Raw genomic sequence first — 115,343 nt, forward strand, 5'->3', positions numbered from 1 at the left:
GCCTTCACCCTTGGCACCCGTCTAAACGTGACCCCGGTGGCGATCTACAACGTGTTCACCAACTACGCCAATTTCGCCGTAGCCGCTGCGCTGTCGGTGGTGTTGGGGGCGCTGACCTGGGCGGTACTGCTGCTGGCCCGACGGCTGGCGAAAAATTCGAGGACCGTCTTGTGAAGCGCTCAACACTGTTTATCGGCCAGTTGGTGTTTACCCTGCTGGTCTGCGCATTCATGTTGGTGCCCGTGCTGATGTCGCTGCTGGCCGGGCTGACGCGCAATTATTTCCAGGGCATCGCCAGTGGCCTGACGTTCGATTGGTTGCAGCAGGTCTGGCAGGCCTATTCGCCAACGGTCTGGCTATCCCTGCAACTGGCCGTGGCCTGTGCGCTGTGCGTCTGCGTGGTGGGTGTTCCAGCGGCTTACGCGCTGGTACGGATGAACAACCGCTTCAGCCGTGCGTTCGAGGAACTGATGGTGCTGCCGGTGGCGATGCCAGGCTTGGCCAGCGCCCTGGCGTTGCTGCTCACCTATGGGCAATTCGGTGACTTTCGCAGCAGTTGGCTGTTCATTCTCGTCGGCCATGTGCTGTTCACCTTGCCGTTCCTGGTGCGCCCGGTGATGGCGGTGATGCAACGTCAGCACCTGCCCGTCCTCGAAGAAGCCGCGGCCAGCCTTGGCGCCGGGCCGCTACGACGATTCTTCAGTGTGGTGGTCCCCAACTGCCGGGCGGGAATCCTCGCCGGGGTCTTGATGGTCGTCACGCTGTCGTTGGGCGAGTTCAACCTGACCTGGATGCTCCACACCCCGATGACCAAGACATTGCCGGTAGGCCTGGCTGACAGCTATGCCTCGGCCAGGCTGGAAGTGGCCAGCGCCTACACCCTCATATTCCTGCTGATGATCGTGCCGCTGTTAATTGCGTTGCAGGCCATCAGCGCCCGCCTTTCCCGTGGAGAAAAACGATGACCGGAACCACCATTCGCCTGGCGGGTTGCCGCAAGGCGTTCGCGGACGGCACCGTTGCCGTACATGATCTGGACCTGACCATCAATGCCGGGGAAACCCTGGCGATTCTCGGCCCATCCGGTTGCGGTAAAACCACGACCTTGCGCCTGATCGCCGGTCTTGAGCGTCCGGATGCGGGGCAGGTGTTTTTTGGCGACACCGACGTCACCCGCCTGCCCATCGAACGACGCGACGTAGGCATGGTGTTCCAGAACTATGCGTTGTTTCCCAACCTGGATGTGGCCGGCAACATCGTTTATGGCTTGAAAATTCGCGGCATGGAGCCTGCAGAGCGAAACAAGCGTTGCTCGGAGTTATTGGAACTGGTGGGGCTTGAGGATCATGGCAAGCGCAGCATCCACGAGCTGTCCGGCGGTCAACGCCAGCGGGTCGCCCTCGCCCGCGCCCTGGCGCCCAAGCCTCGGGTATTGCTGCTTGACGAACCGTTGGCGGCACTGGATGCGCAGTTGCGCGAACGCCTGCGCAGCGAGTTGGATCAGTTACTGCGCCATCTGGGCATTACGGCGGTGTTCGTCACCCATGACCAGGGCGAAGCCATGGCCTTGGGCAATCGGATTCTGGTCATGGAGCACGGTCGTGTCGCGCAGTTGGCCAGCCCAAGGGACATCTACCAACACCCGGCCAACACGTTCGTCGCCAGTTTCGTCGGCAACCTCAACGCTTTTCCAGTGCTCGAGCACACGCCCCAAGGCTTGAAAGTCCATGGCGGAGAGTTGCCATGGCGGGGGGCTGGCCGGCCTGCCACCGTCTATTGCCGCCCGGAGCATTTGCGGGTGATGGACAGCGAGGGGCATCTGCGCGGGCGCCTGGTGGGCCAGTTTTTCCAGGGTGCCCAAAGCCGCCTGTTGGTGGAGGTCGGTGCCACCCAGCCATTGCTGGTAGACAGCACCGACAGCGTCATCCACGCCCCGGGTGCCCTGATCGGCTTGGCCGTCGAGCCGCAAGTGCTGTTCACCCTGTCATCGTGACATTCGTATTTTCAGAGGGTTTGTCTTGAAGCGTCCGTTTCTTGTTGCGCAAATCAGCGATTTGCATCTTAAAGCCGGGGGAAAGCTGACCTATGGTGTGGTCGATACCCTCGCCGCGTTGCGTCGTGCGATCGATCATTTGAATACCCGCGTGCCGCGTCCCGACGTCGTGGTGATCAGTGGTGACCTGGTCGACTTCGGTCGCCCTGACGAATATGCCGTGCTGCACCCCGAATTGGCGCGCCTGCACATGCCTTGCTACTTGGTGCCCGGTAACCACGACAACCGCGAGCATCTGCGGGCGGCATTTGCCGATCACGACTACTTGCCAAGCCTGGCCGGAACCCCCTTGGATTGGGTCGTCGAGGTGCATCCGCTGCGCCTGATCGGCCTGGACAGCACCATTCCCGGTGCCCATGGCGGCCGCTTGCTGGACAGCCAGTTGCGCTGGCTCGATGAACAGCTGGCCGCCCGCCCCGATGCGCCAACGTTGCTGGTTTTGCATCATCCGCCGTTTATCAGCGGCATCGGCCACATGGACCGTGAACCGTTCATCAACGCGCCGGCATTGGAGCAGGTCATCGCCCGCCACCCACAGGTTGAGCGTTTGCTGTGCGGGCATTTGCATCGGCCGATGCAGCGGCGTTTCGGTGGCAGCCTGAGCTGTGTATGCCCCGGCGTCTCCCATCAAATCGTGTTGGATCTACAGCAAACCGCTCCAGCGCACTTCAATCTGGAGCCGCCCGGGTATTTGTTGCATCACTGGCATCCCCACGGGCTGGTGACCCATAACGGCGTGTTGGGTGAGTATCCCGGCCCCTATCCTTTTTATGACGCTCACGGATTGATCGACTGATAACCCAAGGACTTTCATGGTGCTGTTCTGAAGGTGCTCCTCGGAGGTTTGAACCACTGTCCCATTCCATTGATTGAAGTTTCTTAACGTTTTTTTTCACGCCTCGGCCAATCGACTGATCGGCTGAAGGCTTCCTGCTGCCTTTTCAATATGCCCGGAACAGTGATTCCGCGGTGGAGTTCGTCCTGATGAAAGCCCTATTGCAAACACTGAGTTTTTTAACTGGCGGTGTGAGTCTGGTCCTGAGTCCGTTGGCGTCGGCTGATTTTATCAGCGACAGCAAAGCCAACTTGAACTTGCGCAACTTCTACTTCAACAACGATAACCGTGATGGAGCCGCCGCGCCTTCGAAGACCGAAGAATGGGGCCAGGCCTTCATGCTCAATTATCAATCGGGGTTTACCGACGGCACCGTGGGGTTCGGCCTGGATGCTATCGGGTTGCTGGGCCTGAAGCTCGACAGTGGCGCGGGCCGTCATGTCGGTGGCTCGATGTTTCCCAATGACGGGGACAAGGCGGCGGACCAATGGGCCCGTCTCGGTGCCACGGCGAAGATGCGCGTCTCCAAGACCGAGCTGCGGTACGGCACCTTACAGCCGAAATTGCCGATCCTGGTCTCCAACGATGGCCGTTTGTTGCCTCAAACGTTCGAGGGGGGGCAAGTCACCAGCAATGAAATCGACAACCTGACCTTCACCGCTGGCCAGTTGGAGCACGCCACAGGGCGTGCGTCCAGCGACAGTGCCGGCCTGGCCGTTGCCGGCGGCACCCAGGAAAGCAATAAATTCACCTTTGCCGGTGGCGATTACAAACTGACCAAGGATCTGACCGCGCAGTATTACTACGCCAATCTCGAAGACTACTATCAACAGCACTTCGCCGGTTTGCTGCATGTCTTACCATTGGGTGAATACGGTTCGTTGAAAACCGACCTGCGTTACTTCAAGACCACGTCCGATGGCAAGAACAGCAGCGCCGCCGGTCGCGCCAGTGGTTACAAACTCGGCGGCTTTACCAAGGACGGCAGTGGCGAAATCGACAACGATACCTGGAGCGCAGCGTTCATTTATTCGTTGGGCGGCCACGCCATTACCGCGGGTTACCAGCGTGTTTCCGAAGACAGCAACTTTACGCAACTGAACCAGGGCGGCCTGGTGGGCAAAGGTGAAGGCGGCGCGAGTCTTTATCTCTACACCGACCGTACCATCCAGACGTTCATCCAGGCCGGCGAGCGCACTGCATTTGCTCAATATGCCTATGACTTCGCAGCACTTGGCGTTCCAGGCTTGAAGGCCTCGGTGATGTACCTCAAGGGCGATAACATCCAGACGGCCAGCGGCCGGGACGCCAGTGAATGGGAGCGTGATATCTCCCTGGACTATGTGATCCAGAGCGGCGCGTTGAAGAATGTCGGCTTCGGCTGGCGCAACGGGATGTCGCGAAGCGATATTGCCCGCGACCAGGATCAGAATCGCCTGTTTGTGAGCTACAGCATTCCGTTGATGTAATCGTGCGGGAGGAAGGAGCCGGAAGCACGCCCACCGCGGCTCCTTTCCCCCGCCCTGTTGCGCCGACACAACAGCGTGCACCTTCGCGGGGGCACGCTGATTCGCATGATCAGGCAATAATCAGCCCGGATCGTGCAAGCCCCCCCGACTATTCCTTCCTATAGTTAACCAGAGCCAAACCATCTGGAGCTGGTCCCCCTATGAGCGCCCTGAACATTAACGGCCGTGAATACACGGTCGACGTCGACCCTGGCACCCCTATCCTCTGGACCCTGCGCGACACGCTGGGCATGACCGGCACCAAGTTCGGCTGCGGCGCGGCGCTGTGTGGCGCCTGCACCGTGCACCTGGATGGCCAGGCCATTCGTTCCTGCGTGACCCCTATCGCCGCCGCCGAAGGCAAGAAGATCACCACCATCGAAGCGGCAACCAACGGCAGCGATCCGGTCGGCAGCGCCGTGCACGAGGCGTGGGTCAAACACGACGTGGCGCAATGCGGCTACTGCCAGAGTGGCCAGATCATGAGCGCAACGGCTTTTCTCAAGGCCCAGCCCAAGGGCAAGCAGCCTACGGCGGCCGAGATCGATTCGGCCATGGCCGGCAATATCTGCCGTTGTGGCACCTACGCCCGAATCCGCGTCGCGGTGGCTGATGCCGCCAAAGCCATTGCCTGATCGGAGCTGACCATGCTGAACGAAATCTTCCCAAACGAGCTCCCCCGCGCCTTGCAACATATGCTTGAACGCGGCGAGGATGACGGCCCCGCTGCCCTGCCCCGGCGCAGCTTCCTCAAGATCGTCGGCATCGGCGGGCTGGCCTTGGGGGCGTTTCCACACCTGGCCCTGGCGCAGGAAGCCAATGGCGCCGTCGCAGCGCCGCTCAAACCGACCCAGCAACCCTCCGCATTCGTGCAGATCGCGCCCAATGGCGAGGTCACAGTCACCATCAATCGGTTGGAATTCGGCCAGGGCGTGCAGACCGGCCTGCCCATGATTCTCGCCGAAGAACTGGATGCCGACTGGAGCCTGGTGCGCAGTCGCAACGGCAGCAACGACGCGGCCTACATGGACCCGGCGTTCGGTATCCACCTCACGGGTGGTTCCAACACAATCAAGAACAGCTACACCCAGTACCGCGAACTTGGCGCCCGTGCGCGCGCCATGCTGCTGGGTGCGGCCGCCGCGCGCTGGAACGTGGACGTGGCGAGCCTGACCACCCAGGCCGGCATGGTGCTCGGCCCGGAGGGCCGTAAAGCGAGCTACGGCGAACTGGCGCAAGCCGCGATGGCGATGCCTGTACCCGAGCAGATCACCCTCAAGGATCCCAAGGATTTCCGCATCATCGGCCAGGCCACCACCCGCATCGACGCCAAGGCCAAGAGCAGCGGCCAGCAGGATTTCGGCATCGACATGCACCTGCCGGGGCAACTCACGGCGGTCGTCGCCCGCCCACCGGTGTTCGGCGCCAGAATCGCTGCTCTGGACGACAGCGCGGCGCGAGCCACCAAAGGCGTGAAGGCCGTGTTGCGCGTACCGCTGGATGGCGGCGCCGAAGGTGTCGCGGTGGTCGCCGACAGCTACTGGCAGGCGAAGCTGGCACGGGATGCGCTGAAGGTGGAATGGAACGCGTCCGCCGTGGAAAAGGTGGACAGCGAAAAACAATTGGCTCAATACCGCGAGCTGGCCAGCCAGCCCGGCCCGTTGCACTTCGATGCCGACATGACGCCGCTTGCCAGCGCGCCGCATCAACTGGACGCCGAGTTTGTGTTCCCCTACCTCGCCCATGCCCCCATGGAACCGCTCAATTGCACCGTGCAGCTTGCCGGCAACGGCGCTCAGTTGTGGGTCGGCACGCAATTTCCCGGCGGCGATGCGGCCGCCGCCGCCAAGGTGCTGGACCTCAAGCCCGAGCAGATCCAGGTGAACGTGCAAACCGCTGGCGGAGGTTTTGGCCGGCGCGGCGTACCCACCAACGATTTCGTGGTACTGGCTTGCGAAGTGGCCAAGGCCGCCCGCACCGCCGGGGTCGATGCGCCTATCCGCACACTCTGGAGCCGGGAAGACGACATCAAGGGCGGCTACTACCGCCCCATGCACCTGCACCGTGCGCGCATCGGTTTTGATGACACTGGCAAGGTTCTCGCCTGGGACCACGCCTTGGTTGGCCAATCGATCATCACCGGCACCGTGTTTGGCGGGCGGGTGAAAAATGGCATTGACCCGACCGCTACCGAGGGCCTGCGCAACCCGTATCCGCTGCCCATGCGCCTGACGGTGCATCACCCGAAACTCAACGTCCCGGTACTGTGGTGGCGCAGCGTCGGTTCCACCCATACGGCTTTTGTGATGGAAACACTGATCGACGAGATCGCCCGCACCACCAGACAGGATCCGGTGGCCTACCGGATGAAGTTGTTTGGCGACCAGAGCCCACGCCATCGCGCGGCGCTGCAATTGGCCGTGGACAAGAGCGAGTACGGCAAGCGCCAGCTACCGGCGGGCCGTGCCTGGGGCGTGGCGGTCCACGAGTCGTTCAGTTCGGTGGTGGCTTATGTGGTCGAGGCCTCGGTGCAGGATGGCCGTCCGGTGCTGCACAACGTGACCGCTGGCGTGCACTGCAACCTGGCCGTCAACCCACGCAGTGTCGAGGCCCAGGTCCAGGGCGCGGCGCTGATGGGCTTGTCGATGTGCCTGCCCGGTGGCGCCATCACCCTGAAAGACGGCGTCGTGCAGCAGAGCAATTTTGCTGACTTCAGCGTGCCGCGCATTACCGACATGCCGGAATTCGCCGTCCACATCGTGCCCAGCGCCGAGCCGCCCACGGGAATGGGCGAACCCGGCCTGCCAGCGCTGGCCCCGGCGTTTGCCAACGCCGTGGCGAGCCTGACGGGCAAACCGTTGCGTGAATTGCCGTTCAAGTTGGCATGACCGGCAACGGTTTCACCTGCTTCGGTTTGCGCCGTTAACGCAGATGATCAGCATCGATCACAGCCTGGGCGAACGCCTGCGGCGCCTCTTGCGGCAGGTTGTGACCGATGCCGCCGTCGATCAGGCGATGCTCATATTTGCCGGTGAAGCGCTTGGCATAGGCTTCAGCGGGCGGATGGGGAGCGCCGTTGGCGTCGCCTTCCAGGGTGATGGTCGGTACGCCGATCGACGGGAATGTTGCCAGTTTCTTTTCCAGCCTGTCGTACTTGGCTTCGCCCTTGACCAGGCCCAGGCGCCAGCGATAGTTGAAGATTGAAACCGCGACATGATCGGGGTTCTGCAAGGCGACGGCGCTTCGGTCGTACGTTGCGTCATCGAAGTTCCACTTCGGCGACGCCAGCTTCCAGATCAGCTTGGCGAAGTCGTGGGTGTTTTTCTCGTAGCCCAGGCGGCCACGCTCTGTCGCAAAGTAGAACTGATACCACCACTGCAACTCCGCGGCCGGCGGCAACGGCGCCTTGCCGGCCTCCTGGCTGCCGATCAGGTAGCCACTGACCGCCACCAGCGCCTTCACCCGCTCCGGCCAAAGGGCCGCGACAATGTCAGCGGTGCGTGCGCCCCAGTCATAACCGCCCAGCACCGCCTGCCTGATGTTCAGCGCGTCCATGAAATCGATGAGATCGCTTGCCAGTGCGGAAGGCTGGCCGTTGCGCAGGGTCTTGGCAGACAGGAAGCGTGTATCGCCATAACCGCGGGCGTAGGGAATCAACACACGATAGCCCTTCTCTGCCAGCGCCGGCGCCACATCCGCATAGCTATGGATGTCGTAGGGCCAACCGTGCAACAGGATCACCACCGGCCCATCGGCGGGCCCGACCTCGGCATAGGCAACGTCCAGCAGCCCGGCCTTGACATGCTTGAGCGGGCCGAACGACGTGTGGCTGCCGGGGGTAATCGCGCCGACAGTGCTCGCCGGCACATCGGCCGCGCTTGCCTGGGATGAGGTCAGTCCCAAGGCGCCAAGCTGCATCATTGCCAACGCCAGAAGGGTTGGCGCGAGCCGGCGGCGATGCCGGGAAGCGGAGGTAGGGTTTATATCCATGTGAAGCTCCTTGCGAACGACGTGGGTGAGCCGGTGAGACGGCTTGGGCTGTCTCGATGGGCCCCATTTGACGTTGGCCAGGTATCGCGGATGTGTCAGCGACGGGCTTGAATGCAACGGCACGTATCGGCCATGTCCCTGGGTACACAGAGATACATGCGTGTTACGCGCTTGCTGCGGGTTTCGATCGAGGGGCCGGCCAGTCGCTTAAAGTGGCTTCCCATGAAACGCCTGCCCCAACACCGCCAACCGCTCCGCCAACGGTGGCAAGCATTGGCTGCTGCGGGTCAGGATGCCGATGTTGTCGGCGTTGCGCTCAGCCACGGCCTGCACGCTTTGCAGACGCTGGTTGATGCCCATCGACGCCTTGGATTGTTCCTGGGTGGTGCTGGCGATCAGGTCGTTGAAATGATTGATCACGGCGATGTCCTCGACGACGGCGTGCAACAGTTGCGAAGCCTGTTGGCTGGCGGACACGCAGCGCTCCACCCCATCGCGGCTGTCTTGCATCGCGGCGGCGGCCTGGCGGCTGCCTTGCTGCAGCTTGGCGATGATCTGCTGGATCTCGGTGGTGGACGTCGAGGTCTTTTGTGACAGGGTGCGGACCTCGTCAGCCACTACCGCGAACCCTCGGCCTTGCTCACCAGCCCGGGCCGCCTCGATGGCGGCGTTGAGGGCCAGCAGGTTGGTCTGCTCGGCAATGCCGTTGATTACATCCAGCACCTGACCGATCTGCTGTGCCTGGTCGGCCAGGACCTGCACGGTTTCGTTGGTCAGGTTGATGCGCCCTGCCAGCTCGACAATCTCTTCCCGGGTCTGGTCAACCGTGCTGCGCCCGCGGTTGACCTGCTCGTTGGCCTGGCCGGCGCGCTGCAGGGTCTGGTCGACATGGCCGGCGATGTTCTCCATGGCCTCGACCAGATGGCTGATCGCACCACTCATCTGGGCCACTTCGTCGAGTTGGTGACGGGCGCCGGTTTCCAGGGTCTGGCCAACCTGGGACAGGTCCTGGCCCAAGTCCGACAGATTGCGGGTGTCGCGCACCACGCCGTCCACCAATTGGGTGACCTGCTGGAGGAAATGATCGAAACGCTCACTCGAAGAGACCTTGACGCCGTCGCTGCGCTGCCTGTCGGCGTCGTTGCTCAACTGCGCGGCCGCCGCCAGTACCTTGTCGAGCACCTCCTGGTTTTCCGTGGCGTCGGCCAGGCTCTGGTTCGCCAGGTAAATCAGGATCACGCTTTCCACCACCACGTAGAACGCGTGAAGAAAGATCATCGACCAGCCACCGTGGGTGTCCATGACGAATACCGGATAACCCTGGTGTTGAAGCCAGTGAAAACCAAGGTGATGAACCGCGATGGTGGCGGCGGCAACGACAATCGGCAGCCAGTCACGGTAGAACGTCAACACGGCCAGCAGCACGAAGATCCCGAAGTGGAATTCGATCACGCCGTGGGTCTGGTTGATGTGCAATGCCGCCATGATCATCAGCGCCACGGCGATGACGCAGCGCATGACCCGAGTGCCAGCCAGGACGCGATAAAGCGCGGTGCTTGCCACGCAGGTTGTCGCCCCCACCAGCAGCGCCTGGGTGAACGTCGAGTGCAGGAATGCCAGGCCCAGGGAATACAGTAGCGTGAGCCAAAGCAGCCCCAGCATGATGCGGTCGGCTTTACGGTGGTGATCGTTAAAGCGCACGGGCGATGTCATGGGGGTCGTCCTTTTCAGAGACTTGGAGGTCCGTTGCCGAATACCGCTAATGGCTTAGCGGCGTTTCGAGACGAAACTTTAACTGATTATCATCAATTAGTAGCACAGCGCCACCAAGCTTTTCTCAGCGGCCTTTGCTTTATGATGTCCGCCATCTCATGACTGACTGATGGAATCCCCATGACTTTCGATTTCGACACCGTATTGGAGCGCCACGGCACCGGCAGTACCAAATGGAGCCGTTACCCGGCCGATGTGTTGCCAATGTGGGTGGCCGACATGGACTTCCCCGCCCCACCGGTGGTCATCGACGCGCTGCACAAGCGCCTCGAACATCCGATGCTGGGCTACAGCGTCGCCCAGGACAATCTGCGCGCGGCCATCGTGGCGGACCTGAGGAGCAAGTACGCCTGGCGCGTCGAACCTCAGCAGATCGTGTTCCTGCCTGGCGTCGAGCCGGGTTTCAACATGGCACTGCATGCCCTGGTGGCCCCCCGACAGAATGTCGTGGTGCAGGTGCCCAACTACCCTCCGCTGCGCCACGCCCCCGGTCACTGGCAGTTGAACAAAGTGGAATTGCCGTTCACCCCGGTCAAGGGTGAATTCCACACGCCGTTGGCCGCGTTGCGCGAAGCGTTGCAGGGCGGCGGCGCCCTGTTGCTGAGCAACCCCCACAACCCGCTGGGCAAGGTGTTTGGCCGCGAAGAACTCAAGGCCGTGGCGGACATTTGCCTGGCGCAGGACGCCTGGATCATCTCCGACGAAATCCATGCCGAATTGTGCTTCGACGGCCGGGTGCACATTCCGACCGCCTCCCTCAGCCCGGAAATTGCCGAGCGCACCATCACCCTGATGTCCGCCAGCAAGGCCTACAACATCGCCGGGCTGAAAACATCGTTCGCCATTATCCAGAACGCCAAGCTGCGCGAGCGGGTCAACAACGCGCGGGCCGGCATGGTCGACAGCGTCAATGCCCTGGGCCTGGAAGCGACCCGCGCGGCCTACAGCGAAGCCGGCCCATGGCTGGAGGCCTTGAAAGCCTATCTGCAAGCCAACCGCGATTACCTGGTCGAGGCGGTGAGCACCCGTCTGCCGGGCATCACCATGACCGTACCCCAGGGCACTTACCTGGCCTGGCTGGATTGCTCCGGGCTGGGGCTGGATAACCCACAAGGGTTCTTCTTGAAAGAAGCCAAGGTCGGGCTGAGTGCCGGGCTGGATTTTGCTGACGATGCCGGGCAGTTCGTGCGCCTGAACTTCGGCTGCCCGCGGGCGTTGCTGGAGGAAGGCATCGCGCGGATGGAGCGCAGCCTGAAAGCCAGGGGCTGATTCAACTGCCAATGCCCCTTGTGGTGAAGGAGCAAGCCCCTTGCCACAAGGGTTTGAGCTTTATTCATGCATATCCGGCGCATGGACAAAGCACAGCTTGTTCCCCTCCGGGTCGCGGCAATACGCACCGAAATAACCTTCGCAATACTGCGGCCTCGGACCCGGTGGACCTTCATCGGTACCGCCCATGGCCATCGCCTGCTCCCAGGCAGCGCGGACGGTTTGCGGGGAGTCGGCGGCGAAGCTCACTTGCATGCCATTGCCCCAGGTCGCGGGCAGGCCATTGAAAGGCAACTGGACAAACACCTGCGGCCAATGCTTGCCGGGCTGACGCCAGCCTTCTCCCGGCGGGCCCGAATCGCTTTCGCCCTCGATGCGCTCCAGCCCCAGGCAGCCGAGGACTGCATCATAAAAAGCGACCATTGTCGGCAGGTCGCGCGCGCCGATCTGTATGTGGCTGAACATTGCCCTGCTCCTTAAACGACTCCTGTACTGACATTGGAGAATACAGGCTCGTCCAATGTTCGCCAGGCTTCTCTATTCGCCGACGAAACGCTGCTTGTCACGCTTATCGACTGGCCGGACAATTCGACCGAACTCTGCCCGAAAATCCAAAGTCCACCCTCCATCGCAACCCACCTGGAGAACGACGATGGTCGACTACCCTTTCCCGCCTTTCCCTAAACAAAGCCAGCCGGTGCCCGGCACCCAGCGCAAAATGGACCCTTACCCGGACTGCGGCGAACAGAGCTACACCGGCTCCGGACGATTGGCGAACAAGATCGCCCTGATCACCGGCGCCGACAGCGGCATCGGTCGCGCCGTCGCCATAGCCTTCGCCCGTGAAGGTGCGGATGTGGCGATTGCCTACCTGGACGAGCATGAAGACGCCAAAGAAACCGCACGCTGGGTCGAGCAGGCCGGACGCCAGTGCCTGTTGTTGCCCGGTGACCTGGCGGACAAAGGCCTGTGCCGCAAGATCGTCGATGAAACCGTCGCCCGCTTCGGCCGTATCGACGTCCTGGTCAACAACGCCGCGTTCCAGATGACCCACGAAAACCTGGAGGACATTCCCGACGAAGAATGGGTGCGCACCTTCGATATCAACATCACGGCGATGTTCAGGATCTGCCAGGCCGCCGTGCCGCACATGAAGCCTGGTGGCTCGATCATCAATACCAGCTCGGTCAATTCCGACATGCCCAAGCCGACGTTGCTGGCCTATGCCACCACCAAAGGCGCCATCGCCAACTTTACCGGTGGCCTGGCGCAGATGCTCGGGCCCAAGGGCATCCGCGTGAACAGCGTGGCGCCGGGACCGATCTGGACGCCGCTGATCGTGGCGACCATGCCCGAGGAAGAAGTGCAGAATTTCGGTTCCCAGACCCCCCTTGGCCGCCCTGGCCAGCCGGTTGAAGTGGCGCCGATCTATGTGCTGCTGGCCTCGGACGAAGGCAGCTACATCTCCGGGGCCCGTTATGGGGTTACCGGGGGCAAGCCGATGCTTTAGGCATGGCATTTACCTGTGGGAGCGAGCTTGCTCGCGATAGCGGTGAACCAGTCACCATTGATGCTGCCTGGGCTGCCCCTATCGCGAGCAAGCTCGCTCCCACAGTGGACTGTGCCCAGCCAGTCGATCGGTAACAGCAGTGCCCTTGACACAAGGTATCGGCGGCAGTGCTCAGGACGGCTCCTTGGCAATCACCGAGATCTTCCCGTTGCGCTCGATGATCGCAAACTTGATCTGTTCCAGGGTCTCGATGCCCTGGCTGGAGCGTGCCGCTTCCATGATGTCCGCCTCCACCAGCCGCGCATGACGCATCCGGCCGCGCAGAATTCGTCCGTCCTCGACGATGATGGTCGGGCCACCGTCGATCAGGCGCGACACCCATTGGGAGCGCAGCTTGAGCAATGAGAAGCCGACATCGATGGCAATCAGCGTCACGATGACCATCAGCGCGTTGGTCATCGAGAAATCATCCCCCAACAGCGCCTGTTGAGTGGCCTCGCCGATGATCATCAACAACACGAAGTCAAAGGTGGTGAGTTCTGCCAGCGAACGTCGCCCGGCGATTTTGAACAACACCATCAACGCCGCGTACATCACGGCAGCTCGCAGCACCGAATCCATAGGTCACCTAAGGAAAAATGAACTGATTGAAACTCACCGAGGCACCGCGGGGGGTTGCGATGCGGCAGTGATAGGTCCCGAAGCCATCGCCAAGCAATGACAGGTGCAGGCTGGCCTGGCCTCGTTCATCGGCTTGTACCCAGAGGGTCATGCCCTGCCCCGCGCCCGCCGAGCGCATCGGTGCAGGTTGCAACGCTTGCACCTCGAAACCCTCCAGCCAATCGCCACCCAACTCGACTTCCAACACGGCGTTGGGCTGGCCCTTGAGACGGATGACCAAGGCGTTGCTGGAGCCGTTGCGGTGGAAAGCCTGGTACTCGACGCCAAGGTTGCCGTCGTCGCTGTGCAGCTCCCGGTTGCTCAGCGGGCCACGGGAAAACAGCCCCAGCAAGGCCAGGACCACCAACAACACCAACACGTACCAGCCGACTCGTTCGAAACGCCAGACCTTATGCTGGAACGCCATGTCTTCGCGTACCGGAAACTGGCGGCTCCGGTGGTCGTCCTGCTCGTATGGATCGCTCATGGCCCCGCCCCCTATCGCCGCTCGCCGGCCACGGCGCGCTGGTGAAAGCCGGGCAGTTGTTGCAACACGTATTCGGCGGCCTGCAATTGCACCTGACCGCGACTGCCGAAGAACCGCACGCAACGACTGAACAGCGCTCGCTGACCGTTCACATCGAACGCCCAGGCAAAGCAGACAGTGCCGGCGGGTATTCCATCCTTGTCGTCTGGCCCGAGCAGACCGGTGGTGGCCACCGCCGCGTTGGCATTGGCATCGTGCAAGGCACCGAGGGCCATCTCCTCGGCGACTTCGCGGCTGGTGAGATTGAACGTCTCGATGGTGCGTGGGCTGACACCGAGCAAGCGCTGCTTGGCCTCCGGGGAATACACCACATAACCGCTTTCGATCAGTGACCCACTGCCGGGCACCTCGGCCAGCAATGTGACGATCTGTCCGGCGGTACAGGATTCGGCCGTGGTCAGGCGCAGGTCATGATCGCGCAGGTAATCAACCAGGATTTGAGCAACAGTCATGGCAGACGGTCCTTCAGGGATGCTGATGTGTTGACCCCTGCCGTTGTGTTTCATTCCCTTTATCGCCCCGTCGGCCAGGACCAGCAAATAAATGAAACCCGGGTGTTTTTTTGTGCCTCAAACCCAATAAGGGCCTCATGCAGAGGCCGTCCTGATCAGGAGGTCGTCATGTCCGCACCTTTCGTCAAACTGTTCACGCAGCCCGAATTCGCCTGGGCCGACATACGCGAGCAAGAACAGGCACATCCACGCCATTACCTGGCTCATTTGCTGTTGCTCGCGCTGATTCCCGCGGTATGCCTGTTCATCGGCACCACCTGGACCGGATGGAGCCTGGCCGAAAACGAAACAGTACGGCTCAGCAGTGCCAGCGCCCTTCAACTGTGCGTGCTGCTGTACCTGACCAGCGTCGTCGGCGTCACGTTGATGGGGCTGTTCATCCGCTGGATGTCCCGCACTTTCGAAGCGCGCCCGACGGTCAACCAATGCATCGGTTTCGCCGCCTATACCGCAACGCCGTATTTCCTGGCCGGAATCTTCGGGCTTTACCCGAGCCGCTGGCTGGCCGTGGCGGTGCTGTTGCTGGCGTCGGCCTACTCGACATTCCTGCTGTTCGTCGGGCTACCCAAGTTCATGGGCCTCAAGAAGGAACAGGGCCTGCTGTATTCGGCAAGTGTCTGGGGCGTGGGCCTGCTGGTCCTGGTGACGATCCTGGTGGAAATGATCCTGCTCTGGTTCAACTACCTGCAGCCGGAATATTTGCGTGTCCCGGTGGGCTGAACGCATTTCAGATTACCGATGACAGGGGCTTGAGATGATCAGGTTCATCCTGTGGGAGCGAGCTTGCTCGCGATGGCGGTGGTTCAGTCACATGGATCTTGGGCTTGCTGGCCTCTTCGCGAGCAAGCTCGCTCCCACAGGGGACCGCGTCGTATAGAGCATTTGTGACTTCTGAACATCCGAATAGCCGCTATGCCTCAGACTTTCTTCATGCCGATACGCCTGCGCATCTCAGCCGTAATGCTCTGCCGAGTCTTCTTCAGCCCAGCCCAAGGCTCGTGACCCACCTCCGCCAGACGCTCATGAACATTGTGCACATTCCATAGGTTCGCCCCCTTGAGCTCAGCCACCTCCTCACGAAATATCGGCACCGACACCGGCAACCCCTCCCGGGTCCGGGCGGCGTAGGCACAGATGGTCGTGGAGCCCAGCCCATTGCGCAGGTAATCGATGAAGATCCGCCCTACCCGGTTCTTCGGCCCGGACACCGCCGAAAAACGGTCCGGCAGCAGCTTGGCCATGTGACTGACAATCGCATGACTGAAGCCCTTGACCTCGTCCCAGCCCAGTTTGCGCGTCAATGGCACCACCACATGAATGCCCTTGCCGCCGCTGGTCTTGAGGAATGCCTTGAGTCCTAGTTCATCGAGCACCGACAAGGTGAGCTGCGTCGCCTCGACCATGCTTTTCCAGGGCAGCGCCGGGTCCGGGTCGAGGTCGAGGACGAAGCGGTCGGGCTTGTCCAGATCGACAGACGTGGCATTCCAGGTGTGCAGTTCCACCGTGCTCATCTGCACCGCGCCGATCAGCGCCTCGGCGTTGTTGATGATCATCACTGGCTGTCCGGTCAGTTCCTTGTCCAGGCTGGTGATACCGGGAATCGCCAGGCGCTCGGGGTTTTTCTGGAAGAACAGCTCACCGGCGATGCCATCCGGCGCCCGGACCAAGGCGACCGGGCGGTCTTCCAGTTCCGGCAGGATGAATTCGGCAACGCTGGCGTAATACTCGGCCAACTGCAACTTGGTGGTGCCACTGCTGGCGTCGATGACCCGCTCCGGGTGAGTGATGCGGACCTTGCCGTCCATGGCCGGGGCCTTGGCTTTTGTCCTGGTCTTTGCCTTGTGCGGTTTCGCGTCGGGTTCATCCTGGGTGCTGGTTTTTTTCGCCGCAGTGGTTTTTTTCACGGGTTTGGCAAGCTCCTGAGTGATGTCCTTGGCCGGCTTGTCGTTGCGCAAGCCATGGAAGACCGCATGGCGCACCGAGCCTTCCTTGGTCATTTCGGCAAAGGCCACTTCGGCCAACAGCGTCGGTTCGAGCCAGTGCACGCCCTTGGCTTCGTAGCCGGTGGGCGGATTCGCCACGGCGGCCTTTTTCGTCTCCAGGGGCAGCAATTGCTGGTAGATGCTTTTAAGGGTGGTTTCGTTGAACCCGGTGCCGACCTTACCGGCGTAGCGCAACTGGCCGCTGTCGGCATCATGCAGCCCCAGCAGCAAGGCACCGAAGGCACTGCGGGCGCCTTTCGGATCGCTGAAGCCCACCACCACGAACTCCTGGCGATTCTTGCATTTGAGCTTGATCCAGTCGTTGCTGCGCCTGGACACATAGGCGCTGCCAACGCGCTTGCCGATCAGCCCTTCCATCTGCATCTGGCAGGCGCTGTTGAGCAGCGCGTCTGGGGTTTCTTCGAAGGCATCGGAAAAGCGCAGCAAGGGGCTTTCGTTGGGCTCCAGCACGGCGGCCAAGGCGGCCCGGCGTTCTTGCACCGGCACGTTGCGCAAATCCATGCCATTGAGATAAGGCACGTCGAACAGGTAATAGGCGATCTTGCCGCTACTGCCGGCCTCGAAGGCATTTTGCAAAGCCTGGAAGTCCGGCACTCCCTGCTCGTTGGCGACCACCATCTCGCCGTCGAGCCAGGCCGATTCCAACCCCAGCGCGGCCAAGGCCTCGGCCTGTCTTGGCAATTTGTGGGTCCAGTCATGGCCGTTGCGGGTGAGCAGCCTGACGTCGCCGTTTTCGATTCGCGTCATGACTCGGTAACCGTCGAACTTGATCTCATAGAGCCATTCGCCGTCGGGCGCACTTTCCACCAGCGTCGCCAGTTCCGGCTTGAGGGTTTCTGGCAGCGGCCCGGCGACCGCACCGCTGAGGGTGCCTTTCGAGGCGCGTTTCGGCGATTTCGGCCGCGCGGCTTTTTCCGGTTGTTTCACCGCTTTGGCGGCAGCCTTGCCTCGACGCTTGGGTACGAGGGTGCGATCGCTGAGCACGCTGTCCGGCTCGGCCTGGACCACGTCGTATTCGCTTTCGGGGCGGGCGGCCTGGTCTCGATGCTTGATCAGGAACCACTGCTCCTGCTTGCCGGGCATATGGGTGCGTACCAGGTTCCACAGGCCGCTGAGCTTTTCCCCTTGCAGCTCGAACTTGAGCCGGCCTTTTTCGTAGGCCTCATGGGGATCCCCCTGGGGAATCCAGACGCCCCGGTCCCAGACGATCACGTCACCGGCACCGTAGTGGCCTTCAGGGATGTTGCCCTCGAACGTGGCGTAATCCAGTGGATGATCTTCGACATGCACGGCCAGGCGCTTGACTTTGGGGTCCAGGGAGGGCCCCTTGGGCACCGCCCAGCTCTTGAGCGCACCGTCCAGCTCCAGCCGGAAGTCGTAATGCAGCCGCGAGGCATCGTGCTTTTGAATGCAGAACTGCAAGGCGTGGGCGGTTTTTGCCGACTTGCGCGAACGTTTCGCCGCCGGCTCCGGTGTGGCGGCGAAATCTCGCATGCGGTTGTAGTCATCCAGGGTCTTGCTGCTCATGGACCACCTGCCACCTGTTGCAAGGCTGGGTCGGCTACCGGCATTCCAGCGGTTTCCGCGAGCAACTGATCGACCACCCGGCTCAAGGCCTGTTCAACCGAATCGCCCAGCAGCAGACCTTGTTCGTAGAGCACGAGTTGCCGATCAGCGCTGGTGCCTTCCTGGACGATCCGGCGGGCCTGCTTGAACACATCCTGGACGCCCAGCTCGGCCGCGGTTTCACCGAAAGTCTGCTCTGCCAGGGTCAGCCACTCACCGATCAGCATCGGCTGTTCCTGGCCCTCGACGATGAACTCCGCAAGAATCCCGTGGCGCTTGGCCCGCCAGCGGTTTTCCTTGAGGATCCACTGGGACATCTGGCTGTAGCGGGCACCGGGCCGGCGCTGCGTCACGGCGTGAGCCACCATCAGGCGAAACAGCGAGACCAGACAAAGGACGTCGTCCGCCCGAGGGCAGGCATCGCAAATGCGCAGCTCCAACGTGGGATAACGTGAGGAAGGCCGTATCACCCACCAGCAATCGCTGGCCTGGCGAATGGACCCGGTGCGCATGAGCATGTCGACGTAGCCACCGAACGCCGATTCATCTTCGAAATACTCCGGCACCCCCATGCGCGGCCATTCATCGCAGGCCACTTGTCGATAGCTGCTGAAGCCACTGTAGCCACCGTTCCAGAACGGCGATGACGCACTCAGGGCGAGGAACATCGGCAACCACGGCAAGACCTCATTCATGATCCGCACTCGATCCTGCGTGGCCGGGACTTCCACGTGTACATGCAGACCCGACAGCACGCTGCGCCGCGCCACCCGCTGATAATCATCGAACAGTTGCTGGAAGTGCAGCTCGTCGGTGGGTTGCAGCACCTGGGTGGCCATCGGATGTGAACCGGCACTGAGCAGGCCCAGGCCATAGGGCGCCAGGCGCTGGTTCAGGCCCGTACGCACTTGGTTCAGGTAGTCGGCAGCCTCGGGCAGGCTGCGAAAGATGGGCGAGGCCATTTCCACCTGGCATTGGAACATCTCATGGGCGAAATGCTTGCCCAGTTCAGCCTGGTACGCTGCGACAGCCTCCGCAGGGGGGGCACCCGGCATGCACCGGGTGTTCAGGTCCGTGATGAAATACTCCTCTTCAACGCCGAATTTCATGCGCCTGTTCATCGATAGTCCCTCCGATAGCCCCGCCCAGACCTGCGCCAATGCGGGTTACAACCAACGCCACCACGGCGATCCTTTCCACGTCCTGATAACCCGGCGTGAGCAGTTCTTCACCGAACACGTCCGGGTCCAATTCCTTGTAGGTCCAGCCGAAATCCGCCGAGTCACGCCACTGCCCCAGCGCTTCGAGGAACGGATCGCGCCCATCCACCATGGCCACGCCGGTGTAGAGCACCAGCGAGCCGCCAGGTGTGAGCCGGGGCAAGGCTTGCTCGACGATGCGCAGCGACAGCCCGGCGCCCAGTGTGCCGCCGCCATGGCGATAGGCGCGCTCGGAGGGGTCGGCCATGTACGGCGGGTTGGCGACGATCAGGTCGAACTGGCCCGGCACGTCCTGCAACACGTCGCTGCGGGCGACCTCGACGTTGGCCACCTCCGCCAGCGCGGCGTTCACGGCGCTCAGGCGCAGGGCTTGGGGGTTGATGTCCACGGCCAGCACTTGCGCTTCACGACGGGCACGGGCAATCACGATGGCCCCGACACCCGCGCCGCAACCGATGTCCACGGCGCGCTGCACAGCTGTGAAGTTCTGTTGCAGGTGAGTATGGATCAGTTGGGCGAAACGATAAGTGTCAGGGCCGAAGAACACCGCATCGCTGGCTTGCGTGGGAAACTGCGAATGGGCAAACAGCAAGCCATCCAGGCTCGACCAGCGCACCCGGCTACGCAACAAGCCGTCGTGTGCTTCCAGCACCTGGGCGTCTTGCAATTGCCGCTGTTCGTCGGTGCTGATCAGCCCCGGCGCAAACGGCCGCGACCACCCGAACACGTCCCGCAAGGTCTTGGCGCGCTCATTGCCGGGACGCTGGTTGACCCGTTCGTGGGTCAACGGGGTCGGGGTGATGAAACGGTAGCCGTCGGCTTGCAGGCGTCGGCCCAGTTGCAGCAGTGCAAGGTCCGGCTCGGACAGACGTTCTTCATTCATGCAGGGCTCCCTAGCGAAGTGCGGATTTGAGTTCGATGAACCGGCGAGTCGCCAGCAGCCCGGCCGGATGGCTGTGGCAGCGGGCGCAGAGCCAGGGCATCAGGACTTGCATCTGCTCGTTCGGCGTGCGGCCTTGCAGCGCCTGTTGCAGGCTTTGCACATCGGGATCGTCCATCGGTGTCGCGGGCGCGCAAGCCGCAACCGGAGCACGCCGGGCACCGGACTTCACGCCCTCGTCCAGCCAGTCACCGGCGATCCAGTCATGCAGCAGCTGTTTTTCGTAGGGGCTGAACACCCCGAACATGGCCGCCCCTGCACCGTCGACCAGCGTCCAGAAGCGGCTGTTTTGCGGGTCTTCATGGCGCTTGATCCAACCTTTGTTCTGCATGGCCGTCAGGAACCCTTCCAACTGGCCCGGCGCCGAGAGCCACTGGTTGACGGTCTTGCCTTCGAATTTGCAGTAATCAGAATGCATGTGCTGACCGAACGGGCGTTTGCGTTCGAGCATGTCCAGCACTTCGCGATCCAGGTCGAACGAGCCGATGATGGCCCGGCTGCCCCGCCCCAGGTCATTGAGGCGATAGCCCAGCGTGACTCGCTGCCAGAAAGCCTCACGGTCCGCTTCCATCGGCATCAGTTGCAGCAGCGCTTGCACCGCCTTGTGGGCGTGGCCGGTGCTGGCGTTGTCGATGGTGACGTGGAGGGTGAAATAGTACGGATCGATGTCCAGTTCGCTCAGCTCATAGGCGCTGATCAACAGATGCAGGGGCAATTGTTCGTAGCCCAGGTTGTAGCCGATGACCTCCGGCAGGTACTCGTCGCCGGCATAGCCCAGGGCCAGTTGCACGGCGCCTTGCAGATACAGATCGTCGTCGATGTCCGGGGCGTCCGACAGGTCGTATTCGGCGAGCAACTTGCGATAGAGCACCACATGATTTTGCGCGGGATGACCGTCCCCCAGTTCTTCCAGGTAGGTGCACAGCAACCCTTCGAAACGGTGGTCGTGCCAGTGCTTGACCACGCCATACAGCCAGGCGCCGTCCACCCGTTTGGTCGGGGCCACGGCCTGGAGGAAGTACAGGGCATGGGCCTTGCCGCTGAAGAACTCCCGTAGGCCGCCGTTCTGGCGCCGCTCCAGGTAGTCAGCGTATTGCCGGGCCACGCCGGCGCTCTGTTGTTCGACCCAGGCCTGCAGCGCCATGGGATCAGAGGGCATTTCCTGGGGGAGTGCCTCGGCTTTGGCGATGCATTGCTGGAGTAACGCTTGGGCGACGGTTTGCTTGTCGGCATCGTCGGAGCCCTGGAGCAGCCGTTCATAGCATTGGCGCACCTGTCCTTTATGGATGACGGGGTGCACGGTGGCCGGCTGGGATTGGAGGGGTGTCAGCGCAGTCATAAGGGCCTCTTGGGTTCTTGGCGGACGCTGAATCAGAACGTCTCTTCTGTTGCAGAGCGCGGGAAACGGCGAAAAATTCCGTTGGATTGAATGGCAGGCGGATAAACGGGGACCTGCTGCTTTGGTGGGAACCCTCGCTTCGCTCCGGGCCTCGAATGCAGAGACCACCAGGCGCTATCCAAGGAGCAGCGATGACGTTCACAGTATGGGTAGCGGTGCTCGGCGCGGTATTGCTGACCCTGGCCCTGACCTCCTCTTATCTGCGCTGGATGCCGGTCACCACCTCGGCGATGTGCCTGGTACTGGGTGTCGCCATCGGGCCGCTGGGGCTGGATGTGCTGAAGCTGGACGTCAGCGACTCGTCGGTCTGGATGGAACACCTCACGGAAGTCGCGGTGGTGTTTTCGCTGTTCGTCAGCGGCCTCAAGTTACGCCTGCCTCTCAAGGACCGCACCTGGCGCGTGGCCTATGGGCTGGCCGGGCCGGTGATGATCCTGTGCATCGCCGGCCTGTGCCTGGCGTTGCACTCTCTGCTGGGCCTGAGTTGGGGCGTGTCGATGCTGATCGGCGCGATGCTGGCGCCCACCGACCCGGTACTGGCGGCGTTGGTGCAGGTCAACGATGCCCGGGACGACGACCGGGTGCGGTTCGGCCTGTCGGGCGAAGCGGGACTGAACGACGGCACGGCGTTTCCCTTTGTCATCCTGGGCCTGTTGATGCTGCGTGAGGACGGCAGCGGTTTTCTCGGTGAATGGCTGCTGCGCAACGTCCTGTGGGCCGTGCCGGCCGGGTTGCTGGTCGGCTACTGGATGGGCCGCGGCATCGGCAAGCTGACCCTGTCGATGCGCATCAGGAATGCCGACAGCACTTTGTCGCCCAATGATTACCTGGCCCTGGCGCTGATTGCCCTGGCCTACGTCGTGGCCGAGTGGATCCAAGGCTATGGCTTTCTCTCGGTGTTCGCCGCCGGCCTGGGGCTGCGTCAGGCCGAGGTCCAATCCACCGATGAAGAGGCGCCACCGGCAGAGCACCTGGTGCAACCGGTGGTGGGCCACGAAACCGTCGATCCCCAACAGGCCGTCGCGGGCGATACCGAGACGCTGGACGATGGTCAATTGGCCGCCGGGGTGATGATGAGCGACATGCTGGCGTTCGGCAGTTTGGTGGAGCGGTCGATGGAAGTGTTCCTGGTGACCCTGCTGGGGGTCGTGCTGGCCAGCCATTGGGACTGGCGAGCCGTGGCGATCGGTGCCCTGCTGTTTTTCGTGATTCGCCCGTTGAGTGTGCTGCTGGTGCCCTGGCGGCGATTGCTCGACGGACCGCAACGGCTGCTGATCGGCTGGTTTGGCATTCGCGGGATCGGCAGCCTGTTTTATCTGTTCTTCGCCTTGAACCATGACCTGCCGCCAGCGGTGGCGCAACTGTGCATCGACCTCACGTTGTCGGTGGTGGCCCTGAGCATTCTGGTGCATGGCGTCACCACCCAGCCTACGTTGGCATGGTATGAGCGCCGTAAGCGGTCGAGTTGAGGCAAGTGTGCCTCAACCGCCTGGATTGCTCACCTGGATATAAACCGAATATGTCCCCAGCAATACCCAGAACGTGGCGAAGATCCAAGGGGTACGCAACGAAAACAGCAACGACTTGCGGTAGCCCTTGTGGGTCGACTCCCGCTCGCTGAACAGCGGCGATTCGTCGTAGGCCAGCCCCATCAAGGGTTCGGCGCGCAACAGTTCGCTCTGCTTGAAATGCCAGTGATCGATGATTTCGTAGGCCGCCTTGATGCCCGGCCAGGCATTGAGCGAACTGAGGAATCCCAGCAAGGCCAGGAATGGCGGCACGATCAGCGTGAACAACTTGCCCCACTCCGGGTTCAGGTTGGCCATGCAGGAGGCAAAGGCGATCACCAGGAAGGATTGGGCGGCCAGGTAAGCATCGGTTCGATTGGCCAGGATGCTGGTTTCGTATTGGATCTCCCGGCGATAGAAGTCCAGTCGCTCCTTGGGCGAGCCGAACAGTTTGGCGTTGTGTTCCGTCAGTTCTTCTTCCGGGGTGGGCCCGGTGAGTATTCTGGGCATTGCGCAGGCGGTGCCTCGATGATGATTCGGACTCATTAGAAGAACCCGCGCGCGGCAAGTTCAAGCCGATGGACCACAGGTGCATTAAAGTCCGAGGAAACGCTGCCCAACCGCCAAGGTCTCTACTGTGTAAGGACAAGAGGACGGTTGTGTGGATTATCTTGGATGGGTGCAATGGCCGGCGATGCTCGTCACGGTGCTGGCCGCCTGGTTGATCGGCTCACGCCAACCCCGCCGCAGGGTGGCGGGGTTCAGTTGTTTCATCGCGAGCAATATTCTGTGGGTGGTCTGGGGCCTGCATACCCATGCGTATGCATTGATCGTGTTGCAGTTTTGCTTGTGTGCGATGAATTTGCGTGGGTTCAAGAAGAACACTGAATCAGCGCCATAAGCGCCTGCTCTTGTGGCGAGGGAGATTGCTCCCGCTCGAGTGCAAAGCGCTCGCGACATTGGGGCCGCTTCGCGACCCAGCGGGAGCAAGCTCCCTCGCCACAGGAGGCTGACTATTTCATCGTCTGCCCAATCACCTGCATCAGGTCAATCTGCTTGAATGGCTTGATCAACCGAGGCAGTTGCGTGGCGAATCCTTCCAGGCGTTCGGCATAGCCGGTGGCCAGGATGATGGGCAAGGTCGGTTGGCGGTCGCGCAACAGTTTTGCCAACTGCGCACCGTCCATCTGCGGCATGGCCATGTCGGTGATCACCAGGTCGATGTCCGGGTTGCGCTCGTACAGCTCCAGCGCCTGGCCCCCCGATGAGGCGCAAAGGACTCGATGCCCCAGGTCTTCGATCAACAAGCGAGTACTGGTCAACACCAGGCTGTCATCGTCGACCACCAGCACTTTCAACTCGTGGACCGGCGACGCCGCCTCTTCGATCGCCACTTTGCCAGGGGCCGTATCGCCGGCCACCGGCAACCACAATTCGGCGGTGGTCCCCAGGCCTTTCTGGCTTTTGAGTATCAGGCGGCCACCGAGCTGTTCCGCCAGGCCATGCACCATGGACAGCCCCAGGCCCGTGCCCTTGCCAACGCCCTTGGTGGTGAAGAACGGGTCCACGGCCGAGGCCAGCGTGGCGTCGTCCATGCCCTCGCCTTCATCGGTCATCGCCAGGCAGATGTAGCGCCCGGGGGCCATCGGCTTGTCCGGCCCGGCATCAGCCCCTCGCCGTTCCTCGGCTGCAATGAGGATCTGGCCGCCATGGGGCATGGCGTCCCGGGCATTGGTCGCCAGGTTGAGAATCGCCAGTTCCAGTTGATTGACATCGGCCAGCACCGGCGACAGCGCCTCGGCGAAACGGGTCTGGATGTGTATCGACGGCCCCAGGGAGCTTTGCAGCAGGCCGCTGATGCCCTGTACCAGGGCCGCCAGCTCGACCGATTCGTAGGTCAATTTCTGCCGACGGGCAAACGCGAGCATGCGCTGGGTCAGCGAAACCCCGCGCAACGCGCCCTGGGTCGCGTTGTCCAGCAATTGAGTGAGTTTCGGTTCGTTGGCCATGCGCTTGCGCACGATTTCCAGGTTGCCGAGGATGACCGTCAACAGGTTATTGAAATCATGGGCGATACCGCCGGTGAGCTGACCGATGGCTTGCAGTTTCTGGGATTGAAACAACGCCTCGCGGGCCTGTTCAAGGGCCTGCCGGGCCTGGGTGGCATCGGTAATGTCGCGGGTGATCTTGGCAAACCCCAGCAGCGTGCCGGTATCGCTGCGAATCGCATCGATAACCACGTGGGCCATGAAACGCGTGCCATCCTTGCGCATGCGCCAGCCCTTTTTCTCGAAACGCCCTTCGCTGGCAGCGATGCTCAACGCGCGCTGCGGCTCGCCGGCATCACGATCTTCGGGGGTGTAGAACATCGAGAAATGCCGGCCGATGGCTTCCACCGGAAGGTACCCCTTGATCCGCTGCGCCCCCAGGTTCCAGTTGGTGACCTGACCTTCCGGGTCGAGCATGTAGATGGCGTAGTCGGTGACGCTTTGCACCAGCAGGCGAAATTGCTGCTCGCTTTGCTTGAGGGTTTCCTCGGCCATCTTGCGGTCGGTCAGGTCGCGGGTGATCTTGGCGAAGCCGAGCAAGGTACCCGTCTGGCTGTCGATGATCGGATCGATCACCACATGGGACCAGAACAGCGTGCCGTCCTTGCGCACCCGCCAGCCCTCGCCTTCGAAACGCCCCTCATGCAGGGCCGTGTCCAGCGCCCGTTGCGGCAGGCCGGCGGCGCGGTCCTGATCGGTATAGAAACGGGAGAAATGCTGGCCGAGGATCTCGGACTCCTCGTAACCCTTGAAACGCCTGGCACCGGAGTTCCAACTGGTGATGATGCCCGAAGGGTCGGTCATGTAGATGGCGTAGTCGACCACCGCGTCGATGAGCAGGCGAAAGCGCTGTTCTTCGTTCATGAGCGGGGGCTTGGGGGCATTCTCGAGCATCTGGCCGGGGCATCCGTGTGGATTTTTTGCGGATTATGGAGCAAGTCAGGCGCCAGGAAAAATCCTCAAGCCTTCCACCCTGTGGGAGCGAGCTTGCTCGCGATAGCGGTGGGTCAGTTTGCATCAATGCTGGCTGACAGTCTGCCATCGCGAGCAAGCTCGCTCCCACAAGGGGATTTGTGGGCCTCTTGGGTGACAGACCACCAACGCGGCAATAAGTGCTGCACCCTGGCCTCGCCGAACCGATCATCGATCAGCATCACCACCCCGCGATCCTGTTGGGTGCGGATTACGCGGCCTGCCGCCTGTACGACTTTCTGCAATCCGGGATACAGATAAGCGTAGTCATAACCATCGCCGAAGATCGCCGCCATGCGTTGCTTCATCTGCTCATTGACCGGGTTGAACTGCGCCAGCCCCAAGGTGGCGATGAACGCACCGATCAGGCGTGAACCCGGCAAGTCGATGCCTTCGCCGAACGCGCCACCCAACACCGCAAAGCCGATGCCCTGGCTGTGTTCCATGAATCGTTCGAGAAACGCCTGCCGGGAGGCTTCGCCCATGCCCCGCGATTGCGTCCAGAGGGCTATCTGCGGGTGCCGCTCGGCAAACAGCCCGGCCACTTGCTGCAAGTAATCGAAACTGCTGAAAAAGGCCAGGTAGTTGCCCGGGCGCTCGCTGAACTGGCGGGCCATCAACGTGACAATCGGTTCCAAGGACGCCTGGCGATGGGCAAAGCGCGTGGAGATGCGGCTGACCACCTGTACGTCCAACTGCTCGGCCTTGAACGGCGATTCGACATCGATCCACACCGTATCGCCCGGCGTTCCCAGCAAGTCCGCGTAGTAATGTCGAGGGCTCAGGGTCGCCGAAAACAGCACGGTGCTGCGGGCCGCCGTCAGCCTGGGCCGCAGGAACGCGGCCGGCACCACGTTGCGCAGGCACAGCGTCGAAAGGCTGCGCTGGCGGCCGAGTTCGCGCTTGTGGATGTCGAACAGAAAATGTTCGTCGAAGGCTTCCGCTACCCGGCCAAACTGCAAGGCGTCGAAGTAGAACGTCTGCAAGCCGCTGTCCAGGCCCTGGGGGTGATCGTTGAGGTAATCGCCGATGGCGGTGGTACAGGTGGCCAAGGCCTGGAGCAGCTTTTCCGGCAGTTTTTCATAGGCCTGATAGGCCGCCACCTGAGGCGCATGCAAGGCGTTCCACTGGCGATTGACCCGCTCCAGGGATTTCTTCAGCGGTTCGGGGGCGGTTTTGCGCACACTGCTCAACGTGGCCTGGTCAAGGGTCGCGCTGTACATCTGCCGTCCGCGCTCCACCAGGTTATGGGCCTCGTCCACCAGGGTCGCGACTGTCCAGCCATTGGCCTGGGCCAGGCCAAAGAGCAAGGCGCTGAAGTCGAAGTAATAGTTGTAGTCGGCCACCACCACGTCGGCCCAGCGGGCCATTTCCTGGCTGAGGTAATACGGGCACACCTCATGGGCCAATGCAATGTCGCGCAATGCCGCCTGATCGAGCAACGAAACCCGGCTCGCCGCTGCTCGGGCACCCGGCAGGCGATCATAGAAACCACGGGCCAGCGGGCAGGATTCGCCATGGCAGGCGTTGTCCGGGTACTCGCAGGCCTTGTCCCGGGCGATCATTTCCAGCACCCGCAACGGCATCGACGGCGCGCTGTGGGTAATCACCCGCGCCGCATCCAGGGCCAGCTTGCGCCCCGGGGTTTTCGCCGTGAGAAAGTACACCTTGTCCAGTTGCTGCGGCGCTAAAGCCTTGAGCATCGGGAACAAGGTGCCGACGGTCTTGCCGATGCCTGTGGGCGCCTGGGCCATCAGGCAGCGGCCGGTACTGATTGCCTTGAACACCGACTCGGCCAAGTGCCGTTGCCCGGGCCTGAAACCCGCATGGGGGAAGACCAGCGCCTGCGCGCCGAGGTTACGCGCCTGTCGATGGGCCATTTCCTGCTCGGCCCAGGCCAGGAACAGCGCGCATTGTGCTTCGAAGAAAGCTTGCAACTGGGCCGCCTCGAAGCGTTGGGTGAGTCGGGTTTCCTTTTCGCTGACGATGTCGAAATACACCAGGGCCACGTCGATGTGCGGCAACTGCAGCTTTTGGCACATCAGCCAGCCATAGATTTTCGCCTGGGCCCAATGCAGCTGGCGATGGTTGGCCGGCTGTTTGCTCAGGTCGCCCCGATAAGTCTTCACCTCTTCAAGGCACTGGCGGACCGGGTCGTAGCCGTCGGCCCGCCCCTTGACCGTCAGTGTTTGCCAGTGACCTTCGAGGACCACTTCAGCCTGATAACCCTCGGTGCGCCGCGAGGCGACGGTGCGATGGCCGGCGATGCCTTCCAGGGCTGTCGGCGAGGGGGTGAAGCGCAGGTCAAGGTCGCCCACCTTGGCGGTGAACTCACACAGCGCCCGCACGGCGATGCTGTAGCTGGGTGTCGGGCTCATGTGCGCCCATCGCGGGCAAGCTCGCTGCCATTGCCATGGATGATCTGGGGTGGTTCGTCTTCTGTGGGAGCGAGCTCACTCGCGATGGCAGACGCTGCCCATTGCACATAGCAAACGGCGACGGGCATCTGGTGCTCGTGACAGAACTCCAGCCAACGCAGCTGGTTGTCTTGCAGGCGATCACCGGGGCCTTTGACTTCGATCATGCGGTAAGTCTTGTGCTGCGGCCAGAACTGGATCAGGTCCGGCATGCCGGCGCGGTTGGCCTTGATGTCCAGCAGCAGGCGCTGGAACCAGTGCTTGAGGTGCTCGGCCGGCAAGCAATCGAGGGCCTGTTCCAGCAAGGGCTCGGACAACGCACCCCAGAACACGAAAGGCGATTGCACGCCCCACTTCTCAACGTAACGACGACCAATGGTCTGCCGATAGCGGCCATCGTCCAACTCTGCCAGGCAGGCCGCGAACAACTCGGCGCGACGGGCATGGAAATCCTCATTGAGCAGGTCGACCGGCCCGCGCTGGAACGGGTGGAAAAACGCGCCCGGCAACGGCGCGAAGATCGCCGGCCAGCACAGCAGGCCGAACAGTGAATTGATCAGGCTGTTCTCGACGTAATGCACCGGCGCGGTTTCATCATGCAGGTGGGCCTGGACGTGGTATTCCACCGACAAGTCCGGATCGACGCGCGGCAGATGCAGGTCGAGGCGCTCCACTTCCCGGGCCATGACCCGTGGCACCGGCGGGCCGCCCAGCTTGCGCCGCAGGCGAGGCACGATCCGAAGCAAGGCCTGGGTTTCGGCAGCGCTTTGCGGTGTCTGCGCCGCCGCCTCGCCCAATTCCAAGGCCAGGGCATACTCGCCGATTCGCTCCAATACCCGGACCATCCGCAGCCGCGCACCCGGGTAGGTGCAATCGCGATAGATGCACAAGGCCAAGGCGAAATCGCCGATACGCTCGCCATGCTGGCCGATCTGGAACAACAACTTGCCCCGGCGTCGCTCCAGCCACGGATTATCCAAGGACAGTTCGTTGACCTGGGCGACGATATCTTCCGGGGGTTCGCCGGCTTCGAAGCGCTGCTGGCAGTCGTGCAGGAACAGGCAGGCATCGACGTCGGCGCGACTGCGCAAGCCCCGTGACTCGGCGCTGAACTCAACGGTTTCGTAGGTGAATATGCCCAGGTCCGCCAGGACGAATTCCGACCAATCCTGGTAGAGGTTGCCAAAGAACATCAAGCGCAGCCTGTCGCACAGAGGCATGATCGTCAGGCTGTACAGGCGGTCGTCAAGCTGCGGACACCAGGTACGAAAAGGCTGGAGCGGGCTGGGGTGATTATCCAGGGCCTGGAGCCATTCGGCCTTTTTCGCCTTGGGCTGTTCGATCAGGTGGCCCAGGCACAGAAGGATTTCCGCCTTGAGCAGCACGTCGAACAGTTCAATGAGCCCGATGGGGGCCTGTTCCTCGACCCATCCCAGGGCCAATAGCGGCGCGACGGCGGCGCCAATGTCGCCGATCTCCGGGTAACTCAGCTTGCCATGACGAAACCGCAGGCCCTTGCGCATCACCATACGCACCAACAAGCCTTGGGAAGCACGGGGCAGCGCTGCGAAATCGTCGATGAAGCGCTGCTCTTCGTGACTGAGCACGTCCGCATAACGCTGGCTCAACCACGCGAGCACTTGCTGGAAGTTGTTCAGGTAGTAATACGGATCGTCGAAAGAGCGGGTTGCCACGGGAAGAAACGCCAAAGGTGTCAGAGGTACTGGTTATGCATACAGATAACAGCTGTAAACCCCTCAGGCAACCGCAAAAGATGAACGGTCTCCTATATTTAACGTGAAATCCTTCACCCAGCGATGAACTTTCCTACGGCAAGCGAGACCAATGGCGGTTAGCTAATGTGATGGCGCGGTCGAATCAGTTGCTCCGTGTCCTTTTGATTGAGAGGTTATGGTTATGAACATCAGGTTTCTGGGCGTGTCCCTGGTCGCCGTGGCATTTATGGCTCTGGCTGGCTGCGCGTCGCCCACGGTAGTGACCTTGCAAAACGGTACCCAGTATTTGACCAAGGACACCCCTAACACCCGCACCGCCGACGGTTTCTACGAGTTCGAGGATATTTCTGGCAGGAAAGTCCGGGTCCGCGCCGATGATGTGGCGACCATTCGCAAGGAAGACTGATTTCCAGTGACTCGCCTGGCAGGCGACCATCGCGAACAAGCTCGCTCCCACATTTATTTTCCGGTGCTCGCAGAATCCTGTATTCACCCCCCATTCCTGTGGGAGCGGGCTTGCTCGCGAAAGCGGTGGGCCAGTTTGCAATGATGTTGAATGTTAAGCCCGCTCCCACAGGGTCCGGTGGTGAACACACATCCTGCGTACACCTGTGGACCCCTGTGGGAGCGAGCTTGCTCGCGATAGCGAACTCAGGCGAACACGATCCCTTCGCCGCCCACCTGACCGATATTCACCCCCACCAGGGTCACGGAACTGTCACCGAACTTGAGCAGCGTGTCATTGCCCACTTGTGACAGGTGCTCACTGTAGTCATGACCCGCCCCGGCGCCGGGTACGCCGAGGAATACCAGCTTGTCCCCTGCCTTGTAACCGCTGATCCGATCCTGGCCGAACGCACCATTGAAAAGAAAGGTGTCGCTGCCACCGCCCGATTGCATCAGGTCGTTGCCCGCACCGCCGACGAAGGTGTCGTTACCCGCGCCACCCACCAGCACATCGTTGCCGTCCTGGCCGAACAACCAGTCCCCCTTCGCGCTGGCCACCAGGGTGTCGTTGGCCGCACTGCCCTTGACCGAAGACGCATACGCCGTCAGGTTGCCGCCCGCCACCAGGCCGTCGACGGTGACGCCGTGGCTCACCTCATCCTTGAGCAGCCCCCAGAACAACCCGGACTCCTTACTGACCAGCGTGCCGATGTCGCGGGTGATGCTGATCCCGCCATGGGCATCGCGCAGGTACAGCGTCCCTGCCCCGTCATGGGCGAAACTGAAATCCTTCACCGACTGCTGCAGTTGCAGGCTGTTGCTGCCCTGCCCGCCCAATATCACGTTGTAACCACCGCCATCGCGAAAGGTGTCGTTGCCGGCACGGCCTTCCAGAAAGTCGTTGCCCTGGCCGCCCTGGATCAGGTCGTTGCTGTCGCTGCCGATGATGAATGTGCTGCCGGTATGGGTTTCAGCGTTGCGGTTGAGGTCTTGCACCCAGGTATTGGCCCGCGCGGGGTCTGACAGGTTGGCAACGATAATGGTGGAGTCTTTTTCGGTGAGGTCGTAGAACGCCGAGCCCATGATCCGGCCCATGCCATCGCTGTAGCCGCTGGGCAGGTGGGAAATCCAGGTGGGGATGTTGAGGATGGAAAACGGCAAGACGTTCCATGCCGCCGAAGCGTAGTGGTCGTTGAAGCTGACGATGTTGTTGGTGGCCGACGCCTGTTGCCCATCATGCACGCCCACCGATGCGAGGTTGAACGTCGAGCCATCCAGGGCGCGGAACACCGGATCGTTCTCGTAACCGATGTTCAAGACCTTGTCGGTGCTGCTCTGGGTCGGCGAAGCGTAGGCGATGTAGTTGGCATCGGCATAGAACCCCGACCATTGGCTGGCGCTCAAGTCCGCCAGGCTGTTGACCGCCAACCCGCCCAGGCTGTGGCCGCTGACCAGCACGTCCGCGCCCGTCAGGCCATGGGCCTGGGCAAACTTCGCGACGTTCCCCAGCAGGTTGCCAAAGGCTTCGCCGGCGTAGTTTTTCGCAAAGTCCTTGGGCCCCAGGGCGGCCATCAGGTCGTTGATCACGTCGCCAATGGAATCGCCAATCAGGTTTTCCCGAGGGCCGCTGGTGCCGCGAAACGACACACCGATTTCCTGCAGGTGACCCGCGGTGTCGTACTTGCCGAGGATCTCGACCTGCGCGGTGGTGTAGCCGGCTTTTTCGCCAAAAAACGTCCCGCGACCATCCACCTTGCCGGCGTAGCCCAGTTGCGTGGCGCTGATGGGCGTCCAGCCAGCCTTCTGCACCGCCTCCAGGGCCAGTTTTTCCGAATCAGGGTTCCACGGCACGCCGGGAATCACCCCTTGGGAGTCGGTCCCTCCCAGCAGCGCGGTGACCAGGGTCGCCGGCAAGCCGGCACCGAAGCCGTTGTGCTGGTAACCGGCGGCAAAACCGTGGTCGAGGTTGTGGTAGGCGTACAGCATGATCGCCATTGCGTCGCTGACCAGTGCCTTGGATTCGGCGGTGCCGAGGTTCTTGTAGTCGTAGATACCCATGGTTGTTGCTCTCTTTTTGTTGTTGGAATGCTAGAACCGGGAGGTACAGTTTCTGTGGCGAGGGAGCTTGCTCCCGCTCGGGTGCGTAGCAGCCGCCCTGGGGAGCGCTGCGCACTCCAGCGGGAGCAAGCTCCCTCGCCACAGGGGCATGTCCAGCCCCTTCTTCATGGTTAGAACTGCCAATCCAGGGTCAGGCCCACGCCGTGGGTTTTATCCCTGGAGCCGATCAGGCCGTTGTAGTCGAGGTTGACCCGCACATCCTTGGCGACCGCAAGCCCCGCACGGGCGCCGACCACGGCGGCGTTACGGTCCATGGACACGCTCTGCACCGCGAAGGTGTTGCTGACGCCGGCGAAGGCCAGGTCCTGTTCGGACGTGGTATGGCTCAGGTTGTGCTGCCAACCGAGGGAGCCGGACAGCTGCAGTTGCTGTCGATCCGCCAGTGCCAGGGTGCGGCTGGCCCGCACGCCCAGGGTCGAGAGCACAGCATCGCGGCGGTCGTCGCCACCGTGCAGGGCCGCGTTGTCGCCTTTCTCATGGAAACTGTCGCTGTCCAGATGCACATAAGCGAGGTTGGCGAACGGTTCCAGGGCCACCGCTTGCCCGTCCAGGCGATACGCCGCTTCGGTGAAGAGCTGGGTGGTCCGGGCATCGCGCTTGGTTTTCTCCCGGCCACTGACGTCGCCCCATTGCAGGTCACGCTTGACGTCGATGCGATGCCAACTGTGGGCACCGCCGACGGTCAGGCGCAGCGCGTCGATCTCATGCCCCAGATAGGCACCCAGGTGATAGCTGTCGGCCTTGGCCGAGGAATGGGTGCCATCGCCCATGCTCAACGAACTGTCGCTGTAGCCGGTGACGAAACCCAGGCGTGTCTGGTCGCTGATCAGGCCATCGACACCGGCCAGCAACCCACCGATGGAGCTGGTGGAACTGGCTTGATCATGCCCACCCTCGTTCTTGCCCCAAGCCCCCAGCACCTTGAACCAGGCATTGCTGCTGGCGTCGGGCGGCGTACCGGCGTCGTAGAGCGCGTCCTGGCGCAGGCGATCAGCCACGGCGTCGCGCAATTGACGGCTGTCATTGATCAGTAGCGTACCGATGGCCGGATGGATTTCACCGGACAACTGCTGGAACGCCTGCTGTGCCACGGCGGAGCTGGGCGCCAGCAGCAAGGCCTCGTACAACCCGTTGCCCGCGCCCAATCGCTCGGCGGCAGTGGCCACTGAACGCTGGTTGGGCGTCAAGCCGAGGCTGGCAAATGACGCGTCGTTACGCTCGACCGCCAGTTGAATGCCGTTGGCGCTGTACGCCAGGTCGCCCCCCAGAAACGCGTAGTTGGGCAAAACTTGCGCGAAACGCCCATCGATGCCACCGGCGGCCTGCAAGATATTGAACTGCCTACCCAGCAGGCTTTTCACTTCCCCAGCCGTCAGCAGCGTCGGGCTGTTTTCCAAGGACAGCGACACCGTCGCCCCATCGATGGACGCCTTGCCGCCCGCCACGATCAGGTCGCTGGAGGTGGGCGAGACTTCCACCGCGTAGTTCGAACCGGGTTGGAACGTCACGTCGCCGGCCACTTGCAGGGTGCCGATGGAATTGCCCGGCGCCACGCTGCCGCCGCGGCTGGCGGTCAGACTGGCGATGCGCCCATTGCCGCCGAGAATGCCGCCGTCGTTGACGGTAACCGCCGATGCCAGCGAGCCATTGATCGCCAGTCGCCCTTGATTGACCAGGGTCGGCCCGCTGTAGGTGTTTTCGCCGGTGAGCACCAGGGTGCCGATGCCTTCCTTGGTCAGCCCGCCGTGACCGGCGATGTCGTTGCGCCAAACGTCCAGGCCACATTGGATGCCACTGCACAGCCGTTCCGTGGGTTTGCCCGCATCGATGATCGCGCCGATGCCCGGCAAGTCCGCCACGAACTGACCGGAACCATAGGCGCCATCGATGCGAAACTCCGCGGGGATATCCTGATCGGTCACCAGCATCGACGGCCCGTCGATGGCCTTGCCAAGGTTGATCATGCCCCAGCCATACAACGAATCGACGCCCGGCGCGCCCATGTCGGTGGCGGTGGTACGCAGCACGCTCGCGACCTGGGCGCCGGTCATGTAGGGAAAACGCTCCATCAATACCGCCACGCTGCCAGCGACATGGGGCGCGGCCATGGACGTGCCGCTCTTGTTGGCGTAGCCCACGGTCAGGTCGTCGGCACGGGTGCCGCCGATCACGGCGCTGTAGACCCGGGTGCCCGGTGCCGACACGCAGAAACTGGCGGTGTAGCCACAGCGCGAGGAAAAGGTACTGATGGTGTGTGGATTGGCGCTGGCGGTGTCCGGGTTGACCTGCAGCGCCGCCACGGTGAGCCAGTTCGGCGCGATGTCCGGGACGAAATACGCCAGGCCCGCGATGGCATCGGGGTTATTGAGGTTGTAGTCATTGCCCGCGGCGAAGATCGTCACGATCCCGCTGCGGGCCGCCGCGATGGCCCCCTCGTAGGCGCCGCCGGGCTTGGTACCCAGCAGGGGTTTGATCTGATCGAATTGCAGTTGCGCATCCTGCACGGTGAAGTGCGGGAACGCCGGATCGCGACCGCCCTGGTCGAAGCGATCGGTGATGCCAATGCCCCAGCTGTTGTTGATGATCCGTGCACCGCTGCCGATCAACGCGTCCCAGCCGGCCTTGTACACCGCGCCATCGTTGCCCCGGATGATGCCGTCCTCGGGCCCCGGGTCGCCGTTGTCAGCGCTGATGATCTGCGCATCGAACGCCACGCCGTGCATCGGGCTGCCATCGCGACTGCCGGCGGCGATCCCGCCGACATGGGTGCCGTGGGACCCCAGCTTACCGTCCGAGCCGACGGTAGGTGAACCGTCGTAGTGGAACGGATCACCGGCCTTCACCGGGATGTAGGGGTCGGTGTATTCGCGAATGCCGCTGGTGACCAAGGTCACGACTTTGCCGGTGCCGGAGAACTCCGGGTGGGCCGCGTAGACCGGCTGGTCGAAGATCCCCAGCTTGACGCCCTTGCCGGTGTATCCGGCGGCGTAGGCCTGCTGCGCGTTGATCGCCCCTAACCCCCATTCGGCGTTGAATTCGCCGCTGCGCCAGCTGTCCGGGTCACCCGCCCTGCCGCTCTCGACATAAGGCGCCGCCTGGGCCGTGCCCAAGGTCGCCAGTGCGCAGAGCATGGCGTGGTTGAGGGCCTTTAGAAGGAACAGGCGACCTGCCGGCCTGGGCTGTTTTTTGTTATCGATTTTCATCACGAACCATCCTTAGTAGCGCTTTATCAATTGTTGTAAACACCTCTGTGGCGAGGGGATTTATCCCCGCTCGACTGCGAAGCAGTCGCCTGAGGGCCCGGGGTCTGTCTGGAAGAACACGGTGTTTGGGGTGGGGCCGCTTCGCAGCCCAGCGGGGATAAATCCCCTCGCCACAGGTCATTGAATGCGCGCCCGGGACACAAACGCCTCATCCACCTTCGCCAGGTCCTGCGGGCCGAGGGTGCCGGCGTAGTAATGCAGCTTGGTCCAGGCCATGAGGTAGTCGTAGCGGGCCTGGGCCAGGTCGCGGCGGGTGGTGTAGAGCTGTTGCTCGGCATTGAGCGCGTCGAGGTTGACCCGCTCGCCGCCGAGGATGCTTTGCCGGGTCGATACCACCAGCGCTTCGGCGGAGCTGAGGGCTTTCTGGTAGGCGCGCAGTTTGTTCATCCCCGACACGCAGGCGTTGAACTGACGGCGCAGTTCGATCAGCGTCTCGCGGGTCTTGGCCTCCAGCTCGTATTCGGCCTGTTCCATGTTGCGACTGGCCTGGCGGGTCGACGCCGAGACACCGCCGCCGGCATACAGCGGCACGCTGACTTCCAGGCCGATGGTGTTGGTGTCGTAGCGTTGGTTGTAGGTGTTGCCACTTTCCGATTCGTTCTGGCGCATTGTTGCGTAGGCATTGACCTTGGGCAGGTGTCCGGCGCGGTTGCGTTCGACCTCGAAGCGCGCCACATCCACCGCCTGGCGCTGGGACGCCAGGCTGGGGTTGTTGCTCACCGCCAGTTCGTGCCAGGTGTCGAAACTGGCCGGCTGCAAGGCAAAGGTCTGGAAGGTGTCGTGCAAAGGCGCCAGGTCGCCGATATCCAGGGTCGGGACGCCTATCAGCGAGCCGAGCTCACGCAAGGCGGCGTCCTGCTCGTCCCGCGCCTCGATTTCTTCGGCGATTGCCAGCTCATAGCGCGCCTGCGCCTCGAGGATGTCGGTGCGCGTGCCTTCGCCCTGGCGAAACAGCTGTTCGTTCTGCTGGAATTGTTGCTCGAACGCCTTTTTCTTGGCCTGGGCAATGTCGATCTGATCCTGGGCGAACAACGCCTGGGTGTACTGACTCAGCACCCGCACCAACAGCGCCTGGCTCTTGTCCCGAAAACTTTCGTCGGCGAACAATGCCTGGGCCACGCCCTTTCGGTAGGCCGCGTACGCTTCGTAGTCCAGCAAGGGTTGTTGCAGCGTCAGGCTGGAGCCGTAGCTGCTGTAGTTGCGATCGTCATGCTGGCTGGCGCCACGGTCATTGAGGTACGTGACCTTGGATTGGTTGCGGCCCTTGTTGTAGCTGTAGCCCAAATGCGGCAACAGCCCGGCTCGGCCGATGGCGCGGTTCTCCAGGCCCGCATCGCGCTCCTTGATCGCGCCCAGGTAGACCGGGTCATTGCGCAGGGCCTGCTCGTAGAACTCGAAGGGCCCCATGGCCCAGGCGTTGCCGCACACGGAAACAGCCAGCACGGCCATCCAATAGAAACGCTTCATACCGCCGGACATCCTTATTCTTCGGTCAACGCAGAGCCGGCTCGGTCGAGCAGCGGTTTGAACAGGTAGTTGAGCAACGAGCGCTCGCCGGTCCGTACGAACATTTCGGCCGGCATGCCGGGCTTGATCACCAGACCGTTGAGCTTGTCCATCGCCACGTCGCTGACGCTGCTGCGCAGCACGTAATACGGCGTGCCGGTCTTCTCATCGAGCATCTGGTCGGCGGAAATCAGGCTGACTTCCCCCGGTACCCGCGGCGTACGGTTCTGGTTGAAGGCGGTAAACAGAATGTCCACCGGCAAATGCGGGCCGACCTTGTCGATCAGGTGCACCGGCAGGTGCCCTTCCACCTCCAGCCGCGTGCCCTGGGGGACGATTTCCAGCAAGGTGTCGCCCTGGCGCACCACTGCGCCTTCGGTGTGCACACCCAGGTTCACGGCGATGCCGTCAGCGGTGGCGAGGATTTCGCTGTGTTGCAGCTCGAACCCCGCGGATTTCAGTTGCTGTTGCAGGGTTTCGCTCTTGAGCTGGGCGTCGGCCAACTGACTGCGCACTTCTTTCTGGTATTCCTCGTTGTGCTGCTGCAACTTCAGGCGCGACTCGACGATCCCCTGCTCCACCCGCCCGCTTTCGCCACTGTTCTGCGCCAGTTCCTGCTGCACCTGCGACAACTGGCGCTGATAGTCCAGCAGGCGGTTGCGCGGGATGTAGCCGTTGTCCGCCAAGGGCTGCAGGTTGCCCAGTTGCAAACGCAGGGATTCGGCCTGGGCGGTCAAGTCGCCGCGGGCCCGACGCATGCCGGCCAATTGCGCCGTGGCGCCCTCGATGCTGGCGCGCAACGCCGCTTGCTCACGGGCGAAGGCTTCGCGGCGACTGCTGAACAGTTGTCGCTGGCCTTCGAGCACCAGGGCCAGGCGTGGATCGGGATCGCGACTCAACTCAGCCGGGAAACTCACCTGCGACAGGTTGTCCCGTTCGCTTTGCCAGCGCGCCAGGCTGGCCCAGGTCATCCGATACTGCGCCTGTAGCGATTGCACATCGGCGTCGGCCTGGGTCTGGTCCAGGCGGAATAGCGGCTGGCCCTGCTTCACCGCCTCGCCTTCGCGCACCAGGATCCGGCTGACCACACCGCTGCTCATCGATTGCACGGCCTTGCGCTTGCCTGAAACCACCACGGTGCCTTGCACGGGGATGCCTTGGTCCAGCGGCGCCAGGCTGGCCCAAGTGAAAAAACTGCCGGCGCCCACCAGCGCCAGTATCCAGCCCATACGGGTGAAGAAACGGGCGTCGCGCTCCGGGCGCTCAACGTCTTGAGCCTGCTCGAGGTTCATCTGGCATTCCTTGTTCATGCGCCACCCGGCTTGCTGGCAGCTTGGTACTGGCGACTCATGCTCAGCCCGTTGGGGGTTGCCTGGGGACGGTCCCGTTGGGGTGCCTCCGATTGGCCGGACAGTGCCCGCAGTACTTCCTGGCTAGGCCCGAAAGCCTGTAGCCGGCCTTCGTTGAGCACCAGCAGTTTGTCGGCCTGGGCCAGCGCCGATGAACGATGGGTCACCAGCACGACGCTGGTGCCCTGGGCCTTCATCTGCGCAATGGCACCGGCGAGCGCGGCCTCGCCTACCGTGTCGAGATTGGAGTTGGGCTCATCGAGCACCACCAGGCTCGGTCGGTCGTACATCGCCCGGGCCAGCGCAACCCGCTGCTTCTGCCCGCCGGACAAACCACCGCCGTCCTCCCCCAGCACCGTGTCATAGCCCTGGGGCAGGCGCAGAATCAGCTCATGAACCCCAGCCTGTTGCGCGGCGGTGACGACTTTCTGCGGATCGGCGTGGCGAAACCGGGCGATGTTCTCGGCGATGCTGCCGCTGAACAGTTCGATGTCCTGGGGCAGATAGCCGATGTGTGGGCCGAGCTGGTCGCGATTCCAGCGATGAATGTCAGCCCCGTCGAGGCGCACCGTCCCGGCGAGGGTCGGCCACACGCCCACCAATACCCGGGCCAGGGTGGACTTGCCGGAACCGGACGCCCCCAGCACGCCCAGTACATCCCCGGCGGCCAGGCTGAAGCTGACCTGCTGCAATGTCGCGTTGCGTTGCCCCGGTGGGCCGGCGCTCACGTGTTCAAAGCTCACTTGGCCCTTGGGCGCTGGCAGTGTCATGCCGTCGTCCTGGGGCGCAAACGCCTGCAACAGCGCATCGAGACGGCGGTAAGCCAGCTTGGCGCCGCTCCACTGCTTCCACACGGCAATCAACTGATCGATGGGGTTCAACACCCGTCCCATCAGGATCGACCCGGCAATCATCATCCCGGCGGTCATGTCGCCCTTGATCACCAGCAATGCGCCCAGGCCCAGCACCAGTGATTGCAGGCACAGACGCAGGGTCTTGCTCAGGGAACTGATCACCGCGCCGGTATCGCTGGCCTGGTTTTGCAGGCCGAGAAAGCGCGAGTGCACGGCAAACCAGCGGCTGCGCAGCGCCGCGAGCATGCCCATGGCCTGGATCGTTTCGGCGTTGTGCAAATGGCTGGTGGCCAATTGACTGGACTGTTGCGAGTAGACGCTGGCCTGCCCCAACGGCTTTTTGGTCATGGCTTCGTTCAGGCAGGCCAGGCCGATCAGCAGAAGCGTGCCGACGGTGGCGAATACGCCGAGCCACACGTTGAACAGGTAGATCACCAGCAGATAGACGGGAAACCAGGGCGCGTCGAAGAACGCGAACAGCGCCGGGCCGGTGAGGAATTGGCGAATATGCGTGAGGTCGCCCAGGGATTGCCCGGCGTTGCCTTCACCTTGGCGCAGATTGCGCTCGAAGGCGGCCCGGTACACCTGAAGGTTGAAGCGTCTTTCCAACTGGCTGCCGATGCGGATAACCACGAAGCTGCGCACCATTTCCAGCAGCCCGATGAACACAAAGAAACCCACTACCATCAGCGACAACATCACCAGGGTAGTTTCGTTCTGTGATGACAGCCCGCGGTCATACACTTGCAGCATATAAATCGAAGGCGCGAGCATCAAGACGTTAATCAGCGCGGTAAAACAACCGACACTGATCAGAATACTTTTATAATCGCCCAGCGCTTTAAACAGCGGCGCCGAGGCAGCGCTCCTTGCCTTGTTCATGAACCTTCCTTGTTGTTGGCTTCGCCAGCGAACTGGCCGTCAGTTCAACTGACCCATCTTTTTCTTTATTCGGTCCACACCGACACGCACGCCTGTTTGAACAAGCGTATTTCAATCATTGCGCAACTGTACGAACTCGTTAATGAGCGCTCTAGGGCTTATTCCGTTCAAGTCTAAGTATCAAACCGGATTTCAGGGTCATTTGATAATGATGTTCCTGGCGCAACCCCAGATGCGTTCTGGAGTCTTGCTTACCGATCAGGGAAAGACCATCGGGTTCGGTAAACCAATGGACCGGTTCATCCCCCAGCCAGTGACCCAGGCACTCGGTTTGTCCACTAAGGGTCTGGTCCGCCTTGAGCTCGACAAGGCAAGTGTTGGACGGTTTGTCCTGCATCGCCTGGCTTTGCGCGGTGTCCTGCGGGCTCGACAAAACGGCCAGCCACTGACCGGCCAACTGCGAGGGTTCTGCTAACAACAGGCTGCGCGCCATGGCGACTTCTCCACAAAACATCATCAGCGTAGCGAGCAACCCGGCGGTTGCCTGAACGCTACAGGGCATCGATTTTCTACGCATTCGCTTGATCCTCGCCGGGGTCCCTGTAGGCACTGTCGAGCGAAGCGAGGCTGCGATCGTTCCCCTACCACTTGAAAGATCGCAGCCTGCGGCAGTTCCTACAGGGGTTTCAGCATTACGCCACGATATCCGAGGCCACCGCCTGGCCAACGGTGCTGACCAGGAAGTCAGCCACGCCGTGCCCGGAGAAGTCCACCGACAGCAGGCTGTTGCCACCCGACGTCGACAGCACCGCATCGCCCGCCGCACCGGTGAAGGCGTTGACGAAATGCAGGCCCGCGCCCTTGGTGATGCCGGTCAGGTCGATCTTGTCCAGGCCGCTGACGAAATCGAGGATCTGGTCGGTTGCCCCCGGCCGCGAATCGGAACTGGCGGCGAACACGAAGGTGTCCGAACCCGAGCCGCCCCAGAGCTTGTCCGCACCACCGGCGCCCCACAGGATATCGTTGCCGGCACCGCCCTTGAGCTCGTTGGCCACCGAGTTGCCGATCAACAGGTCGCTGCCCGAGCCGCCGATGGCATTTTCGATGACGGCACCCTTGGCGATGGACACGTTACCCACCATGCCACCCACGTCAGAGAACGAGGCGTCATTGAGGTTGATCTTCTGGTTCTGGGTGAACCCGGAGAAATCCAGGGTATCGCGGCCGCCCGCATCCCATACCGAAAAGACCACTTTGTCCGACGACGAAGCGGCACTGAGAAAATCGCGCCCGGTGTTGGAGTTGAAACCGTAGGTCGAGTCGCCGGTACGGGTCGAGGTGTTGGCGCCGTAGAGTTTCTGGATCGCGGCGATGTCATCCATCAGCGGACCCGAAGCGTAGGCTTCGACGCCGCCCTTGCTGAAGTTCTGGTTGGTATTGCTTTCGCTCCAGTAGCTCATGACGCTGTAGCCACGGGTATCCTGGCCATAGGTGGCGTCATCGTAGGTGGGGCTGCCTTCGCCAGCGTTGTAGTCACCCGGGTGGGCCAGGCCGAGGGTGTGACCGATTTCGTGGGTCAGGGTCTGGCGGCCGTAGTTGTTCAGGTCCGGGTTCTTGTTCTGGGTGTAGCTGCTGTTGATCAGGTACCAGGACGTCCCGTCATAACCGGCGCCTGTCCCCGGCAGATAAGCGAACGCCGCCGCGCCATCCTGGCCGCCGCTGTAGTTGCCGAAGGTCATGTGAGCATCGCCACCGCTGGCTTTTTCGGTGAAGGTGACATTGGCCACGTCCGCCCAGGATTGCATGGCCAGGGCGGCCTGGCCTTTCTGCTGGGCGCTGAACTGGCTGAAGCCGCTGATCCCATGTTTGTTCATGGTGCTGGAAGAGGCAGACGTCAGGAAGGTATAGGTCAGCTCGATCTTGCCGCTGCCGTCCCGGTCCTGGTAAGCCGCGCCGTCGCGCAGCAACTGCGTGGCCGCCTCGTCGACGGAGTACGACGGTTTACCGTTGACGGTCAGGTTACCGCCGCGGTCGTATAGGTGGCTGAAGCTATTGATCTGGTTGAACGCATTACTGGGAGCCGCCAGTTGCGGCGCCCAGAGCAGTTGTTCGGCAGAATCGATAGCGCTGTTTTTGACTTTCGACATAAACACACTTCCTTGTTTGCAAATGGAACAATTTAGTCAGACAGGCGATCTCTGGCGAGATCGTCCTATCACTCGCCCAATGAGGACGCAAGAAACCTGACACAATTGGAAATCAAACGTCTAGTCATTTTTTTCGTTCAATTTCATGCCCTGCCCCTTAACGCCCATAAACAATAGGTTTCTACCTGGCTAGTGCGCACGCTCAACTGCCCGAGTTGCAGATTGTCGGACAAAACTCTATTTAAATATTAAATATCGATAACTAGTCATTTGCGAACGACGTCGCACTTTCGCCAACTAAATGCCAGCGAAGTGCTATTAATGAATATCTACTAAGCCTCTACGCTTTACTTGCGCACACTTCCCGTAAGCAACCTCGAAACCAGCGATGCACGGGGTCGGCGTCCATTCGCGGATGCCAGAGCATGGCGATCGTGAACCCAGGCACCGAGACCGGTAGCGCGAAACTGTGCAGACCGATCCGCAGGCTGGTGGTGTAGCGCTCGGGTACGCTGGCGATCAGGTCGCTGGCGCGGGCCAGCCCCAGCGCCGAGGAAAAACCTGGCACGGTGGTGACGATTTCCCGGGACAGCTTCAGTGCCGACAGGGCCTGGTCGATAAGGCCATGGTCCAACCCACGCATCGAGACCCCGACATGCCCACCCGCCGCATAGCCGGCGGCGCTCACCGCCGCATGGCTCAGCGGGTGACCCATGCGCACCACGCCAATCAAACGGTCGCTGAACAACGCCTGGGTTCGCAACTCCGGGCTGGTGTCCTTGTCCACGACGGCGGTCTCCAGGTCCACGGTGCCTTCGCGAAGCGCCGTGCTGTCCCGGTCGGTCTTTTCCATGAAGCGCAACCGCACACCCGGCGCTTGCTCGTGAATACGGGCGATCAGGTCGATGGCAAAGTTTTCCACGAATCCCTCGCGGGTGCGCAGCGTGAAGGTACGGCTCAAGCGCCCGAGATCCGGCGTGGTCACCGGGCGCAGTACCGCCTGGGCCTGCTGCACCAACTGACTGACCTGTTCACGCAACTCCAGCGCACGGGGTGTCGGCACCAGCCCTCGCCCGGCCCGAACCAACAGCGGGTCACCGGTGGTTTCCCGCAATCGCGCCAGCGCCCGGCTCATGGCCGACGGGCTGAGCCGCAGCCGTCGGGCGGCGCGGGCCACGCTGCCTTCCGAGAGCAGCACATCGAGGGTGACGAGTAGATTGAGATCCGGCGAAGACATGGCGAAGTCTCGATTCAATAGATGGCGTCTGGCTCAGCTATAACCTGCAAGTGCTGCGTCTTCCGCCATGTTATGCCGGGTTGTAACGTTTCGACAGCGCCATTTCGAGCGCCACGGATACAGGTGAAACGATGAAACCCACCAACACGCAACCCAGTCGACCGGCAACCGCACCCGCAAACCTGTTCTCTTCACCGCGTTGGGCCCTGGCCAGCCTTGCACTCTCGACGCTGTTGGCCTCCCTGGGGGCCAGTGTGGCCGCCGTGGCGCTGCCGGCGCTGGCCCAGGCCCTCGACACCTCCTTCCAGCAGGTCCAATGGGTGGTGCTGGCCTATCTGCTCGCCATGACCACGCTGATTGTCAGCGTCGGCCGCTTGGGTGACCTGATGGGCCGTCGCAAGCTGCTGTTGGCCGGCATTGCCTTGTTCACCTTGGCTTCGCTGCTTTGCGGCCTGGCCCCTTCGCTTTGGCTGCTGATTGCAGGTCGGGCGCTGCAAGGCCTGGGGGCCGCTATCATGATGACGTTGACCCTGGCCCTGGTCGGCGACACGGTCGCCCAGGAAAAAACCGCCAGCGCCATGGGGCTGCTGGCAACGCTGTCGGCGGTGGGCACGGCCCTTGGACCATCTTCTGGCGGCCTGCTGATCAGTGGGTTCGGTTGGCAGGCCTTGTTCCTGGTCAACATCCCCCTCGGCCTGCTGACGTTATGGCTGGCGTGGTACTCGCTACCGGTGCGGCAAGTGCCGCTGAAGGCGCAAACGATTCGCTTCGATATCACCGGCACGGTGCTGTTGGCGTTGACGCTCGCCGCCTATGCCTTGGCCATGACCGTCGGGCGCGGGAGCTTTGGCGGGTTGAACATTGCGCTGCTACTGGCCGCGCTGGTGGGCGGCGGGCTGTTCGTTCGGGTCCAGTCCCGGGCCGTGTCGCCGCTGATTCCCTTGGCCGTGTTTCGCGACAAGTCATTGGTCTCGGGCCTGGCGACGAGCGCCCTGGTCGCAACGATCATGATGGCGACGCTGCTGGTCGGGCCTTTTTACTTGTCCATCACCCTCGGACTGCCAGCGACCTTCGTCGGGTTGGCGCTGGCGACAGGGCCGACCGTCGCGGCACTGGCCGGAGTGCCTGCCGGACGCCTGGCGGGTCGGTTCGGTGTGCAACCCATGCGGCTCGCCGGCCTGGCGACCATGGCCCTCGGCTGCCTGATGCTGTCACTGGTTCCCCCTGCTCTTGGCGGCGCCGGCTACCTCAGCGCCATCGTAGTAACGACCCTGGGCTATGCGTTTTTCCAGACCGCCAACAACACGGCCGTCATGGCCGATGTGGCCGCCCAAAGGCGAGGCGTCATCGCCGGGCTGCTCAACTTGTCGCGCAACCTGGGTTTCTTCACTGGGGCCTCGGTGCTCGGCGCGGTGTTTGCAACCGCAGCGGCGACGAATGACATCACCCGCGCCAGCCCCGAGGCCGTGACGAACGGCCTGCACACCACCTTCGCCGCCGCCCTGGCGATGGCGGTCCTGACCGTGGTCATTGCCTTGAAATGTCGCGTGCCAGAGCGGTTGAACGAAGTCGAGGACACGCCCGGCCAAGGGTGATGGCATTCTGAGCATTACCGCTTAAGTCGTGATCCAAATCAAAAAAACTGAACCAATCGCAAAACGGACTGAAAAAATCCACATGAGCTTCATTTTCAGGTGCTATTTTTAGTTCTCACTGGTAGAGCCATGATGGCTCTTCCTTCCTGACATGAGCAAAAGGAAGCGCTCGATTGAAGACGGCGGGCAACACATGAATAAAGGATCTTTCAGCAAGGTTACGTTCCCCAACGCTTGCCAGTTGATGCGCTGGCACTTCCATCCCATGGGATTCGAAGCGAGCATGGATGCGCCTGGCAGTATGGTTGCCCGGCTATTCGACCGTGCCAGCGGCGAGACGATGATCGCCATTGCAGGGATCCCCTGCGCGACAGTGATGAATGCGCCGGATGTGGAACGAATAATCGAGGCGGTGGAGGCCGAGCTGGAAGCGTTCGTGCCACCGGTGGGGTTACGGCGGTTCGCTTCCTGACAGGAACAGTGCTTACCATTTGAAAGCGGCGCCTTCCTCTCCTGGAAGGCGCCGTTTTTCTATGGCCTGCGGTACGCTTTTGCCCCGCCACTCGGTGTTTCTTTTTGCTTCATCCTTTGCGGGCACGACGATGGTCAGCGAAAAAGGGCTTGTCCGCTGCAATACGATCCGACGCCTTAGGCCCGTTGACCGCCTGGCCGTCCTGGCCATCGACGTACCAGTAACAGTGCTGCACGGCGCGCGTGATGCCCACATACGCCAGGCGCAGGATTTCGTCTTTTTGCGCCGTGTCGTAAGGTTCGGCGTCTCCATCCTGGCCTAGCCCGGCCATCCGATAGACCTGGTTCTTGTAGGGCGAACTGCTCAGGTGCTGGCAGTCGCCCAACAAGAACACCGCATCCGCCTGGAGCCCCTTGGCGCTGTGGTAGGTCATTTGCCTGAGCCGTCGGGCGTCGTACGGCAAGCTAGAATCGACATTAACTGTTGGCTGAATATATTTTTCTATCAATAGCTTATCGCTACTTTTTCGATACAGCATCAAGATGGAATCTCCCTTGCGATAGTGCTCCTCCAATCGCAGGGCCAGCCCTTCGTCGTCTCGATCCAACACGTTGACCGGGCTCAGCGATCGGGGCACGCCGCTGGCCTTGGCTTTTTTGCCTGGGATAGCCGCCGCGGCGCGCACGATGTGCTCGGCCGCGTCGATGATATGTTGGTGGCTGCGGTAGTTGTCGGTGAGCATCACCCGGGTTGTCGCCGGTGACGGGAATTGCTTATTGAATGCCATGAAGTAGCTCGGCGAGCTGCCGCGCCAGCCATAGATCGATTGCCAATCGTCCCCGACACACAACAAGGACGAACGCTGGGCACCGCGCCCCACGTGCAGTGCCGGACCACGGCTGCGGACCTCCCGAAGACTGGCGCGAAGCCAGGAGACGATCTGCGGCGATACGTCCTGGAACTCGTCGATCATCAGGTGCGAAAGCGGCCTGAGCAAGGCATCGGCCAGCAACTTGAAATTTTCCGGCGAGTGTTCGCTGAATAGCGCAAACATGCGGTTGTAGGTCATGATCGGCGGCGATTGATCGAGCAAGTGGTCTTCGAATGCCCGCCAGTAACGGCTCAGCGCCTCGAAGAAATACCGATCGGGGTCATCCTGGGCAAAGGACATCCGGCCCACGGCGTCCGGGACGTCCAGGCCAAGGTTCTCGATAAAGCCCGCCGCCGCGACAAAACAGTCCAACAATGGCGCCGAACCCAGTTCACCCTTGACCTTATAGTCGAACCCGGGGCCGGCACTGGCGTCGCCGGCCATGGATGCCACCACACGCTTTGATGCCTCATAACTTTCGATCCATATCAGTGGCTTACGGCAGAAAGCTTGAAACAAGGTGCGCTTTACCGCCCACTCCGCACGGATACTCAACTTGGCGCCCGGACGACTGAGCCGGGCGTCTTCCTGCGGATCGAAACCCAGCATCACCCAGGCATCCAGTGAGGGCGCGTAGCCATGGCAGTGGAATGTCGAACCATTGATTTCGAAAGTGTGTCGCTTTGGCTCGATCCCCTTGATTGGCCAGGCACCGGCGCGAAACCACAGGTCTTCGACGGCATCGCACAATTCTTCGTCGCGCTGGGCCGCCAGTTCGGTCACGGCCACCCGTTTTTGCACATCCGGGTGATCGCGTTCCAGCTCCTTGAGCTGCAGGGCATGGCGGGACAACGGCTGGATCAACTCACGGAAACGCGCATCCCGCTGGTAAAGGTTGTAGTAACAGGCATTGAGTTGCTGACGCTGGACATCATTGATGCGCAATTCAAAGGGATTGCCTTGGGCGTCGTCGTCCGCTTCGGCGCGATGACTCAGGGTCTCGAAGGCCTGGAGCCGCTCGAACCCGGGCAGGCTGCGAACCATGGGCAAGATACGCGAATGGAAGGTGCGCACCAGATCACGCGCTTGCTTGAGGCTGACGGTTCGCCCCCACAGGGCAAACACGTCGATCAATTTCTGGATGAAGTCCTTGCGCGATTCCCGGGTAAACGTCACCACGGTCATTGAGTCCAGTTCGAAGCCCAGGTAGTGGGACAGCAGCACAATCCGCAGCACCAGGGTGGTCGACTTGCCCGCACCCGCCCCGGCGACCACCGAGGTAGACGGCGTATCGCTGAAAATCATCTTCCATTGCGCGGCACTCGGTTGCGCATGGGCCGGCAGCAATCGGGCAACGTCCGCCTTGATACGTTTCTTCAGCTCGGTGGTCAGCGGCAGGCGCCAGTCATCGAACAGTAAATCATCCACCTGCGGTGCCGGATGCTCTGTGCTGCGCGAATCGCGGATCAACAGGACCTGGCGGCCCTCCTCGAGCCCTTCGGCCCTGCCTTCCTTATAGCCATAGTCGAAACCGGCGGTATGACCACTGCGGAAGCCGTCGGCCTGACCGTGCAACCAGGACGCTCGGTGCTGGGCGCGCAGACGCGTCAGGCCATGGCCGAAGAGCCGGGCGGCCAGGCGCTTGAGCAAGGGCATCTGGGCCAGGGATAGGAGCTCGGGGGGAAGATCGGGAGTGTGTTGCGACACGCTGGGGACTCCGGTGTTCATGAACCATGCCGGCTATGGTGTCTGTATTTGCTGCCAGGTTCCACCCAAAAGCTTTTAAGTCATGGGCTTAGGCGATGAAGTGAAAGTTGGCTCACGATTTCATATCTGGTTAGTCGATAGGTTTGACGAGTTTTTTACGCTTTTTGTCGATGATTTCCTTCGCGAGAATAGCGCCATCAACCATTGCTTTCGCTCCCAGCGAAAAGGACACCAACATGCTCGAACTCAGGCCCTTCGCCACTTTGGGCGCCGCCAACCACGGCTGGCTGGATGCCCACCACCATTTTTCGTTCGCCGAGTATTACGACCCGCAACGCATGCACTGGGGCAACCTGCGCGTCTGGAACGACGATGTCATCGCCCCCGGCAGCGGTTTTCCCCAGCACCCGCACCGGGATATGGAAATCATCACCTATGTGCGCGAAGGCGCGATCAGCCACCAGGACAACCTGGGCAACAAGGGCCGTACGGAAGCTGGCGACGTACAAGTCATGAGCGCGGGTACCGGGATCGCCCACAGCGAATACAACCTGGAGTCGACAGCCACACGCATTTTCCAGATATGGATCATTCCCAATGAAGAAGGTCTGGCACCGTCGTGGGGCGCCAAACCGTTTCCCAAGGACTCGCGCGAAGGCTTCGTGACCTTGGCCAGTGGCAAGGCCGGCGACGACCAGAGCCTGCGCATTCGCGCCGACGCGCGACTGGTCGCGGCCAATCTCAAGGCAGGTGAAAGTGCGGAATACCGGCTGGACGCGGGTCGACGAGCGTATCTTGTGCCAGCGAAAGGATTGATAGAAATCAATGGGTTGCGTGCACAAGCTCGAGACGGTGTTGCGATTGAAGATGAACGGATATTGCGGGTGACCGCGGTCGAAGACAGCGAAATCGTGCTCGTGGACCTCGCCTAACCCCGCATCGCTGCACTGCTGCTATTGTGGCGCGGGAGCAAGCTCCCTCGCCACAAGCTCACATCACAGGTATCACTTGCTGGTGATAGCCCCGTCCACCAACGTTTGCGCCTCAGCCACCAGTTGCTTGAGGTGCGCATCGCCAATGAAGCTTTCGGCGTAGATCTTGTAGATATCCTCGGTGCCGGACGGACGCGCCGCGAACCAGCCGTTTTCGGTCATGACCTTCAGGCCACCGATGGCCTGGTCATTGCCCGGTGCATGGCTGAGGATGCTCTGAATCTTCTCCCCCGCCAGTTCGGTAGAGGTCACCTGATCCGGCGACAGCTTGCTCAACAGGGCCTTCTGTTGCGGGTTGGCCTTGGCATCGACGCGTACCGAGAACGGTTCACCCAGTTCGTCGGTCAAGGCGCGGTAGGCCTGGCTCGGGTCGCGACCGGTGCGCGCCGTCATTTCAGCTGCCAACAACGCCGGAATCAGGCCGTCCTTGTCGGTGCTCCAGACGCCGCCGTCCTTGCGCAAGAACGAAGCACCGGCACTTTCTTCACCGCCAAAGCCCAGGGAGCCATCGAACAGGCCGTCGGCAAACCACTTGAAGCCCACCGGCACTTCGTAGAGACGGCGCCCCAGGCGCTTGGCGACACGATCGATCAGGCCGCTGCTGACCACCGTCTTGCCCACGCCGGCATCGGCGCGCCATTGCGGGCGATTCTGGAACAGATAGTCGATGGACACCGCCAGGTAATTGTTCGGCGCCAACAGGCCGCCGGACGGCGTCACGATGCCATGGCGGTCATGGTCCGGGTCGCAGGCGAAGGCCACGTCGAAACGCTCCTTCAGGCCAATCAACCCTTGCATGGCGTGGCTGGAGGATGGGTCCATGCGGATCTGCCCATCCCAGTCGACGGTCATGAAACGGAAGGTGGAATCCACGTGGGTGTTCACCACGTCCAGGTCCAGGCGGTAATGCTCGGCAATGGCCGGCCAGTAGCGCACGCCCGCACCGCCCAACGGATCGACGCCCAGGTTCAACCCGGCGGCGCGGATGGCATCGAAATCGATGACATTGACCAGGTCCGCCACGTAAGTGTTGACATAGTCGTGACGGTGGGTGGTATCGGCTTTCAGGGCCTGCTCGTAGCTGACTCGCTTGACGCCGGCGAGCTGGTTGGCCAGCAGTTCGTTGGCCTTGGCTTCGATCCACTTGGTGATATGGGTATCGGCCGGACCGCCGTTGGTGGGGTTGTACTTGTAGCCGCCGCTTTGCGGTGGGTTGTGGGACGGCGTGATGACGATACCGTCCGCCAGGCCCGAGGTGCGGCCACGGTTGTAGCAGAGAATGGCGTGGGAAACCGCCGGCGTCGGGGTGTATTCATCCCCCTCGGCGATCATGACGGTCACACCGTTGGCGGCGAAGACTTCCAGTGCGCTGGCGCCCGCCGGGGTCGACAGCGCGTGGGTATCGATACCGACGAACAACGGCCCGTTGATGCCCTGGGCTTCGCGGTACAGGCAGATCGCCTGGCTGATTGCCAACACGTGCCACTCGTTAAAGCCCAGGTCGAAGGAGCTGCCACGGTGGCCGGAGGTGCCAAAAGCCACGCGCTGGGTCGCAACCGAGGCATCGGGTCGGCCGGTGTAGTAGGCCGTCACCAGTCGCGGGATATCGATCAACAACTCTGCCGGTGCCGGCTTGCCCGCAAATGGACTGACTGTCATGCAAAACCTCTGAGTGGAGTGGCTCGGGAAATGGGGTGCAGTTTACTGACAGTTCGACCATGGCGCGATGGGTTCGATCCATCGCCGCCGATTACGCTTGTTCGAGCCTCAGGGCGTCGGCCAGCGCGCAGAGTGCGGCATCCAGTTCCTGGGGGCCATTGAGCGCATGGGTCAGGCGCATATGTTGCCCATACAGGCCATGAAGGCTGAACAACTCCCCCGGAGCGATGACGATTCGCTGGGCCAGCAGCCGATGGAAAACCCGCCGCAAATCAACCCGTCGCGTCGAGCGCATCCAGATCGTCGCGCCACCTTGGGGCTCCGCCCATTGCAGGCTATCGCCCAGCCGCTCGCGCAGCAATTGTGCGGTCGAAACCGCGCTTTCGCGCAGCAGGCGCCGCAACACCAGCAAATGCTGGTCAATCCGACCGTTGCTGTACAGCCGGGCGATGGCTTTCTGGCGAATCGGCGACAGACGAAACGCGCGCAGCAGGAAGTGTCGTTGCAGGTGCAGGGTCATCTGGCGCGACAACACGTAGCCATATGGCGCCTCTGGGCCGATGGTCTTCTCGAACGTGGAGTAGACGATCAACCGGTCCGGGTCGAGCAAATCCCGAAAAGGCGTCGCCCCGGCCTCGAACGCCAGGTCGGTATGACTGTCGCTCTCCAGCACCCAGGTGCCATGCCGTTCCAGCAATTGGGCGATGGCACGACGGTTCTCTTCAGGAACCAGCGAACCCGTTGGCATGTTCAGGACTGACGACAGCACCACCAGGCGTACCGTTTCGCTCTCCAGCAGTTGCTCCAACTGTTCGATGTCGATCCCCTCGCCGGCCAGCAGTGGCAGCTCGATGATGTTGATGTCGGCTGCCTGCAGCAACCGCAACACCGCCCAGTCGCAGGGCGACTCGATCAGTACTGTGGCGCCCCTGAGTGCAAGCACGGCGATCAGGATCTCCAGCACACCCTGCAGATCGGCGCCGATGTAGACGTCATCGGCATTCCAGCAACGGGCCGGCGAAGAGGTGTAGCGGGCCGCCAGCGCGGTGCGCAGTTCCAGCTCGCCCCAGGGTTGCGAGGGCGTCTGCGAGGAACGTGGGTACTGGCGCAGCAGCTCGCGTTCGAGCAACAGCATCGGGCTGTCCAACGGCTGCATCGACGCCGGCTCGTCCGCGCTGAGCACCAGCATGCCAGGCCGCCGGGCATTGACGTACACGCTCTCGAGCAAATCGTCGCCGCCATCCAGGGGCGTCATGCTGGGTGCCGGCAGCGCGTAATAACCGGACTTGGCGATCGAGTAGACCCGCCCCTCCTTCTCCAGCAACGAATAAGCGTACTGGATGGTCGATATCGACACATTCAGACGCTCGGCCAATTGCCGCAGCGAAGGCAGGCGCACCCGCGCATCTACTTCCAGTTCGTTGATCAACGTGGTCAGGTAGCGATAAACCGCCTGGTAGGCGAAGTCTGTCTCCCGGCAACCTTTCATGGAATCACGCCAGGCGAACCGGTTGCAGTCGGCCAGGACGCAACGCCGGGCATCACGACCAGGAACGAGGTAGACGAGTCCATCAAACCTCGTTCCTCAGTGCCTTGCCGAGCGTTCGTGCGGCTCATCGGCGGCCTGCCCGGCTTCTACGCTATCAACGTCGTCAAGGGCCTGCTGCAGGTCGGCTTCCGGAACCGCTTCCGGTTGTTCCGGCACGGTGACGCTCGCCCGGTACAGTTTGCCAAGGATATCGATGGGCAGGCCACTGACGTCGACCATCCATTGCGCGATCTGATCGGCGACCGCCGCGCCCTGCATGGCCTTGTGCAGGTCCGGCATCGCCACCAGCATGCCGGGGTGGCAACAGCGCAGGAAGTGTTCCAGGCCCGCGCCCTGCTCCACGAATGGCGCGAACAGCATGCACACCAGTTGCGTTTCGCTGAGCCCCAGGACCTTTTGCGCTTCGAGGGCGGCGTAGGCGCGGCGCTCGGGAATCGCCGAAGGTGAGCCGAACAACGCCCGGGCCTGCTCGCAGGCGTGTTCCGGCAGTTGCTTGCGATGCATGATCATGATCGTCCGCTGTACGTAGTCGCTGTATCCCGTTTCATAGCTGCGCCCTTGCACGTAGCAGGCCTGCAGGCCATGCAAATGGGCCGACAGCAGTGGGCTGAGGTATTCGTTTTCAATCGCCGAGGGCATGATGCCGTCGGTCTGCACCCGCAGGAATTCGTTGAAAAGCGGCCAGTTGGTGCCCTCCAGGCGGTCGACGATCAGGTCGTCGATGCCGATGTGGCTCATCCGCCGGCAGGCCTCGAAATGCCCCTCGGGCTTCCAGGCGCCAAGGCGCTCGGGACCGTAGAAATGCTCGTAGAGGTCACTGCTCAAGTTATCGAGGTGGGCGAAGAGGCTGTCGAAGCAACTGATATTGTCGGTCGGCAGACCGATTTTGCGGGCCGCGCGACGCAGGCCTGAAATGAACTGTTTTTGCTGGCGCGGCGTATCGCTGCTGACCATCGAGTCCACGCCAGACTCCCAGCGGGCCATGTGCCGATAGAATTCGGCCATCGCCAGGTAACCGTCGTTCCCGATTTCCAGGGGACTGTCGACCGAGCGAAGGTGCCCCAAGGCCAGCAGGTCCATGCGATTGGCCTCGTGCCCCGCCACCGACAAGGGCTGGCGGTGATTGAACGGCAACACCTCGCGGTTATCCGCCATCAGCAATTCGACCCGGGGATCGTCATAGACAAACAGTGCGCTGTAGCAGCGGTGGATGTTCTCCAGCGTCGCCTGGTTGGTTTCGCTCAGGCGCGGCGTGGCGACGCGCAAGGCGAAGGTCACCGGATGCCGGCCCGCGATGCTCAACTGGGCGGCCCGCAAGGCGGTCAGTACATAAAAGCTCTCCCGGCTCCCGTTCTGGACCGTCAACACACGATAATCGCCAATCCGATCGATGCCTCCGGCGGCGACAATCAAGCGCTGGATCAAAAGCTGCAACGCGGTCCGTTCGGCCCGGGAATAAAAACCCAACAATCGTTGCAGTACCTGTTGATATACGTGAGTCATTGCCTGCTCATGAATTGCACTCATAGCCATTTACCTGAAATTCAACTATCGGCGCCGCACCCGCACCAACGTGACCGCGCGACGTGTTGGTCTGAATGAATCGTTCTAGTACTCAAAGAGTATTAGCAATACGCCCAAGCGTTGCTTGTCGTAATTATTTGATACATACGCAGAAAGTCACCCCATGCGCCCGGACACCGCCGCTGCGGGCCTTGAAAACACGGGGCCTTGCCGGGCTAGCGGTACGTCCTAGGAGAATTCCGACAACGTCCCACAGACAATGAGTACGAGAAATAAGGAACTTACCGAACTTTAATTGACCGTCTACCCCACCCTGTTTTTCCCAGGATCGATAGATAGCCCCGTGCCAATTAACGCTCGCTGTACCTTGAATACGCCTTGAAGGATGAAAGCCTTCGAAAAAGTTACACCGCACCACGACTTCTTCCTTGATATGGAAATCAGCGTTCAATTATCAGGACTTAAATAATGATTAGAAGATACAGATTGAGGGCAAAAACCAGTTCAGATTGTTAACCGGCAAACCGTTTCTGCTTCGAGAGAACTCGGACAGGTTGCTTGAGGGGCCTTGCAAGGCACGAACGCACCGCCGTCAGGCGCCAGTGCGTGGGAAAGGTGGGATGGGATCGAACCGGAGGCAGCGCAAGAGCCCGGCGATGACTCTTGCGCAAGACAGCTATCAGGCGGGGTCGACGACCTGAAGGGCAACGCGCTCACGGCAAGGGCATTCACCCATGTACCGGTGCGCTTCGACAAACTCGGAGAACGGGAAGACCCGAGTCTTGAGTGGCAACAGCACGCGATCGGCGGTCAGTTGGTTGATATCACGCAATGCACGCTGCAACGCCACCTGGTCCTGGAGGATGCCCAGTTCCGGTTTGCCGGTAAAGTTACCGATGCAGTGCACGAAGAACTGGATGTTCTTCTGGAACGCCGCGCAGGCCGGGAACGGCGTCTGGTTACCGCCCTGCAAGCCATACAACACCAGGCTGCCACGGGGGGCCAGCACATCGCCCAACAGTGACATCTGCGGCCCGCCAAGGCCGTCGAATACCACATCGACGCCACGACTGTCGGTGAGCTTATTGATTTGCATCAGCAAGTCCTGCTCTTCGGTGACGATGACTTTCTCGGCGCCCAGCGACAGCAGGTATTCACGCTCGTCAGCTGTCTTGGTGGCCGCAATCACCCGCACTCCCAAGGCCTTGCCCAACTGGACAAAGGACGGGCCGGCGCAATGACTGGCATCGGTGACCAAGGCGAATTGCCCCGGTTTGACCCGCGCCAGGTCCATGTAGGCGAAGTAGGCGATCAGCAGTGGCGTGTAATGCACGGCGGCTTCGATCGGGCTGAGCACGTCGGGATAACGGGTCAGCGCGGTGCGGGGCAGCACGATGACTTCACCGTACACCGGATAATCGTTCGGGCTTTCGGCCGGAAAACTGGCGACCTTGTCGCCCACGGCCAAGTCATCGATGCCGTCGCCGACGGCCGTGACCACTCCGGCCATTTCATGGCCCAGGCCCGAAGGCAGGCGTGCCTGGGAGGACGCCAGGTTCTGGCGCCACAAGGTGTCGTACCAACTGATGCCGATCGCTTCGACGCGGACCTGCACTTCTCCTGGCGCAGGAAGAGCCGCCGCATGCTCTTCGCATTTGAGCACCTCGGCACCACCAAACTTGTGAAAACGGATCGTGCGGGACATCGCAAACCTCGTCAAAGTAACCTCTAATGCCACGAACTCTATCCGGGCTTTGTGGCCAAGACCATCAGTGGCTATTAATAGTCGACATGCCTGTCATTGATTCCGCAGCAAGAAAAACCAACCACTCCTGTAGGACTTAACCTAAGAAAACTCAATTAGCCGGTGCAGAGTACCAGTCTTTCCCCGTAAGATTCATGCCGGCCATTGTTCCCATATGGCCGTTCACGTCAAGCTTACCGAATCTGCCAGGACCCCAGATGAATCGTAATGACCTGCGGCGTGTCGATCTGAACCTGTTGATCGTGTTCGAAACGTTGATGCATGAGCGCAGCGTGACCCGCGCGGCCGAGAAGCTGTTTCTTGGCCAGCCAGCCATCAGTGCCGCGCTGTCGCGTCTGCGCAGCCTGTTCGATGACCCACTGTTCGTGCGCACCGGCCGCAGCATGGAACCATCGGCGCGGGCGGTCGAGATCTTCGCCCTGCTCTCTCCAGCCCTGGATTCGATTTCCACGGCAGTCAGCCGCGCCGCGGAATTCGACCCGGCCACCAGCACCTCGGTGTTTCGCATCGGCCTGTCGGACGACGCCGAATTCGCCCTGCTGCCCATGCTGCTCAAACGCCTGCGGGCCGAAGCGCCGGGCATTGTGCTGGTGGTGCGCCGGGTCAACTACATCCTGATGCCGGGCCTGCTGGCGTCCGGTGAAATCTCCATCGGCGTCAGCTACACCGACGACCTGCCGGCCAACGCCAAGCGCAAGGTCCTGCGGCGCAGCCTGCCCAAAGTACTACGGGCCGACACCGCGCCGGGACGGCTGACCCTGGACGAGTTCTGCGCTCGCCCCCACGCCCTGGTCTCCTTCGCCGGTGACTTGAGCGGTTTCATCGATGAAGAGCTGGCGAAACTCGACCGTAAACGTCATGTGGTGTTGGCCGTACCGCAATTCAACGGCTTGAGCACCCTGTTGTCGGGCACCGACATCATCGCCACCGTGCCCGACTACACCGCCGACGCGCTGACCGCCGCCGGTGGCGTACGCGCCGAAGACCCGCCCATACCGGTGCGCAGCTTCGAACTGCACATGGCCTGGCGGGGGTCTCAGGACAATGATCCTGGGGAGCGCTGGTTGCGTTCGCGGATTCAGATGTTCTTTGGGGACCCCGATAGCCTGTAATGGAACTTCATAAAACCGTTTCATAACAACAAGTTATTTTTATTTTGGTCTGCTGCCGCCTGTATAAATCCAATGGATTCCAGAGCTTATGGGGCATAATTGGGGGCAAGTTTCGGCAGCCTTAGAAAGGATACCCCCACCGATGCCCCCCCGATAATGCGGTTTTTTTCAAACGAAAACTCAGTCGATGTCATGCGCATTATCATCCGGGCTATCCTGGAATTTGCCGATGGGCGCGGCTGGGTGGAACTCAACAAGGCCCGTCGACTTCGCAGGTTTCTTCTGCACCTGAATGACTGCAACGCATCCGTGGGGATCGACCAAGCAGGAACTTACTGAATCATTTGAACGGCAGCATGAACTGAACGTAGAAACGATCTCCGACTGGCCGGTTTTCCCCCTCAAACTCATGCAGCCACTTGGCAGTAACGCCGCCTTTAGAGTCCCCATAAGTAATATGAGGGCCCACCGCAACGACCTGCTGACGAAACCCATCGCCAAATGTCTCACCGTCAAGTCTGTCATCCGCGATTTGTTTAGTTGCATAGCCTCCCAGACCGATGGATAGCTTAGGCACTGAATCGAACGCGTGGTAACCTATCCCATACTCGACGAACGCGACGGGCCCCGACTGGTAATCGGTATCACTGTTTTTTGTATGAAATTCGACACCAACGCTACCCGAAACTTCAACTTTCGGAGTAGGAAACCATGTCACCGTAGAAAGAGGAACAAAACTATAGTAGCTATTTGAAACATTACTCCCCGTAGGTATGTAGATAGCAACCCCCGCATAGCCGAACACACTATGATCTGCAGAAGCCCATGTCAGATCAAAAGGTTCGAGACCGACGTTCGCAACCCCCGTGTTTTTTTCTTTTCCAAACGAGTTACCAATATCTGTATGGACGACCGGAACGGTCAACACGCTCGAAACTCCGAACCCTTTCATATCAATGTTCCAGCTATGGGCAAATCGCATCGCATCCGCGACAACATTAGCGTCAAAGCCCGGCACCACATTATGCCCATTACCGTCAGCGAATTTTTTCGACGTATACACTTGAGTATAATTCAGGAACCATGTTTCACCCGCCGCGGGGTAGGCGCCGCCCATTACAGTACTGACACCCAGTGGATAGGAGAGACTACCTTGTTCTGTCGCATAAACATCAGCGCTCGATACGAAAGCGACATAGCCCATCGCCAGCCATTTCAAATAGACGTCTTTGGTTCTCATTGCGCACTTCCACTCATTATTATTAATATAAGGAACGTTATTTTTTCCAAGCGCGTTCATCGAGCACTGTGAATCACTTCCACAAAAACAATCGGAGCCGAGCACATATTTGCCTGCAGCAAACCGCAGCAACAGCACTCACATTGCAGACAGAGGAATTTCAGTTCTTGCCACCGACCAATTAGCAGTTCGAAGAGGACTTACCCTTCAATGCAGTCCCACTTAAACAGGGCGGTATACAAAATGCTCCCCACCATTCAACCGTTCAAATCAACACGACAAACTGCGTTGTACGTTCCAACACCCGACTGAAGACTTGGCATTGCACTATGCCTCGACTTTCTAAGCGCAGAACTTATGCATCAAATTTTTGGCGCGCACATACTGACTGAAAAGCAAAGAAATTTCATGAAGTTAGATATCTAGCACCAACTCCTCGCTCAATGCACGTGACACGCACAAACACATCGCATTTCCAGTTCTTTTTTCGTCGTCTGTAAGATAGTTGTCGCGGTGATCGGGTACACCCTCCAGCACGGTAGTCAAGCAAGTGCCGCATACACCCTGCTCGCAACTGGTTGGAACATCGACACCCAGCGCAGTCAGACAGCTGGTTATGGTCTCGTCGGCACCGACAACAGCACTTCTACCGCTACGCGCAAGGTGCAGCCGAAATGGCTGGGCGCCGGCTAACTGGATTGGATCAGCACCGAAATATTCGCGGTGTATTGCATCGGCGGGCCAGTTCGCTGCGGCGACTGACTGCACCAGGTCCATGAATGGTCGCGGTCCACAGACATAGAGATCGGCGCCATGCGCGCGTTCTCCGAGCAAAACGGCTAAGAGCTGACGCAGCCGATCGGGATCATTTTCGTGGTGCAAATGGCTCAGTGCATGGAGCTCCAGTCCCGCTAATTGATCGTAAAACGCTGTGTGGGCTGGTGATCGAGTGAAGTATCGCAGCGCAAACAACCGCCCCGCATCACGAAGCTCATATGCCATCGACAGCAAGGGCGTAATGCCTATTCCTCCGGCCAACAGCAACACTGGGTTGTCCCCACGGGCGATACCAAAGTTGTTACGCGGGGCTCCGATCAGCAGTGTGTCGCCAACACGAACATTGTCGTGCATGGCAGATGAACCACCACGAGATTGTGACTCCCGCTTGACTGCGATCCGGTACACATCACGTTCCACCGGTGAATTCCACAGTGAATACTGTCGGATAAGCCCCGACGCAATGTGTACATCGATATGCGCACCGGCAGTGAATTGCGGTAAAGCCTGCGGACCTACACTTCGCAGTTCGAACGAACGGATATCAATGGCTTCGTCCCTGATGGCGGTTACTTTTGTTGTTATCAAGCTCATGACAAACCTCGTAGCGCTCAGACGAAGCCTTGCTCCGTCCTACAGAAACCGCTGGCGCGAGCGCCAGCACGAAAGTGATATGCGTCAAGGTTATGTCGTCGATATCTCTGTAAGACGGTCCGCCCAGCGCTCTACGTCCCTGTCCAGTTTCTCCGGCCGTGTTTCTTCGCTCTTATCGGGCGCAAGACCAGTCAATATCTGTTGTGAATCAGTCAAGTCTTTAACCAGCTTGCTGACATCTACATCAACCAGCACACCGCCACGCTTGCGGAGCTTGCCGGCGATGAACACTGTATCTACGTTGGAGGCATTTCCCGCCAAAACCAGCGAGGTGACGGGATCGGTTACCGGCATCAAATTAAGGTGCGTGGCGTTGATCAAGACCACGTCAGCTTGCTTGCCAGGCACGAGACTACCAACAAGGTGATCCAAGCCCATTGCCTTGGCACCGTTGATCGTGGCCCAGCGGAAAATATCGCGGACGCTGACCTGTTGTTCAGCGATTGCGGTCATCGCACCTGCGGTTGCGCCATTGATTTGATGTCGAGCAAAAACCATGGCCATTCGCATGATGGCGAACATGTCACCCGTCATGCACGAAACCGTATCGGTACCCAACGAAATGTTGACGCCGGAGATGACCGCGTCGAGAAAGTTCACGGGTTTGTTGATCCCCATGTAAAGCTCAGTGTCGGGCGAACTCACAAAATGCGCCCCCGTTTCCTGCATCATCATGAAGTCGTTGTAACCGAATTCATTGCAATGCGAGAGAATGGCACGTGAGTCAATCAGACCTTTACCAAACAGCATGTTCGTGCCACGGCTGATCGGCGCCGTGCCAATACCGCAAGCCGTGTGGCCGGTCCACTTGAGATTCATTTCCCGGGCTGAACGTATCTCCGCCTCTGTATGCTCGAACGGCAACATACTTTGTTCGGTAATGGCAATCCCCATACGGAGTAGGCCGTCGTTGGCGCCGAAATGCTGGTCAAGAATACGCCGAGCGTCCCTTAGTCGACTGGCGTGTGTGGCGAAGCCGTCACTTTCATAGACAGGGCAATACCCGTAGCCCCATATTCCGCGAATACCTGCATCCTTGACGCCTTCGACAGTTGCATCCGCATGCTCGGGAGTAACAATGCAATGGGAGTGATCGAACACCGAAGTAACGCCACCGCTGATCATTTCCAACGCAGAGGCATAAGATCCAAGCCGGGAGTCTTCAGGCTGATAGACTGCCAGGAACTTCTGCCTGACCATGTGTAAATAGCCCAGCAGGGTCATGTCGCCACAGATGCTGCGTAGCGCCCCTTGCCACAGGTGCTTGTGCATATCGATCAGGCCGGGAATGACAATCATCCCAGTGCCGTCAATGATCTCGCAATCGGGTGGTGCCACAATATCCCCGCCCACCGCAGTGATCAAAGCGCCTTCAATGAGTAAGGATCCATTTTTGATATCGCCGAGAACATCGTCGTTAGTGACGATCCAAGCGTTTTTGATGAGTCTGCTGATAGCCATGGGATTCTCTCGTATTGTTATTGTTTGACAGGCCGTTGTTACTAAATATCTAAACGGGTATCGGTACTGCGTCGATCAATACAAATCCGACCCGGCAGGGTTGCTCCGAACGGTTTTCCCAAGCGTGGTTGGTTCCACGCTGAACCATGACATCACCCGCCCGCATCAAGACCTCGCCTTCGTCCAGGACAGAGTAAATTTCCCCCGCAAGAACCATCACGAAATCGACCGATTCAGTCCTGTGCAGCATCGGATTAGTCGATTGGTTTTTATCACCCGTATCGAGCAGTTTCTGACCGGCCTGTAGCTTATCTTTCCATTCTCGATCAGGCGGAAACTCGACCACACGAAATACAGCACCTCCTACCGGAGGAGCGATACGGTGCGGTAGTGTCACCGGATCGCCCTGCACTGCATTGTCTGCTGGAACTTGGGTCGTCCATAGCTCTGTGGTGGCGCACGTTTCGATACCCATAATCACGTCCACATGAGGACATGACTCATCACTCACAACAATGGCGCGCCCCTGAGCGTTGTGTCCGGTAACGATGCGCCGTATGGGGGCGACACGCGGAATAACGGCTAAAGTTTTGGTGTGGCTCATGCTGATGCATTCCTAATTATTGATGGTTCAGGCTCGGTGAGCAGGCACGTCCGTGGTTTCAATGGAAATAACAGGGATAGCGTGCCCCGGGGTGTGACTCCGCTCTTGCTCCTTTAGCAATAAACCGTCGAGCACCCGCCGGGCACGGACAGCCGCCGCATCACCCGACAACAGCACGGGCTTGAGCGACCAGAAGTCCGCATCACCTATGACTTGCTGCTGCGCTTCTAGCATCGGCGCATCTTCAGTGAGGAACGGGGTCAGCAATCCTTGCAGGTGGGATTTCGCACGATCAGCGCCATCCGGGTAGGTTCGTTTCTCGAAGCACGAGGCAAAAAAGTAATGCGTAGTGGTTTCTGTTTCGGGCGTGAACACATGCGGGATCCTAATGGTGCGCCCGGCTTCACGCGGATACCCTGCCTCGGAAACAGTAACCGTCAGCAGCATTGATGCGGGCGGATCCCAGCGAACATCCATCCAACGGTCAGCAAGTTGGTGTTCTGCCAATTGAAAATGCATGCGCACGAAGGGCATTGGATCTTCCGACTGAACCCGACGGACGCAATGTACTGTTTCGCCCTCTTGGCTCACCTCGGCTTTTGCAGCGCTGACTGCACCGCTCCCCAGCGTATGAGGATGCAAAAACTGCACATGGCTCAAGTCCAGAATGTTGTCCGACTCCAGCACGTAGTTGGCTTTCACGTGCTGGTAGCCATGACTTACATGACAAAGCGCCTCATCGATGCTGGTATAGTCGGGCAGCGCTTGCAAATCGGCCAATTCCGGGTTGCCCGGCCAGAACCAGACCATGCCATGACGCTCTTGAACGGGGAATGAACGCACCACTGCCGCCGCAGGAATACGCCCATCGCCATGCGGGTTGTGCACGCAACGCCCAGCGCCATTGAACTCCAGGCCGTGATAGCCGCACTGAATACGATCGGTCCCGATAATGCTACCGAGATGCAAAGGAGCGAAGCGATGCGGGCAACGATCATGCAGTGCACACACTTCGCCCTTCTCGTTTCGAAACAGCACCAGGGGCCAGCCAACTAAAGTGCGCGCTTTCAGCGTTGTGGAACTGAACTCGTTACTCCATCCCGCCATGTACCAACGATTCTGCAGAAATGCCATATCGTTTCTCCAAATCTAATGAAGCCGTGTCGAAATATCGCAAGTGCCAAGCCGGTACCCGATGCATGACTCCCCCTTCAATGGTGCCTGCATCAAACACGACTCAATGCGCCACTTGGTCGGGGGATCGTTGCTCACAACATTACTTGTGCAGCGCCTTTTAGACCGAGCATTACACGCGCCTCATCGGGTGTGGCCACGTCCAGCGACAACTCGGCCAGAATGCGTTTGATCTTGTGTACTTGTTCTGCGTTTGAGGTCGCCAGTTGGCCTTTGCCCAGGAAAAGACTGTCCTCAAGTCCCACCCGTACATTCGCGCCCATGACGGCACCAACCGTGAGTAGCGGCATCTGATGACGCCCGGCCCCCAAGACTGACCAGTGATAGTTCCCGCGTCCGAACAGGCGGTCAGCGGTGTTGCGCACCATCGCCAGATTTTCCGGGTCAGGCCCCATCCCACCAAGAACTCCGAATATCGATTGAATAAATATCGGCGGCTTTATCAAGCCCTGTTCGACAAAATGTGCAAGGTTGTATAGATGGCCGATGTCATAGCATTCGAATTCGAAACGGGTACCACAACCCTCTCCCAACTCCAGCAAAATTCGTTTGATGTCGCGAAAGGTGTTACGGAAGATTATGTCTTCGGTGCCCTCTATATAGGGCCGCTCCCATTCGTGACGCCAATGTTTGATTTTCGTGGCAGCCGGATGAATGGAGAAATTCATCGACCCCATATTGAGCGACGCCATTTCGGGTTTGGCCAAAAGTGGGAAGGCGAGCCTCTGTTCCAGTGTCATACTGGTGCTGCCCCCGGTGGTAATGTTCACCACGGCGTTGGTCCTGGCCAAAATATCCGGTACGAACTCCTTAAATATCGCCGGGTCCGCCGAAGGGCGTCCGTCATGAGGGTCTCGTGCATGCAGGTGCAGGATGGCTGCTCCTGCCTCTGCGGCCTCGATCGACTGGGCGATGATCTGTTCAGGCGTGATCGGCAGGTACTCCGACATAGTCGGCGTATGGATGGCACCGGTAATCGCGCAGCTGATGATGGTTTTGTTCGACATGAGGTTCCCTCAGGCTAGGCGATAGCCAGATGCGGCTGCTCGTTGCGCAGCCTGCTGACGATTTCATCGAAAAGTGCCGGCAGGAGTTCACCATCCTGAACGACGCCGAAGACGTAGTGATCCGGCCGCACCAGAGCGGCTACGCAGTTGTGTCGTGAGAACCATGCGCTCACTACACCATCGCGCTCGATGAAACCGTAGTCCTGATCGGCTGGCAGCATCGAATTGGCAGCATGGTTGATGACACGCACGATGCGAAGATTGATGTAAGAAACCGAATCCTGGACAGTTGCCAATTGCGTGGTCGATACCGCTTGCGAGACAAATAGGCGAAACCCTGTGCCGGCGACATCGTCGAGCAATGTACCCTCCCCCGCCTGGCGGGGTTGTGGGAACAAAGTGCCGCGCGCCGCATGAGGCACTGCCGACAAAAAACCTTGCTCAAGTGCGGGCATCAAATCCTGACGTAATGTCGTGCGCAACGTGCCGCCCATTTCCGCGATGAGTTTTTCATCGCGCGCCAAAGCCTTCTGCTCGTCGCGCTCACAGATAAACTGGCCCAAGGATTTGATAGTTTGGGTCAGGCGTTGCACATGAGCACGGCGTTCGAGTTGGTAAGTATCGAGCAGGTCAGGTGAGGCATCACCCTGTAGCACCCGAGCCAGCTTCCACGCGACGTTGACAACGTCACGTATGCCTTGGCACATCCCTTGACCGAGGAATGGGGGCTGTTGATGAGCTGCGTCACCGGCAAGGAACACTCGATCCTTGCGCCAAGTATGTGCCACCAAGGCATGGAAACGATATGCAGAGCAACGCCATAACCTCGCCTGCCCCGGCTTGACCCACCGCTCGAGAAGTTTCCATACGTGGTCATCTTGCACCATCAATGCCGGGTCTTCACTTTCGTGCAACATGATTTCCCAACGCCGGTGGTTACCGGGGCCCACCACGTAAGTGGCCGGGCGGCTGGGCTCGCAATACTGCACGTTCACGTCGGGGAGCTCGGCCAGTGCCGCTGGCTCCACCTTGACATCGACGACCAGCCAAGGCTCGTCAAAATCGAGGTCGTCCAACGGTATTGCACAGAGCCGCCGCACGGTACTGTTAGCGCCATCACAACCGAGTACGAAACGCGCGTTTTCTACACTGCTGCCGTTTTTGTCGCGGACCTCGAGCGTTACATGCTGCGCGTGTTGCGAAATTGCAGTCACCTCGCTCCCAAGCCGCACTGTCACGCTGTCATGTTGCAAGGCGTGATTTCGTAACGCTTCCTCCACTGGAGGCTGAGTGAACGATAAATTGGGTGGCCAGCCCATTACGAACGGTGGCGGTGCCGCGTCAAGCCTCTTGATGATTGGTCCGCGCACCCCGCGATATTCAGAAGGCGGATAGGGGGCCACGTGCGGAAGTACCGCATCCAGCACGCCAATTTCCTGGAAAACACGCATGATCTCGTGGTCTAGCGCGATAGCTCGTGGCTTGTCGTAGACCGTATCCAGCCGATCCAGGACCAATGTATTGAGCCCAGCACGTCCAAACAGGTTAGCCGCCACCGCGCCCGATGGCCCAAAACCCACGATAGCTACGTCATACATGATTTACGTCCGCCTGGTCCGCTTTTGCTAACCGGTTACGCATACTTTCACGCCACTCTTTCTGAGTGGCGAAGCCAGGAAGCGAGCGACACAGCGCTTCAGTTCTTGCCAGGATCTCGTCGTTGGGCTGAGTCAGGTCGAGGTCGCCGCGGCAAGGCTGTGGGGTATACCAAGGGCTATCGACGAACAACTCAAGCGGATTACCTTCGGGATCTTTGAGGTATAGAGACCAGGCATTGCCATGGTCGATCTGCATGAGGTCCTCATAACCCGAGGCGCAGAGCCGCTGAAAACACAAACGCAAGTCGTCCAGGCTTTGAACTGCGAAGGAAATCTGGTTGATCGGGTTGTAAGTGGCATCAGCGGGTCTGCCTTCAATCAGTACGAACTGATGATGATCGTCACAACTTTTAGTCAGAAAGACGATTCGTTGACCATTGAATCGAACACCGCGATCACTGGGTTGGAACCCAAAGAATCTGACGTAGAAGTCCTCCATTTTTTCAAGGTCGATCGCATTTACACCAAAGTGTTCAAAGCGGGTTTGCGGGAGTATGGACATAGGGGCGCCTCTGCGCTGGGTTATAGACAGTACGCTTATGCGTTTTTGAAGGGTTCGAGGTCGATCGCCGCCGTTTCATCCAGCACTGGATTGACAAGCGTACCGACCCTCGGGATGTCGATTTCCACCACGTCTCCGTCGCGTAGAAAACAGGGAGGACTTTGGAATAATCCAACACCGGACGCCGTGCCGGTCACAAGCACGTCACCCGGCATCCAGTCGATAGCACGAGAGACATACGCGATCAGTTGCGCGATGTTGAAGACCATGTCGCCGAGGGAAAAAAATTGAACTTGCTTACCATTGACCCGAGTGCATACATGCAACGTATTTGGGTCGGTGATCTCGTCTCGGGTCACTAGCCATGGGCCAAAGGCACCGCTGGAGCGGAAATTCTTGCCCATGCCATAGAGGTGTGAGTGCTTCTGCCAGTCCCGCACGCTTGCCTCGTTGAAGCAGGCATATCCCGCCACGTGCTCCATTGCACGGTCCTCGGGAATGTGCCCACCCCCCTTGCCGATAACCACGGCGAGTTCACCTTCGTAGTCCAATTGCTCGGAAACCAAGGGACGTAGCAATGGACGGCCATGAGCATTGAGCGTTTGCGCATGACGATGGAATATCACAGGCTGCGCCGGAACCGGTTTACCCACCTCCTCAGCATGGGACTTGAAATTCAAGCCAAGGCAAATAATTTTTCCGGCATCGGGAATGACCGGCAGCAGAGTGCAATTGCCGATATCGAAGTCCACTTTCCCAGCACGTATCAAACGGCTGGCTTCGGCAAATCCATCAATGGCGAGAAACTCGCGCAAGGTTCTGGCGTGACCTATCTTGCCGGTCAGGTCGAACACTGATGTACCGACCACAGCCCCAAATCCTTTGCTGTCATTGCGTTCAAAACTGATAAGTTTCATATGGTCCCCCTTCACGTGGTCCAACCGTAATTGCTTAGGGGAATGGCACAAAGATAGTAAAATCGCCGTCCTGATCACCAATGGTTATCACATCAGCTACTTAACTGGCTGGGGAGCTCCTATGAAACTGCATCAGCTTCGCGATTTCGTCTCAATTGCACATTCAGGCGGCATTCGCGCTGCCTCGCGCGCATTGCAACTGACCCAGCCGGCGTTGTCGAAAAGCATCCAGAGCCTCGAGGAAGAACTGGGTATGCCGCTGTTTGAACGTACCGCGCGTGGCTCGACACTGAATGCCTACGGGGTTGCATTTCTTGCGCGGGCAGAGGCGGCTATCCGGGAGTTGGCACGCGGCAGAGAGGAGCTGGATCAAATGCGCGGGGCCACGGGAGGCAGCGTAACCATGGCGGCGTCCAGCGTTGCGTCACTCATGTTCTTGAGTGCGGCACTCGATCACTTCCGAAAACAATTTCCAGATGCCGTGGTAAAAGTGATGGAAGGCACCTTTCCCATAATCCAGCGCGGTATTCGTGATGGCACGCTCGACTTCGCCGTCGGACCGATGCCAGCATCGTTCGCGCCTGACGAGTTTGTTGTGGAGCCACTCTTCGCGAATACCCGTTGTGTCGTCGCACGGCGTAACCACCCACTCAGAAGCGCACATTCATTGCGTGAACTTCTCGATGAGAAGTGGATAGTCACGGGCGCGGTAGGTCCTCGGGACGCCGAGTTCAATGAAATTTTCTCGCAATACGGCTTGCGTGTTCCTACGGTCTCAGTACGTTGCGAATCCTTAATTGCGCTGCTCTGCTTGCTAGCCAGCAGCGATGCGCTTGCCTTCCTTCCAACGCAGTGGGTTGAATCGTCCTTGACGCAGCAGGTTTTAATGCGGCTGCAAGTAAACGAGCCAGTCGGAGGACCGGCGACTTGTATTATTCAGCGTCCGGGGATGCCGCTAACGCCGGCAGCAGAAGCACTCGCAATGGCATTTCGGCGTGAGGCAGAGTTTTATTCCAGAGGGCGAAACTGGCAGGAAGCACCATTGCGCTGAATGACCAATTTCGAGTTTGCAAGAGCGTTATAGGGGCGGCTGGACTGGTTCAGACCGAGTTCTGCACATACGCCCCCACTTGTTCGATTATAAATCTGCAGGGTGCAACCAATTTTACAAGTAATCATCTGTACGATGGCCAAGCCCAAGCTTTGCGCGTTCTGGGCGTGGATGCGCAGGATTGCCAAGGGTGTACGCAGTTCGTGGCCGGCGTCGGCGATGAAGCGGCGCTCGCGCTCCAATAGATCATCCACCTGATCCAACAGGCGGTTGAGCGCGGTCGGTCTCGTGGGCCTGTTGCCAACGGTGGCGGGCATGGCGGGTATACCGTTCAGAAATGGCGCGCTGGGCCGGGATATTCAGCAGCCGGCACCAGGATGAGCGCGTAGTCGATAGACCGACCAACTGGGGGCACATTTCGATTGTTGGAAACTGTGCCCCAGAGAACGCCCCCCTTCACTCTCGTCGCAGGAGCGTATGGGGAGCGACGCCAAAGGCCTTGCGAAAAGCGTGGCTGAAATGAGAGAAGTCGGAGAAACCGAAATCCAGCGCCGCCTGAGAAATACTGCGGACTTGACCGCGCTCAATAGCGTCGCGGCTGGCGAGCAATCGCGCCTTCCAGATTTCCGCGACCGGCGATTTCTGATGACGGGCGAAAGCACGCGTCACCGTGCGTGTGGAGACATGATGGGCTTGAGCGATGCGTTCGAGCGACAGGTCCGCCTCGGTCAAGTACTGGTGGATGTAATTCATGATCCGGCCATGCAGATCCAACTCGTCATGAGTCTGCTTTAAATCCTGGAGTTCCAGGCTGACCACCAGAAGGTCGAGCAAGGTGCTGGAGTAACGACTGGATACTGCTGCGTTATGGAAGACTGAAGGCATACTCGCGGCTTGGCGTAACATCTCGCGTAACGGAATCACCCCTGGGCGACGATCATCCAGAACCATCGCGGTGCAATCCGCTATGCCCGGCAGCCGCTGGCTGAGCAGTTGTCGCGGAATGCGGACAAGGTGGTTATCGGTACCACCGAAGCTGAACCTGAACGGTTGGGATGCGTCATAAAGAAACAGATCGTCCGCCGCCAGTTTCGTCCGTCGGTCAGCCTGCTCCAGTTCGCCATAACCGCTCCTGGTGAAGCCCAACCACAAATCGTCATTGGGATCACTGCGCAGGTGCTGGGCGGACCGCTCCCAATAATGCAAGGGTGCGGATAACGTGCAGATGTCCAACGCGCCCATGCTATGGACCTCCATCGCCCCGTCAAAATCGCTCTGCGCCAGCAGTTTGCTGTCTGCGTCCAGGCAGTGGTGACAAACCACCTCTTTCCAGTAATCGAACCGGAGAGGGGCCGTAACGGCAAGCGTTGAATACTGACAGGTCTGGCTCATTGCATTCACCTCGCGGCGGCGTTTCAACAAGAAAAGCGGGGTAACGTTTTTGCGAGCCAAGCAATTAGCAGGCCATTGCCATTGCGTCATTCCCGCGGTCAGACACCTTGGAAGACAGCCGCCTGCGCGTTACATAGGTCGATCCTTCCAACACTCCCCATGCCACTTCTCGGGGCGCCTCGCCCTCTTGTTCCACAAGCCCCGCACCATTGCTGCGCGCTGAGATGCCGGCCTTTTTTTACCTGTCCTTTTTAACCAAACGGTTGTCCATTCGAGCCAAGCACGTTGCATCCCCCCTGGATAATTTTTACTCCACGCCGTGTCCCTACAAGCACGAATGATGAGGTGTCTCATGCATCCACAAGAACAGCAGCGACTGTCCGATTCATCCTGGTTTTTACAGAGATGGGACATGGCACCCGAAGAGTTCGCCACTTACCTGGTGCTGCTCGGAACCTTGGTGCTGCAACGCCGATGGAGTGGTACCCACCGCAAAACAACGACATCCACTGGGATGTAGAACAGCGAACCGTCCGTTTGAGACGGAAATAAAGGAGCCCCCCATGGAATCTGCAATCGATAAACACCTCAAATGTCCCCGGACTTTGTCCCGTCGTGTTCACGACGATTACCAGCCACCCTTCCCGATGTATGTGGGGCGAGCCGACGAAAACGTGAAGCAAGTGGTGATGGCTTACCTCGGGGTGCAATTTCGCGACGAGCAACGCGCCGCCGCCCTGCAAGCCATGCGCTACATTGACGCAAGCTTTGCCCTCGCCGATGGCCCAGGGAATCACGACCTGACCTACCACCTCGACAATCAGGGTTATGGAAACTTCATCGCCGTGGGCTACTGGCGTGATCCCGCCGCCTATCACCGATGGCTACTTTCAGCGCCCGTGGCCGATTGGTGGGGCGACGATGCGCGCCTGAACGAGGGATTGGGGTATTTCCGCGAAGTCATCGCACCACGTGCCGAGCAATTCGAGACGCTGTATGCATTCAAGGACGATTTGCCAGGTGTCGGTGCGATCATGGACGGCATCAGCGGCGAGATCGAGGAGCACGGCTACTGGGGCTCGGCGCGCGACCGCTTTGCTATCTCGCAGACCGACTGGATGCAGCCGACCAGCGAACTACACGTCATTTCAGGCGACCCCGCCAAGGGCGGCAGGGTCGTGGTACGCGGCCACGACAACCTGACACTGATCCGCTCCGGACAAGACTGGGTCGAAGCCGGCGAGGAAGAGCGTGCGCTCTACTTCAACGAGATGCTGCCGCCACTGCAAGACGGCATGAACTTTCTGCGTGACGAAGGGCAGGCGCTGGGCTGCTATAGCAACCGCTTCGTACGCAATGTCGACTTGGATGGCAATCTCCTCGACATCGCCTATGACATCGGTCACTGGCGATCGCTCGACAAACTGGAACGCTGGGCAGAATCCCACCCCACTCATTTACGTATTTTCACCACGTTCTTCCGAGTGATCGGAGGCCTTTCGAAGCTGCGGCTGTATCACGAGGTCTCGGTAGCGGACGGTAGCCAGCAACTGTTCGAGTACATCAACTGCCACCCGCAGACCGGGATGATGCGCGACGCGCAAGTGTCGCCCACCTGACTCCATCGCTGACTCCACTTTTAGCCCTGCGCGTCGCCTGATGGGCGCTAGCGGGGCTCTTTTTGCCCGAAAAAAGGATCTCCGATCATGAAACAGTTCCGCTACCTGTCGCTTGTCGCCCTCCTCCCCAGCCTTTCTTCCCACGCGCTCGAGGTGGATCCTGGCGATTACGAGCCGCTCCCCGTGGGAGCGACCATCGGCGTGGTCTACTACCAGCACGCCACCACGGACAGTGCCTATGCCCAAGGGCACAAGACCAGCTCCGATTTCAACCTGACTTCCGATGTCGGCATTCTGCGTCTGCTGCACGTCTATCAGTTGAGCGAGCGGCTGACCATCGAGCCTCAATTCCTGTTGCCCTTCGGTCATGTCTCGGGCGGCGGTGACGCGTCTGGTCTAGGCGACGCCAGCGGCATCGGCGACCTCATTCTCACTGCGCCGCTCAAGTACCGTCTCAACGACGCCAACGACACCCTCGGTGCGACCGCCTACTTGTACGTGCCGACTGGCAACTATGACAAAGACGACGCGCTCAACCTTGGCGAGAACCGTTGGAAGGTTGATCTCCAGGGCGCTTACGTCAAGCACTTCACGGAGAAGTGGGCCATCGACCTCGTCGGTGACGCCATCTGGTACGGGGACAACAACGACTTCGGCGCCAGCTCCGCCCGCCGGGAGCAGGACGTTTCCTACGGCGCTCAGTTAATGGGGCGCTACATGCCCGACGAGACCAGTGCGCTGGCTATCGGCTTCGGCCACAGCTGGGGCGGGGAAAACCAGGTCGATGGTGTCAACCAGGACGACAGGATGGAAACCACCAACTTTCGCGTCACGGCCAGAAAGTTTTTCACCGCCAAGGACCAACTCCAAGTGCAACTTGGACGCGACCTTGCGGTGGAGAACGGCCCCAAGGAGAACTTTCGCATGAACCTGCGCTACGTCAGGGTCTTTTAGAGCCACCCGTTTCTACCACCCGTTGTCCTGATCAACCAAGCGTGTGCCCAACAACGCGACAGTTGGCTAACGAGATGCTTCTCACCCGAAACGGAGTAACCCGACAATGACCGACCAGCAACCCACCACGGAACAACAACCCTCCCTCTATACCCGTCTTGGCGGCTATGACGCGATCTATCAGTTCGCAGGCGCAGTGTTGAGAAAAACAATGGGACACCCCGCCATCGGGCACATCTGGGCCCATATGTCGGAATCGACGTTCCAAAAAGAACACATCAATTTTGTCGATTTCCTTTCCGAGCACTGGGGTGGAAGCGCCAAATACAGGGGGAGAGACATGGTCACCGCGCATCGCGGGATGGGGCTGACCGAGGTGCACTGGCAAGCCGTGCTCGATTGTCTCGAGGCGTGCTACGACGACTACGCTCTGGCCCCGGACCTGCGCAAAGAGGTCAATGACTTCCTCATCAAGTTCAAACCGGCGGTGATCGGGAGCCCCTCCTATCGGGACGTCGTACTCGCGCACCCGGAAATGGACCCCGCCAAAGGCATGAGAAGCGTTGGGGTTGTCTGGCCAAAACCAGGGAAGTCACCTCGGAAACAGACCACGCCTGAATCCGAAGACTAATGCCCTCGGCATGAGCCTGAGCCACAGCAATGAAGGGCTACCGTGGAGGGGCAAGCGAGTCCCGCTCAACCAAGCGACTGTCCTTCTCAGCCAAGCGCGGCTCAATCTGTGGCGATAGTTTGATACCAGCCCCGGCCACGGCTCGCACCGTGCCCGGGTATCCCCGAGATGACGTTTGAACAGACATTGCCAGCCCCTGCGGGTTGGCACAGGACACAGGACACCCCATGGCCATCATCCGCCCGACTCTCGAACACGTGCAGGATCTCGCCAGTCGCCTGCACATACAGCTGACACCCGAGCAAGCCAGCGAATACCTGGCGCTTATGCAGTCCAGTTTCGATGCCTACGACCTAGTCGATGAGTTACCTGATTTCATCCCTGCGGTGCGCTACGAGCGCAGTTCCGGTTATCGCCCTTCAAGCACGGAAAACCCGCTGAACGCTTGGTACTACAGAACTGAGGTGATGGGCGCCAGTTCGGGCAAGCTTGCCGGCAAGACGGTCGCGCTCAAAGACAATATCTCTCTGGCCGGTGTCCCGATGATGAACGGCGCCGCACCACTGGAGGGTTTCGTACCGTCGTTTGATGCCACCGTGGTGACGCGTCTGCTCGACGCTGGCGCAACCATCCTCGGCAAAGCCACCTGCGAGCATTACTGCCTCTCCGGTGGTAGCCATACCTCGGACCCCGCGCCGGTGCACAACCCTTTTCGCCATGGTTTCACGACGGGCGGTTCGTCTTCGGGCAGCGCGGCGCTTGTGGCGACGGGCGCGGTCGACCTGGCTATCGGTGGCGACCAAGGCGGTTCCATCCGCATTCCCGCCGCATGGTGCGGCATTTATGGAATGAAACCTACCTGGGGTCTAGTGCCTTACACCGGAGTCATGGCGATCGAGTCCACCTTCGACCATGTCGGCCCCATGACGAACAACGTACGCGATAACGCGCTCATGCTCGAAGTGATGGCCGGCGCCGACGGGCTCGACCCTCGCCAGGCCGCCCCCAAGGTCGATGCCTATTGCGATTATCTGGAGCGAGGCGTGACCGGACTCCGGATCGGGATCCTCCAGGAAGGCTTCCAACTCGCCAACCAGGATCCACGTATCGCAGAAAAGGTGCGCAGCGCCATCGCCCAGCTGGAAGCTTTGGGCGCGCAGGTCGAGGAAGTATCGGTTCCCGAACACAACCTGGCGGGATCGTTATGGAACCCTATCGGCTGTGAAGGCCTGACCATGCAAATGATGCACGGCAATGGCGCGGGTTTTAACTGGAAGGGGCTTTACGACGTGGGCCTGCTGGACAAACAGGTCGGTTGGCGCGACCAGGCAAACGCATTGTCGCCATCACTCAAGCTCTGCATGTTCGTGGGCCAGTTCGGTCTGGAGCGCTACAACGGCCGCTACTACGCCAAGGCCCAGAACATAGCGCGCTTTGCCCGAGACGCCTATGACCGGGCGTTGCATACCTATGACCTGCTCGTCATGCCGACGGTGCCAATCACCGCCCAGCCGCTCCCGGAACCGGGCTCTTCAATCACCGAGACCGTCACGCGTGCGTTGGAGATGCTGGGCAATACGGCCGCTCAAGACATTACGGGGCACCCCGCCATGTCGATCCCTTGTGGCCTGGTGGACGGACTGCCCGTGGGGTTGATGTTAGTCGCAAAACATTATGCCGAAGGCACCCTCTATCAGGCTGCAGCCGCGTTCGAGGCTTCTGTTGATTGGCGGACGTTGTGAACCTGCGCATCGCATTGGCGAGCAAACACCGGCAAGTAGCACTGAAAGTGAGCATCAACTTCAGAGGAGCCAATACATGAGCCATACCCACGAACATCATCACGACCACGACCACACCGAGCCCCCCGAGGCCATCGCCCTGCGTGTCAAGGCACTCGAATCCCTGTTGATCGAAAAGGGCTTGGTCGACCCAGCCGCCATGGATGCTCTGGTGGACACTTACCAGCACAAGGTCGGCCCGCGCAACGGCGCTCAGGTGGTCGCCAAGGCCTGGTCCGACCCCGATTACAAACATCGGCTGCTGGAAGATGCCACCGCGGCCATTGCCGAACTGGGTTTTTCCGGCGTGCAGGGCGAAGACATGGTCGTGGTGGAGAACACCGCGACCGTGCACAACGTGACGGTCTGCACGCTGTGCTCCTGCTACCCCTGGCCGACCTTGGGTCTGCCACCCGTCTGGTACAAATCCGCGCCCTATCGGTCACGGATAGTCATCGATCCGCGCAGCGTGCTGGCCGAATTCGGTTTGATGATTCCCAATGACAAGGAAGTCCGCGTCTGGGACAGCAGTGCTGAGTTGCGCTATCTGGTATTGCCGGAACGTCCGGCCGGTACTGACGGCTGGAGCGAAGATCGACTGGTCGAGCTGGTGACGCGTGACGCCATGATTGGCACTGGCCTGCCGAAGACGCCGGGCGACGAAGCCTGACCCCGAGAAGGAGAAAACCATGAACGGTGTACACGACTTAGGCGGTATGCACGGTTTCGGCCCGGTGCTCACCGAAGAAAATGAACCCATTTTCCATCACGACTGGGAGCGCAGGATCTTTCCGCTGTTCGCCTCGCTCTTCGTCGGCGGACACTTCAATGTCGACGAGTTCCGCCATTCCATTGAACGCATGGAACCGGCTGAATACTTGCAATCGAGTTACTACGAGCACTGGCTGCACGCCTTCGAGACCCTGCTGCTGGAAAAAGGCGTGATCAGCACGGCCGAACTGCTGGGCACGGTCAAACCGACCTCACCGGCACAGCCCCCAACGGTGCTGACACCGGACATCGTCGAGGCGGTGGTGCTCGGAGGCGCCTCTTCCCGGGCGAAGGAACCCGTCCCTGGCCGCTTCCGGGTCGGTGACCGGGTGCGGACGAAGAACCTCAACCCAACCACCCACACCCGGCTGCCGCGCTACGCGCGCGGCAAGGTCGGGACCATCGAGATTGCACACGGCGCGTTTGCCACTCCGGACACGCTAGCCCACGGTCTCGGCGAACAACCCCAGCAGGTCTACGCCGTTCGCTTCAGTGCGACAGAACTGTGGGGAGTGGCGCGACCGGACAGTGTTTGCATAGATCTGTGGGACAACTATCTGGAGGCCGTATGAGCGCCAGCATGCGTCACATTCTCCCAATAGCCGGCCTGTCTCTCGACGAAGGCCCGGTATTCGACAAACCTTGGCAGGTCGAGGCCTTTTCCCTGCTGGTACACCTGCACCAAATCGGTCTGTTCCCCTGGGAGGACTGGGTGCAGGTATTCAGCGACGAGATCAAGGCTGCCCCGGCGCAACCCGGAGAAAGCGTCAACGACACTTACTACCGGCAGTGGCTCACAGCGTTGGAAAGAATGGTCACCACACTCGGTTTAACGGGCATGGAAGACATCACCCGCCGCACCGAGGAATGGCAGCAAGCTTACTTGAATACCCCCCATGGACAACCGGTCACGCTGCTCAATGCGAGTTGCCCACCAGCCCATGGAAACGGCCACGAACACCTGCCGCGGCACGAGCCGGTGGCGATCAGCCGGGCCACTAGCTGAGGCTGGAGTCGTCCTGTTTTTTTACTTTCGAGGTCGCGTAGCGGCCAAGGGGCAATCGCCATGCATATCGAACCTAACCTGGTGGAAGCTGGAAAACTCTGGCTGAGCTATGTCACTGCCGCAGGTGCCGGCGCCTACACCCTCAAACTCGCTGCCCAGGCCATGAGCGAGCGTGGTGCCTTCTCGTTGCTGGCTCGCACTGTCACTGCCACGGCCCTGGTATTCAGCTTCTTCGAGCTACTACCGCACCATCCCGTCGGCGTCTCCGAGGTCCATCTCATCCTCGGGTCAACGCTGTTTCTGCTGTTCGGCGCCGCACCTGCGGCAGCGGGTCTGGCCCTGGGGCTGCTGATCCAGGGTCTGTTCTTCGCGCCATTCGACCTGCCGCAATACGGCATGAACGTCACTACCCTCCTGGTACCGCTGTTCGCAGTTACCGCCCTGGCGAAACGCGTCATCGCGCCAAACACGCCGTATGTGGAGCTGAGCTATAGACAAGCGCTGGGGCTGTCGACCGCCTTCCAGGGGGGCATTGTCGCCTGGGTTGCCTTCTGGGCCTTCTACGGGCGAGGCTTCACAGCAGAAAATGCCCTGTCAATTCTGACCTTCGGCAGTGCCTACATGACCGTCGTCATCCTCGAACCGCTGTTGGACCTGGCCGTGCTGGCCGGCGCCAAGGCAACACATCGCCTGCGTGGTAGCACGCTGCTTGAACGCCGTTTGTACCAGGCCGCCTGAGTCGACAGACTCCTCCAGGCCAGACTGTCCCCGGGCATTCGAAGACCGTGATGCTCGGGGGCATCAAGAGCGAGAACCGCCCCGAAACCTCGTGAGCGAACCAGAGGTGTTTGATGTTTTTCAGAAATAGCACCCGCAAGGAATTGAAGCGGCTCGGCGACCGGCTGGAACAGCCCGACGGCGAAGAAATATCGATAGCGACGAAGGATCCATCACTGCGACGGGTACTGGCGGGCATCGAGCGCCTGCTCGCCGATCGCACGGCGCTCCGGGCCAGCGTGGTCGATCTTAATGCTGAACTGCAACGCCTCAAGCTTCAGTTGGGTGAATACGAAACGCGGTTGCATGATCAAGAACAACTTTGGCAATTGGCGGCAGGCGGGTCGGGTGAGCTGCTCTGGAAATTGCAGCTCGATGGCCGCCAACAGCCCGCACGCGATGCAGTACTGCAATGGTTCGGCAACCTGCCCACCCAAGCGGATCTCCCCGTCTGTCTAGGGCCCTGGAACGATTGCCTTCACCCTGACGACCGCCAGGCCAACCTGGATGCCTTGGCCCATCACCTTGCCGATCGCAGCGGGCATGCTCCCTACCAGGTGGAGGTGCGCCTCGCGAACCTCTCGGGAGAATACCGCTGGGTCCGGATCTGCGGCGAAACGCTCCGTGACGAACGGGGGCTGCCACAGATCAGCGTCGGTCTGCTGCGCGACATCCACACACAGCGCATGCAAGACGAAGAATTCGCGATGCTCTCGGCCCGCTTCGATATTTCCCGTGAATGCATCCAGGACGCACTCTGGGATATCAATATCGTCGCAGGCGATCCAGCCAATCCGCATAACGTCATCTGGTTCTCGTCACAGATGCGTCGCCTGCTCGGCTACGAAACCATCGAAGAGTTTCCCAATGTGTTCGAAAGCTGGCTGTCCCGCCTGCATCCCGAAGACAGCCAGCGTGCCGTGCAAGCGTTTGTCGAGCATGTCGCCGACCGCTCCGGCCGAACACCCTTCGATGTGACCTACCGCCTCAAGCACCGCAACGACGAGTACCGGTGGTTCAGAGGCAGAGGTCAGACCCAGCGAAGCAACGACGGCACGCCCTTACGTACAGTGGGGGCGATCACCGACGTGCACTCCCATCGCGAGGAAAGCCAGTTGCGCCAGACTCAGGAACGTCAGCATCAAGCGATGCAGGAAAACCTCGCCAAGCTGACGCAGATAGTCGCCGCCATCCAAAGCATCGCCAAACAGACCAACCTGTTGGCCTTGAACGCGGCGATAGAGGCAGCCAGAGCCGGTGAAGCCGGAAGGGGTTTCGCAGTGGTCGCCGACGAGGTCCGCAAGCTGGCCACCCGTACCAGCCAGGCCACCCAGCAGGCGGCCGACATGATCGAGAGGTACTGAGTTCAAGCTGCGCGTCCATTTTCATTACATTGAACGTGTGGCCTGCGCGTAAACCCGGGCCACACCGCAACTCAAACCAATTCAGCTAAAGAGGCCGGATTGAAGCCCTTCCGTTCCGCGTAATCGCCTCTTTCCACCTTGGCGACCCAATCCTTGTCACTCAGCAACGCACGCCCTACTGCGATCAGATCGAACTCTCCGCGCTCCATACGCTCTATGAGCCGATCCAGACTCGCAGGGATTGATCCCTTGCCGGCGAAGGCGTTAGTGACACCATTCTCCAGCCCAACCGAACCGACGCTGATGGTTGTGGCGCCAGTGACTTTCTTCGCCCAGCCCGCGCAGCTCAACCCGTTCTCACCGTCAGTTTCGGGAAACTCAGGCGGTCGGTGCGCAGATTGCTACCAGACAGAAAAACTGACCGATCAAATAGCCATGGGTCCTTGGATCTCAACAGTATCGAAGCCCAGTCGATTGGTTCGACCAGATCGCGGATAAGTGGTCAATGATGGTTCTGGCGGTACTTGATGACGGGCCGCATCGCTTTAACGCTATCAAACATCGCCTGGAGGGCGTCCCCCAGAAGGCACTTACCCAGTGCCTGCGGCGGCTGGAACGCAATGGTCTCGTCTCGCGCCAGATCATTTCGTTCTCGCCCGTGGCAGTGCAGTATGAGATCACCCCGCTGGGTCGAACATTGCAGCAGCCATTTCGCGAATTGCATAAATGGACGCTCGACAAACTGCCCGAGGTTGAAGCGGCCCGGTCGAAGTTTGACGAGGCCGCGGAGTTCAAGCTGGCGGAGTGATTCGGTTAGCCACCAAGCTACAAGGGATGCACACAGTTTCTGACCCATTTGTCCAAAATGGGCCGTCTAGAGCTTATGACTCCCCAACCCCAAATACCGCTGCGGTGCCACCTTGCGCAGTCGCGCCGCCAGAAACACACCCGCCAGCAAGGCCACGGGAATGATCGCGCAGAGGCCATATGACAAGGCCTTGCTGGCGCCGGTCAGCACATCGAAATGCACCACCGCAATGACCAGGACCGCCAGTAACGCCACGCAAGAAAAACCCGGGAAAATCCGCCCACGCCAGATCCCCAGCTTGAGTTCAGGGTGGCGCTGGGCAAAGACCCAGACCGCTGCGGAAGTCAGCGCCATCAGCAAAATCACGCACAGCGTCGCCAGGTTGGACAGCCAGGCGAACAGTTGCAGGATCGGATCGGCATCCATGGCGGCGAAAATCAGTACCACCACGGCGGAGATCAGGCTCTGCAATGCCGAGCCCATGTGCGGGCTCTGGTGGACGCGATGGGTGGTGCCCAACCGGCTGGGCAACAAACCGTCACGGCCGATGGCATAGAAGTAACGGGCCGCGGCATTGTGGAACGCCAGCAGCCCGGCATAGATACTGACCATGAACAGCACGCGGATGACCTGGGTCAGGTGCGGGCCGACAAAGTGATCGGACATGCCATAGATAAACGTCGTCAGGTCCTGCAAGGCCTGAAGCGTGGAGACGATTTTGTCCGCGCCCACGCCAATCACCATCGACCAGACCGACAGCGCGTAGAACCCGCCGATCAGCAAAACCGAACAGTAGGTGGCAATCGGGATCGTGCGTTGCGGGTTCCTGGCCTCCTCGCCATAGATGGTGGTGGCCTCGAAGCCGATGAACGCCGCAAAGCAGAACAGTAAGCCAATGGACGGCGTGCCGCTGAACACATGGCTGCGATCGAACGAATCGAGATTGATCCCACTGTCGCCTCCGGTCCTGAGAATGGCGAAATCCAGGAGCAGGATCGCCAGGTATTCGGCGATCACAATGACCGACAGCACCCGGGCCGACAGGTCGATCTTGCGATAGCCGAGAATCGCGATGCTCGCCATCGCCATCAGCGAGTACGACCACCAGGGCAATACCAGGCCGAAGACGCTTTCCATCGTGCCGCTGACCACGCCGCCGAACATGCCATACAGTCCGACTTGCAGGATGTTGTAGGCAAACATCGCCAGCACCCCCGCCGCGCCGCCGGCCAGGCCACCCAGGCCGCGAGAAGTGAAGGCATAGAAACCGCCGGCGTTGGTCACGTGCCGAGACATGGTGGTGTAGCCCACCGAAAATGCCAGTAACACCAGCAAGGCCAGGAGCAGCAACGCCGGTGTGCCGGCGCCGTTGCCCAGCATGATGCCGATGGGGAAACCGCCGGCGATGACGCTTAAGGGGCTCGCCGCCGAAACCACGAAGAAGATGATGAAGCCGACACCCAGGGCCCCACGTTTGAGCTCCGTGGAGCTATTGACCAGCAGAGGTACACTCATGTTTTCTTGACCTTATCGTATGAGGCAGACGCTGTAGGATCGGTGCAGTCAATCCCTGGCCGTCACCGGATGGCGTTATTGTTCGTGTCGCACGCTGGACTCGATCCTATGCCTGCCCCCGAACGCCCCATTAGCCCAAATCGGTCATCGGCGTGTTCCTCTCGAAAAAGCCAGCCGTCCAGTCGCTCTCGCCTTACTGCAAGGCGATACGCGCCGTCAGTTCCGACGCCGCGCCGGTGACCAGGTCGCACAGGTAGCCCTGCTGGAACGCATAAAACCGCTCGCTACGCCCCACCAGGGTCATGCTCCCGAGCACTCGGCGTTTTTCGTCGAAGACCGGTGCCGCGACGCCACTGCGCCCCGGGTACAGCTCGCTTTCACTGATGCAGTAGCCTTGCTTGCGGATGGCAAGCAGCCCCTTGGTGAACGGTTTCCACGCCAACCCCTGATGCAACTCTTCGGCGGGCTTCGCATGGACGTCGTAGATGCGGCGGATCTGGCGCGGCAGCAGATAGGCCAACACGACCCGAGCGGTCGCGCTGTGAAAAAGATCGATCGGCCGCCCCCGGTCGCCACCCACGGGGCCGGCGTCGGAACCCCGCTGGATCAGCACGTTGACCACTGAGTCGCCATGCCATTCGCTGACCAGTGCGTCCAGGCCCGTGTCGGCCACCAGTTTGTCCACCAGGCCCCGGCTGCAGGCCAGCAATGGGTCATAGTGAGCCATCTGATGCTCCAGCGTGACGATCCGTGGGCCGAGTGCGTAGCCGCGGGGCAATCGCTTCAAGAAACCCGCGTCGCCGAGTTCGCGCAGATAACGATAGGCGGTGGCGGGCGTGTAGCCGAGCTCCTGACAAATCACGTCCACATCGATGACCGGCTGTTCAGGGCGGAACAAGTCGAAGACCCTGAGCAGGCGGCGAAGGCTATTCATTTTTTCGACATCCTTGTGCAGGCCAGCCCGCCCGCTGCCGGGTGCAGCGGGCAAAGGCTCAAGCAAGGGCGCAACCGCTGATGGCAGCGCGCGCGGTTTGGGACGGCAACTCTGCGAACAGCACCTGGTACTCCGCCGCAAAATGGCTGAGGTGATAGAAGCCCCACTGGGCCGCGGCATCGCCAATCGAAAGATGCGTCGCGGGGGTGGACATCAGGGTGCGGCGCACACCGTTCAGCCTCACGGAGCGCAGGTAATTGACTGGCGTCGTCTCGGTCACCGAGCGGAAGCTGTTCTGCACCGTACGCCGACTGACCTGGAGTCGCTGGCACAACTCGTCCACGCTGGGCACGTTGTTCAATTGCGCGGTCGCCAGTTGGTGGCATTTTTCGACAATGTAGCTGCGCGTGGAACTTGGCGTGCGCTGCTGTTTGTCGCAGGCGGGGTCGGTCATCAATTGCAGCAGCTCGCCGAGCATGGTCTGTTCCAGCGCCAGTTCCCGGTCTTGCGCATTGTCGAGTTCTTCACTCAAGAGCGCCTGGGAGAACGCCGCCAGCATTCGACGGCGAGCCTCGGCATAACGTTGAGAGGACACCTTGATCACCGGCTGACGCAGTAACTGAGCGATTTCCTTGGCCGACGCGGTTCGCGCCAACGCATCTTCGAACAACTCCCGCTCGAAGGTGATCGCCAGCAGTTCCATGCCCAGCGGCATATGGAACATGAATTCCTCGCCACCATGAAGAAAGAACAGGCTGCTGTCGTCCACTTCCCGCCCTTGCATCCGGATCGAACCCGGGACGGTGATCGGCACGGCGAAACACATCTTGCCCCGTGGGGCCACGCCGTGCTGCACGACACGCTGGTTGATCTGCTCGCGAAACACGTGGCAGCGGGCCGTCGTCAACTGGATAAGTGAGCTCTCAGCCGTACCAGCGGTCAACTGGTTGTAATCCTGGCTCCACTCCTGGACGGTGGCGGCGTGGACATGGATATCGTGGAAATGGCTGATGTTCTGGTTTTTCATGATGACGAAAGCCTCGGCCGATATTCTTCTTTTTTAGATCGCCTTCCTGAGCGATATTCTCACATAAAGAGAATTCTGCAAATTTTCTTTGGGCAATGTCTATGCTCCGATGCTGACGCGCGCGGCGGCCCATTCATGTGCCGATTCGGGCTACCGGCCCGGAACAGGCCACGGGGATGATCGGCACACTGAAACCGACATCCTGAGAGACCGTCATGAGCGAAGCCAAACTCGAAGCCCTCCATTTCGCGGATGCCCCGCGGATTACCACCGCCATTCCCGGCCCCCGAACCACCGAGGCGCTGGCGTTGTCGGCGCGTACCGAATCCATGGCACGCGGCGGCGGACGCATGCCCGTGGCCATGGACCGGGCGTTCGGCGCGACCTTCAAGGACGCCGATGGCAATACCTACATCGACTTGTCCGCGGGTGTAGGCGTCAGCAGCGTGGGTCGCTGCCACCCGAAAGTGGTGCAAGCCATTCGCGAACAATCCGAAGTGCTGATGCACGCCCTGGAGGTCAACAGCACCCGGCGCACCGAACTGGCCGCCAAGCTCTCCGAGATCGCGCCCGACGGCTTGCGCGGCGACTGCATTACATTCTTCACGCAAAGCGGCAGCGATGCGTTGGAAGCGGCCATCAAGTTCGCCAAGCGCGTCACCGGACGCCACCAGATCGTCGCCTTCCACGGCGGCTACCACGGCGTGTGGAACGCTTCCGGTGCCCTGACGACCGGCACGGCGTATCGCAAGGGCTATGGCGCCCAGATGGGTGGCGTCATTCATGCCCCCTACCCTTATGCCTACCGTTTCCCCTTCGATACCACGCACAAAAGCGCCGAGCAGATCGCCGGTGAGTACGTGGATTACCTGCTGAACACCCCCTACACCGCCGCCGATGACGTGGCGGCCGTGATCGTGGAACCGGTACAGGGCGAAGGCGGCTATGTGCCGCCCTCGCCAGAGTTCCTGCAACTGTTGCGCAAGGCTTGCGACCGCAGCGGTGCGCTGCTGATTGTCGACGAGGTGCAGTCCGGCGCGGGGCGTACCGGCAAGATGTGGGCGGTCGAGCACTCCGGCGTGAAGCCCGACATGCTCACCTTTGGCAAGGGCATCGGCAGCGACCTGCCAATGGCCGGCCTGATCATGCGCTCGGACCTGGCGGCAGCGATTCCTGACGGCTCGATGCCCAACACCTTCGCCGCCAACTCGTTATCCGCCGCAGTGGCGCTGACCAACATCAGCATCCTCCAGGACCCGGAGCTCGATCTGCTCAACCGTGCCCACACACTGGGGCTCGAAGCACAGGAGCGTATTCGCGGCTTCGGCAGCCCGCTGGTCGGTGAGGTCCGCGGTCGCGGCCTGATGATCGGGATCGAGCTGGTCTCGGACCCGACCACCAAGGCGCCACTGGCACCGGAAAAGATTGGCCAACTCATGGGTTACCTGCTGAGCCACGGCGTGCTGATGATTCCCTGCGGTCGCTACAGCAACGTGATGCGTGTCATGCCCTCGCTGACGATCTCACGGGCGCTGTTCTTCAAGGCCCTGGACATCTTCGGCGACGCCCTGGACGCCCTCGATGCGTGACATGTCCCGACTCCTGCACATCACTCATGGACTTCCAAATGACTGAGCACTTGAAACACTTCATCGCCGGCGCGTCCTTCGAAGCCTCCGACGGTCGCTGTATTAATCTCGTCAACCCCGTGACGGAGCAGGTCTACGGCAGCTGCGCCCGCGGCACCGTCGAGGACGTGGACCGTGCCGTGGAAGCCGCACGCCACCAGCTCGAACGTGGCGCCTGGAGCCAGCTTGACGGTGCCCAGCGCGCTCGACTGCTGTCGAAACTGGCCGACCTGGTGGAACGCGACACCGACGTGCTGGCCGATATGGACGCCGACGCCATCGGCCGCTCGCCAATCGAGCCGCGCCGGCTGGATGTGCCCAACGCGGTCGCCAACCTGCGCGCCGCCGCCGGCTGGGCCAACCAGCTCGAGGGGCGGACCATTCCCTCCGGTGGCTACTTTGGCACCAAGTCCCTCTCGTACACGGTACGCGAGCCAGTGGGCGTGGTCGGTGCCATCGTTCCCTGGAATTCACCGCTGATGATCACGGTCTGGAAACTCGCCGCCTTGCTGGCGGCAGGCTGCACCGTGGTCATCAAGCCGTCGGAAGAAACGCCACAGTCGGCGCTGCACCTGGCAACACTGGCCCAGGAAGCCGGCTTTCCCGATGGCGTGATCAACGTCGTCACCGGCTATGGCAACGAGGTGGGTCGCGCCCTGTGCGAACACCCCCATGTCGACAAGATCAGCTTCACCGGCAGCCCCGAAGCCGGACGCGAGATCCAGCGCACTGCTGGCGTGCTGTTCAAGCGCGTGGCCCTGGAGCTGGGCGGCAAGAGCCCGCAGATTGTCTTCGACGATGCCTCCTTTGACGACGCGCTGTTCGGCTGCTCCCTCGGCCTGTTCGCCAACCAGGGCCAGGTCTGCGCGGCCGGCTCGCGCATCCTGGTCCAACGCGGCCTCGCCGATCGCTTCGCAGCAGCGCTGGCCGATGCCGCGCGCGCCGTCAAGGTGGGCGACCCCCGCCAACCCGGTGTGCAGATGGGGCCGGTGGCCAAGAAAGCCCAATTGGATCGCGTCAACCGCTACATCCAACTGGGCATCGACCAAGGTGCGTCCCTGCTGGCCGGCGGAGTTTCGAACCCTGAACAGGGCTGGTTCGTCCGGCCGACCATCTTCGCCAACGCCCGCAATGACATGGCGATCGCTCGGGACGAAATCTTCGGCCCCGTCGGCACGGTGATCACGTTCGACAGCGAAGAAGAGGCCGTCGCACTGGCCAACGACTCCAACTACGGCCTTGCGGCCACGGTCTGGACGAGCGACCTGGCACGCGCGCATCGCGTCGCCGCGGCGGTGAAGGCCGGGGCCGTGGGCATCAATTGCTGGAGCCCACTGGACGCCAACCTGCCCTGGGGCGGCGTCAAGGCCAGCGGCATTGGCCGGGAAGGAGGATTCAGCGGCGCACTGGCCTACACCGAGGAGAAGGTGATCACCGTGCTGCTGCCTGGTTAAGCGTAAACCCGCACTGCCCCGTCCACCCTCCACGCCCCTGTGCCGTAGAGGGTGGCCGTTCAAACGTGCATTCCCCTGGCTCTGATGATCGACGGAGAGACCGTGATGAATCCGCTAAATCAAACAACAATTGATCGGTATCCGACGTCCCTGCGAATTTTGCATTGGGTGCGCGCCGTGCTCATCGCTGGCCTCCTCTGGGCGGGCTGGCACATGACTGGGCTGGCTGACGAAGTGGCGAGCAAATATGAGCTCTATTACCCGTGGCACAAATCCTTCGGGGTGCTGGCATTCCTGGTGGCCCTGGTCCAGATCGCCGTGCGGGTGAGAACGGCCAGGCTGCCGCAACCGCCAGAGACGCTGGCACGGTATGAGCGGGTGTCTTCAAGGCTCGCCCACCGTACCCTGTACGCGCTGCTGGTGATCGTGCCGTTGATGGGCTATTCGATGTCGAGCACCTACACGATGAGCGACGGCGTGTTCTTCTTTGGGGTGAACCTTCCGGAGCTCCTGGGCAAGAATGACGATTGGTTCGTGGTCTTCCAATGGCTGCACAAAGTGCTCGCCTACACCCTGCTCGGCCTGATCCTGGTACATGTCGCCGGCGCCCTGAAGCACCGGTTTTATGACCGCGACCCTCGAAACGATGTCCTGCGCCGCATGCTGTGACTCGATCAGGCGTTGGCGAAAAGTGCCAACGCCTTGCATGACCTGCTTCTGGCTCTACACATCGGTAGCGACTGACAGCCCGGGAACCGCCACCTTTGAAGTGCGTGATGGTTGCTGCCAGGCGCACTCCCCGTACTTATGCCTCCCAACGACGAAACAACACACTGGCATTGACTCCACCGAACCCGAACCCATTGGAAAGCGCATGAGTAATCGGCATCTTCCTGGCCTTCAGGCCGACCAGATCAAGCCCAGCGGCGGCCTCGTCAGGATGAACCAGGTTCAGGGTCGGCGGCACGATCTGGTCACGCAGCGCCAATACCGTGAAGATGGCTTCAATGCCCCCGGCCGCGCCCAGCAGGTGGCCGGTAGCCGATTTAGTCGAGGTAATCGCCACCCCCGAGTCGGTGCCGAACACCGAGCGAATCGCCGCCAGCTCCCCGCTGTCGCCGACCTGGGTAGACGTCGCATGGGCATTGATATGCTGCACGTCGGCTGGGCTGACAGCGGCCTGGCGCAGCGCCTGTTCCATTGCGCGGCGGGCACCGTTGCCGTCTTCCGGGCCGGCCGTCAGATGGTAGGCATCGGCACTGGTGCCATAGCCGACCAGCTCCGCCAGGGGCTTGGCCCCACGGGCCAAGGCATGTTCCAGCGACTCGATCACCAACAACCCCGCGCCTTCGGCCATGACAAAGCCGTCGCGATCACGGTCGAAGGGGCGCGAAGCTTCCTGCGGGCGGTCGGCAAAACCGGTAGAGAGCGCCCTGGCCGCCGCGAAACAACCCAAGGTCACGCGATCGATCGCCGCCTCGGTACCGCCGCAAACGGCAATGTCCGCCTCCCCGCTCCTGATCAGCCGGGCCGCATCGCCAATGGCCTGCACGCCGGCCGCACAGGCGGTTACCGGTGCACCGAGCGGGCCTTTGAGGCCGTGCCGGATGGACACGTGACCGGCCGCCATGTTGGCGAGAAACGCCGGTGCGGAGAACGGCGACAGCCGACGCGGCCCCCGCGAGTCGGTGGTACGCACGGCATCGGCAATGGCGCCAAACCCACCCACGCCCGATGAAATGATCGTCGCGGTCCGTTCCTGGTCGACGGCTTCAGTCGGATGCCAGCCCGCCTGCTCCAGGGCCTCATGGGCGGCCACCAGCGCAAACTCGATGAAGCGATCCATTTTCTTGCGATCCTTGGGCGCGATAAAGCGTTCCGGGTCGTAACCGGCAACGGCATCCTCTTCCAGAGAGGGCACCTGGCCGCCGCCCCCGACGCCGGTACCCTCGGTGAACGCCTCGGGCAGGCTACGGATGCCGGAACGCCCGGCCAGCAGCCGCTGCCAGACTTGCTCCACGCCACAACCCAGCGGACCGACGATGCCGACGCCCGTGACTACGATGCGTGTTTGACCTGCTGCAGTACTCATGGAAACCTCTTCAATTCTGTAGGCGCTCACTGGAGCGCTATGCGATGAATCGCTTATGCCTGGGTTGCTGTTTCAGTTTGAACGGTATTGACCGGACGGATCTTGAACCAGATGGCATACATCGCCGGCAGGAACACCAGCGTTATGATGGTGCCGACGAAGGTGCCGCCAATCAGGGTGTAGGCCAGCGTTCCCCAGAAAACGGAATGGGTCAGCGGGATGAATGCCAGGATCGCCGCCAGCGCCGTCAGCAGCACCGGACGAGCCCGCTGCACCGTGGCCTCGATGACCGCGTGGAACGGGTCCAGCCCCTCCTTTGCGTTCTGATGGATTTGCCCGATCAGGATCAGCGTGTTGCGCATCAGGATGCCCGACAGCGCGATCAGTCCCACCAGGGCGTTGATGCCAAACGGCTGGTGGAAAATCAGCAACGTCGGCACCACGCCGATCAACCCCAGCGGCGCAGTGAAGAACACCATGATCATGGCCGAGATCGAGCGCACCTGGACGATGATGATCAGCAGCGTCAGGGCAATCATGATCGGCACCAGCGGCACGATGGCCTGGCCGGCTTTGCCGGACTCCTCGATGGCTCCTGCCTGCTCGATCCGGTAGCCGCCGGGCAGCGTGTCGATGATCGGCTGCAGTTGCTTGATGATCGCACTCGACACATCCGGCGGTTGCAGACCTTCGGCAATGTCGCCGCGCACGGTAATGGTCGGGGTCCGGTCACGACGGCGCAGGATCGGATCCTCCATGCGCACGTCCACTTCGCCAACCTGGGACAACGGTATACGCTGCCCCGCCGCGCCCACCAGGGTAAAGCCCTCGATCCGGGCCGGGTCGAGACGGATATCCCCGGCGGCGCGTCCCACCACCTGCACCGAACGAATGTCCTCGCGAACCGCCGTGATCGGCACCCCGGCCAGCAGGAATTGCAGTTGCTCGGCGACGGCACTGGACGTCAGTCCAACCGCCTGCAAGCGATCCTGGTCCAGATTGAAATGCAGCGTCGGCGTCAGTGGGCCCCAATCGGTGTTGACGGTCCTCATCATCGGGTTGGCTTGCATGACATCCTGGACGCGGCTTGCGATCTCCCGCAGTTTCGACGGGTCAGGTCCCATCACCCGGTAGGCCACAGGAAAGGGTGAGTACGGACCAAAGACAATTTGCGTCGCCCTGACCCGGGCCTCCGGGGCCAGCCCTTCGGCGACCGCTTCGCGCAGGCGGAACTTGAGGGTTTCCCGTGCTTCCTGGTCGTCTGTCAGCACCACGATCTTGGCGAACGACGGATCCGGCAGCTCCGGCGCGATCGCCAGGAAAAAGCGCGGTGCGCCCTGCCCGATATAAGCCGTGATGATTTTGGCTTCCTCCTGTTTTTGCAGCCACGCTTCAACCTTGGCAGTGGCGGCATTGGTCTGCTCGATGGAGGTGCCATAGGGCATTTGTACTTCGATCATGACCTCGGGACGGTCCGAGGTCGGGAAGAACTGCTTCTTGACCTGGCCCATGCCCAGGATGGCGACCACAAACAGTGTGATGACGGTCCCGGCCACCAGCCATTTGCGGGCGATCACCCGCGTCAGGATTCGCCGGAAGCGGTTGTAGCGTGGGGTGTCGTAGATAGCCGCCTGCCCGCCTTCGACCTTCTTGATGTCCGGCAACATCTTCACCCCCAGGTAGGGGGTGAATGCTACCGCGACCAGCCAGGAGGCGATCAGGGCAATGCCGACGATCCAGAACATGTTGCTGGTGTATTCACCAGCGGTGGACTGGGCGAAACCGTTGGGCATGAAGCCGATCGCCGTCACCAGGGTACCGGACAGCATCGGTGCGGCCGTGTGGCTCCAGGCGTACGCGGAGGCCTTGATCCGGTCGTAGCCCTCCTCCATCTTCACCACCATCATTTCGATCGCGATGATGGCGTCGTCCACCAGCAGCCCGAGGGCCAGAATCAACGAGCCCAGAGTGATCCGGTCAAAGTTCTTGCCGGTGGCCGCCATCACCACGAACACGATGGCCAGGGTCAAGGGTACTGCCGCCGCGACCACGATCCCGACGTGCCAGCCCATACTGATGAAGCAGACCACCATCACCACCAGCAAGGCAACGAAGAACTTGACCATGAATTCGTCGACCGCCGAGCTGATGTTCACCGCCTGATCGGTCACCTTGGTCAGCGTCATGCCCAGCGGCATGCCTTCATTGATCTTGCTCGTCTCGGCATCGAGCGCCTTGCCCAGGTCGAGGCCGTTCCAACCCTCGCGCATGATCACGCCCAGCAACAACGCCTCTTCACCGTTGTTGCGCACCAGGAAGGTGGCCGGGTCTTCATAGCCACGTTCAACCGTCGCCACGTCCGAGAGTTTCAACGTGCGCCCCTGGATGGCCAGCGGCGTGTCACGGATTTTCTCCAACTTATCGAAAGCACCCTCCACCCGCAGGAAAACCTGTGGCCCGTTGGTTTCGATGGAGCCGGCGGGCGTCAGTACGTTCTGGCTGTTCAGTGCGGCGAAGAGGTCCTGGGGAGAAACACCCAAGGTCGCCAGCCGGTCATGGGAGAAGGAAATGAAAATGCGCTCGGCCTGTTCGCCGATGATATTGACCTTCTTCACCCCCGCCACATGCAGCAGGCGCTGGCGTAGAACCTCGGCTTCACGCACCAGCAGGCGCTGCGGCTCGCCCTTGGCCTTGAGGGCGAAAAGCGCGAACGTCACGTCCGAGTACTCGTCGTTGACCAAGGGTCCGATCACACCCGCCGGCAACTTGGTGGCTTCGTCGTCGAGCTTCTTGCGCGCCTGGTAGAACTCTTCCTGCACCTGTGAAGGCGGCGTGCGGTCCAGCAGCGAAACCATGGTGAAAGCCAGGCCGGGACGAGTGTAGGTTTCCGAGCGGTCGTACCATTTCAATTCTTGCAGGCGTTTTTCCAGGGGCTCGGCGACCTGGTCCTGCATCTCCTGCGCCGTCGCCCCCGGCCATGCAGTGATGACGGTCAGTTGCTTGACCGTGAACGGCGGATCCTCCGCGCGGCCAAGCTTGAAGAACGCCAGGGTCCCGGCGACGGCGATCAGGAAAATCAGAAAAACCGTGATGGCGCGCTCGCGCACGGCGAGCGCCGACAGATTGAAGCTCATTGGCGGCTCTCCGCGACGTTCACATCGCCCTGTACAAGCGGCCGGACGGGCTCGCCTTCACGCAGCAGATGTGCACCCAGACCGACAATGCGCTCACCGACGTTGAGACGGCCTGCAACGCGCGCCGCGTCGTCGCTCAAGCCCAAGACCTGGACGGGACGCCAGGTCACTTTTGCCGGCTCGCCGTCGATGACCCACACGCCAGTGCCATTGCCAGGGTCGTACAGCGCCGCAATCGGCACTTGCAGCACCTGCTCCTGGGCCATGCCCTCGGCGATACGCAGTGTGACGGTCGAGCCCAGCGGTGCATTAGCCAGGGCGCCCTCCAGGACATAGCGTGCTTCAAAGGTACGGGTCACCCGGTCAGCCGAATCGGAAAGCAGCCTGAGCCTGGCGGCAACCGCCCCGCTGGTGTTGCCATACAGCGTCGCCTGGGCGCTGGACCCGACGGCCGGCCGCAGGGTCTCGGGCAGCTGCACGACGGCTTCGCGCTGCCCGGCTCGGGCCAGTCGGACCACCGGTTGACCCGGGCTGACGACCTGCCCCGGCTCGGCGAGCGTTTCCATCACCACACCATCGGCGTCCGCGAGGAGCACCGCATAGCCGGACGCGTTGCGGGCCACGTTGGCTTGCGCCTCGGCGGCGCTGAGCTGCGCCTTCGCGGTATCGGCGGCGGCTTTGATCTGGTCATAACCCGACGCCGAAATCGCCCCGGCGGCCACCAGCTCGCGATATCGAGCTTCATCGTCAGCGGTCTGCTTGGCCCGGGCGCGTGCGGCCGTGACAGCCTCTTGCTGGGCTCGCGCCTGCAAGCCCAGGTCGATGGGGTCCAGGCGCATCAACGGCTGGCCCTTCTTGACGGCTTGACCGGCATCCACCAACCGCTCCAGGACCTTGCCTGATACACGGAAGCCCAGGTCGCTCTGGACGCGGGCCGCCACCACGCCGGTGAAAGAGCGAGCACCGGCGGAGAAACCCTGCACTTGCGCAACCCTCACCAGAGGAGCAAGCGTGCGCGGATCGGTGGCAGTGGATGAGTCGTCACACGCCGTGAGGACGAGAGGCAACAAGCAAGCCGCAAAGGTGACAGGTCGGAGCCGGAGCATAGGTTCCCTTTACTGAACAGAGGACTGGGAGCTCATTCTTGCGCTCGTGACCAATACTGTCAATGGTCACATATCACCCAGCAGTTTATAAAAGCTACTTTTTACAGATACCCGTAAATACTGTGCTTTCAATTCTAAAGGCCAGTTCCATCCCTAATTGACAGGTCGTGACCATCATATAATATGGTCACAAATATCGACCCCAAGGAAACGTCAATGCCCACCCTGCGCCCCCTTGCTTTTTTAGTAAGCGCCAGTTTGATGACCGGCTGCGCGGTCGGTCCGGACTATCAGCCTCCCGATGCCGCGCTTTCGGATCGTTTCCTGGGCCAGTCTTCTGTCGAACAAAGGACCGGCACAGCGCGGACCAGTCTCACCACCTGGTGGGAGGGTTTTGGCGACCCGGTGTTGACCGATTTCATCACCAAGGCGCTGGAGCAGAACCTCGACCTTGCCCAGGCCTCAGCGCGCGTTGCCCAGGCGCGGGCAGGTCTCGGCGCTGCCAACGCCGCCTTGCTGCCGTCGGGAAATATCAGCGGCCAGGCCGCACGGGCCTATCAATCCGTCGAGACGCCGCTGGGCCAGGTGCTCGATTCGACCCCCGGTTATGATCGATATGGAAATAGCTACTCGATGGACCTGGGCGCGAGCTGGGAGCTGGATGTCTTTGGTGGGCTGCGACGCGGACGCGAAGCTGCATGGGCCGAATACCAGGCCTCCGAGGCCGGGGCTGCGGCCACGAGGCTGGCCGTCGCCGCGCAGACCGCTGACACCTACATCACCCTGCGCGGCTTGCAAGCGCGACTGGACATTGCGAACCGCCAGGTCAAGACCCAGCAGGACCTGCTGGGAAAAGTCCAGCTGCTCTACAGCAAAGGACTCGCCGCCAGCTACCAGGTCCGCCAGACCGAAGGTGAACTTGCCCAGGTCCAGGCAACGGTACCGGTCCTGCAAACCGGGCTGGATGCTGCCATGAATGCGCTGGATGTCATGCTCGGCACGCCGCCAGGCACCCACCGCCCGCAACTGACCGAGACGGGTAGCATTCCCCTGCCCCCACAAATCAGCGGGATGGGTACGCCGGCAGATCTGCTGCGCCGCCGGCCGGACCTCATCGTCGCCGAGCGCCGTCTCGCCGCCTCCAATGCCCGCATCGGTGAAGCCGTCGCCGAGTACTATCCGAAATTTTCCCTCAGCGCATTGCTCGGCAGTGCCACGGCGGTCTCTGCCGGGCACCTTTTCTCCGGCGGTGCCAGCCAGGCGTCGGGGGCGCTGGGATTGCGCTGGAGGCTGTTCGATTTTGGCCGGATCAACGCCCAGATCGACCAGGCCAAGGGGCAGGAAGCCGAGGCGCTGGCTGCTTATCGCCAGTCCGCGTTGCGCGCCACCGAGGATGTCGAGAACGCGTTCTCCGCCTTGGTCAACCGAGAAGCCCAGGCCACGACGCTCACCTCAGGCGAAGCGTCATTGAGCGAGGCGCGTCGATCATCCTTTATCGCCTATCAGAAAGGCACGGCCAGCCTGATCGATGTGCTCAACGCCGACGAGACGCTGCTCCAGGCATCCGATGCCCGGGCACAAGCACGGACGGAATCGGCACGCGCGGCGGTCGCGGCATTCAGGGCGCTCGGGGGCGGCTGGCAAGCGCCGCAGCCACCCCAGCCCATCGCGAGCCGATGATCCGACATGAACACCAGGTCGTCATCGCGAGCAAGCTCGCTCCCACAGGGAATGAGCGCTAACCCTGTGGGAGCGAGCTTGCTCGCGATCGGGCAATCGCAACCATTTTCAATCTCTGTAACCGGAGTCCAGCCACATGAAAACCAACGAGAATTCCTGGGGGCTCATCACGGGCGCTTCAAGCGGCTTTGGCGAGGAGTTCGCCCGGCAATACGCAGCGCAGGGAAAATCCTCGTTCTGGTAGCCCGCAGGCTGGACAAACTGGAAGCGCTGACTCACGTGACCAATTTATAAAATAGTCACTTCACAGGCAAAAAGAGACCACTCAGTCAGGTACACCCCGAATGCAAGGGAAGTCGTTTTTGAATCGGGACGGCTACTCGTCGCAGCCGTCCCTCAGGGCATCAGGCTACGCAGGATGAGGTTGGCGGTGAGCGTCGGTGCCACCTCGACATGATCGAGGCTGTACTGCAGCAATAGAGGATTGACGAAAGGTCGAAGGGTCAGGTGTATCGCCTCAACGGTTTCATCCAGGGGCGTCTTGCGTTCGAACTCACCGCTTTCGCGCCCTTCCCGTACGACCTGCACCACGAATTGCTTGATCCGTGCGTCATACACCTGGGAGCTGGGCCAGCGCTCCGACGCGGAGAATGCGGCAATGTCATAAAGCTTGCGATCATTGAAGAACAGGTCGATCCCGGTGGTAATCAGGGTCTTGACCAGGCGGCGAAAGCGCTCGGTCGAAGAGAGCCCTTCCTCGCTGATGGCCTCCTCCACGGCCGCAACGATCTTCGCCAGACAGCTGGAACAAATGGCTTCGCCAATCGCCTGCTTGGAATCGAAAAACTTGTAGATGTAGGCCTTGGAAAAGCCGATGGCCTTGGCCAGGTCAGACACGGTGGTCTTGGCGTAGCCGTATTGGCTGAAATGCTCGTTGGCCGCCGCGACAATCTGGTCGCGAATGTCATGATCGGCGGGGCCGCGAGTGCTGGGCGAAGGTGCTGTTGGCTGATTCATGGGAGCAGCTTACGCATCCCGGCAAGGGATGACAACTTGTGACCATAAATGAATACAGTCACAAAACAACCGTCCGTCAGTTACCCGCGCCTTGCCCCTCTCGCCACAAGGGCTCCTGATTTATCCGTATCATTTGGCGAAAAGCTGGCTCATATCCTTGAATGCCTTGAATTCAAGGGCATTGCCACACGGATCGAACAGGAACATCGTGGCTTGCTCGCCAACCTGCCCTTTGAAGCGGACGTAGGGTTCAATCACAAACTCCGTACCGAAAGATCTCAATCGTTCAGCCAGTGCCTCCCACGCCTCCCAAGCCAAGACAACACCAAAGTGCGGGACCGGCACATCGTGCCCGTCCACCGGATTGCTCTGGGCACTTTCCTGGAAAGCGGTCTTGGGTTGCTCATGAATCACCAGTTGGTGACCGTAGAAATTGAAATCGACCCACTGGCTACTGGAACGGCCTTCTTCCAGGCCAAACACTTCACCATAGAAGGTACGGGCGGCGGCAAGATCGTAGACCGGAATCGCCAGATGGAACGGAGAAAGGCTCATCGAGAATCCTCTTACGTGTGAGGTTGGCCCATCGTAGCGCCGCGCTTGCGGCAAGAAAACCCTACAGACCGCGTCCAGGCGATGCTGGGAACGGACCGGTTTTTCGCGGCGGGACCTTGCACCGCAGGTCCGCCGTGCAGGTACGCCTTCAAATTAGCCGCTTGCGCCGAGCAAATGATCTATACCTTCAGAAGCACAGTCGGGCCAAGGCATCGGCACTGACGTGATGGAATGGAACGGTTCTGGCGAATCCTGCAGGATCGCTGCACCTTGCGCCGCACCTATAAAAAAGAAGCTGGCCTGTAGACGTTGTTTCCGGCGCCCCGTACGCCGGAATTGGCGCACCACTTTCAATGCCTGAAGTATCGTCCATGAGCCCGACTACACGCGTTTTGAACGCCTCGACCAAAGCGCTTTACCGGCTTTGTCTGTTACTGCCGCTGCTGGCTAACCATGAGGCGAGCGCTGAGCCTCTGGTCATTGAACTGCACATTCCCGACGCACCGCCGCTGACATTCGTCAACGACCCCAGGGGCCACGGAATCGTGGGCGATGTCGCCGTGGCGGCCATGACCAGGGCCGGGTACACCGTAAAGATCCATGTACTTCCCTGGGCTCGGGCGCAAAAGCATGTCAGTGAAGAACATGACCACTTGATCACACCCCTGTCGCGCATCCCCACTCGCGAGGATCGCTTCACCTGGATCGCCTCGATCATGCCCATGGAGCGCGCCTTTTTCAGCCTCGAGCGGCGGGTGAGCAGCTTCGCCCAAGCGAAAGAAACCTACCGCAAGATCGGCGTCGGCCTGGGCAGTGCACAGGAAGATATCCTGCGCAGCGAAGGGTTCAGCGATGAGCAGATCTATCCGTTGGCCATCGGCGACAATCCCGCCCAGATGCTGTTGATGGGGCGTATCGATGCCTGGTTCAACGGCGTGCCGGAGAGTCGTTACATCTGGCCGAAGGTGTCCAAGCGCAAACTGCTCATGAGTTCGGTTGGCAGCAACGCCGACCTTTACCTGGCCTGCTCCAAGCAATGCTCGCCAGAAATGGTCGAGCATTTGCGCGACGCGGTCGAAGCGCTTCGCGCGGATGGGACCGTCAAGCGTGTCCATGACCTTTATTTGCCGCAATAGGCTGTGGCGAGGGAAGCCGGACTAGAGCCCTCATCGATGGCTTATATCATTCTGAATGATAGTTACCTTTGCTTCATTCGATTCGTTCCTGTGCCTTGCGCCACGCATCATCCGCCCATTCTCAATATATTGGCGGATGCTATCCATGGAACATTCACTTTCAAAACTGCGTTTTCCCCTCGCGCTGCTCGCGGTGCTGGTGATGAGCGCCTGTGGCAAGACTCCCGACACGGCAGCGTCCATGCCGCCGGCCAAAGTCAGTGTGGCCAAGGTGTTGGAGCAACCTGTCAACGAATGGGATGAGTTCACCGGCCGCCTCGAGGCGCCAGAAACCGTCGAGATCCGCCCGCGGGTTTCCGGGCAGATCGACGAAGTGGCCTTCACCGAAGGCGCGCTGGTCAAGAAAGGCGACCTGCTGTTCCAGATCGACCCACGCCCCTTCCAGGCTGAAGTGCGTCGTCTCGAAGCCCAACTGGCCCAAGCCCGCGCCACCGCCACCCGCAGCGAGAACGAAGCCCAGCGTGGCGAGCGCCTGCGCTTGAGCAACGCCATTTCCGCCGAACTGGCGGACTCGCGCACCACCGCCGCCCAGGAAGCCCGTGCCGCCGTCGCGGCGATCCAGGCGCAATTGGACCTGGCCAAGCTGAACCTGAGCTTCACCCGCGTCACCTCGCCCATCAGCGGTCGCGTCAGCCGCGCGCAGATTACTGCCGGCAACCTGGTGACCGCCGATGTCACGCCGCTTACCAGCGTCGTGTCCACCGACAAGGTCTACGCCTACTTCGATGCCGACGAGCGTGTCTTCCTCAAGTACACCCAACTCGCCCGCCAGGGCCAGCGCGGCCAGGCCACGCCGGTCTACATGGGCCTGTCCAACGAAGACGGCAACCCGCACCTGGGCCAGATGAACTTCGTCGACAACCAGGTCAACCCGCAGACCGGCACCATTCGCGGTCGCGCCGTGTTCGACAACAAGGACGGCGCCTACACCCCGGGCCTGTACGCTCGCCTGAAGCTGGTGGGCAGTGGCACCTACTCTGCCGTGCTGATCAATGACGAAGCCGTGGGCACCGACCTGGGCAAGAAATTCGTACTGGTGATGGACGCCGAGAACAAGCCGGCCTACCGCGCCGTCGAGCTGGGGCCGAAGATCGAAGGCTTGCGCATCGTGCGCAACGGCTTGAGCAAGGACGACACCATCATCGTCAAGGGGTTGCAACGGGCTCGCCCGGGCTCGCCGGTCACGCCTGAAACCGTACCGATGGCCAGTGAAGAAACCATTGCCGCCCTGGCAGAACAACGTAAAGCGCTCGAAGCCAGCAACCTGCCCCAAGTCGCGCCATCCAAGGCGGCGCCAGGCTCGGCAGGCAAACTGGCCGCTGCGACCCCACGCGGTTAAGGGACTGAATCCAAGATGAAATTTTCCCAGTTCTTCATTTCGCGGCCGATCTTCGCAGCAGTGCTCTCGCTGCTGATCCTGATCGCCGGCGCCATCTCGCTGTTCCAGCTACCGATCAGCGAATACCCGGAAGTCGTGCCGCCGACCGTGGTCGTACGCGCCAACTTCCCCGGCGCTAACCCCAAGGTCATCGGCGAAACCGTGGCCGCGCCCCTGGAACAAGCCATCACCGGCGTCGAGAACATGCTGTACATGTCCTCGCAGTCCACCGCTGACGGCAAGATCACCTTGACCATCACCTTCGCCCTGGGCACCGACCTGGACAACGCCCAGGTGCAGGTGCAGAACCGTGTCACCCGGACCGAGCCCAAGCTGCCGGAAGAAGTGACCCGGATCGGCATCACGGTGGACAAGGCCTCGCCCGACCTGACCATGGTCGTGCACTTGACCTCGCCGGACAAACGCTACGACATGCTCTACCTGTCCAACTACGCCCTGCTCAACATCAAGGATGAGCTGGCGCGCCTGGGCGGCGTAGGTGATGTGCAACTGTTCGGCATGGGTGACTACTCCCTGCGGGTCTGGCTGGATCCGAACAAGACCGCTTCGCGCAACCTGACCGCCACTGACGTGGTCACCGCGATCCGTGAACAGAACCGCCAGGTGGCGGCCGGTGCCCTGGGTGCGCCGCCAGCGCCGAACGCTCAATCCTTCCAGCTGTCGATCAATACCCAGGGTCGCCTGGTGAGTGAGGAAGAGTTCGAGAACATCATCATTCGCTCCGGCGCCAACGGTGAAATCACGCGCCTGAAGGACATCGCCCGGGTCGAGCTGGGTTCCAGCCAATACGCCCTGCGCTCGCTGCTGGACAACCAGCCGGCGGTGGCGATCCCGATCTTCCAGCGTCCTGGTTCCAACGCGATCCAGATCTCCAACGACGTTCGCGCCAAGATGGAAGAGCTGAAAAAAGGCTTCCCGGCGGGAATGGACTACAGCATCGTCTATGACCCGACGATCTTCGTCCGGGGCTCCATCGAAGCGGTGGTCCACACCCTGTTCGAAGCCCTGATTCTCGTGGTGCTGGTGGTGATCCTGTTCCTGCAGACCTGGCGCGCCTCGATCATCCCGCTGGTGGCGGTGCCGGTTTCGCTGATCGGTACGTTCGCGGTGATGCACCTGTTCGGCTTCTCGTTGAACGCCCTGTCGCTGTTCGGCCTGGTTCTGGCGATCGGTATCGTGGTGGACGACGCCATCGTGGTGGTAGAGAACGTCGAGCGAAACATCGAGCTGGGACTGACCCCCGTGGAGGCGACCAAGCGCGCCATGGGCGAAGTGACCGGTCCGATCATCGCCACCGCCCTGGTGCTGTGCGCGGTCTTCGTTCCGGCGGCGTTCATCAGCGGCCTGACCGGTCAGTTCTATAAACAGTTCGCCCTGACCATTGCCATCTCCACGGTAATCTCGGCGGTCAACTCCCTGACCCTGTCGCCGGCCCTGGCCGCGGTGCTGCTCAAGGGCCATGACGCGCCCAAGGACCGTTTCTCCAAGTTTCTGGACAAGATATTCGGTGGCTGGCTGTTCCGTCCGTTCAACCGCTTCTTCGAGCGTGCCAGCCACGGCTACGTGGGCACCGTCGCTCGGGTCATCCGCAGCAGCGGCATCGCCCTGGTGCTCTACGCCGGCCTGATGGTGCTGACGTTCTTCGGCTTCTCCACCACCCCGACCGGTTTCGTGCCCGGCCAGGACAAGCAATACCTGGTGGCCTTCGCCCAACTGCCGGACGCCTCGAGCCTGGACCGCACCGAAGACGTGATCAAGCGCATGTCCGACCTGGCCCTCAAGCAACCGGGCGTTGAAAGCGCCGTGGCCTTCCCTGGCCTGTCGATCAACGGTTTCACCAACAGCCCGAACGCCGGCATCGTGTTCGTGACCCTCAAGCCCTTCGACGAGCGCAAGGACCCGAGCATGTCGGCCGGCGCCATCGCCGGTGCCTTGAACGGCAAGTACTCGGAGATCCAGGAAGCCTACATGGCGATCTTCCCGCCGCCGCCAGTACAGGGCCTGGGCACGATCGGCGGTTTCCGCCTGCAAATCGAGGACCGGGGCAACCTGGGCTACGACGAGCTGTACAAAGAAACCATGAACATCATCACCAAGAGCCGCAGCGTGCCGGAACTGGCCGGGTTGTTCACCAGCTACACCGTGAACGTGCCCCAGGTCGATGCGGCCATCGACCGTGAAAAAGCCAAGACCCACGGCGTGGCCGTCAGCGACATCTTCGACACCCTGCAGATCTACCTGGGTTCGCTGTATGCCAACGACTTCAACCGCTTCGGTCGCACCTACCAGGTCAACGTCCAGGCCGAGCAGCAGTTCCGTCTCGAGTCGGACCAGATCGGCCAGCTCAAGGTGCGCAACAACCGCGGCGAGATGATCCCGCTGGCGACCTTCATCAAGGTCAGCGACACCTCGGGACCGGATCGCGTGATGCACTACAACGGCTTCATCACGGCTGAAATCAACGGTGCCGCTGCCCCGGGGTACAGCTCCGGCCAGGCTGAAAAGGCCATCGAAAAACTGCTCAAGGACGAACTGCCCAACGGCATGACGTACGAGTGGACCGACCTGACGTACCAGCAGATCCTCTCGGGCAACACCGCGCTGTTCGTGTTCCCGCTCTGCGTACTGCTGGCGTTCCTGGTGCTCGCGGCACAGTACGAAAGCTGGAGCCTGCCATTGGCGGTGATCCTGATCGTACCGATGACCCTGCTGTCGGCGATTACCGGGGTGATTCTCTCCGGTGGCGACAACAACATCTTTACCCAGATCGGCTTGATCGTACTGGTGGGACTTGCCTGCAAGAACGCGATTCTGATCGTCGAGTTCGCCAAGGATAAACAGCTCGAAGGCATGAACCCGCTGGCGGCGGTCCTCGAAGCGTGCCGCCTGCGTCTGCGGCCGATCCTGATGACCTCCTTCGCCTTCATCATGGGCGTGGTGCCCCTGGTGTTCTCCAGCGGCGCAGGTGCGGAAATGCGTCATGCCATGGGTGTGGCGGTGTTCTCCGGGATGCTCGGCGTGACCTTCTTCGGCCTGCTGCTCACCCCTGTGTTCTATGTACTGATCCGCAACTTCGTCGAGCGCAGCGAGGCCCGCAAAGCGGCCCGGGCTTTGAAACTGGAGGCGCAACAATGAGTTTGAAAGCGTTCGTTCCGAGCTTGCTGGCCCTGGCGTTGAGCGCCTGCGCCGTGGGTCCGGACTATAAGGCACCCCAAACGGAGGCGGCGACCATCACCACCGCCACCGACGGTGCCGCCGGCCAGAAGAATTTCGACCGGGCCCGCTTCGAGGGCGTCTGGTGGCAGCAGTTCGACGACCCGACCCTCAACGCGTTGGTGACTCGCTCCCTGGAAGGCAACCGCGAGTTGCGCGTGGCCTTCGCCCGCTTGCGGGCCGCCCGGGCGATTCGCGATGACGCCAGCAATGACGTCATGCCAACCATCACCAGCCGTGCCAGCAGCGACCTGGGCAAGGGCCAGAATCCGACAGGGCAGACGGACGAGCGGGTCAACACCGAGCGTTACGACCTGGGCCTGGACATGGCCTGGGAGCTGGACCTGTTCGGACGCATCCGGCGTAACCTGGAAGCCACCGACGCCGATCAGCAGGCGGTCGAAGCCGACCTCTATCAGTTGCAGGTGACGATGATCGCCGAACTGGTGGACGCCTACGGTCAATTGCGCGGCGCGCAACTGCGGGAAAAGATCGCCTTGGCCAACCTGAAGAACCAGCAGGATTCGCGCAAGATCACCGAAAGCCTGCGCGATGCCGGTGTCGGCGATCAGCTCGATGTGGTGCGTGCCGATGCCCGCCTGGCGTCTGTAGAAGCCAGCGTGCCGCAACTGCAGGCCGAACAGGTGCGCCAACGCAACCGCATCGCCACGTTGCTGGGCGAGCGCCCGGACAAACTCAGCGTGGACCTGAGCCCGAAACAGTTGCCGGCCATCGCCAAGGCCCTGCCCATCGGCGATCCGGGTGAACTGCTGCAACGACGCCCGGACATTCTCAGTGCCGAGCGCCAACTGGCCGCCGCCACGGCGCGCATCGGCGTGGCCAAGGCCGATCTGTTCCCACGGGTCAGCCTGAGCGGTTTCCTTGGTTTCACGGCTGGACGCGGTTCGCAGATCGGCTCCTCGGCCGCCAACGCCTGGGCGCTGGGCCCGAGCATTACCTGGGCCGCTTTCGACCTGGGCAGCGTGCGGGCGCGCTTGCGCGGTGCCGACGCCGAGGCGGACGGCGCCCTGGCGACCTACGAACAGCAAGTGCTGCTGGCCCTGGAAGAATCGGAAAACGCCTTCAGTGACTACGGCAAGCGCCAGCAACGGCTGATTTCGCTGATCCGCCAGAGTGAGTCCAGCCGCGCCGCCGCCGACCTGGCCGAGATTCGCTACCGCGAAGGCACCGTGGATTTCCTCGTGCTGCTCGATGCCCAACGTGAACGCCTGGCCGCCGAAGACACCCAGGCCCAGGCCGAAGTGGACCTGTACCGCGGCATCGTCGCGATCTACAAGGCCCTGGGTGGCGGCTGGAAACCGGAAACCGTTGCCAGCAACTGACCCGCCCTGCTCAACCGAGCTCCTTTGGTTGGCCGCAACCAACCAATTCTTTGCCCCGCGCTCATTTGGACGCGGGGCTTTTTTTGCCTATCGCCCACAACCCACCGTGAAAGAGCCCATTGTGGGAGCGAGCATGCTCTCGATAGCGGTGGGTCAGCTGGCGGTGATGTTGGATGCGCAAACGCCATCGCGAGCAAGCTCGGCTCCCACAGGGGAGCTCGGGTGGGTACAGGGTTTGTGTCTCCTCCATTGCAGTGTGGGAGCCGAGCTTGCTCGCGATGGCGGTGGGTCAGTCAATATCGATATCGCTGATCCGACGCCATCGCCAGCAAGCTCGCTTCCACAGGTCCGCTACCGCTGTGACAAGGTTTGACTCAAGCCGCCACCTGACCGAAGCTTGCGACATTTCACGCTTCTGGTAATGGATTCCCTGCATGCCCTCGCCTCGCCGCCGCTACCTACTCCTCAGCCTCTGTGTCCTGTTGTTGATCGGTCTTGTCGGGCTATGGCTACGCAGCACCACGCCGCAAATCCCCGAAGCGATCAAGCGCGGTTACAGTGAAGCCCTGGAAAGCGCCCGCAACGGACAGCCGGGGGCGGCGCGCATGCTTTACCAGCAACTGGGGCGTCCAGACCTCTCGCCCAAGCGCCGTGTGTGGCTGCACGCCGAACTGCCCAACTACCCCAGCCCGCAAGCCTTGAAACTGGCGGACGCGGACCTGCACAGCGAATCACCGGACGTACGTCGGGCGGCCATCGGCAGCATCGTCGGGCTGGTTCCGACGGGCCAGCGCAGCCTGTTGCTCGGCCCACTCCTGGATGATGACGACGCGAATGTCCGGTTCGCAGCCGTGAATGCGCTGCTGGGCCTCTCGCCGGATGACCTGGGCTTGTATTTCGGCGCGATGCAGATCGCCATCGATACCTGGAAACAGGTGCTCGAGGATGGTCCGAAAACCGCGGAGGCCCACTACCAGCTTGCCCGGCTGCATCTGCACAACGCCGAATTGAAGAAAGCCCAATTAGCCCTTGAGCAGGCTTTGCGTCTGCAACCGGACAATCTCCCGGCGCTGGTCATGCAGATCGAAGTGCTGGACAAACAAGGCCAGAGCGAAGCCGCACGACAACTGCTCGCCCGACAGTTGCAAACCCAGCCAACGTCGGCTTATCTGCAACATGCGCTGGGCATGTGGCTGCTGCAACACGGCCAGAGCGAGTATGCGGTGCTCGGTCTGGCAAAAGCCGTGGAACTGGAACCCGAGAACCGGCATTACCGCTATGACCTGGCGACCACCCTGCATGCCGAACAGGAAGTGGAAGCCGCGCAGAAACAGTTGCAGGAAATCGTCCAGCGCTACCCCGCCGACCGCAAGGCGCGGGTGTTGCTGATCAACTACTGGAAGGAAACCGGTCAGTTGCAGAATGTGCAAATCCTGTTGGCGCAACTGGAGCAGTTGAACCCTGATGACCCGGCGCTGCAACAGGGCCTGTAGGCGCTGTCGAAGGCTGCAATCACTCCATTGCCTGCTGCCTCGCTTCGCTCGACAGTTCCTATAAAAAGTTGTGCAGTACACCGCGTTTTGTCGATGTAAGCGGAACCGCCATCACTGCCAAAGGTCAAGTGTTCAGGCAGTCGATTTCAGGCGTTACCCCGCCTGCTGCCCACTTCCCTAGTCATGAGAGGGCTATTTTTGTCTACATCTAACGAGTTGATCAGTGCAAAAGCCGCCACCGGCATCGAAGGACTGGATGATGTCCTTTCCGGTGGTTTGTCCCGCGGCCATGTGTTCCTGCTAGAGGGGGAACCCGGGACTGGTAAGACCACGGTCGCGTTGCATTTTCTGTTAGCCGGCGCCAAGGCTGGCGAGCGCTCGTTGTACATCACGCTATCGGAAACCGAGCGTGAACTGCGTCAGGGCGCGGCCTCCCACGGGTGGACGCTGGATGACAATATTCATATTTTCGAGCTGACCCCGCCCGAAAGCCTGCTCAATGCCGAGCATCAGCAGAGCCTGCTGTACTCCTCGGACCTGGAACTGGGCGAAGCGACGCGGCAGATTTTCGAAGTGGTCGAACGGGTCAAGCCGACCCGGGTCGTGCTCGACAGCCTGTCGGAAATCCGCCTGTTGGCGCAAAGCTCCCTGCGCTATCGGCGCCAGATCCTGGCGATCAAGCATTATTTCGTGCGCTACGACGCCACGGTCCTGTTGCTCGACGACCTGACCACCGAGTCCCTGGACAAGACCGTGCACAGCGTGGCCCACGGGGTGATTCGCCTGGAAGAACTGACCCCCAATTACGGCGCCGAACGGCGGCGGATCCGGGTGGTCAAGTATCGCGGGCAGAAATACCGCGGCGGTTACCATGACTTCACCATCATGGGCGACGGCGTGCACGTCTTCCCGCGCCTGGTGGCCGCCGAGCATCGTGGGCAGTACCTGCGCCAGCAACTCTCCAGCGGCATCGGCGAAATGGATGCGCTGCTGGGCGGCGGTATCGAGACGGGGTCCAGTACCTTGATCCTGGGCCCGGCGGGTACCGGCAAGTCGCTGATCGCGCTGATTTTTGCCGCAGCCGCCGTGCATCGCGGCGAGAAAGCCGCGCTGTTCATCTTCGATGAAGAGCTGGGCTTGCTGTTCGAGCGCATGAAAAACATCGGCATCGATCTGCAGGCCCTGCTGGAGACCGGCAACCTGCTGATCGAACAGGTCGACGCCGCCGAGTTGTCCCCCGGCGAGTTCTCCCACCGCGTACGCCGTTGCGTCGATGAGGGCAACATCAAGACCGTGGTCATCGACAGTATCAACGGCTATCAGGCGGCGATGCCGGAAGAGAACGCCCTGGTGCTGCACATGCATGAATTGTTGCTCTATCTCAACCGCAAAGGCGCGGCGACCTTCATGACCGTTGCACAGCACGGTCTGGTCGGCGACATGCAAGCGCCCGTGGACATTACTTACCTGGCCGATACGGTGATTCTGTTGCGTTATTTCGAAGCACTGGGCAAGGTTCGCCGGGCGATCTCCATCATCAAGAAACGCACCGGCAGCCACGAGTCGACCATCCGCGAATACCGCATCAGCCGCCAGGGCATGACCATCGGCGAGCCACTGGAGGCGTTCCAAGGTGTCCTGCGCGGGGTCCCCACCTACATGGGCGAGAGCAACCCGCTGCTCAAGGATGAACACCGGTGACGCCGGCCGAGCTCCTGTCCGAGCGGGCGCTGATCCTCGCACCGCTGGGACGGGACAGCCAGATCGCCTTGATGATCCTCAATGAAGCCGGTTTTGCCGGCCTCATCTGCCACCACCTGGGCCATTTGTGCGAAGAGTTGGAAAGCGGTGCCGGCCTGCTGGTGATTTCTTCGGAGGCCTTGGTAGGGCCCGACCTGGAAACGCTGTTCCAGCAAATCGAACAGCAGCCGGCCTGGTCCGACCTGCCCATTGTCTTGCTGACCCATCACGGAGGGCCGGAACAGAACCCGGCGGCCCGTATCGGTGCGCGATTGGGTAACGTGACCTTCCTCGAGCGCCCTTTCCATCCTGTGACCCTGATCAGCCTGGTGACCACCGCCCTGAGGGGGCGCCGAAGGCAGTACGAAGCCCGCGACCGCCTGATCGACCTCAGCAACAGCGAACTGCGCCTGCAGACCACCCTTGAAACCCTCGAGCAGCAGGTAGAAGAACGGACCGCCCAACTGCGCCACAACGAAGAGGCCCTGCGCCAGTCGCAAAAAATGGAAGCGGTCGGCCAGTTGACCGGCGGTATCGCCCACGACTTCAACAACATGCTCACCGGGATCATCGGCAGCCTCGAACTGCTGCGTCGGCGCCTGGCCCGCGGCCGTACCGAGGACCTGGACAGCCTGATCGACCTGGGCGTGACCTCGGCCAACCGCGCCGCCGGCCTGACCCATCGCCTGCTGGCGTTTTCCCGACGGCAATCGCTGGACTCCAAGGCCGTCCAGATGAATACGCTGGTGCTGTCCATGGGCGAGCTGCTGCAACGCAGCCTCAACGAGAGCATTCGCCTGGACATGCGACTGGACGAACAGCTCTGGGTCGCCGAGGCCGACCCCAACCAACTGGAAAGCGCCCTGCTCAACCTGGTGCTCAACGCCCGGGATGCCATGCCCAACGGCGGCAACCTGGTGGTGCAGACCTGCAACCGACACCTGGACGCCGACTTCACCGATGCCTACACCAACCTGGAGCCCGGCGACTATGTGGTGCTGAGCGTGCAGGACACCGGTTGTGGCATGCCCGAAGCGGTGATCGGCCGCGCTTTCGACCCGTTTTTCACCACCAAGCCGATCGGCCAGGGCACCGGGCTGGGCCTGTCGATGATCTATGGCTTCAGCAAGCAGTCGCGTGGCCACGTGACCATCGACAGCGAAGTCGACAAAGGCACCACCGTGAACCTGTACCTGCCGCGCTTTCGCGGTGAAGAAGTCCACGAGCCCCAGGTCACCACCCAGCATGCCGCCCATGCGCAGGACGGTGAAACCGTGCTGATCGTCGAGGACGATCCGGCGGTGCGGGTGCTGGTGAGCGCGGTGTTGAGCGAACTGGGTTATGCCTTTGTGGAAGCGGCCGACGCCAATGGCGCGGTCCCGATCCTCCAGTCAGGCCAACGCATCGACCTGCTGATCAGCGATGTAGGCCTGCCCGGCATGAATGGGCGGCAACTGGCGGAAATTGGCCGGCAGGTGCGTCCGGACCTGCGGGTGCTGTTCATCACCGGCTACGCCGAGCATGCGGCGGTACGCGGCGGCTTCCTTGACCCGGGGATGCAGATGATCACCAAACCGTTCACGTTTGATTTGTTGACGGCCAAGGTGCGGGAGATGATAAGTGCATGACGAAATCTCGGAGCATAAAGCACCGTTATAGCCCTGAATAGCTGTCAGACTTGACAGCTATTCAGGGCTACTTTTCAGACCGAAACTCAATGCGCAGTCCAGTGTTAACCGCATGGGCATCAATCGGCATTGAGGTCATCATGAAAACTCTCATCCTCTGGGTAATGCTTGTATTGGCCGGAGCCACCGTAAGCCAGCAGGCACTCTCCCTTGAGCGACTGCGCTCCGGTGTACAAATCGCAGCCGAACTCACTCAACGCTACAACGATATCCGGGATGACTGCGGCAGCCCTTCGATGCCCAGTTTTCTGTGTACCGGTGTGATGTTGCGCTCGACGATTCCCGGTGACGGCTATTTCACCTGGAACCCCAGCCCCTATTCACGCACCAGCGGCGGCGTTGCGTTTTCCTTCCTCAGGAAAGACGCCAAGTTCTCAGGGCTGGTTTATGGGCAAAACAGCGGATTTATTTTCTACCCTGTATTGACCAGGCCGGCGGATACGTTTCAGGTGGAAGTGCTTTGTGCCTACCCTTCGGACGGTGCAACCAATAACAGGGACCAGGCCGGGTGTGGCGCCCATCCGTATGCACTTGATCGAAGCCGTCGTTGCCAGACCATTGGGGTGACAACTGCGGAACAATGGATAGCGAACCGGCAGGAATATGCTTGGAACCTCTGCGGCTTTGATGTCAGCGATGACATGAATGAAATGGCTACTAGCGGATTTAAGGAAACGATTCGGGCTCATAACCTCGGTAACTTCTTTGCCGGAACGTTTGACTACATTGAATTAGTAGTCGCCACCTGGCCCCAGCATGACAACCCTACCTCTGTTCCCCTCGAAGCCTTTTTCTATACAAACGACGGCTTGGCCAGAGCGCAACGGGATCAAATGGACTATTTCAATCAAAGCGGGAGAGGCGTGCCGATTATCAAGCTCGAACTCCCACAAAACCCTTCCGCCGATGCGGTGTTCAGTTACCTTATGGAGGATCAACGCGTCCTGTTGGGCTTATGAGTATTCCTCACCCACTCAGGACAGCATTGTGCGCATGATGCACTGCAATTCATCCAGATCGAACGGCTTATCCAGGATCGGCGCCTTGCGGGTAATGGGGCTATCGGTGTCGCGCACTTCCTGCGCGTAGCCACTGATGAAGATGACCTTCAGTTCGGGGCGCAGCTTGACCGCAGGCTCGGCGATCTGTACGCCGGAAATACCGCCCGGCAGGCGGAAGTCGGTAATCATCATGTCCAGATGCGGCTTGCTCGCCAGGATCTCGAACGCCTGGTCACCGTTTTCGGCCTGTAGCACCCGGTATCCCTCGCCCGACAGGTAGGCCGACAGCACCATCAGGATCGACGGGTCATCCTCGACGATCAATACAACATCTTGCGCATCTTCACTCATGAGAAGCCTTTGTTCGATCAATAGCTGCTGATACGACCTTAGGGTCTCTCAGAGGTTGCGTCTGTTCGGCGGTTTTATCCAAGACAGTTTTCTGCAGGGGCAGGCAAACGCGAAACAATGAGCCTTCATTGAGACGACTGTCGACCGTGATCGTCCCGCCATGGGCCGTGACAATCTGCTCGGAAATGAACAGCCCCAGCCCCAGGCCTGAAGCGGCCGCCTTGGACGATACGCGCTCGAACTGCTGGAAGATACGTTTCTGGTTCTCCTCGCTGATGCCGATGCCGTGGTCCCGGACCTCGATGCAGGCATGCTCGGGCGTCTGGTAGACGCGCACTTCGATCGGGTTCTTGCCACCGTAGCGCAGCGCATTGGTCAACAGGTTCGACACCACTTGTTCGATGCGAAACTCATCCCATAGCCCCTCCACCACCGGATCGGCCAGGCAGGTCAATGAGCACTCGGCGATGGCAATCTGCGGCTGGAAGTTGCGCAGCAGGTTTTCCACCAGTGCCGTCAAATTGAAGCGGGTCGGACGGATCGACAGCTTGCCGGTACGAATCCGCGACACATCCAGCATGTCCTCGATCAGCCGGATCAGACTCTTGATCTGGCGCTCATCGCGCTCGACCATCGCCCGCACCTTGTCCAGGCTGAAGGCCGCGGCATTGTCCCGGGCCAGGTGCATCTTGCGCAGTTGGGTCTCGAGAATCAGGCCATTGAGGGGGGTGCGCACCTCGTGGGCGACAATGGACATGAAGTCGTCACGCATACGCACCGCTTGCTCCAGCTCGCCGCGGGTGGCCTCCAGTTGCTGCAACAGGACCTCCTGCTCCCGCCGGCTCTGCTCGAGGGCCACGACTTGTTCCTTCATGGCCTTTCGCTGGCGATACAGCTCGACGAACACATTGACCTTGCTCTTGACGGCCTGGGTGTCCAGCGGCTTGTGCAGGAAGTCCACCGCGCCATTTTCATAACCAGTGAAGGCGTAGTTGCGCTCACGACCGGCGGCGCTGACGAAAATGATCGGGATGCTGCGGGTCTTCTCCGTGCCACGCATCAGCTCGGCAAGGCCAAAACCGTTCATATCGGGCATCTGCACATCGATGATGGCCAGGGCAAAGTCGTGTTGCAGCAGCAGGGACAGAGCTTCGTCAGCCGACAGGGCCTTGAAGATCTCGCGGTCGGGGCCTCTGATCAGCGCTTCCAGGGCCAACAGATTCTCAGGCAGATCATCGACGATCAGCAGTTTGGCTTGAACATCTCTTGGCATGTGGTTCATTCCAGCCCGGCCAGCAATTGGCCGATGCCTTGCAAAGTAAGGATATGGTCGGGCTCATGCAGGGCCAGCGCCGCTTCGGGCATGGTCGCGACCTGGGCTTCAGCGGGGTCCTGAACCACGGTGATCCCGCCCAGCGCCCTGACCTTCGCCAGGCCCCGGGCGCCATCGCCATTGGCGCCGGTCAACACCACGGCCAGCAACTTCTCGCCGTAGACATCGGCGGCCGACTCGAACAGCACGTCGATGGACGGTCGCGAATGATGTACGGGGTCCTCCAGGCTCAACGACAGGCAACGGTCGGCCTCGACCGACAGGTGATAGCCGGGCGTGGCGACGTACAAGGTACCCGGTGCGATGTCCTGCTTGTCCCGGGCTTCCTCCACCGGCACCGCCAGGCGATGGCCGAGCACGGAGGCCAGTTGGCTGTTGCGCTCATCCGGCAAATGCAGTACCGCCAGGATGGGCAGGCCGAAGCCCTTGCGCAGGTGTCCGAATACCCTGAGCAACGCTTCGACGCCGCCGGCCGATGCACCGACGACAATGGCCTCGATGGGCGGGTTGGATCTGTCCTTCGTCTGGTTCATAACTTGCGATAGATCCGTTCCTGTTTGACCAACGGCTCGAATCGATGACCGTAAGCCGAAAAATCCAATGTCTCCTTGCTGCCCAATACCAGGAAACCACGGTGGCAAAGGGATTCATGGAACAGTCCAAACGCACGATCTTGCAGTTTTTTATTAAAGTATATCAATACATTGCGGCATGAAATTAATTGAGTTTCTGAAAAAACACTGTCGGTCGCCAGGCTGTGATCGGCAAAGGTCACGTTCTCGCACAGGCTTTTATCGAACATCGCATAATCGTAGGCGGCTGTGTAGTAATCGGCAAACGATCGCCGTCCTCCAGCGCTCTGGTAGTTCTGCGTGTAGGTGCGCACGTTTTCCAGGGAGAAAATACCCTGTTTGGCTTTTTCCAACGAGCGCGGATTGATATCGGTGGCGTAGATCAAGGTGCGGTCCAGCAGGCCCTCTTCTCGCAGCAGGATCGCCATGGAGTAGACCTCCTCCCCCGTGCTGCAACCGGCGATCCAGATCTTGATCGAAGGGTATGTCCTGAGCAGCGGCACGACTTCCTCGCGGATCGCCAGGAAATGCGAAGGGTCGCGGAACATCTCGCTGACGGGGATCGTCAGCAGTTGCAACAACTGCATGAATGCACCCGGGTCGTGCAGCACGCGCTCCTGCAAGGCCGAGATGGTCTTGCACTCGAACTGGCTCAACGCATGGTGGACCCGGCGCTTGATGGAAGCGCCGGAATAATCGCGAAAATCGTAGCTGTACTTGAGGTAAATCGCTTCGATCAACAAACGAAGTTCAATGTCAGTGTCACGTTCCACTAAATTCTTTCCATATTCGGCAACCACACGCGAATCAGCGAGAACAGACGATCCAGGTCGATCGGCTTGGCCAGGTAGTCATTGGAACCCGCCGCCAGGCAGCGTTCCTGATCGTCCTTCATGGCTTTGGCCGTTACAGCGATGATAGGCAGCTTGCGCCAGCGCGGATCCTTGCGGATCAGCGTGGTGGCTTCGAAACCGTCCATCTCCGGCATCATCACATCCATCAGCACCAGGTCGATGTCGTCGAATTCATTCAGGCGATCGATCGCCTCCAAGCCATTACGGCCAATGACCACGATCGCCCCCTTCGCCTCCAGGGCGCTGGTCAGGGCAAAGATGTTGCGCACGTCGTCGTCCACCAACAACACCTTGCGGCCTTCGAACACCTTGTCGCGGCTGCGGGCGGTCTTGAGCATCCGCTGTCGTTCATGGGACAACCGGGATTCGACTTTGTGCAGAAAGAGTGTCACCTCGTCCAGCAAACGCTCTGGCGAACGGGCACCCTTGATGATGATCGAGCGTGAATATTTGCGCAGTTCGGCTTCTTCGTCCCGTGTCAGGTTGCGCCCGGTGTAGACGATCACCGGCGGGAAGGAACAGATGTCTTCGCTGGACATGCGCTTGAGCAGGTCATTGCCGAGCATGTCCGGCAACTTGAGGTCGATGATCATGCAGTCGTAGACAGTGGTCCGCAGCAGGTCCAGGGCCTGCTGGGCGAAGCCAACGGCGGTGATCTCGATGTCATCGTCGCCGATCAGGCGGGTAATACTGTCGCGCTGCAGATCATCGTCCTCCACCAGCAGCACCCGCTTGACCTTCTGGGTCAGCTTGGCCTCCAGGCGGGCGAACACGTCCTTGAGTTCTTCACGGGTAGTCGGCTTGACGGCGTAGCCGATGGCGCCCATGTGCATGGCGGCTTCGACACGGTCTTCGACGGAAATCACGTGCACCGGGATGTGCCGGGTTTCGGCCTGCTCCTTGAGTCGTTGCAACACCGTCAGCCCGGAATGGTCCGGCAGGCGCATGTCCAGCAGGATCGCGTCGGGAGCCAGTTGCAAAGCCAGGTCGAAGCCTTCATCGGCACCGTGGGCCACCAGGCACTGATAACCGAGCTCGTGGGCCAGGTCGAACAGAATCCGGGCGAACTTGGGCTCGTCTTCGATCACCAGGATGCACCGGGTGTCGAACGGCGCCTTGTCGCGGTCGTCGGCGAACCGGGCAATCGGCGTGTCCACCTCGGCGATCAACGGCGCCGGTGCGGCTTTGGGCGCGACAGGCGCTGGCGCGGTGGCTGTCGGGGTGAAGGTCATCGGCGTTATGGGCGTGTCACCGGGCTCGACATAACGCTCAGGCAATACCAGCGTAAACACGCTGCCCTGCCCCGGCTCGCTGGAGACCGAAATCGAGCCGCCCAGCAATATGGCCAGGTCCCGGGAAATCGACAACCCCAGGCCGGTGCCGCCGTAGCGACGGTTGGTGGTGCCATCGGCCTGGCGGAACGCTTCGAAAATGCTTTGCTGTTGATCGACGGCGATGCCGATCCCGGAATCCCGCACGATGAACGCGATGCCCGAGCCTGGCTGACCGGCCACGGACAAGCTGACGGAACCTTGCTCGGTGAATTTCACGGCGTTGGACAGCAGGTTCTTGATCACCTGCTCCAGGCGCTGGCGGTCGGTGTAGAGCATCGTCGGCGCATCGGGCAGCACCTGGACCTCGAAATTCAGGCCCTTGTCCGCCGCCAACGGTTTGAACATATCCTGCAGCCCTTCCACCAGCCGCTGCACGCTGGTGTTTTCCGGACGCACTTCCAGCTTTCCGGCCTCGACCTTGGAGATGTCGAGAATGTCGTTGATCAGGTTCAGCAGGTCGTTGCCGGCGGAGTAGATCGACTCGGCAAACTTGACCTGCTCCTCGCTGAGGTTGTGCTGCGGGTTTTCCGCCAGCAGCTTGGACAGGATCAGCGAGCTGTTGAGCGGCGTGCGCAACTCATGGGACATATTGGCCAGGAACTCGGACTTGTACTTGCTCGAGCGCTGCAGCTCTTCGGCGCGCTCCTGCAACTGGATCTGGGCCAGGTTCAATTCGCTGTTCTTCTGGTCCATGGCGTCGCGCTGCTCGGCCAATTGCTCGTTGGTCTGCTCCAGTTCCTGTTGCTGGGCTTCCAGGTGGACCTGGGACTCCTTGAGGATGCGCGACTGTTCTTCCAACTCTTCGTTGGCGGTCTTGAGTTCTTCCTGCTGGACTTGCAGCTCTTCGTTCAACTGCTGGGTTTCGGCCAGTACTTCCTGCAGGCGCTGGCGATAACGGGCGGCTTCGATGGAGGTACCGATATTGCCGGCGATCAGTTCCAGCAACTCGATGTCACGCTCGGTCAATGGCCGCAGGAACCCCAGTTCGATGACACCGTTGATCCGGTCATCGTCACTGGTCGGCACCACCAGCACGCTGTTGGGCAGGCCTTGCCCCAGCCCGGAGCTGACTTTCAGGTAATCGTCCGGCACGTCGTCCAGACGGATAAGACGCCCCTGCTGCACGGCCTGGCCAGCGATGCCTTCGCCGGCGACGATCACCTGCTGTTGTTCTTCATCTTCCCGGGACAGCCCGTAGGTGGCGACACGCCTTAAGACACCACTTTCTTCCCGCACATAAAGCGCAGCGACAGCGACGCCCAGGTACTTCGCACAGAACTGCAGGATGTTGCGGCCCAACAGGTTCAGCGACAATTGCCCCAGGACCTGCTCGGCCAGCTGTGTCTGACCGCTTCGCAGCCAGGCCTGCTTTTCCAAGTGCAGAGCGCTGCGTTGCTGGACTTTCAGGCTGGCGCTGTAGCTTTCGGACAGGCTCAACAGATCCCGGCGACCGACGTAGGCCAGGAGCCCGCTGACCGCTGCGACGAACAACAGGTAAAGGGCAATGCTCCAGACGGTCGTGGTGCGCACATCCTGGTTGCGCGCCGCGCGCAATTGTTGCTCGGTCTCGACGACCTCTTCGAAGGACTGGCGAATTTCGTCGGTGAGGCGCTTGCCGCGCCCGGCCTTCAACGCGCCGCGGAAATCGCCGCTGCTGCGTTGCAGGTCGATCATGCTTTGGGCGTAATTGGCCCACTCCGTCTGGAGTGCTTGGATCTTGTGCAGGCGGTCGGTCTGGACGGGGTTATCGGCTGTCAATTCCAGCAATGTGTCCAACGCCACGGCAATCCGTGGTTTGGCCACTTCATAGGGGTCGAGGAAGTGCTCGTCACCACTCAACAAGTAGCCGCGCATGCCGGTTTCCAGGTCCACGCTCAGCTTGAGCGCTTCGTTGGCGTTATTGATCACCCTGTCGGTATGGCCGACCCATTGGATCACCGACAGCAGGTACGTGATAAGGATGACGAAAAACACCGCGCTGAGGACGCCTATGCCCAACGG

General features: G+C 60.9%; 88 protein-coding genes and 7 pseudogenes (2 of these 95 cut by a window edge). 43 read left to right on the plus strand and 52 right to left on the minus strand.

Translation table 11 applies throughout. The features are described 5' to 3' along the window. The 7 genes from BM321_RS05075 to BM321_RS05105 all read left to right on the plus strand — a co-directional run. A protein-coding gene (locus BM321_RS05075) for an ABC transporter permease (protein WP_092165015.1) crosses the window boundary here: on the plus strand, positions 1-174 show its final stretch. The gene continues 681 nt to the left of window position 1, outside the view; 174 of the gene's 855 nt are visible here — the last part of the coding sequence; its start codon lies off the left edge, out of view; its stop codon occupies positions 172-174. Beyond that, positions 171-965: an ABC transporter permease gene (locus BM321_RS05080; protein WP_092326518.1), complete on the plus strand. Its 795-nt coding sequence runs from the start codon at positions 171-173 to the stop codon at positions 963-965. The genes BM321_RS05075 and BM321_RS05080 overlap by 4 nt, the downstream gene beginning before the upstream one ends. Continuing rightward, positions 962-1,993 (plus strand): ABC transporter ATP-binding protein, encoded by a 1,032-nt coding sequence (locus BM321_RS05085; RefSeq protein WP_092441745.1) that lies wholly within the window; start codon positions 962-964, stop codon positions 1,991-1,993. The genes BM321_RS05080 and BM321_RS05085 overlap by 4 nt, the downstream gene beginning before the upstream one ends. Positions 1,994-2,018: 25 nt before the next feature. Next, positions 2,019-2,849 (plus strand): phosphodiesterase, encoded by an 831-nt coding sequence (locus BM321_RS05090; RefSeq protein WP_092441746.1) that lies wholly within the window; start codon positions 2,019-2,021, stop codon positions 2,847-2,849. Between the two features lie 188 nt (positions 2,850-3,037). Further along, positions 3,038-4,357, plus strand: coding sequence for an OprD family porin (locus tag BM321_RS05095; protein ID WP_092326513.1), 1,320 nt, complete (start codon positions 3,038-3,040; stop codon positions 4,355-4,357). Between the two features lie 200 nt (positions 4,358-4,557). Next, positions 4,558-5,031, plus strand: a complete 474-nt coding sequence (locus tag BM321_RS05100; RefSeq protein WP_092441747.1) for a (2Fe-2S)-binding protein — start codon at positions 4,558-4,560, stop codon at positions 5,029-5,031. A 12-nt stretch (positions 5,032-5,043) separates the two neighbouring features. After that, entirely contained in the window at positions 5,044-7,284 is a 2,241-nt protein-coding gene (locus tag BM321_RS05105; RefSeq protein ID WP_092441748.1) for a xanthine dehydrogenase family protein molybdopterin-binding subunit, read from the plus strand. A 34-nt stretch (positions 7,285-7,318) separates the two neighbouring features. On the opposite strand, the gene BM321_RS05110 is transcribed toward BM321_RS05105, so the two are convergent. Next, positions 7,319-8,386: an alpha/beta fold hydrolase gene (locus tag BM321_RS05110; RefSeq protein WP_092441749.1), complete on the minus strand. Its 1,068-nt coding sequence runs from the start codon at positions 8,384-8,386 to the stop codon at positions 7,319-7,321. A gap of 207 nt (positions 8,387-8,593) precedes the next feature. Continuing rightward, positions 8,594-10,099: a methyl-accepting chemotaxis protein gene (locus tag BM321_RS05115; RefSeq protein ID WP_092441750.1), complete on the minus strand. Its 1,506-nt coding sequence runs from the start codon at positions 10,097-10,099 to the stop codon at positions 8,594-8,596. Positions 10,100-10,279: 180 nt separating this feature from the next. On the opposite strand from BM321_RS05115, the gene BM321_RS05120 reads away from it, so the two are divergent. Continuing rightward, positions 10,280-11,428, plus strand: a complete 1,149-nt coding sequence (locus tag BM321_RS05120) for a MalY/PatB family protein (protein WP_092441751.1) — start codon at positions 10,280-10,282, stop codon at positions 11,426-11,428. A gap of 60 nt (positions 11,429-11,488) precedes the next feature. On the opposite strand, the gene BM321_RS05125 is transcribed toward BM321_RS05120, so the two are convergent. Continuing rightward, the gene (locus BM321_RS05125) at positions 11,489-11,893 is read right to left on the minus strand and encodes a VOC family protein (RefSeq protein WP_092441752.1); all 405 of its coding nucleotides are present in this window, start codon (positions 11,891-11,893) and stop codon (positions 11,489-11,491) included. Positions 11,894-12,080: 187 nt separating this feature from the next. Between BM321_RS05125 and BM321_RS05130 the strand changes: the two genes are divergently transcribed. Then, complete coding sequence (locus BM321_RS05130) at positions 12,081-12,938, plus strand: SDR family oxidoreductase (RefSeq protein WP_092326503.1); 858 nt, start codon at positions 12,081-12,083, stop codon at positions 12,936-12,938. Positions 12,939-13,109: 171 nt separating this feature from the next. On the opposite strand, the gene BM321_RS05135 is transcribed toward BM321_RS05130, so the two are convergent. From BM321_RS05135 to BM321_RS05145, 3 genes are read right to left on the minus strand one after another with little or no spacing between them, the layout of a single operon-like run. Continuing rightward, entirely contained in the window at positions 13,110-13,559 is a 450-nt protein-coding gene (locus BM321_RS05135) for a DUF421 domain-containing protein (RefSeq protein ID WP_072405547.1), read from the minus strand. Positions 13,560-13,566: 7 nt separating this feature from the next. Beyond that, positions 13,567-14,085 carry a hypothetical protein gene (locus tag BM321_RS05140; RefSeq protein ID WP_092441753.1) on the minus strand — a complete coding sequence of 173 codons (519 nt, stop codon included), beginning with the start codon at positions 14,083-14,085 and terminating at the stop codon, positions 13,567-13,569. Positions 14,086-14,096: 11 nt separating this feature from the next. Then, positions 14,097-14,597: a CinA family protein gene (locus tag BM321_RS05145; protein WP_092441754.1), complete on the minus strand. Its 501-nt coding sequence runs from the start codon at positions 14,595-14,597 to the stop codon at positions 14,097-14,099. A 168-nt stretch (positions 14,598-14,765) separates the two neighbouring features. On the opposite strand from BM321_RS05145, the gene BM321_RS05150 reads away from it, so the two are divergent. Further along, positions 14,766-15,377 (plus strand): Yip1 family protein, encoded by a 612-nt coding sequence (locus tag BM321_RS05150; RefSeq protein WP_092441755.1) that lies wholly within the window; start codon positions 14,766-14,768, stop codon positions 15,375-15,377. Between the two features lie 197 nt (positions 15,378-15,574). On the opposite strand, the gene ligD is transcribed toward BM321_RS05150, so the two are convergent. The 4 genes from ligD to BM321_RS05170 are packed head-to-tail and all read right to left on the minus strand — an operon-like array spanning position 15,575 to position 21,725. Continuing rightward, entirely contained in the window at positions 15,575-18,187 is a 2,613-nt protein-coding gene (gene ligD, locus BM321_RS05155) for a DNA ligase D (RefSeq protein WP_092441756.1), read from the minus strand. After that, positions 18,184-19,347 carry a carboxylate-amine ligase gene (locus BM321_RS05160; RefSeq protein WP_092441757.1) on the minus strand — a complete coding sequence of 388 codons (1,164 nt, stop codon included), beginning with the start codon at positions 19,345-19,347 and terminating at the stop codon, positions 18,184-18,186. The genes ligD and BM321_RS05160 overlap by 4 nt, the downstream gene beginning before the upstream one ends. Beyond that, a complete protein-coding gene (locus tag BM321_RS05165) occupies positions 19,319-20,329 on the minus strand; it encodes a methyltransferase (RefSeq protein ID WP_092441758.1) in 1,011 nt (336 codons plus the stop codon). Before BM321_RS05165 ends, BM321_RS05160 begins: the two co-directional genes overlap by 29 nt. A 10-nt stretch (positions 20,330-20,339) precedes the next feature. Continuing rightward, positions 20,340-21,725 (minus strand): iron-containing redox enzyme family protein, encoded by a 1,386-nt coding sequence (locus BM321_RS05170; protein WP_092441759.1) that lies wholly within the window; start codon positions 21,723-21,725, stop codon positions 20,340-20,342. A 191-nt stretch (positions 21,726-21,916) separates the two neighbouring features. Between BM321_RS05170 and BM321_RS05175 the strand changes: the two genes are divergently transcribed. After that, positions 21,917-23,254, plus strand: coding sequence for a cation:proton antiporter (locus BM321_RS05175; RefSeq protein WP_092441760.1), 1,338 nt, complete (start codon positions 21,917-21,919; stop codon positions 23,252-23,254). 12 nt (positions 23,255-23,266) lie between these two features. On the opposite strand, the gene BM321_RS05180 is transcribed toward BM321_RS05175, so the two are convergent. Next, entirely contained in the window at positions 23,267-23,803 is a 537-nt protein-coding gene (locus BM321_RS05180) for a hypothetical protein (protein ID WP_092326489.1), read from the minus strand. A 151-nt stretch (positions 23,804-23,954) separates the two neighbouring features. Between BM321_RS05180 and BM321_RS05185 the strand changes: the two genes are divergently transcribed. Further along, positions 23,955-24,194, plus strand: coding sequence for a hypothetical protein (locus tag BM321_RS05185; RefSeq protein WP_092326487.1), 240 nt, complete (start codon positions 23,955-23,957; stop codon positions 24,192-24,194). Positions 24,195-24,306: 112 nt separating this feature from the next. Here BM321_RS05185 and BM321_RS05190 read toward each other — a convergent pair whose 3' ends face one another. From BM321_RS05190 to BM321_RS05200, 3 genes are all read right to left on the minus strand, one after another. Continuing rightward, on the minus strand, positions 24,307-26,235 hold the full coding sequence (locus BM321_RS05190) for a hybrid sensor histidine kinase/response regulator (protein WP_092441761.1): 1,929 nt from the start codon (positions 26,233-26,235) through the stop codon (positions 24,307-24,309). A 113-nt stretch (positions 26,236-26,348) separates the two neighbouring features. Beyond that, positions 26,349-28,691 carry an ATP-dependent DNA helicase gene (locus BM321_RS05195; RefSeq protein WP_092441762.1) on the minus strand — a complete coding sequence of 781 codons (2,343 nt, stop codon included), beginning with the start codon at positions 28,689-28,691 and terminating at the stop codon, positions 26,349-26,351. Then, a complete protein-coding gene (locus BM321_RS05200) occupies positions 28,688-30,424 on the minus strand; it encodes a VRR-NUC domain-containing protein (protein ID WP_092441763.1) in 1,737 nt (578 codons plus the stop codon). Before BM321_RS05200 ends, BM321_RS05195 begins: the two co-directional genes overlap by 4 nt. Before the next feature lie 223 nt (positions 30,425-30,647). On the opposite strand from BM321_RS05200, the gene BM321_RS05205 reads away from it, so the two are divergent. Further along, a complete protein-coding gene (locus BM321_RS05205; RefSeq protein ID WP_092326704.1) occupies positions 30,648-30,872 on the plus strand; it encodes a YgdI/YgdR family lipoprotein in 225 nt (74 codons plus the stop codon). A 245-nt stretch (positions 30,873-31,117) separates the two neighbouring features. On the opposite strand, the gene BM321_RS05210 is transcribed toward BM321_RS05205, so the two are convergent. The 8 genes from BM321_RS05210 to BM321_RS05245 form a co-directional block, all read right to left on the minus strand. After that, on the minus strand, positions 31,118-32,971 hold the full coding sequence (locus tag BM321_RS05210; RefSeq protein WP_092441764.1) for a polyurethane esterase: 1,854 nt from the start codon (positions 32,969-32,971) through the stop codon (positions 31,118-31,120). Positions 32,972-33,141: 170 nt separating this feature from the next. Continuing rightward, a complete protein-coding gene (locus tag BM321_RS05215) occupies positions 33,142-36,162 on the minus strand; it encodes an autotransporter serine protease (RefSeq protein ID WP_256573377.1) in 3,021 nt (1,006 codons plus the stop codon). Between the two features lie 249 nt (positions 36,163-36,411). Then, entirely contained in the window at positions 36,412-37,761 is a 1,350-nt protein-coding gene (locus tag BM321_RS05220; protein WP_092441766.1) for a TolC family outer membrane protein, read from the minus strand. A 14-nt stretch (positions 37,762-37,775) separates the two neighbouring features. Next, entirely contained in the window at positions 37,776-39,110 is a 1,335-nt protein-coding gene (locus BM321_RS05225; RefSeq protein WP_092441767.1) for an HlyD family type I secretion periplasmic adaptor subunit, read from the minus strand. After that, the gene (locus BM321_RS05230; protein WP_092441768.1) at positions 39,107-40,885 is read right to left on the minus strand and encodes a type I secretion system permease/ATPase; all 1,779 of its coding nucleotides are present in this window, start codon (positions 40,883-40,885) and stop codon (positions 39,107-39,109) included. The genes BM321_RS05225 and BM321_RS05230 overlap by 4 nt, the downstream gene beginning before the upstream one ends. Before the next feature lie 151 nt (positions 40,886-41,036). Continuing rightward, positions 41,037-41,462, minus strand: a complete 426-nt coding sequence (locus tag BM321_RS05235) for an AprI/Inh family metalloprotease inhibitor (RefSeq protein WP_256573373.1) — start codon at positions 41,460-41,462, stop codon at positions 41,037-41,039. Between the two features lie 115 nt (positions 41,463-41,577). Further along, a complete protein-coding gene (locus BM321_RS05240) occupies positions 41,578-43,032 on the minus strand; it encodes a serralysin family metalloprotease (RefSeq protein ID WP_092441769.1) in 1,455 nt (484 codons plus the stop codon). 340 nt (positions 43,033-43,372) lie between these two features. Beyond that, a complete protein-coding gene (locus BM321_RS05245) occupies positions 43,373-44,269 on the minus strand; it encodes a LysR family transcriptional regulator (protein WP_092441770.1) in 897 nt (298 codons plus the stop codon). A 131-nt stretch (positions 44,270-44,400) separates the two neighbouring features. On the opposite strand from BM321_RS05245, the gene BM321_RS05250 reads away from it, so the two are divergent. Further along, complete coding sequence (locus tag BM321_RS05250) at positions 44,401-45,864, plus strand: MFS transporter (RefSeq protein ID WP_092441771.1); 1,464 nt, start codon at positions 44,401-44,403, stop codon at positions 45,862-45,864. Positions 45,865-46,057: 193 nt separating this feature from the next. Beyond that, positions 46,058-46,336 (plus strand): DUF1652 domain-containing protein, encoded by a 279-nt coding sequence (locus BM321_RS05255; protein WP_003201764.1) that lies wholly within the window; start codon positions 46,058-46,060, stop codon positions 46,334-46,336. 109 nt (positions 46,337-46,445) lie between these two features. On the opposite strand, the gene BM321_RS05260 is transcribed toward BM321_RS05255, so the two are convergent. Then, the gene (locus BM321_RS05260) at positions 46,446-48,914 is read right to left on the minus strand and encodes a UvrD-helicase domain-containing protein (protein ID WP_092441772.1); all 2,469 of its coding nucleotides are present in this window, start codon (positions 48,912-48,914) and stop codon (positions 46,446-46,448) included. Positions 48,915-49,150: 236 nt separating this feature from the next. Here BM321_RS05260 and BM321_RS05265 point away from each other — a divergent pair, with 236 nt between their 5' ends. Beyond that, positions 49,151-49,846, plus strand: coding sequence for a pirin family protein (locus BM321_RS05265; protein ID WP_092441773.1), 696 nt, complete (start codon positions 49,151-49,153; stop codon positions 49,844-49,846). A gap of 72 nt (positions 49,847-49,918) precedes the next feature. Here the strand turns inward: BM321_RS05265 and pgm are convergent, their stop codons facing one another. The 4 genes from pgm to BM321_RS05285 form a co-directional block, all read right to left on the minus strand. Further along, positions 49,919-51,565 carry a phosphoglucomutase (alpha-D-glucose-1,6-bisphosphate-dependent) gene (gene pgm / locus BM321_RS05270; protein ID WP_092441774.1) on the minus strand — a complete coding sequence of 549 codons (1,647 nt, stop codon included), beginning with the start codon at positions 51,563-51,565 and terminating at the stop codon, positions 49,919-49,921. A gap of 91 nt (positions 51,566-51,656) precedes the next feature. Then, positions 51,657-53,054, minus strand: a complete 1,398-nt coding sequence (locus BM321_RS05275; protein ID WP_092441775.1) for an aminotransferase-like domain-containing protein — start codon at positions 53,052-53,054, stop codon at positions 51,657-51,659. 96 nt (positions 53,055-53,150) lie between these two features. After that, positions 53,151-54,641 carry a hypothetical protein gene (locus BM321_RS05280; RefSeq protein WP_092441776.1) on the minus strand — a complete coding sequence of 497 codons (1,491 nt, stop codon included), beginning with the start codon at positions 54,639-54,641 and terminating at the stop codon, positions 53,151-53,153. Positions 54,642-55,317: 676 nt separating this feature from the next. Further along, positions 55,318-56,343: a zinc-dependent alcohol dehydrogenase family protein gene (locus tag BM321_RS05285; RefSeq protein ID WP_092164618.1), complete on the minus strand. Its 1,026-nt coding sequence runs from the start codon at positions 56,341-56,343 to the stop codon at positions 55,318-55,320. 257 nt (positions 56,344-56,600) lie between these two features. On the opposite strand from BM321_RS05285, the gene BM321_RS05290 reads away from it, so the two are divergent. Then, positions 56,601-57,515, plus strand: coding sequence for a LysR family transcriptional regulator (locus BM321_RS05290; protein WP_069970812.1), 915 nt, complete (start codon positions 56,601-56,603; stop codon positions 57,513-57,515). 340 nt (positions 57,516-57,855) lie between these two features. On the opposite strand, the gene BM321_RS05300 is transcribed toward BM321_RS05290, so the two are convergent. The 9 genes from BM321_RS05300 to BM321_RS05340 form a co-directional block, all read right to left on the minus strand. Then, positions 57,856-58,755 carry a SphA family protein gene (locus tag BM321_RS05300; RefSeq protein WP_175534902.1) on the minus strand — a complete coding sequence of 300 codons (900 nt, stop codon included), beginning with the start codon at positions 58,753-58,755 and terminating at the stop codon, positions 57,856-57,858. A 414-nt stretch (positions 58,756-59,169) separates the two neighbouring features. Next, complete coding sequence (locus BM321_RS05305) at positions 59,170-60,126, minus strand: PDR/VanB family oxidoreductase (protein ID WP_092441779.1); 957 nt, start codon at positions 60,124-60,126, stop codon at positions 59,170-59,172. Between the two features lie 90 nt (positions 60,127-60,216). Next, the gene (locus BM321_RS05310; RefSeq protein ID WP_092441780.1) at positions 60,217-61,647 is read right to left on the minus strand and encodes an amidohydrolase family protein; all 1,431 of its coding nucleotides are present in this window, start codon (positions 61,645-61,647) and stop codon (positions 60,217-60,219) included. A gap of 49 nt (positions 61,648-61,696) precedes the next feature. Continuing rightward, positions 61,697-62,251, minus strand: a complete 555-nt coding sequence (locus tag BM321_RS05315; protein WP_092441781.1) for a cupin domain-containing protein — start codon at positions 62,249-62,251, stop codon at positions 61,697-61,699. Between the two features lie 27 nt (positions 62,252-62,278). Further along, positions 62,279-63,385 carry an aromatic ring-hydroxylating oxygenase subunit alpha gene (locus tag BM321_RS05320; RefSeq protein WP_092441782.1) on the minus strand — a complete coding sequence of 369 codons (1,107 nt, stop codon included), beginning with the start codon at positions 63,383-63,385 and terminating at the stop codon, positions 62,279-62,281. A 134-nt stretch (positions 63,386-63,519) separates the two neighbouring features. Beyond that, positions 63,520-64,452 carry a 3,5-dioxohexanoate:acetyl-CoA acetone transferase gene (locus BM321_RS05325; protein ID WP_092441783.1) on the minus strand — a complete coding sequence of 311 codons (933 nt, stop codon included), beginning with the start codon at positions 64,450-64,452 and terminating at the stop codon, positions 63,520-63,522. Between the two features lie 14 nt (positions 64,453-64,466). After that, the gene (locus BM321_RS05330) at positions 64,467-66,050 is read right to left on the minus strand and encodes a bifunctional 3-(3-hydroxy-phenyl)propionate/3-hydroxycinnamic acid hydroxylase MhpA (RefSeq protein ID WP_092441784.1); all 1,584 of its coding nucleotides are present in this window, start codon (positions 66,048-66,050) and stop codon (positions 64,467-64,469) included. Further along, positions 66,043-66,612 carry a VOC family protein gene (locus BM321_RS05335; protein WP_092441785.1) on the minus strand — a complete coding sequence of 190 codons (570 nt, stop codon included), beginning with the start codon at positions 66,610-66,612 and terminating at the stop codon, positions 66,043-66,045. The genes BM321_RS05330 and BM321_RS05335 overlap by 8 nt, the downstream gene beginning before the upstream one ends. 35 nt (positions 66,613-66,647) lie before the next feature. Next, positions 66,648-67,529 carry a fumarylacetoacetate hydrolase family protein gene (locus tag BM321_RS05340; protein WP_092441786.1) on the minus strand — a complete coding sequence of 294 codons (882 nt, stop codon included), beginning with the start codon at positions 67,527-67,529 and terminating at the stop codon, positions 66,648-66,650. 121 nt (positions 67,530-67,650) lie between these two features. On the opposite strand from BM321_RS05340, the gene BM321_RS05345 reads away from it, so the two are divergent. Beyond that, entirely contained in the window at positions 67,651-68,580 is a 930-nt protein-coding gene (locus BM321_RS05345; protein ID WP_092441787.1) for a LysR substrate-binding domain-containing protein, read from the plus strand. A 149-nt stretch (positions 68,581-68,729) separates the two neighbouring features. Here the strand turns inward: BM321_RS05345 and BM321_RS31190 are convergent. Beyond that, positions 68,730-68,861, minus strand: a pseudogene (locus BM321_RS31190) (histidine kinase dimerization/phospho-acceptor domain-containing protein); the annotation flags it as partial. Here BM321_RS31190 and BM321_RS31195 point away from each other — a divergent pair. After that, positions 68,857-68,955: pseudogene (locus BM321_RS31195) on the plus strand (sulfatase); the annotation flags it as partial. The pseudogenes BM321_RS31190 and BM321_RS31195 overlap by 5 nt on opposite strands. Before the next feature lie 81 nt (positions 68,956-69,036). On the opposite strand, the gene BM321_RS05360 reads toward BM321_RS31195, so the two are convergent. Continuing rightward, a complete protein-coding gene (locus tag BM321_RS05360; protein ID WP_092441789.1) occupies positions 69,037-69,972 on the minus strand; it encodes an AraC-like ligand-binding domain-containing protein in 936 nt (311 codons plus the stop codon). 563 nt (positions 69,973-70,535) lie between these two features. Here BM321_RS05360 and BM321_RS05365 point away from each other — a divergent pair. The 10 genes and pseudogenes from BM321_RS05365 to BM321_RS31200 form a co-directional block, all read left to right on the plus strand. Next, positions 70,536-71,591: an aliphatic aldoxime dehydratase gene (locus BM321_RS05365; RefSeq protein WP_092441790.1), complete on the plus strand. Its 1,056-nt coding sequence runs from the start codon at positions 70,536-70,538 to the stop codon at positions 71,589-71,591. A gap of 87 nt (positions 71,592-71,678) precedes the next feature. After that, entirely contained in the window at positions 71,679-72,545 is an 867-nt protein-coding gene (locus BM321_RS05370) for a transporter (RefSeq protein WP_092441791.1), read from the plus strand. Positions 72,546-72,651: 106 nt separating this feature from the next. Further along, positions 72,652-73,176: a group I truncated hemoglobin gene (locus tag BM321_RS05375; protein ID WP_092441792.1), complete on the plus strand. Its 525-nt coding sequence runs from the start codon at positions 72,652-72,654 to the stop codon at positions 73,174-73,176. Between the two features lie 227 nt (positions 73,177-73,403). After that, complete coding sequence (locus BM321_RS05380) at positions 73,404-74,918, plus strand: amidase (RefSeq protein WP_092441793.1); 1,515 nt, start codon at positions 73,404-73,406, stop codon at positions 74,916-74,918. Between the two features lie 76 nt (positions 74,919-74,994). After that, positions 74,995-75,627 carry a nitrile hydratase subunit alpha gene (nthA, locus tag BM321_RS05385; protein WP_092441794.1) on the plus strand — a complete coding sequence of 211 codons (633 nt, stop codon included), beginning with the start codon at positions 74,995-74,997 and terminating at the stop codon, positions 75,625-75,627. Between the two features lie 19 nt (positions 75,628-75,646). Next, positions 75,647-76,300: a nitrile hydratase subunit beta gene (gene nthB, locus BM321_RS05390; RefSeq protein ID WP_092441795.1), complete on the plus strand. Its 654-nt coding sequence runs from the start codon at positions 75,647-75,649 to the stop codon at positions 76,298-76,300. An 8-nt stretch (positions 76,301-76,308) separates the two neighbouring features. Continuing rightward, the gene (locus BM321_RS05395) at positions 76,309-76,734 is read left to right on the plus strand and encodes a nitrile hydratase accessory protein (protein ID WP_256573374.1); all 426 of its coding nucleotides are present in this window, start codon (positions 76,309-76,311) and stop codon (positions 76,732-76,734) included. 60 nt (positions 76,735-76,794) lie between these two features. Further along, entirely contained in the window at positions 76,795-77,472 is a 678-nt protein-coding gene (locus tag BM321_RS05400; RefSeq protein ID WP_092326447.1) for an energy-coupling factor ABC transporter permease, read from the plus strand. A 113-nt stretch (positions 77,473-77,585) separates the two neighbouring features. Beyond that, a pseudogene (locus tag BM321_RS05405) lies at positions 77,586-78,578 on the plus strand (PAS domain-containing protein); the annotation flags it as partial. Positions 78,579-78,659: 81 nt separating this feature from the next. Next, positions 78,660-78,869: pseudogene (locus BM321_RS31200) on the plus strand (methyl-accepting chemotaxis protein); the annotation flags it as partial. A gap of 77 nt (positions 78,870-78,946) precedes the next feature. On the opposite strand, the pseudogene BM321_RS05410 reads toward BM321_RS31200, so the two are convergent. After that, positions 78,947-79,258: pseudogene (locus tag BM321_RS05410) on the minus strand (12-oxophytodienoate reductase); the annotation flags it as partial. 95 nt (positions 79,259-79,353) lie between these two features. Between BM321_RS05410 and BM321_RS05415 the strand changes: the two are divergent. Further along, positions 79,354-79,683 (plus strand): annotated as a pseudogene (locus tag BM321_RS05415) (winged helix-turn-helix transcriptional regulator); the annotation flags it as partial. A gap of 66 nt (positions 79,684-79,749) precedes the next feature. On the opposite strand, the gene BM321_RS05420 reads toward BM321_RS05415, so the two are convergent. From BM321_RS05420 to BM321_RS05430, 3 genes are all read right to left on the minus strand, one after another. After that, complete coding sequence (locus tag BM321_RS05420) at positions 79,750-81,198, minus strand: APC family permease (RefSeq protein ID WP_092441798.1); 1,449 nt, start codon at positions 81,196-81,198, stop codon at positions 79,750-79,752. A gap of 193 nt (positions 81,199-81,391) precedes the next feature. After that, positions 81,392-82,132: an IclR family transcriptional regulator gene (locus BM321_RS05425; RefSeq protein ID WP_092441799.1), complete on the minus strand. Its 741-nt coding sequence runs from the start codon at positions 82,130-82,132 to the stop codon at positions 81,392-81,394. A 58-nt stretch (positions 82,133-82,190) separates the two neighbouring features. Next, positions 82,191-83,159 carry a helix-turn-helix domain-containing protein gene (locus BM321_RS05430; RefSeq protein ID WP_092441800.1) on the minus strand — a complete coding sequence of 323 codons (969 nt, stop codon included), beginning with the start codon at positions 83,157-83,159 and terminating at the stop codon, positions 82,191-82,193. Between the two features lie 215 nt (positions 83,160-83,374). Between BM321_RS05430 and BM321_RS05435 the strand changes: the two genes are divergently transcribed. The 3 genes from BM321_RS05435 to BM321_RS05445 all read left to right on the plus strand — a co-directional run bounded on the left by BM321_RS05435 (position 83,375) and on the right by BM321_RS05445 (position 86,910). Beyond that, positions 83,375-84,748: an aspartate aminotransferase family protein gene (locus tag BM321_RS05435; RefSeq protein ID WP_092326439.1), complete on the plus strand. Its 1,374-nt coding sequence runs from the start codon at positions 83,375-83,377 to the stop codon at positions 84,746-84,748. A 38-nt stretch (positions 84,749-84,786) separates the two neighbouring features. Further along, the gene (locus BM321_RS05440; RefSeq protein ID WP_092441801.1) at positions 84,787-86,241 is read left to right on the plus strand and encodes an aldehyde dehydrogenase family protein; all 1,455 of its coding nucleotides are present in this window, start codon (positions 84,787-84,789) and stop codon (positions 86,239-86,241) included. 105 nt (positions 86,242-86,346) lie between these two features. Next, positions 86,347-86,910 carry a cytochrome b gene (locus tag BM321_RS05445; protein WP_092441802.1) on the plus strand — a complete coding sequence of 188 codons (564 nt, stop codon included), beginning with the start codon at positions 86,347-86,349 and terminating at the stop codon, positions 86,908-86,910. A gap of 136 nt (positions 86,911-87,046) precedes the next feature. On the opposite strand, the gene fabF is transcribed toward BM321_RS05445, so the two are convergent. Genes fabF through BM321_RS05460 form a run of 3 tightly spaced genes read right to left on the minus strand, consistent with a single transcriptional unit; the run spans position 87,047 to position 92,573 of the window. Further along, a complete protein-coding gene (gene fabF, locus BM321_RS05450; protein WP_092441803.1) occupies positions 87,047-88,333 on the minus strand; it encodes a beta-ketoacyl-ACP synthase II in 1,287 nt (428 codons plus the stop codon). Between the two features lie 53 nt (positions 88,334-88,386). After that, positions 88,387-91,467, minus strand: a complete 3,081-nt coding sequence (locus BM321_RS05455) for an efflux RND transporter permease subunit (RefSeq protein WP_092441804.1) — start codon at positions 91,465-91,467, stop codon at positions 88,387-88,389. Continuing rightward, entirely contained in the window at positions 91,464-92,573 is a 1,110-nt protein-coding gene (locus BM321_RS05460; RefSeq protein WP_092441805.1) for an efflux RND transporter periplasmic adaptor subunit, read from the minus strand. The genes BM321_RS05455 and BM321_RS05460 overlap by 4 nt, the downstream gene beginning before the upstream one ends. 216 nt (positions 92,574-92,789) lie before the next feature. On the opposite strand from BM321_RS05460, the gene BM321_RS05465 reads away from it, so the two are divergent. Both BM321_RS05465 and BM321_RS05470 read left to right on the plus strand, forming a co-directional pair. After that, a complete protein-coding gene (locus BM321_RS05465) occupies positions 92,790-94,253 on the plus strand; it encodes an efflux transporter outer membrane subunit (protein ID WP_092441806.1) in 1,464 nt (487 codons plus the stop codon). Between the two features lie 136 nt (positions 94,254-94,389). Then, a pseudogene (locus BM321_RS05470) lies at positions 94,390-94,529 on the plus strand (SDR family NAD(P)-dependent oxidoreductase); the annotation flags it as partial. Between the two features lie 120 nt (positions 94,530-94,649). On the opposite strand, the gene BM321_RS05475 reads toward BM321_RS05470, so the two are convergent. Beyond that, a complete protein-coding gene (locus BM321_RS05475) occupies positions 94,650-95,270 on the minus strand; it encodes a TetR/AcrR family transcriptional regulator (protein WP_060742513.1) in 621 nt (206 codons plus the stop codon). 129 nt (positions 95,271-95,399) lie between these two features. Beyond that, positions 95,400-95,825 (minus strand): VOC family protein, encoded by a 426-nt coding sequence (locus BM321_RS05480; RefSeq protein WP_092441807.1) that lies wholly within the window; start codon positions 95,823-95,825, stop codon positions 95,400-95,402. Between the two features lie 371 nt (positions 95,826-96,196). Here BM321_RS05480 and BM321_RS05485 point away from each other — a divergent pair, with 371 nt between their 5' ends. The 8 genes from BM321_RS05485 (at position 96,197) to BM321_RS05520 (ending at position 108,856) form a co-directional block, all read left to right on the plus strand. After that, positions 96,197-96,961 (plus strand): substrate-binding periplasmic protein, encoded by a 765-nt coding sequence (locus BM321_RS05485; protein ID WP_092326409.1) that lies wholly within the window; start codon positions 96,197-96,199, stop codon positions 96,959-96,961. Between the two features lie 145 nt (positions 96,962-97,106). Further along, positions 97,107-98,360 carry a multidrug efflux RND transporter periplasmic adaptor subunit MexE gene (mexE, locus tag BM321_RS05490; protein ID WP_092441808.1) on the plus strand — a complete coding sequence of 418 codons (1,254 nt, stop codon included), beginning with the start codon at positions 97,107-97,109 and terminating at the stop codon, positions 98,358-98,360. Positions 98,361-98,375: 15 nt separating this feature from the next. Then, positions 98,376-101,555 (plus strand): efflux RND transporter permease subunit, encoded by a 3,180-nt coding sequence (locus BM321_RS05495; protein WP_092200845.1) that lies wholly within the window; start codon positions 98,376-98,378, stop codon positions 101,553-101,555. Continuing rightward, positions 101,552-102,976: an efflux transporter outer membrane subunit gene (locus tag BM321_RS05500; protein ID WP_092326406.1), complete on the plus strand. Its 1,425-nt coding sequence runs from the start codon at positions 101,552-101,554 to the stop codon at positions 102,974-102,976. The genes BM321_RS05495 and BM321_RS05500 overlap by 4 nt, the downstream gene beginning before the upstream one ends. A 434-nt stretch (positions 102,977-103,410) precedes the next feature. After that, the gene (locus BM321_RS05505; RefSeq protein ID WP_092441809.1) at positions 103,411-104,469 is read left to right on the plus strand and encodes a tetratricopeptide repeat protein; all 1,059 of its coding nucleotides are present in this window, start codon (positions 103,411-103,413) and stop codon (positions 104,467-104,469) included. Between the two features lie 198 nt (positions 104,470-104,667). Then, the gene (locus tag BM321_RS05510; protein ID WP_092441810.1) at positions 104,668-106,170 is read left to right on the plus strand and encodes an ATPase domain-containing protein; all 1,503 of its coding nucleotides are present in this window, start codon (positions 104,668-104,670) and stop codon (positions 106,168-106,170) included. After that, entirely contained in the window at positions 106,167-107,837 is a 1,671-nt protein-coding gene (locus BM321_RS05515; RefSeq protein ID WP_092441811.1) for a response regulator, read from the plus strand. The genes BM321_RS05510 and BM321_RS05515 overlap by 4 nt, the downstream gene beginning before the upstream one ends. A 140-nt stretch (positions 107,838-107,977) precedes the next feature. Next, entirely contained in the window at positions 107,978-108,856 is an 879-nt protein-coding gene (locus tag BM321_RS05520) for a hypothetical protein (RefSeq protein ID WP_092441812.1), read from the plus strand. 15 nt (positions 108,857-108,871) lie between these two features. On the opposite strand, the gene BM321_RS05525 is transcribed toward BM321_RS05520, so the two are convergent. The 5 genes in view from BM321_RS05525 to BM321_RS05545 are tightly spaced (at most 5 nt apart) and all read right to left on the minus strand, a layout consistent with a single transcriptional unit that may run on beyond the window. Then, positions 108,872-109,249, minus strand: coding sequence for a response regulator (locus BM321_RS05525; RefSeq protein WP_092441813.1), 378 nt, complete (start codon positions 109,247-109,249; stop codon positions 108,872-108,874). Next, on the minus strand, positions 109,242-110,522 hold the full coding sequence (locus tag BM321_RS05530; RefSeq protein WP_092326400.1) for a hybrid sensor histidine kinase/response regulator: 1,281 nt from the start codon (positions 110,520-110,522) through the stop codon (positions 109,242-109,244). The genes BM321_RS05525 and BM321_RS05530 overlap by 8 nt, the downstream gene beginning before the upstream one ends. 5 nt (positions 110,523-110,527) lie before the next feature. Then, positions 110,528-111,115 carry a chemotaxis protein CheB gene (locus BM321_RS05535; RefSeq protein ID WP_092441814.1) on the minus strand — a complete coding sequence of 196 codons (588 nt, stop codon included), beginning with the start codon at positions 111,113-111,115 and terminating at the stop codon, positions 110,528-110,530. Then, positions 111,112-111,927, minus strand: a complete 816-nt coding sequence (locus BM321_RS05540) for a CheR family methyltransferase (protein ID WP_092200821.1) — start codon at positions 111,925-111,927, stop codon at positions 111,112-111,114. The genes BM321_RS05535 and BM321_RS05540 overlap by 4 nt, the downstream gene beginning before the upstream one ends. Next, positions 111,927-115,343: the 3' portion of a response regulator gene (locus BM321_RS05545; protein ID WP_092441815.1), read on the minus strand. The gene runs 66 nt beyond the window's last position; only the last 3,417 of its 3,483 coding nucleotides appear in the window; its start codon lies beyond the right edge, outside the window — the gene reads right to left on this strand; its stop codon occupies positions 111,927-111,929. The genes BM321_RS05540 and BM321_RS05545 overlap by 1 nt, the downstream gene beginning before the upstream one ends.

It is taken from the genome of Pseudomonas sp. NFIX10, from assembly GCF_900111955.1.
Classification (GTDB): Bacteria; Pseudomonadota; Gammaproteobacteria; order Pseudomonadales; family Pseudomonadaceae; genus Aquipseudomonas; species Aquipseudomonas fluorescens_AA.

Coding starts and splice junctions, on each gene's coding strand:
- BM321_RS05085 (WP_092441745.1), top strand. CDS start 962: ATGACCGGAACCACCATTCGCCTGGCGGGTTGCCGCAAGGCGTTCGCG.
- BM321_RS05095 (WP_092326513.1), top strand. CDS start 3,038: ATGAAAGCCCTATTGCAAACACTGAGTTTTTTAACTGGCGGTGTGAGT.
- BM321_RS05100 (WP_092441747.1), top strand. CDS start 4,558: ATGAGCGCCCTGAACATTAACGGCCGTGAATACACGGTCGACGTCGAC.
- BM321_RS05105 (WP_092441748.1), top strand. CDS start 5,044: ATGCTGAACGAAATCTTCCCAAACGAGCTCCCCCGCGCCTTGCAACAT.
- BM321_RS05110 (WP_092441749.1), bottom strand. CDS start 8,386: ATGGATATAAACCCTACCTCCGCTTCCCGGCATCGCCGCCGGCTCGCG.
- BM321_RS05115 (WP_092441750.1), bottom strand. CDS start 10,099: ATGACATCGCCCGTGCGCTTTAACGATCACCACCGTAAAGCCGACCGC.
- BM321_RS05120 (WP_092441751.1), top strand. CDS start 10,280: ATGACTTTCGATTTCGACACCGTATTGGAGCGCCACGGCACCGGCAGT.
- BM321_RS05125 (WP_092441752.1), bottom strand. CDS start 11,893: ATGTTCAGCCACATACAGATCGGCGCGCGCGACCTGCCGACAATGGTC.
- BM321_RS05130 (WP_092326503.1), top strand. CDS start 12,081: ATGGTCGACTACCCTTTCCCGCCTTTCCCTAAACAAAGCCAGCCGGTG.
- BM321_RS05135 (WP_072405547.1), bottom strand. CDS start 13,559: ATGGATTCGGTGCTGCGAGCTGCCGTGATGTACGCGGCGTTGATGGTG.
- BM321_RS05140 (WP_092441753.1), bottom strand. CDS start 14,085: ATGAGCGATCCATACGAGCAGGACGACCACCGGAGCCGCCAGTTTCCG.
- BM321_RS05145 (WP_092441754.1), bottom strand. CDS start 14,597: ATGACTGTTGCTCAAATCCTGGTTGATTACCTGCGCGATCATGACCTG.
- BM321_RS05150 (WP_092441755.1), top strand. CDS start 14,766: ATGTCCGCACCTTTCGTCAAACTGTTCACGCAGCCCGAATTCGCCTGG.
- ligD (WP_092441756.1), bottom strand. CDS start 18,187: ATGAGCAGCAAGACCCTGGATGACTACAACCGCATGCGAGATTTCGCC.
- BM321_RS05160 (WP_092441757.1), bottom strand. CDS start 19,347: ATGAACAGGCGCATGAAATTCGGCGTTGAAGAGGAGTATTTCATCACG.
- BM321_RS05165 (WP_092441758.1), bottom strand. CDS start 20,329: ATGAATGAAGAACGTCTGTCCGAGCCGGACCTTGCACTGCTGCAACTG.
- BM321_RS05170 (WP_092441759.1), bottom strand. CDS start 21,725: ATGACTGCGCTGACACCCCTCCAATCCCAGCCGGCCACCGTGCACCCC.
- BM321_RS05175 (WP_092441760.1), top strand. CDS start 21,917: ATGACGTTCACAGTATGGGTAGCGGTGCTCGGCGCGGTATTGCTGACC.
- BM321_RS05180 (WP_092326489.1), bottom strand. CDS start 23,803: ATGCCCAGAATACTCACCGGGCCCACCCCGGAAGAAGAACTGACGGAA.
- BM321_RS05190 (WP_092441761.1), bottom strand. CDS start 26,235: ATGCTCGAGAATGCCCCCAAGCCCCCGCTCATGAACGAAGAACAGCGC.
- BM321_RS05195 (WP_092441762.1), bottom strand. CDS start 28,691: ATGAGCCCGACACCCAGCTACAGCATCGCCGTGCGGGCGCTGTGTGAG.
- BM321_RS05205 (WP_092326704.1), top strand. CDS start 30,648: ATGAACATCAGGTTTCTGGGCGTGTCCCTGGTCGCCGTGGCATTTATG.
- BM321_RS05210 (WP_092441764.1), bottom strand. CDS start 32,971: ATGGGTATCTACGACTACAAGAACCTCGGCACCGCCGAATCCAAGGCA.
- BM321_RS05215 (WP_256573377.1), bottom strand. CDS start 36,162: ATGCTCTGCGCACTGGCGACCTTGGGCACGGCCCAGGCGGCGCCTTAT.
- BM321_RS05220 (WP_092441766.1), bottom strand. CDS start 37,761: ATGAAGCGTTTCTATTGGATGGCCGTGCTGGCTGTTTCCGTGTGCGGC.
- BM321_RS05225 (WP_092441767.1), bottom strand. CDS start 39,110: ATGAACAAGGAATGCCAGATGAACCTCGAGCAGGCTCAAGACGTTGAG.
- BM321_RS05230 (WP_092441768.1), bottom strand. CDS start 40,885: ATGAACAAGGCAAGGAGCGCTGCCTCGGCGCCGCTGTTTAAAGCGCTG.
- BM321_RS05235 (WP_256573373.1), bottom strand. CDS start 41,462: ATGCGTAGAAAATCGATGCCCTGTAGCGTTCAGGCAACCGCCGGGTTG.
- BM321_RS05240 (WP_092441769.1), bottom strand. CDS start 43,032: ATGTCGAAAGTCAAAAACAGCGCTATCGATTCTGCCGAACAACTGCTC.
- BM321_RS05245 (WP_092441770.1), bottom strand. CDS start 44,269: ATGTCTTCGCCGGATCTCAATCTACTCGTCACCCTCGATGTGCTGCTC.
- BM321_RS05250 (WP_092441771.1), top strand. CDS start 44,401: ATGAAACCCACCAACACGCAACCCAGTCGACCGGCAACCGCACCCGCA.
- BM321_RS05255 (WP_003201764.1), top strand. CDS start 46,058: ATGAATAAAGGATCTTTCAGCAAGGTTACGTTCCCCAACGCTTGCCAG.
- BM321_RS05265 (WP_092441773.1), top strand. CDS start 49,151: ATGCTCGAACTCAGGCCCTTCGCCACTTTGGGCGCCGCCAACCACGGC.
- pgm (WP_092441774.1), bottom strand. CDS start 51,565: ATGACAGTCAGTCCATTTGCGGGCAAGCCGGCACCGGCAGAGTTGTTG.
- BM321_RS05275 (WP_092441775.1), bottom strand. CDS start 53,054: ATGAAAGGTTGCCGGGAGACAGACTTCGCCTACCAGGCGGTTTATCGC.
- BM321_RS05280 (WP_092441776.1), bottom strand. CDS start 54,641: ATGAGTGCAATTCATGAGCAGGCAATGACTCACGTATATCAACAGGTA.
- BM321_RS05285 (WP_092164618.1), bottom strand. CDS start 56,343: ATGTCCCGCACGATCCGTTTTCACAAGTTTGGTGGTGCCGAGGTGCTC.
- BM321_RS05290 (WP_069970812.1), top strand. CDS start 56,601: ATGAATCGTAATGACCTGCGGCGTGTCGATCTGAACCTGTTGATCGTG.
- BM321_RS05300 (WP_175534902.1), bottom strand. CDS start 58,755: ATGAGAACCAAAGACGTCTATTTGAAATGGCTGGCGATGGGCTATGTC.
- BM321_RS05305 (WP_092441779.1), bottom strand. CDS start 60,126: ATGAGCTTGATAACAACAAAAGTAACCGCCATCAGGGACGAAGCCATT.
- BM321_RS05310 (WP_092441780.1), bottom strand. CDS start 61,647: ATGGCTATCAGCAGACTCATCAAAAACGCTTGGATCGTCACTAACGAC.
- BM321_RS05315 (WP_092441781.1), bottom strand. CDS start 62,251: ATGAGCCACACCAAAACTTTAGCCGTTATTCCGCGTGTCGCCCCCATA.
- BM321_RS05320 (WP_092441782.1), bottom strand. CDS start 63,385: ATGGCATTTCTGCAGAATCGTTGGTACATGGCGGGATGGAGTAACGAG.
- BM321_RS05325 (WP_092441783.1), bottom strand. CDS start 64,452: ATGTCGAACAAAACCATCATCAGCTGCGCGATTACCGGTGCCATCCAT.
- BM321_RS05330 (WP_092441784.1), bottom strand. CDS start 66,050: ATGTATGACGTAGCTATCGTGGGTTTTGGGCCATCGGGCGCGGTGGCG.
- BM321_RS05335 (WP_092441785.1), bottom strand. CDS start 66,612: ATGTCCATACTCCCGCAAACCCGCTTTGAACACTTTGGTGTAAATGCG.
- BM321_RS05340 (WP_092441786.1), bottom strand. CDS start 67,529: ATGAAACTTATCAGTTTTGAACGCAATGACAGCAAAGGATTTGGGGCT.
- BM321_RS05345 (WP_092441787.1), top strand. CDS start 67,651: ATGAAACTGCATCAGCTTCGCGATTTCGTCTCAATTGCACATTCAGGC.
- BM321_RS05360 (WP_092441789.1), bottom strand. CDS start 69,972: ATGAGCCAGACCTGTCAGTATTCAACGCTTGCCGTTACGGCCCCTCTC.
- BM321_RS05365 (WP_092441790.1), top strand. CDS start 70,536: ATGGAATCTGCAATCGATAAACACCTCAAATGTCCCCGGACTTTGTCC.
- BM321_RS05370 (WP_092441791.1), top strand. CDS start 71,679: ATGAAACAGTTCCGCTACCTGTCGCTTGTCGCCCTCCTCCCCAGCCTT.
- BM321_RS05375 (WP_092441792.1), top strand. CDS start 72,652: ATGACCGACCAGCAACCCACCACGGAACAACAACCCTCCCTCTATACC.
- BM321_RS05380 (WP_092441793.1), top strand. CDS start 73,404: ATGGCCATCATCCGCCCGACTCTCGAACACGTGCAGGATCTCGCCAGT.
- nthA (WP_092441794.1), top strand. CDS start 74,995: ATGAGCCATACCCACGAACATCATCACGACCACGACCACACCGAGCCC.
- nthB (WP_092441795.1), top strand. CDS start 75,647: ATGAACGGTGTACACGACTTAGGCGGTATGCACGGTTTCGGCCCGGTG.
- BM321_RS05395 (WP_256573374.1), top strand. CDS start 76,309: ATGCGTCACATTCTCCCAATAGCCGGCCTGTCTCTCGACGAAGGCCCG.
- BM321_RS05400 (WP_092326447.1), top strand. CDS start 76,795: ATGCATATCGAACCTAACCTGGTGGAAGCTGGAAAACTCTGGCTGAGC.
- BM321_RS05420 (WP_092441798.1), bottom strand. CDS start 81,198: ATGAGTGTACCTCTGCTGGTCAATAGCTCCACGGAGCTCAAACGTGGG.
- BM321_RS05425 (WP_092441799.1), bottom strand. CDS start 82,132: ATGAATAGCCTTCGCCGCCTGCTCAGGGTCTTCGACTTGTTCCGCCCT.
- BM321_RS05430 (WP_092441800.1), bottom strand. CDS start 83,159: ATGAAAAACCAGAACATCAGCCATTTCCACGATATCCATGTCCACGCC.
- BM321_RS05435 (WP_092326439.1), top strand. CDS start 83,375: ATGAGCGAAGCCAAACTCGAAGCCCTCCATTTCGCGGATGCCCCGCGG.
- BM321_RS05440 (WP_092441801.1), top strand. CDS start 84,787: ATGACTGAGCACTTGAAACACTTCATCGCCGGCGCGTCCTTCGAAGCC.
- BM321_RS05445 (WP_092441802.1), top strand. CDS start 86,347: ATGAATCCGCTAAATCAAACAACAATTGATCGGTATCCGACGTCCCTG.
- fabF (WP_092441803.1), bottom strand. CDS start 88,333: ATGAGTACTGCAGCAGGTCAAACACGCATCGTAGTCACGGGCGTCGGC.
- BM321_RS05455 (WP_092441804.1), bottom strand. CDS start 91,467: ATGAGCTTCAATCTGTCGGCGCTCGCCGTGCGCGAGCGCGCCATCACG.
- BM321_RS05460 (WP_092441805.1), bottom strand. CDS start 92,573: ATGCTCCGGCTCCGACCTGTCACCTTTGCGGCTTGCTTGTTGCCTCTC.
- BM321_RS05465 (WP_092441806.1), top strand. CDS start 92,790: ATGCCCACCCTGCGCCCCCTTGCTTTTTTAGTAAGCGCCAGTTTGATG.
- BM321_RS05475 (WP_060742513.1), bottom strand. CDS start 95,270: ATGAATCAGCCAACAGCACCTTCGCCCAGCACTCGCGGCCCCGCCGAT.
- BM321_RS05480 (WP_092441807.1), bottom strand. CDS start 95,825: ATGAGCCTTTCTCCGTTCCATCTGGCGATTCCGGTCTACGATCTTGCC.
- BM321_RS05485 (WP_092326409.1), top strand. CDS start 96,197: ATGAGCCCGACTACACGCGTTTTGAACGCCTCGACCAAAGCGCTTTAC.
- mexE (WP_092441808.1), top strand. CDS start 97,107: ATGGAACATTCACTTTCAAAACTGCGTTTTCCCCTCGCGCTGCTCGCG.
- BM321_RS05495 (WP_092200845.1), top strand. CDS start 98,376: ATGAAATTTTCCCAGTTCTTCATTTCGCGGCCGATCTTCGCAGCAGTG.
- BM321_RS05500 (WP_092326406.1), top strand. CDS start 101,552: ATGAGTTTGAAAGCGTTCGTTCCGAGCTTGCTGGCCCTGGCGTTGAGC.
- BM321_RS05505 (WP_092441809.1), top strand. CDS start 103,411: ATGCCCTCGCCTCGCCGCCGCTACCTACTCCTCAGCCTCTGTGTCCTG.
- BM321_RS05520 (WP_092441812.1), top strand. CDS start 107,978: ATGAAAACTCTCATCCTCTGGGTAATGCTTGTATTGGCCGGAGCCACC.
- BM321_RS05525 (WP_092441813.1), bottom strand. CDS start 109,249: ATGAGTGAAGATGCGCAAGATGTTGTATTGATCGTCGAGGATGACCCG.
- BM321_RS05530 (WP_092326400.1), bottom strand. CDS start 110,522: ATGCCAAGAGATGTTCAAGCCAAACTGCTGATCGTCGATGATCTGCCT.
- BM321_RS05535 (WP_092441814.1), bottom strand. CDS start 111,115: ATGAACCAGACGAAGGACAGATCCAACCCGCCCATCGAGGCCATTGTC.